Source organism: Telluria sp. AC161 (genome assembly GCF_979258535.1).
The window spans coordinates 2,337,345-2,451,699 of record NZ_OZ409861.1; the positions used below are offsets into that span (position 1 = coordinate 2,337,345).

The 114,355-nt window shown below is 65.8% G+C and carries 95 protein-coding genes (2 of these 95 only partly in view); 47 read left to right on the forward strand and 48 right to left on the reverse strand.

From position 1 onward, the window contains the following. A protein-coding gene (locus tag ACZ0AJ_RS10460) for a sulfate ABC transporter substrate-binding protein (RefSeq protein ID WP_499454743.1) crosses the window boundary here: on the forward strand, positions 1–70 show its 3' portion. It extends 950 nt beyond the left edge of the window; 70 of the gene's 1,020 nt are visible here — the last part of the coding sequence; the start codon falls outside the window, past its left edge; it ends in the stop codon at positions 68–70. Positions 71–131: 61 nt separating this feature from the next. Here ACZ0AJ_RS10460 and ACZ0AJ_RS10465 read toward each other — a convergent pair whose 3' ends face one another. Then, a complete protein-coding gene (locus tag ACZ0AJ_RS10465) occupies positions 132–1,100 on the reverse strand; it encodes an IS1595 family transposase (RefSeq protein WP_499454357.1) in 969 nt (322 codons plus the stop codon). A gap of 335 nt (positions 1,101–1,435) precedes the next feature. Here ACZ0AJ_RS10465 and ACZ0AJ_RS10470 point away from each other — a divergent pair, with 335 nt between their 5' ends. Continuing rightward, positions 1,436–2,401: a serine hydrolase gene (locus ACZ0AJ_RS10470; RefSeq protein WP_499454358.1), complete on the forward strand. Its 966-nt coding sequence runs from the start codon at positions 1,436–1,438 to the stop codon at positions 2,399–2,401. 116 nt (positions 2,402–2,517) lie between these two features. On the opposite strand, the gene ACZ0AJ_RS10475 is transcribed toward ACZ0AJ_RS10470, so the two are convergent. The 6 genes from ACZ0AJ_RS10475 to ACZ0AJ_RS10500 all read right to left on the reverse strand — a co-directional run bounded on the left by ACZ0AJ_RS10475 (position 2,518) and on the right by ACZ0AJ_RS10500 (position 16,083). Next, positions 2,518–3,180, reverse strand: a complete 663-nt coding sequence (locus tag ACZ0AJ_RS10475) for a thiol:disulfide interchange protein DsbA/DsbL (RefSeq protein WP_499454360.1) — start codon at positions 3,178–3,180, stop codon at positions 2,518–2,520. An 89-nt stretch (positions 3,181–3,269) separates the two neighbouring features. Next, the gene (gene recD, locus ACZ0AJ_RS10480; RefSeq protein WP_499454362.1) at positions 3,270–5,195 is read right to left on the reverse strand and encodes an exodeoxyribonuclease V subunit alpha; all 1,926 of its coding nucleotides are present in this window, start codon (positions 5,193–5,195) and stop codon (positions 3,270–3,272) included. Next, positions 5,182–8,829 carry an exodeoxyribonuclease V subunit beta gene (recB, locus tag ACZ0AJ_RS10485; protein WP_499454363.1) on the reverse strand — a complete coding sequence of 1,216 codons (3,648 nt, stop codon included), beginning with the start codon at positions 8,827–8,829 and terminating at the stop codon, positions 5,182–5,184. Before recB ends, recD begins: the two co-directional genes overlap by 14 nt. Then, on the reverse strand, positions 8,826–12,227 hold the full coding sequence (gene recC, locus ACZ0AJ_RS10490) for an exodeoxyribonuclease V subunit gamma (protein ID WP_499454365.1): 3,402 nt from the start codon (positions 12,225–12,227) through the stop codon (positions 8,826–8,828). The genes recB and recC overlap by 4 nt, the downstream gene beginning before the upstream one ends. Positions 12,228–12,299: 72 nt before the next feature. Continuing rightward, on the reverse strand, positions 12,300–15,353 hold the full coding sequence (locus ACZ0AJ_RS10495) for a CHASE domain-containing protein (RefSeq protein WP_499454367.1): 3,054 nt from the start codon (positions 15,351–15,353) through the stop codon (positions 12,300–12,302). Between the two features lie 148 nt (positions 15,354–15,501). After that, positions 15,502–16,083: an acyl-homoserine-lactone synthase gene (locus ACZ0AJ_RS10500; protein ID WP_183553148.1), complete on the reverse strand. Its 582-nt coding sequence runs from the start codon at positions 16,081–16,083 to the stop codon at positions 15,502–15,504. A 179-nt stretch (positions 16,084–16,262) separates the two neighbouring features. Between ACZ0AJ_RS10500 and ACZ0AJ_RS10505 the strand changes: the two genes are divergently transcribed. Next, on the forward strand, positions 16,263–16,535 hold the full coding sequence (locus ACZ0AJ_RS10505; RefSeq protein ID WP_499454368.1) for a helix-turn-helix domain-containing protein: 273 nt from the start codon (positions 16,263–16,265) through the stop codon (positions 16,533–16,535). On the opposite strand, the gene ACZ0AJ_RS10510 is transcribed toward ACZ0AJ_RS10505, so the two are convergent. After that, on the reverse strand, positions 16,510–17,262 hold the full coding sequence (locus ACZ0AJ_RS10510; RefSeq protein WP_499454370.1) for a helix-turn-helix transcriptional regulator: 753 nt from the start codon (positions 17,260–17,262) through the stop codon (positions 16,510–16,512). The two genes, ACZ0AJ_RS10505 and ACZ0AJ_RS10510, sit on opposite strands and share 26 nt — an antisense overlap. 483 nt (positions 17,263–17,745) lie before the next feature. Between ACZ0AJ_RS10510 and ACZ0AJ_RS10515 the strand changes: the two genes are divergently transcribed. Then, positions 17,746–18,375 (forward strand): phosphohydrolase, encoded by a 630-nt coding sequence (locus tag ACZ0AJ_RS10515; protein ID WP_499454372.1) that lies wholly within the window; start codon positions 17,746–17,748, stop codon positions 18,373–18,375. 18 nt (positions 18,376–18,393) lie between these two features. Here the strand turns inward: ACZ0AJ_RS10515 and ACZ0AJ_RS10520 are convergent, their stop codons facing one another. The 3 genes from ACZ0AJ_RS10520 to ACZ0AJ_RS10530 form a co-directional block, all read right to left on the reverse strand. Beyond that, positions 18,394–19,827 (reverse strand): sugar porter family MFS transporter, encoded by a 1,434-nt coding sequence (locus ACZ0AJ_RS10520; RefSeq protein ID WP_499454373.1) that lies wholly within the window; start codon positions 19,825–19,827, stop codon positions 18,394–18,396. Between the two features lie 521 nt (positions 19,828–20,348). Then, complete coding sequence (locus ACZ0AJ_RS10525) at positions 20,349–22,442, reverse strand: ATP-dependent helicase (protein WP_499454748.1); 2,094 nt, start codon at positions 22,440–22,442, stop codon at positions 20,349–20,351. A 326-nt stretch (positions 22,443–22,768) separates the two neighbouring features. Beyond that, complete coding sequence (locus tag ACZ0AJ_RS10530; RefSeq protein ID WP_499454374.1) at positions 22,769–22,987, reverse strand: hypothetical protein; 219 nt, start codon at positions 22,985–22,987, stop codon at positions 22,769–22,771. Between the two features lie 141 nt (positions 22,988–23,128). Between ACZ0AJ_RS10530 and ACZ0AJ_RS10535 the strand changes: the two genes are divergently transcribed. From ACZ0AJ_RS10535 to ACZ0AJ_RS10550, 4 genes are all read left to right on the forward strand, one after another. After that, complete coding sequence (locus tag ACZ0AJ_RS10535) at positions 23,129–23,737, forward strand: chromate transporter (protein WP_499454376.1); 609 nt, start codon at positions 23,129–23,131, stop codon at positions 23,735–23,737. Continuing rightward, a complete protein-coding gene (locus tag ACZ0AJ_RS10540; protein WP_499454378.1) occupies positions 23,734–24,315 on the forward strand; it encodes a chromate transporter in 582 nt (193 codons plus the stop codon). Before ACZ0AJ_RS10535 ends, ACZ0AJ_RS10540 begins: the two co-directional genes overlap by 4 nt. Positions 24,316–24,375: 60 nt before the next feature. After that, positions 24,376–25,227 (forward strand): S-formylglutathione hydrolase, encoded by an 852-nt coding sequence (gene fghA, locus ACZ0AJ_RS10545; RefSeq protein ID WP_499454379.1) that lies wholly within the window; start codon positions 24,376–24,378, stop codon positions 25,225–25,227. Positions 25,228–25,535: 308 nt separating this feature from the next. Continuing rightward, a complete protein-coding gene (locus tag ACZ0AJ_RS10550) occupies positions 25,536–27,140 on the forward strand; it encodes a methyl-accepting chemotaxis protein (protein ID WP_499454380.1) in 1,605 nt (534 codons plus the stop codon). A gap of 61 nt (positions 27,141–27,201) precedes the next feature. Here ACZ0AJ_RS10550 and ACZ0AJ_RS10555 read toward each other — a convergent pair whose 3' ends face one another. From ACZ0AJ_RS10555 to ACZ0AJ_RS10610, 12 genes are read right to left on the reverse strand one after another with little or no spacing between them, the layout of a single operon-like run. After that, positions 27,202–28,191, reverse strand: a complete 990-nt coding sequence (locus ACZ0AJ_RS10555) for an MBL fold metallo-hydrolase (RefSeq protein WP_499454381.1) — start codon at positions 28,189–28,191, stop codon at positions 27,202–27,204. Between the two features lie 36 nt (positions 28,192–28,227). Next, positions 28,228–29,907, reverse strand: a complete 1,680-nt coding sequence (locus ACZ0AJ_RS10560) for a 4Fe-4S binding protein (protein ID WP_499454752.1) — start codon at positions 29,905–29,907, stop codon at positions 28,228–28,230. After that, on the reverse strand, positions 29,904–30,530 hold the full coding sequence (locus tag ACZ0AJ_RS10565) for a DUF3306 domain-containing protein (protein ID WP_499454754.1): 627 nt from the start codon (positions 30,528–30,530) through the stop codon (positions 29,904–29,906). The genes ACZ0AJ_RS10560 and ACZ0AJ_RS10565 overlap by 4 nt, the downstream gene beginning before the upstream one ends. Beyond that, on the reverse strand, positions 30,527–30,955 hold the full coding sequence (locus tag ACZ0AJ_RS10570) for a DUF3305 domain-containing protein (RefSeq protein WP_499454756.1): 429 nt from the start codon (positions 30,953–30,955) through the stop codon (positions 30,527–30,529). Before ACZ0AJ_RS10570 ends, ACZ0AJ_RS10565 begins: the two co-directional genes overlap by 4 nt. Positions 30,956–30,986: 31 nt before the next feature. Then, positions 30,987–31,544: a hypothetical protein gene (locus tag ACZ0AJ_RS10575; RefSeq protein ID WP_499454389.1), complete on the reverse strand. Its 558-nt coding sequence runs from the start codon at positions 31,542–31,544 to the stop codon at positions 30,987–30,989. Continuing rightward, positions 31,541–31,990 carry a hypothetical protein gene (locus ACZ0AJ_RS10580; protein WP_499454390.1) on the reverse strand — a complete coding sequence of 150 codons (450 nt, stop codon included), beginning with the start codon at positions 31,988–31,990 and terminating at the stop codon, positions 31,541–31,543. The genes ACZ0AJ_RS10575 and ACZ0AJ_RS10580 overlap by 4 nt, the downstream gene beginning before the upstream one ends. Before the next feature lie 8 nt (positions 31,991–31,998). Next, positions 31,999–33,126: a formate dehydrogenase subunit gamma gene (locus ACZ0AJ_RS10585; RefSeq protein WP_499454759.1), complete on the reverse strand. Its 1,128-nt coding sequence runs from the start codon at positions 33,124–33,126 to the stop codon at positions 31,999–32,001. 9 nt (positions 33,127–33,135) lie between these two features. Continuing rightward, the gene (locus ACZ0AJ_RS10590) at positions 33,136–33,363 is read right to left on the reverse strand and encodes a hypothetical protein (RefSeq protein WP_499454394.1); all 228 of its coding nucleotides are present in this window, start codon (positions 33,361–33,363) and stop codon (positions 33,136–33,138) included. Next, positions 33,360–34,031, reverse strand: a complete 672-nt coding sequence (fdh3B, locus tag ACZ0AJ_RS10595) for a formate dehydrogenase FDH3 subunit beta (RefSeq protein WP_258834616.1) — start codon at positions 34,029–34,031, stop codon at positions 33,360–33,362. The genes ACZ0AJ_RS10590 and fdh3B overlap by 4 nt, the downstream gene beginning before the upstream one ends. A gap of 34 nt (positions 34,032–34,065) precedes the next feature. After that, positions 34,066–36,885, reverse strand: coding sequence for a formate dehydrogenase subunit alpha (locus tag ACZ0AJ_RS10600; protein ID WP_499454762.1), 2,820 nt, complete (start codon positions 36,883–36,885; stop codon positions 34,066–34,068). Between the two features lie 30 nt (positions 36,886–36,915). Beyond that, positions 36,916–37,125: a formate dehydrogenase gene (locus ACZ0AJ_RS10605; protein ID WP_258834618.1), complete on the reverse strand. Its 210-nt coding sequence runs from the start codon at positions 37,123–37,125 to the stop codon at positions 36,916–36,918. Then, the gene (locus ACZ0AJ_RS10610; protein WP_499454397.1) at positions 37,115–37,786 is read right to left on the reverse strand and encodes a TorD/DmsD family molecular chaperone; all 672 of its coding nucleotides are present in this window, start codon (positions 37,784–37,786) and stop codon (positions 37,115–37,117) included. Before ACZ0AJ_RS10610 ends, ACZ0AJ_RS10605 begins: the two co-directional genes overlap by 11 nt. A gap of 235 nt (positions 37,787–38,021) precedes the next feature. On the opposite strand from ACZ0AJ_RS10610, the gene ACZ0AJ_RS10615 reads away from it, so the two are divergent. Genes ACZ0AJ_RS10615 through ACZ0AJ_RS10630 form a run of 4 tightly spaced genes read left to right on the forward strand, consistent with a single transcriptional unit; the run spans position 38,022 to position 41,105 of the window. Continuing rightward, complete coding sequence (locus ACZ0AJ_RS10615) at positions 38,022–38,918, forward strand: formate dehydrogenase accessory sulfurtransferase FdhD (RefSeq protein ID WP_499454398.1); 897 nt, start codon at positions 38,022–38,024, stop codon at positions 38,916–38,918. Then, positions 38,919–39,626 (forward strand): ABC transporter permease, encoded by a 708-nt coding sequence (locus tag ACZ0AJ_RS10620; protein ID WP_499454400.1) that lies wholly within the window; start codon positions 38,919–38,921, stop codon positions 39,624–39,626. Beyond that, complete coding sequence (locus ACZ0AJ_RS10625) at positions 39,623–40,276, forward strand: energy-coupling factor ABC transporter ATP-binding protein (RefSeq protein WP_499454402.1); 654 nt, start codon at positions 39,623–39,625, stop codon at positions 40,274–40,276. Before ACZ0AJ_RS10620 ends, ACZ0AJ_RS10625 begins: the two co-directional genes overlap by 4 nt. 25 nt (positions 40,277–40,301) lie before the next feature. Further along, the gene (locus tag ACZ0AJ_RS10630; protein WP_499454403.1) at positions 40,302–41,105 is read left to right on the forward strand and encodes an ABC transporter substrate-binding protein; all 804 of its coding nucleotides are present in this window, start codon (positions 40,302–40,304) and stop codon (positions 41,103–41,105) included. Positions 41,106–41,169: 64 nt separating this feature from the next. Here ACZ0AJ_RS10630 and ACZ0AJ_RS10635 read toward each other — a convergent pair whose 3' ends face one another. Further along, positions 41,170–41,511, reverse strand: a complete 342-nt coding sequence (locus tag ACZ0AJ_RS10635; protein WP_499454405.1) for a hypothetical protein — start codon at positions 41,509–41,511, stop codon at positions 41,170–41,172. A gap of 526 nt (positions 41,512–42,037) precedes the next feature. Between ACZ0AJ_RS10635 and ACZ0AJ_RS10640 the strand changes: the two genes are divergently transcribed. Continuing rightward, the gene (locus ACZ0AJ_RS10640; RefSeq protein ID WP_499454407.1) at positions 42,038–43,450 is read left to right on the forward strand and encodes an SRPBCC family protein; all 1,413 of its coding nucleotides are present in this window, start codon (positions 42,038–42,040) and stop codon (positions 43,448–43,450) included. 198 nt (positions 43,451–43,648) lie between these two features. Here the strand turns inward: ACZ0AJ_RS10640 and ACZ0AJ_RS10645 are convergent, their stop codons facing one another. The 4 genes from ACZ0AJ_RS10645 to ACZ0AJ_RS10660 are packed head-to-tail and all read right to left on the reverse strand — an operon-like array spanning position 43,649 to position 48,438. After that, positions 43,649–44,041 carry a RidA family protein gene (locus ACZ0AJ_RS10645; protein ID WP_499454409.1) on the reverse strand — a complete coding sequence of 131 codons (393 nt, stop codon included), beginning with the start codon at positions 44,039–44,041 and terminating at the stop codon, positions 43,649–43,651. A 21-nt stretch (positions 44,042–44,062) separates the two neighbouring features. Then, positions 44,063–45,229, reverse strand: a complete 1,167-nt coding sequence (locus tag ACZ0AJ_RS10650) for an acyl-CoA dehydrogenase family protein (protein WP_499454410.1) — start codon at positions 45,227–45,229, stop codon at positions 44,063–44,065. Further along, positions 45,229–46,068 carry an enoyl-CoA hydratase family protein gene (locus ACZ0AJ_RS10655; protein ID WP_499454767.1) on the reverse strand — a complete coding sequence of 280 codons (840 nt, stop codon included), beginning with the start codon at positions 46,066–46,068 and terminating at the stop codon, positions 45,229–45,231. The genes ACZ0AJ_RS10650 and ACZ0AJ_RS10655 overlap by 1 nt, the downstream gene beginning before the upstream one ends. Positions 46,069–46,107: 39 nt before the next feature. After that, positions 46,108–48,438 (reverse strand): bifunctional salicylyl-CoA 5-hydroxylase/oxidoreductase, encoded by a 2,331-nt coding sequence (locus ACZ0AJ_RS10660; protein WP_499454411.1) that lies wholly within the window; start codon positions 48,436–48,438, stop codon positions 46,108–46,110. Between the two features lie 249 nt (positions 48,439–48,687). Here ACZ0AJ_RS10660 and ACZ0AJ_RS10665 point away from each other — a divergent pair, with 249 nt between their 5' ends. The 4 genes from ACZ0AJ_RS10665 (at position 48,688) to ACZ0AJ_RS10680 (ending at position 56,406) form a co-directional block, all read left to right on the forward strand. Then, complete coding sequence (locus ACZ0AJ_RS10665) at positions 48,688–50,916, forward strand: hybrid sensor histidine kinase/response regulator (RefSeq protein WP_499454770.1); 2,229 nt, start codon at positions 48,688–48,690, stop codon at positions 50,914–50,916. A gap of 166 nt (positions 50,917–51,082) precedes the next feature. Beyond that, complete coding sequence (locus ACZ0AJ_RS10670; protein WP_499454414.1) at positions 51,083–53,401, forward strand: putative bifunctional diguanylate cyclase/phosphodiesterase; 2,319 nt, start codon at positions 51,083–51,085, stop codon at positions 53,399–53,401. A 63-nt stretch (positions 53,402–53,464) separates the two neighbouring features. Then, positions 53,465–55,120 (forward strand): Na+/H+ antiporter, encoded by a 1,656-nt coding sequence (locus ACZ0AJ_RS10675; protein WP_499454772.1) that lies wholly within the window; start codon positions 53,465–53,467, stop codon positions 55,118–55,120. A 104-nt stretch (positions 55,121–55,224) separates the two neighbouring features. Beyond that, the gene (locus ACZ0AJ_RS10680) at positions 55,225–56,406 is read left to right on the forward strand and encodes a DNA topoisomerase IB (protein ID WP_499454774.1); all 1,182 of its coding nucleotides are present in this window, start codon (positions 55,225–55,227) and stop codon (positions 56,404–56,406) included. A gap of 21 nt (positions 56,407–56,427) precedes the next feature. Here the strand turns inward: ACZ0AJ_RS10680 and pncB are convergent, their stop codons facing one another. From pncB to ACZ0AJ_RS10695, 3 genes are all read right to left on the reverse strand, one after another. Continuing rightward, a complete protein-coding gene (pncB, locus tag ACZ0AJ_RS10685) occupies positions 56,428–57,615 on the reverse strand; it encodes a nicotinate phosphoribosyltransferase (protein WP_258834633.1) in 1,188 nt (395 codons plus the stop codon). A 58-nt stretch (positions 57,616–57,673) separates the two neighbouring features. Beyond that, positions 57,674–58,204 (reverse strand): SET domain-containing protein, encoded by a 531-nt coding sequence (locus tag ACZ0AJ_RS10690; protein WP_499454419.1) that lies wholly within the window; start codon positions 58,202–58,204, stop codon positions 57,674–57,676. Between the two features lie 74 nt (positions 58,205–58,278). Continuing rightward, positions 58,279–59,970 (reverse strand): AMP-binding protein, encoded by a 1,692-nt coding sequence (locus ACZ0AJ_RS10695; RefSeq protein ID WP_499454777.1) that lies wholly within the window; start codon positions 59,968–59,970, stop codon positions 58,279–58,281. A gap of 159 nt (positions 59,971–60,129) precedes the next feature. Between ACZ0AJ_RS10695 and ACZ0AJ_RS10700 the strand changes: the two genes are divergently transcribed. The 5 genes from ACZ0AJ_RS10700 to ACZ0AJ_RS10720 all read left to right on the forward strand — a co-directional run bounded on the left by ACZ0AJ_RS10700 (position 60,130) and on the right by ACZ0AJ_RS10720 (position 64,851). Then, positions 60,130–60,396 carry a hypothetical protein gene (locus tag ACZ0AJ_RS10700; protein WP_499454420.1) on the forward strand — a complete coding sequence of 89 codons (267 nt, stop codon included), beginning with the start codon at positions 60,130–60,132 and terminating at the stop codon, positions 60,394–60,396. A gap of 107 nt (positions 60,397–60,503) precedes the next feature. Continuing rightward, positions 60,504–61,397: an SPFH domain-containing protein gene (locus tag ACZ0AJ_RS10705; protein ID WP_258834636.1), complete on the forward strand. Its 894-nt coding sequence runs from the start codon at positions 60,504–60,506 to the stop codon at positions 61,395–61,397. 12 nt (positions 61,398–61,409) lie between these two features. Next, a complete protein-coding gene (locus ACZ0AJ_RS10710) occupies positions 61,410–61,604 on the forward strand; it encodes a type II toxin-antitoxin system antitoxin (protein ID WP_183553196.1) in 195 nt (64 codons plus the stop codon). Positions 61,605–61,647: 43 nt separating this feature from the next. After that, entirely contained in the window at positions 61,648–62,427 is a 780-nt protein-coding gene (gene fnr, locus ACZ0AJ_RS10715) for a fumarate/nitrate reduction transcriptional regulator Fnr (RefSeq protein WP_499454423.1), read from the forward strand. Between the two features lie 159 nt (positions 62,428–62,586). Next, complete coding sequence (locus ACZ0AJ_RS10720) at positions 62,587–64,851, forward strand: penicillin-binding protein 1A (protein ID WP_499454781.1); 2,265 nt, start codon at positions 62,587–62,589, stop codon at positions 64,849–64,851. Here ACZ0AJ_RS10720 and ACZ0AJ_RS10725 read toward each other — a convergent pair whose 3' ends face one another. The 5 genes from ACZ0AJ_RS10725 to ACZ0AJ_RS10745 form a co-directional block, all read right to left on the reverse strand. Then, on the reverse strand, positions 64,852–65,688 hold the full coding sequence (locus ACZ0AJ_RS10725) for a metallophosphoesterase (protein ID WP_499454426.1): 837 nt from the start codon (positions 65,686–65,688) through the stop codon (positions 64,852–64,854). A 51-nt stretch (positions 65,689–65,739) separates the two neighbouring features. Next, positions 65,740–68,007 carry a catecholate siderophore receptor Fiu gene (locus ACZ0AJ_RS10730; RefSeq protein ID WP_499454783.1) on the reverse strand — a complete coding sequence of 756 codons (2,268 nt, stop codon included), beginning with the start codon at positions 68,005–68,007 and terminating at the stop codon, positions 65,740–65,742. Between the two features lie 498 nt (positions 68,008–68,505). Further along, the gene (locus ACZ0AJ_RS10735; protein ID WP_499456772.1) at positions 68,506–69,939 is read right to left on the reverse strand and encodes a methyl-accepting chemotaxis protein; all 1,434 of its coding nucleotides are present in this window, start codon (positions 69,937–69,939) and stop codon (positions 68,506–68,508) included. Continuing rightward, positions 69,849–70,217: a PAS domain-containing protein gene (locus ACZ0AJ_RS10740; RefSeq protein ID WP_499454430.1), complete on the reverse strand. Its 369-nt coding sequence runs from the start codon at positions 70,215–70,217 to the stop codon at positions 69,849–69,851. The genes ACZ0AJ_RS10735 and ACZ0AJ_RS10740 overlap by 91 nt, the downstream gene beginning before the upstream one ends. A 94-nt stretch (positions 70,218–70,311) precedes the next feature. Beyond that, entirely contained in the window at positions 70,312–71,265 is a 954-nt protein-coding gene (locus ACZ0AJ_RS10745; protein ID WP_499454785.1) for a MerR family transcriptional regulator, read from the reverse strand. 303 nt (positions 71,266–71,568) lie between these two features. Here ACZ0AJ_RS10745 and ACZ0AJ_RS10750 point away from each other — a divergent pair, with 303 nt between their 5' ends. The 4 genes from ACZ0AJ_RS10750 to ACZ0AJ_RS10765 all read left to right on the forward strand — a co-directional run bounded on the left by ACZ0AJ_RS10750 (position 71,569) and on the right by ACZ0AJ_RS10765 (position 73,074). Next, complete coding sequence (locus ACZ0AJ_RS10750; RefSeq protein WP_499454787.1) at positions 71,569–71,955, forward strand: DUF6678 family protein; 387 nt, start codon at positions 71,569–71,571, stop codon at positions 71,953–71,955. Beyond that, positions 71,945–72,031: a hypothetical protein gene (locus ACZ0AJ_RS10755; protein ID WP_499456774.1), complete on the forward strand. Its 87-nt coding sequence runs from the start codon at positions 71,945–71,947 to the stop codon at positions 72,029–72,031. The genes ACZ0AJ_RS10750 and ACZ0AJ_RS10755 overlap by 11 nt, the downstream gene beginning before the upstream one ends. Positions 72,032–72,146: 115 nt before the next feature. Beyond that, entirely contained in the window at positions 72,147–72,662 is a 516-nt protein-coding gene (locus ACZ0AJ_RS10760; RefSeq protein ID WP_499454789.1) for a hypothetical protein, read from the forward strand. Between the two features lie 31 nt (positions 72,663–72,693). Continuing rightward, the gene (locus tag ACZ0AJ_RS10765) at positions 72,694–73,074 is read left to right on the forward strand and encodes a hypothetical protein (protein WP_499454435.1); all 381 of its coding nucleotides are present in this window, start codon (positions 72,694–72,696) and stop codon (positions 73,072–73,074) included. A gap of 87 nt (positions 73,075–73,161) precedes the next feature. Here the strand turns inward: ACZ0AJ_RS10765 and ACZ0AJ_RS10770 are convergent, their stop codons facing one another. Together ACZ0AJ_RS10770 and ACZ0AJ_RS10775 are read right to left on the reverse strand one after the other, a co-directional pair. After that, positions 73,162–74,994 (reverse strand): DUF885 domain-containing protein, encoded by a 1,833-nt coding sequence (locus ACZ0AJ_RS10770; protein WP_499454436.1) that lies wholly within the window; start codon positions 74,992–74,994, stop codon positions 73,162–73,164. Positions 74,995–75,133: 139 nt separating this feature from the next. Beyond that, a complete protein-coding gene (locus ACZ0AJ_RS10775) occupies positions 75,134–75,481 on the reverse strand; it encodes a hypothetical protein (RefSeq protein ID WP_499454438.1) in 348 nt (115 codons plus the stop codon). Positions 75,482–75,569: 88 nt separating this feature from the next. On the opposite strand from ACZ0AJ_RS10775, the gene ACZ0AJ_RS10780 reads away from it, so the two are divergent. Both ACZ0AJ_RS10780 and ACZ0AJ_RS10785 read left to right on the forward strand, forming a co-directional pair. Further along, positions 75,570–76,535, forward strand: a complete 966-nt coding sequence (locus ACZ0AJ_RS10780) for an arsenic resistance protein (RefSeq protein WP_499454440.1) — start codon at positions 75,570–75,572, stop codon at positions 76,533–76,535. A 154-nt stretch (positions 76,536–76,689) separates the two neighbouring features. After that, positions 76,690–77,133 (forward strand): hypothetical protein, encoded by a 444-nt coding sequence (locus ACZ0AJ_RS10785; RefSeq protein WP_499454441.1) that lies wholly within the window; start codon positions 76,690–76,692, stop codon positions 77,131–77,133. Positions 77,134–77,305: 172 nt separating this feature from the next. Here ACZ0AJ_RS10785 and hemN read toward each other — a convergent pair whose 3' ends face one another. Together hemN and ACZ0AJ_RS10795 are read right to left on the reverse strand one after the other, a co-directional pair. After that, positions 77,306–78,739, reverse strand: coding sequence for an oxygen-independent coproporphyrinogen III oxidase (hemN, locus tag ACZ0AJ_RS10790; protein WP_499454443.1), 1,434 nt, complete (start codon positions 78,737–78,739; stop codon positions 77,306–77,308). A gap of 80 nt (positions 78,740–78,819) precedes the next feature. Continuing rightward, complete coding sequence (locus ACZ0AJ_RS10795; RefSeq protein ID WP_499454793.1) at positions 78,820–80,454, reverse strand: methyl-accepting chemotaxis protein; 1,635 nt, start codon at positions 80,452–80,454, stop codon at positions 78,820–78,822. 159 nt (positions 80,455–80,613) lie between these two features. On the opposite strand from ACZ0AJ_RS10795, the gene ACZ0AJ_RS10800 reads away from it, so the two are divergent. From ACZ0AJ_RS10800 to ACZ0AJ_RS10815, 4 genes are all read left to right on the forward strand, one after another. Beyond that, complete coding sequence (locus tag ACZ0AJ_RS10800; RefSeq protein WP_499454446.1) at positions 80,614–81,843, forward strand: metal-dependent hydrolase; 1,230 nt, start codon at positions 80,614–80,616, stop codon at positions 81,841–81,843. Between the two features lie 89 nt (positions 81,844–81,932). Continuing rightward, on the forward strand, positions 81,933–82,328 hold the full coding sequence (locus ACZ0AJ_RS10805) for an MAPEG family protein (protein ID WP_332530797.1): 396 nt from the start codon (positions 81,933–81,935) through the stop codon (positions 82,326–82,328). A gap of 92 nt (positions 82,329–82,420) precedes the next feature. Beyond that, positions 82,421–83,254, forward strand: coding sequence for a universal stress protein (locus ACZ0AJ_RS10810; RefSeq protein ID WP_499454447.1), 834 nt, complete (start codon positions 82,421–82,423; stop codon positions 83,252–83,254). Between the two features lie 36 nt (positions 83,255–83,290). Then, complete coding sequence (locus tag ACZ0AJ_RS10815) at positions 83,291–83,752, forward strand: hypothetical protein (protein ID WP_499454448.1); 462 nt, start codon at positions 83,291–83,293, stop codon at positions 83,750–83,752. On the opposite strand, the gene ACZ0AJ_RS10820 is transcribed toward ACZ0AJ_RS10815, so the two are convergent. The 3 genes from ACZ0AJ_RS10820 to ACZ0AJ_RS10830 all read right to left on the reverse strand — a co-directional run bounded on the left by ACZ0AJ_RS10820 (position 83,731) and on the right by ACZ0AJ_RS10830 (position 85,895). Continuing rightward, a complete protein-coding gene (locus tag ACZ0AJ_RS10820) occupies positions 83,731–84,273 on the reverse strand; it encodes a flavin reductase family protein (RefSeq protein WP_499454450.1) in 543 nt (180 codons plus the stop codon). The two genes, ACZ0AJ_RS10815 and ACZ0AJ_RS10820, sit on opposite strands and share 22 nt — an antisense overlap. 1 nt (position 84,274) lies before the next feature. Continuing rightward, the gene (locus ACZ0AJ_RS10825; protein ID WP_499454451.1) at positions 84,275–85,336 is read right to left on the reverse strand and encodes an NAD(P)H-dependent flavin oxidoreductase; all 1,062 of its coding nucleotides are present in this window, start codon (positions 85,334–85,336) and stop codon (positions 84,275–84,277) included. Positions 85,337–85,409: 73 nt separating this feature from the next. Next, positions 85,410–85,895 (reverse strand): Lrp/AsnC ligand binding domain-containing protein, encoded by a 486-nt coding sequence (locus tag ACZ0AJ_RS10830; protein ID WP_258834656.1) that lies wholly within the window; start codon positions 85,893–85,895, stop codon positions 85,410–85,412. A 113-nt stretch (positions 85,896–86,008) separates the two neighbouring features. Here ACZ0AJ_RS10830 and ACZ0AJ_RS10835 point away from each other — a divergent pair, with 113 nt between their 5' ends. The 6 genes from ACZ0AJ_RS10835 (at position 86,009) to gudD (ending at position 92,963) form a co-directional block, all read left to right on the forward strand. Then, complete coding sequence (locus ACZ0AJ_RS10835) at positions 86,009–87,301, forward strand: D-amino acid dehydrogenase (protein WP_499454452.1); 1,293 nt, start codon at positions 86,009–86,011, stop codon at positions 87,299–87,301. A 4-nt stretch (positions 87,302–87,305) separates the two neighbouring features. After that, the gene (gene alr / locus ACZ0AJ_RS10840; RefSeq protein WP_499454454.1) at positions 87,306–88,406 is read left to right on the forward strand and encodes an alanine racemase; all 1,101 of its coding nucleotides are present in this window, start codon (positions 87,306–87,308) and stop codon (positions 88,404–88,406) included. 64 nt (positions 88,407–88,470) lie between these two features. Continuing rightward, positions 88,471–89,355, forward strand: a complete 885-nt coding sequence (locus tag ACZ0AJ_RS10845; RefSeq protein ID WP_499454455.1) for a LysR substrate-binding domain-containing protein — start codon at positions 88,471–88,473, stop codon at positions 89,353–89,355. 155 nt (positions 89,356–89,510) lie between these two features. Continuing rightward, entirely contained in the window at positions 89,511–90,584 is a 1,074-nt protein-coding gene (locus ACZ0AJ_RS10850; protein ID WP_229424639.1) for a porin, read from the forward strand. Between the two features lie 30 nt (positions 90,585–90,614). After that, positions 90,615–91,583 (forward strand): Bug family tripartite tricarboxylate transporter substrate binding protein, encoded by a 969-nt coding sequence (locus ACZ0AJ_RS10855; RefSeq protein WP_499454456.1) that lies wholly within the window; start codon positions 90,615–90,617, stop codon positions 91,581–91,583. A 39-nt stretch (positions 91,584–91,622) separates the two neighbouring features. Continuing rightward, positions 91,623–92,963, forward strand: a complete 1,341-nt coding sequence (gene gudD / locus ACZ0AJ_RS10860; protein ID WP_499454458.1) for a glucarate dehydratase — start codon at positions 91,623–91,625, stop codon at positions 92,961–92,963. Here the strand turns inward: gudD and ACZ0AJ_RS10865 are convergent, their stop codons facing one another. Beyond that, a complete protein-coding gene (locus tag ACZ0AJ_RS10865) occupies positions 92,964–93,662 on the reverse strand; it encodes an SOS response-associated peptidase family protein (protein ID WP_499454459.1) in 699 nt (232 codons plus the stop codon). It lies immediately after the preceding gene. A 99-nt stretch (positions 93,663–93,761) separates the two neighbouring features. Here ACZ0AJ_RS10865 and ACZ0AJ_RS10870 point away from each other — a divergent pair, with 99 nt between their 5' ends. Then, a complete protein-coding gene (locus ACZ0AJ_RS10870) occupies positions 93,762–96,962 on the forward strand; it encodes a hybrid sensor histidine kinase/response regulator (protein ID WP_499454799.1) in 3,201 nt (1,066 codons plus the stop codon). Between the two features lie 95 nt (positions 96,963–97,057). Here the strand turns inward: ACZ0AJ_RS10870 and ACZ0AJ_RS10875 are convergent, their stop codons facing one another. From ACZ0AJ_RS10875 to ACZ0AJ_RS10890, 4 genes are read right to left on the reverse strand one after another with little or no spacing between them, the layout of a single operon-like run. Beyond that, a complete protein-coding gene (locus ACZ0AJ_RS10875) occupies positions 97,058–98,626 on the reverse strand; it encodes a chemotaxis protein CheW (RefSeq protein ID WP_499454463.1) in 1,569 nt (522 codons plus the stop codon). A gap of 17 nt (positions 98,627–98,643) precedes the next feature. Beyond that, complete coding sequence (locus tag ACZ0AJ_RS10880; protein ID WP_183553253.1) at positions 98,644–99,135, reverse strand: chemotaxis protein CheD; 492 nt, start codon at positions 99,133–99,135, stop codon at positions 98,644–98,646. Beyond that, positions 99,132–99,950, reverse strand: coding sequence for a CheR family methyltransferase (locus ACZ0AJ_RS10885; protein ID WP_499454464.1), 819 nt, complete (start codon positions 99,948–99,950; stop codon positions 99,132–99,134). Before ACZ0AJ_RS10885 ends, ACZ0AJ_RS10880 begins: the two co-directional genes overlap by 4 nt. 17 nt (positions 99,951–99,967) lie before the next feature. Continuing rightward, on the reverse strand, positions 99,968–101,665 hold the full coding sequence (locus ACZ0AJ_RS10890; protein WP_499454465.1) for a methyl-accepting chemotaxis protein: 1,698 nt from the start codon (positions 101,663–101,665) through the stop codon (positions 99,968–99,970). 319 nt (positions 101,666–101,984) lie between these two features. Between ACZ0AJ_RS10890 and ACZ0AJ_RS10895 the strand changes: the two genes are divergently transcribed. The 8 genes from ACZ0AJ_RS10895 to ACZ0AJ_RS10930 all read left to right on the forward strand — a co-directional run. Further along, positions 101,985–102,536 carry a hypothetical protein gene (locus tag ACZ0AJ_RS10895; protein ID WP_499454803.1) on the forward strand — a complete coding sequence of 184 codons (552 nt, stop codon included), beginning with the start codon at positions 101,985–101,987 and terminating at the stop codon, positions 102,534–102,536. Between the two features lie 129 nt (positions 102,537–102,665). After that, positions 102,666–103,976, forward strand: a complete 1,311-nt coding sequence (locus ACZ0AJ_RS10900; protein ID WP_499454468.1) for an NEW3 domain-containing protein — start codon at positions 102,666–102,668, stop codon at positions 103,974–103,976. Between the two features lie 84 nt (positions 103,977–104,060). Continuing rightward, entirely contained in the window at positions 104,061–108,884 is a 4,824-nt protein-coding gene (locus ACZ0AJ_RS10905) for a hypothetical protein (RefSeq protein ID WP_499454804.1), read from the forward strand. Between the two features lie 14 nt (positions 108,885–108,898). Beyond that, positions 108,899–110,578: a hypothetical protein gene (locus ACZ0AJ_RS10910; RefSeq protein ID WP_499454471.1), complete on the forward strand. Its 1,680-nt coding sequence runs from the start codon at positions 108,899–108,901 to the stop codon at positions 110,576–110,578. Between the two features lie 230 nt (positions 110,579–110,808). Next, on the forward strand, positions 110,809–111,468 hold the full coding sequence (locus tag ACZ0AJ_RS10915) for a response regulator (RefSeq protein ID WP_499454472.1): 660 nt from the start codon (positions 110,809–110,811) through the stop codon (positions 111,466–111,468). Between the two features lie 13 nt (positions 111,469–111,481). Further along, positions 111,482–113,104, forward strand: a complete 1,623-nt coding sequence (locus ACZ0AJ_RS10920) for a sensor histidine kinase (RefSeq protein WP_499454474.1) — start codon at positions 111,482–111,484, stop codon at positions 113,102–113,104. Positions 113,105–113,190: 86 nt separating this feature from the next. Beyond that, a complete protein-coding gene (locus ACZ0AJ_RS10925) occupies positions 113,191–113,838 on the forward strand; it encodes a response regulator (RefSeq protein WP_499454476.1) in 648 nt (215 codons plus the stop codon). Between the two features lie 23 nt (positions 113,839–113,861). Further along, positions 113,862–114,355 carry the 5' portion of a sensor histidine kinase gene (locus tag ACZ0AJ_RS10930; RefSeq protein ID WP_499454478.1) on the forward strand. It continues 1,099 nt past the right edge of the window, so the window shows 494 of its 1,593 coding nt (coding positions 1–494); its start codon is at positions 113,862–113,864; its stop codon lies off the right edge, out of view.

Sequence of the window (114,355 nt, forward strand, 5' to 3'; positions counted from 1 at the left end):
CTGGCGCGCAGCGCAAAAGCGCCACTTTGACGATGGCGGCGAGTTCGACAAGATCTACACCGCGAAGTAATCTGCACTACCTCACAACAGCCCTGCCACGTGCAGGGCTGTTTGCATTGGCTCAGTCAGCGTTATCTGTTGATGACGCTGATGGCAATGCGAAGCAACTGTTCCGCCGAAATAACCCGCTCTCCATCCAGCGCCCAGCGCCAGCCCAGGTAATTGGGCAGGTAGCGCGATGCCACGCCACGAAAGCCTTGTAGCCAGGCCTTGAAGCGCTGGTGGTAGGCGTTCACGTTCTGCACGTGGATGGCAAGGCTGCCCAGACGCCTTACACGCACACCGGCGCGCACATTGACCGCCTCGTGTGCGATCCTGTGCTTGCGGGCAAACGCGCGGTAAGCGGGATGGCCGTCACTGACCAGCAAGGCCTGCCTGGCGAGCCTGGGTAGCAAGTCACGCTCGAGTTGCGCAGTCTTGAGCGCACCGCGCCCAGTGACGGCATCAATGGTGCGCCCTTCGCGGTCGCGCGCGACCAGGATGCAATCCAGTTCGCTGGAAATGCCCTTTTTGGCAGCATGGCCGCCGCGGTGGCGCGGTGGCCGATCAAGCGTACGCGAACCTTTTTGTGACTCGAGCAGAAATGTTTCGTCAGCCTCGACGATGCCATTCAGGAGCACGGGCCGGTCGAGCTTGACCCAATGCAGGAAGCGGTGCCGCCAGCGAAAGGCGGTGTTGCGGTGTACGCCGACCCGGTCTGCGGCCTTGCGCACGGTCAGTGAATCGAGCACCACCTGCGAATAGGCGAGCCATTTGCATTTGAGTCTCAGCCGCGCCAGTGGCGTGCCGGTCAGGTCATTAAAGGTGCGGCCGCAGGCGCAGCAACGATAGCGCTGCAAGTCGTTGGCGAACCCGTGCCGGTAGCAGCGCTCGTTGCCGCATCTGGGGCAGCAGCGGCCCGGCGCTCTGACCTCACTGATGAGCGCAACCACCTGATCGAGCCCGGCTGCAGGATGCGGGGCATCCAGCACTTGCCGGCGCTGCGGCTGGTTCAGCGAAGGCAGTTTTGCGAACCAGCCCTTGAAACGTGGCGCTTTCATGATCGACTCCTGACGCTGGGGACAGGGGTTGGACCATTGAACTACTCGACAGTTCAAAGCTAGTCTCTATTTAACGTTGACTGCGCCTTTGCATTCCAGCACACCGAGCACGTCAGTCGACATTTCTGTGCGACATGCCCTATTAATAATATGCACCTGCGATGCCCTATTTCGATAGAAAATTGGGTTTAGACAGGGGATTTTTCTTGTGCACCATAGACATGCGTAGCCGATGAATGCTATCTTGCCTGCCTTCTAGTTGCCCTAGAAACAGATGTTGATCCGCGCCGCCCGGCGCCCAGCTCCATCAACCTCAACCCAGATTCCAGACAGACATGATCAAACACCTGTTCGCCACGGCCCTGATGACGTTGTCGGCCGCGGCATTCGCCGTGCCGTTCGGCTCCCAGTCCGTGCTCGTCGTTGAAAACGACACCGGCAAAATTCTCCTTGAAAAAAATGCTGACACCGTCGTCCCGATTGCCTCGCTGACCAAGCTGATGACGGCAATGGTCGTGCTCGACGCCAAGCTCGACATGAACGAGCAGATCGAAATTGACCGCGACGACGTCGACCGCGTCAAGTTCAGCAGCTCGCGTGTGCCGGTCGGCGCCAGCATCTCGCGCAGCGACGTGTTGCACCTGGCGCTGATGTCCTCGGACAACCGCGCCGCCGCCGCGCTGGCCCGTACCTACCCGGGCGGCAACGAAGCCTTCAAGGCGGCCGTGCGCCGCAAGATCCGCGCGCTGGGCATGACCCAGACCACGATCGAAGAGCCAACCGGCCTGTCGCCGCACAACCGCTCCACCGCCGGCGACCTGGTCAAGATGGCCGTTGCGTCGGTGCGCTACCCGGATATCGTGCGCATGACCACCGAGACCAAGGAAACCATCGACATCAACGGCCGCGGCGTTGAGTACCACAACACCAACCGCCTCGTCGGCGCCAAGGGCTGGGACATCGGCCTGTCGAAGACCGGCTACACGAACGAAGCCGGCCGCTGCCTGATCATGAACATCACGGCAGCCGGCAAGAAGGCAACGCTTGTGCTGCTCAACGCCGGCGCCTCGTCGGCCCGCGTACTCGACGCGCTGAACATCCGCCGTTTCATGACCGGCGACGCCGCACCGGTGGCCCGTGTGGCGCGCGCTGCACGCGTCGCCACCGGCGGCCCGCGCATCAAGGCCAGCGCCGGTAGCGTGAAAGCAAAAGCCCGCACGAAGGTGGTCAAGTCGAAGGTCCAGGCGAGCAAGAACCGCAAGGTCGCCAAGGTCAAGACGACGCGCAAGCGCCGCGACTGATCAGATGATTGGTAGGATCAAGGGGCCGCGAGGCCCCTTTTTTTATGCTCACAACAGAGGTAGGGTGGACGGGTTTCCCGTCCACGCGTTCAACCGGCGCTCTGATTCACAGGGACCTACTTTGCCGCAGCCGCTTTCACCACCAGCGCATCCATCACCTGCCCGGTGGCCGCCATGACGTCACCGGCATCCTGGATCCTGTTCGCCTGCTGCACCTGCGATGGCGACACGACATACGTGCCATCGATGACAATGGTCGGGGTGCCAGTGACCTTGTAGGCGTCGACGATCTGGCTCAAGCGTTTGAGCCTGGTGTGGACGCCGAACGAGTTCCACGTATCGGCAAACGCCGCCTTGTCGAGACCATTCTCGCCGGCCCACACGATGATGTCGGCATCCTTCATCAGGCGCTTGCGCTCGACGTGCACGGCATTGAAGACGCGCCCGTGATAGGCATCAAGCTTGCCCATCGCCTCGAGCGTCAGGAACAGACGCGCTTCCGGATCGGCCGGGCCCTGGAACGGCAGCGGCACGCGGCGCAGCGCGATCCGGTCACCCTGCTGCCTGACCCAGTTCTTCAGGGTCGGCTCGAACGCATTGCAGGCGCCGCAGTGATACGCGAAGAATTCGATGACCTCGACCTTCTTGCCCTCGGCCTGGGTAGGCTGCGGCGTGGCCAGCGTCGTGAAATCGGCGCCATCGCGCGGTGCGGTTGGCGACGCGTTGGCAAGGCCGGCCACCAGGGCGGCGGCGATGAGGGCAAGTCGCAGGGCGCGCATATCGATCCTTTTCAGTATGAAGAAAACATTCTAGCGGACGGCAACATCATCAAATGCGCGCATTCTCACGACGCTGGATGGCTGCCCCATTACGCCACCAGATCGCGCAAGCCACTCGTGCGGTGCGTGCGGCTGGCAATCGCTTCCTGCAGCACATCGCCGCCCGGCGTCACCAGCGTAAACACCTCGCTGGCGCGCGTGATGCCCGTGTAGACCAGCTCGCGCGTGAGCACCGCGTTGCGCTCGCGCGGCAGCGCCAGCACCGTGTGGCGAAACTCCGAGCCCTGCGATTTATGGACGGTCATCGCGAACGCGGTTTCGACATTGCGCAGGCGCGTGGCCAGCACGCTGCGCACGGCGTCGCCTTCGAGGAAATAGACGCGCAGCGCGCCGGCGCGCGCCGGATCGGGCAGCGTGACGCCGATATCGCCGTTGAACACGCGCGTCGAGTAGTCGTTGCGCGTGACCATGACCGGGCGGCCGACATACCACTCGGCGCCATGGCGCAGCAAGTGACTCGCTGCGAGCCGCTTTTCGATGGCCTCGTTCATGCCCGTCACGCCCCACTCGCCATCGCGCACCGCGCACAGGATGCGGAAGGTCTCGAAACTGAGCAGGATCCGGCGCACCCAGTCTTCGTGCTCGCCACTGGCGCCGCCCCGCAGCAGCTGAAGGTACGGCGCATACCCGGCATGCGCCAGTTGCAGGAGCTGGGCCGGCTGCGCATGTTCCAGCCAGCGCACGCTCTCTTCCCCGGCCCGCAGGACCTGTTCGGCGCGGGCGGTGTCGCCACCATTGACCGCCAGCGCCAGTTGGCCGATCGGCCCGCCGAAGCGGCGGCTGTCGCGCAGCATCACGGTTTGCTGGGCCAGCGCACCGCCGTCGCCGCGATAGATGGCCGGGATGATTTCGCCGCTCGCAGCCTCGATGTAGTCAATCGTCGCCGCGCTGTAGTGGCCTTCGTGCGCCGCATGGCACAGGTCACCCAGCACGGCGCCTGCCTCCACCGACGCCAGCTGGTCCTTGTCTCCCAGCAGGATCAGCGTCGCGCCAACGGGCAGCGCATCGAGCAGGCTGGCCATCATTTCCAGGTGCACCATCGATGCCTCGTCAACGATCAGCACGTCGACGTCGAGCGGATTGCCGCGGTGGTGCGCGAATGCGCGCGTATCGGGGCGCGCCCCGAGCAGGCTGTGGAGCGTGCGCGCGGCGCCCATGCGCGCTGTCAGCTCGCGCAGCGGCAGGTCGCCACCGACGCGGTCCGCAAGTTCATTGAGGGCCTTGTCAATGGACTGTTTCAGGCGCGCCGCCGCCTTGCCGGTCGGTGCGGCCAGCGCGACGCGCTGGCGCCCTGCTTCCGGCGCTGTCGCGAACAACAGGGCCAGCAGGCGCGCCACCGTGTAGGTCTTGCCGGTGCCGGGACCGCCCGTGATGATTGCCACCGAACTGCGCAGCGCCACGGCGCAGGCGAGCTTTTGCCAGTCGGGTCCCTGCGCGCCAGCCTGCGCCGCGAACAGCTTGTCGAGCCAGTTGCGCACGAGCGGTGTATCCACCGGATGCGTGGCCGCCGCGCGCTCGCGCACGGCCTGCGCCACCAGCGTCTCGTCGCGCCAGTAACGCCGCAGGTACAGGCGCTGGCCATCGAGCACCAGCGGCTGGTCGAGATCGAATTCGCCCCGGATCCAGACCTGCTGGCAATGCGCCAGCAGCTTGCTCCACCCTGCCACGCCGCGCGGCAACGGCGCGGCCGCCTGCGCCAGCTGGCGCCACAGGTCGTCGCTCCAGCCCAGCAGCAGCGCCGGCCCGGCGGCCAGGTCGTCCAGCTGCAGGCAGCTGTGGCCATGGCCTTCGAGCTCGGACAGCACCGCCGCCGCCAGGATCAGCGCGGGCGGCGCGTCGCCCAGTTGCGCAATGAAGCGCGCGAACGCGCCCGACAGGCGACGCAGCTCACCCGCTTCGGTCAGCGCACCGATCTCGCGCCACAAACCTTCGATATCGGCATCAAGCTTCGCCATGTGCATCCTTGTCCAGCAAGCGTTCCAGTCCATCCAGCAGGTCGAGGTCGGGCGCCAGCACCCAGCAGCCACGCGTGACCGGGTTGGCGATCCCGCGCAGGAACATGAAGACGGCGCCGCCCAGCTGGTATTCGGGCTCGTAGGCGTCACCCAGGCGCGCGCGCAGCAGCCGGTGCAGGGCCAGCAGGTAGATGCTGCCCTGGATCTCGTAGCGGTGTTCGGCCATGCCGGCGGCCATCGCCGCCTGGCTGTACGACGCGTCGCCCGGCCCCAGCGCATTGGACTTGTAGTCCAGCACCCAGTAGCGGCCTTCGTGCTCGAACACCAGGTCGGCGAAGCCCTTGAGCATGCCGTGCAACACACGCTCGGGCAGCACCGGCCGTTCGAGCCCGCCCAGCAGATGCGTGCGGCACAGCGCGTCCAGGCGCTGCAGGTCGAGGTGCTCGCTCGGGAACCAGAACTCCATTTCGGGCAGCACGCCGTGCAGGTCGCGCAGGCGCGCATTCAGTGGCGGCAACGGTGTATCAACGATCTCGCGCAGCCACGCCAGCGCATCGGCGAGACGATGGCCCCAGCCCGCGCGCTCGATATGCTGCACCAGGCGCGCCTCGCAGTTCGGGTCGTCCAGGCAGCCGAAGCCTTCGCGCGCCAGCCACTCGAGCCGCTCGTGCATGAAGTTGCCGGGCACCGAGCCGCGCGGGAAGCGGTGCCACGGCGCGTCCTCGATGCGGGGCGGCGTGGCCGCCTGCGGCACGTCTTCCATCAGCGTCTGGTCCTGCGCGCGCATCGGCGTGGGCGGCGCGATCGCATGGCGCGTCAGCGACGTGAACGAGCCGACCGACCAGTCGCGCTCGAATTCGGCGCGGTAGCGCGGCGCATCAAGCAGGTCTGGGCGGATGTCCTGGCGCGACAGCATCGTCACCGCCTCCGGCTCGGCCAACGCGTGGAGCGAGATGCCGCCAGCGCTGCCTGCCACGACATCGAAGTGCGCGTGCAGCGCCTCGGCGGCTATTGGCTCGCCGCCGGCCAGCAAATAGCCAAGGGCCGACTCGTGCAGCTTGTTCTCACCCTTGCGCGTGCCGGAGACGGCCGCCGCGCCGAGCCACAGGAAGTGGCGCGCACGCGTGAGCGCCACGTACAACAGGCGCAGGTCTTCTTCGATGCGCGCGCGGTCAACGGCCGCCAGCGCGTCATCGGTCAGGGCCAGGTCGAGATGGCGCATGCCGGCATCGTCCACGTACTCGAAGAACGCGCGGTTGCGACGGTTGGTGGCGCGCGCCGTCACGGCAAACGGCAGGTACACCAGCGGGTATTCCAGGCCTTTCGACTTGTGGACCGTGACGACCTTGACCAGTTCGGCGTCACTCTCCAGACGCAGCACGCGCTCGTCGCCGCTCGAACCCAGCCCGTCGATCTGTTCGGCGAACCAGCGGATCAGGGCCTGCTCGCCTTCGAGCTGGCTGCTGGCCTCCTGCAGCAGTTCGGCCAGGTGCAGCAGATTGGTCAGGCGCCGCTCGCCGCCTGGCTCGCGCAGCAGGCGCGCCGGCAAGCCCAGTTCGTGGATGAAGCGGCGCAGCATCGCCAGCACGCCCTGGCGCTGCCAGCTGCCGTGCAGGGCCTTGAGTTGCTCGACGCGCGCTTCCCAGACCATCTCGTCGTGCGAGAACTGCGCAAGTTCGGCCAACCCCAGGCCGGCAGTGGCGGTGGCAAACGCCGCCCGCGCCAGCGCACCATCGAGCGGATTGGCCACCGCGTACAGCCAGCGCAGCACGTCGGCCGCTTCGTCGCTCTCGACGACCGAGTCCTTGTCGGACAGGTAGACGCTGGCCACCTTGCGCCGCATCAGCGCGCGCCGGATGGCACCGGCTTCGCGCCGGTCGCGTACGAGGATCGCGATATCGGCCGGCATCAGGCGCGTGAATCCATCGGTCTCCCCATTGTCGTCGTCGAAGCCCACGCGCGCATCGTTGAGCAGGCCGACAATGTGCTCGGCGCAGTGGTGGGCAAACACATCGCGGTAGTCGTCGGCCTTCAGGTCATCTCGGTCCACGATGTTCACGGACAGCGCGCCGGTGGCATCGCCCAGGCCCACGAGATGGCGGCGGTGCCCCTGCGCCTTGACCGCGTCAAACGGCAGCGGGTTGTCGTCGCCGCGCCGGAACCGGAACGCGGCGCCCGGATGCGCGCCCTCGGCATGCAGGAACAGGCCATTGACGGCGCTCACGAGCGGCGCGGTCGAGCGGTAATTGGTGTCGAGCTGGTAGTGGCGCCCCGCTGTCGCGCGGCGCGCGGCCAGGTAGCTGTGGATGTCGGCGCCGCGAAAGCCGTAGATCGACTGCTTCGGATCGCCAATCAGGAACAACCCGTGCTCCGCATCGTTCGCGTCGACCCGGTACAGCAGGTCGAAGATGCGGTACTGGTCGGGCGACGTGTCCTGGAATTCATCGACCAACGCCACCGGATACTGGCCCACGATACGCGCACGCAGCGCAGCGCCGTTCTCGCCCTCGAGCGCGACCTTCAGGCGTTCAAGCATGTCGGCAAAGCCGAACTGGCGGTTGCGCCGTTTGAGCTCCTGCATGCGCGCGCCGATATGGCCGGCGGCGTGGCGCAGCAGCGCGTGGGCGATCGGGTCGAGCGCAGCCAGGCTGGCCTGCAGCGCGGCGGTGGCGTCGAAACAGCCCGGCACCTCGGTCGAAAAGTCTTTACTGAACGCGTCGGCGATGCCGTCCGGCGTCAGGCGGCGCCACGCCGTGTCGGTCAGGTCCGGCATGTGGCGCGCCGGGTCCGTGGCCCACGCGCGCAGCGCTTCGAACCACTTGACGAGCGAATCGGCGCGCATTTTGTTGCCGTTGAAGCACTTGGGCTGGCGCTCGCGGTGCCCGGCGATCCAGCGCTCCATCTCGTGGGCGCGCTCGAACCAGCCATCCTTCAGGCGGATCAGCTCTTCGCGCTGCGCCTTGGCCAGCCGTGCCACCAGTTGCTTCAGTGGTTCGGTCGCTGGCGCGCCGAGCAAGGCGTCGCGCCGCACCAGCTCGCGCACGCTCGTCTTGAGCGCCTCGACATCGCGCCAGCTGTCCATCACGACCGCCAGCGACTCGGCGCCCAGCGGATAGACCTGCTGGCGCCAGTAGTCGTGCGCGGCGTCCTCGAACAGTTCGCGCTCGTCGCTGACCAGTTCTTCGTCGAACAGGCTGCCGCTGTCGAAGGCGTGCTCGCGCAGCATGCGCTGGCACCAGGCGTCGATCGTGAAGATCGCTGCTTCGTCCATCGTCTCGGCGGCCATGAACAGGCGGTGCCCGGCGATCTGGCGCTCGCTGCCCGCCGTGTAGCTGGCGGCCAGCTCGTGCAGGTAGGGGTCGACCATGTCGAGTTCACCACGGAAGTAGGCGGCGGCCTGCACCAGCCGCTCGCGTACGCGGTTGGCCAGTTCGCGCGTGGCGGCGCGCGTGAATGTCATCACGAGGATCTCGGACGGCAGCAGCGGCCGCACGAACGCATCCTGCCCGCCGTGCCCCAGCACCAGGCGCACATACAGCGCGGCGATGGTCCAGGTCTTGCCGGTGCCGGCCGAGGCCTCGATCAGGCGCGAGCCATGCAGCGGGAAATCGACTGGCTCAAGTTTGGTGCTCATGTGGGCGACTCCTGCAACGGCCTGATCTTGACGCATTCCTGCATCCAGCGTGCCAGCGGTCCATACAGTTCCTCGGCCAGATCGGGCCAGCCGCCGGCGTTCTTCAACGCGTCGAAGTCCGGCCACAGGCGCGCCAGGCACAGGTCATCGACCTCGCCGCGCAGCTCGAAGCCGCCGTCGTAAGTCGCGCGCGGATCGCCCTGCGCCAGGTGACTCAGGGCCGTCTTGCATGCCACCGGCAGCGGGCTGTCCAGATTGGCCCGCCACAGGCGCACCAGGTCGCGCAGTGTTTCCAGCGCCGCATCCTGCGCCAGCGGCGCCATCTCGAGCACCGCGTCGCGCGCCACCAGGTAACCCGTCACAGGATTGCCGGCAGCGGCGGCCGCCAGCTGGCGCAGCCATGGCGCAATCAGTTTGTCGCCGCGCGGATTGCCGGCGCGGTCCAGCACCTTCGACGAGATCTGCATCAGCCACGCACTGCCCTCGCCGCTCGAACGCAGGCGATCGATCCAGTCGTCCAGATGGATGTCACCCAGCAGCAGGCTGACGGCGAATTTCGGCGCCGCTTGCGGGAAGCGCGCGCCCAGGCGCAGCCACTCGGTGCGCACGGGCGCCAGGCTCTCGACCAGCTGCTCCTGCCACATGCGACCCATCAGGCCAATCGGCAGCACGCCTTCGCGCGCCAGGCGTTCGGCGCGCACCGCCAGCGTGGCGCGCACGTCGCCGATGGCCTCGGCCTCGCCGCTGTCGTCCAGCAGGTAGTCTTCGATCTGGTAACGCTCCAGCGCATCGAGGCCAAACGGCTCTTCGTCATCGCCAACGTGCGCGGCATCGGCAAACACGACACCCAGGCGGCGGCGGAAGAAAAAGCGCGCCGGCTGGCGCAGGAAACTGGCCAGTTCGTCCAGCTTGAGGACAAAGTCGGGTTCGAGCTCGTAAGCCGGCAACGCATCGTCGACGGGATGGTCATCGGCGCCGTGCGCGGTGCGCCATTCGCCCGCGTACGTGAGCAGACCGCCGCGCTGGAAGTAGAGCCGGCTGAACGGCTGCAGCGGATGCTCGGTCGTGATGTGATCCAGGTCTTCCATATCCCAGCCGGCCTTGAGATAGTCGCGCAACTGCGCCACCAGCACCGAGGGCGGCTGCTCGCTGTTGTCACGCACATTGCGGCCGACCCAGCTCACGTAGAACTTGTCGCGCGCGGCCAGCAAGGCTTCGAGCATCAGGTAGCGGTCGTCGTCGCGGCGCGAGCGGTCACCGGGGCGCGCCATGCCGGGCAGCGCCAGCAGGTCGAAGTCGGACGGGCGCGCGCGGCGCGGGAAGTCGCCATCGTTCATGCCCAGCAGGCAGACGGCGCGAAACGGCACGGCGCGCATCGGCATCAGGGTGCAGAAGGTCACGCCGCCCGACACGAACTGGTGATTCAGCGTGGGCGCATCGAGTTCGTTCATCCACGCTTCGCGCAGCACCGCCAGCGGCACCGGTTCGTCAAAGCCTGCCGCCGCGCAGGTCTCGAGCCAGCATTGCAGGCCTTCGCCCAGGTTCGACAGCGTCAGACGATCGGCTTCGTCACCGGCCGCATAGAAGCACGACAGCATCTCGCGCGCCGCCTCGCCCCATTCGGCCGGCCGCAGCGACGCATCGAGGCGGCCGCGCCAGGTGAGCAGGCATTCGACCAGTTGTGCGAGCGAGCCGGCCAGCGCGGCATCGAGGCCACCGACTTCGGCGTACGGCTCGATGTCGCCGAAACTGGCGCCGGCGCCACTGGCGTAACCCAGCAGCATGCGGCGCACGCCGAAGATCCAGGCATTCTGCTCGCCCGTCATCCCCAGGCCCAGGCCCGCGCGGTGGTCGTGGTCCAGGCCCCAGCGCACGCCGGCGCCGTCGATCCAGCGGCCCAGGATCGGCAGATCCTCGCTCGTCACGCCAAAGCGGCGCGCGACGGCAGGCACGTCGAGCAGGTCGCGCACTTCGCTCTGGCGGCAGCGCTGCTGGGGCAGGCGCAGCAGCCACTCCAGCGAGACCAGCAGCGGGTTCACGCTGCGGTCGCGCACGTCGCCGATCTCGAACGGAATGTGGCGCGGGTCGTGGCGCCGGTGCTGGTCGAACACCGCATGAATCGCAGGCGAGAACGCGTCAATGTCGGGCACCATCACCACCACGTCGCGCGGGCGCAGCGTCGGGTCTTGCGCAAACCAGGACAGCAACTGGTCGTGCAGCACCTCGATCTCGCGCTGCACGCTGTGCGTGACGTGGAACTCGATCGAGCGGTCGTCCAGCATCGGCGGCACGTGCGGATGCTCGGACAGCGGCACCAGGTCGCGCACCGCAGCCTGGACCTGCGACAAAAGCGTGCCGCCGTCATCATCGGTGAACAGGTCGACGCGCAGCGGCGCCGGCTGACCTTCACCATCTTCGCTCGCTTCGTGCTGCTGGTCGAATTCATCGAGCATGCGCACGAAATCACGCCCTTGCCTGCCCCAGCTGGCCAGCAACGGGTGGCTGTGGACATGCATTTCCTCGATCGGGATCGTGCCCAGGTCGACGCCCTCGCGCTGCGGCTGGCGGCGGCGCGCCGCCTTGAGCAGCTGGCTGCCTTCGATGATGTCGCCCCAGTAGAACTGGCACGGATTTGGCACGGCGAACAACACCTGCGTGTGGCGCGCCAGTGCCGATATCGCTTGCAGTGTCTGGTACGGCAGCGTCGACATCCCGAACAGCACGACGCGGCGCGGCAGTCGGCTGGCCGGCGTGGCATCAGCTGCGACGGCGGCGAGGAACTGGTCGTGGATGGTGGCGCGGCCGCTCTGGCGCTGCGCTTCGGGCAGGCTCGCGTGCACGGCGCGCCACAGGCAGGCTTGCCAGCGCTGCTCGGGCGCGAGCGGGACCACATCGCCACCGGCGCGGCGCAGGACGTCGCGCCCGGCGGCCCAATCGGCCAGCCAGTCGGCGCGATACACCTGGTACTGGTCGTACAGATCGGCCACGCGTTCGGCCAGTTGCAGGCGGCGCTCGGCGTCGCCATCGGCGAGAAAGCGCGCCAGTGGCGCGTAGCCGTCATCCTGCAGCAGCGTGGGTAACAGGCGCATCAGGCGCCAGGTCAGCGGATCCTTGTCGAACGGTGCGCGCTGCGGCACGCGCTCGCGCCCCAGCATGCCGCGGTAGGCTTCCCACATGAAGCGCGCGGGCAGCGCCACGCGGGTGGCGGCGCAGACGCCGTTTTCCTCAGCCAGAGCGATCTTGAGCCACTCGGCCACGCCATTCGACTGGACCAGAAAAATCTCTTCTTCGAGTGGCCCCAGGGGATGATTGCGCAGCCAGTCGAAGACGGCGCTGCGCAGCAGCTCCATCTGGTTACCGTGGAGGATCAAGAGACCGGGAGTGATCGGGGCAGACATGCGCTGGGCGTGGGCAATCGGGACCAAAGCATACCGCGTTTGGCCCCCTCGCGGTAGGGCCAAAAGGGCTGGTCAGCGGCCATCGCTGGCGCGGCTGCCAAACTGCGCCGAGACCTCGCGCTCGATGCGCACCAGCAGCGCCCGCAGGCGCGCCGTCAATGCCCGTGCCTGCGCCGTGCCGCCCCCGCGCAGCTCGCGCACCGGCTGCGCTTCCAGGTCTTCGCAGATGGTGGCAAACGCAGTGGCGCCGACGGCGCGCGCGGCCGACTTCAGTTGGTGCGCCAGGCTGGCGGTATGGGTCAGGTCGCCCCCTGCCAGCGCCGTGTCGATGCCGGCCAGGTTCTCACGTGTGGTGTCCAGGAACAGGAACGCGTATTTGCGCATCCGTTCGAGGTCGCCCCCGGCCGTCGCAGCCAGCAGCGCCACGTCGAGCACCGCACTGCCCGGGGCCATGGCCGCGGGCAGGTTGGCGGCGACGTCCGACACCGGCGCCGTGGTGCGTCCAAGGCAGCGCGCGATAGTGGCGGCCAGCAGTTCCGGCACCACGGGTTTGGCGAGAAATTCGTTCATGCCGGCCGCCATGCAGCGCGCGCGGTCGTCCACGCCGGCATTGGCCGTCATCGCCACCACGAGCGTGCCGGCCAGGCGCGGATCGCGCCGGATGCGGCGGGTCGCCTCCAGGCCATCCATCACCGGCATCTGCACGTCCATCAGCACGCAGTCGAAGCGCGCCTCGGCCATGGCCGCCAGCGCCTCTTCGCCATTGCCCGCCACGACGACGTCGGCCCCGGCCAGTTCAAGCAGTTCGCGCGCCACCTGCTGGTTGAACGGGTTGTCCTCGACCAGCAGCACGGCGCAGCCGTCCAGGCGCGCCTGGGCCGGCGCAGGCGCTGCGCCCAGGCCGGAACTGGCGCCCGCCCCCACCCGCGCGCCGGCGCCATCGTCCAGCGCGAGGCGCGCCGTGAACCAGAAGATGCTACCCACGCCAGGGGTGCTGGTCACGCCGACCTCGCCGCCCATCAGCTCGGCCAGCTGGCGGCTGATCGCGAGGCCCAGGCCGGTGCCGCCGTGCCGGCGCGTGGCCGACTGGTCGGCCTGCTGGAACGGCGTGAACAGGTGCTGCAGCGCGTTGGGGGCGATGCCGATGCCGCGGTCTTCGACTTCGAAGCGCACCAGGATTTCCGGGCCAAATGCATGCGCCAGGCGCGCGCGCATCGTGATGCGGCCACGCTCAGCGAACTTGACGGCGTTGCCGGCGAAATTGAGCAGCACCTGTTCGAGGCGCAGCGAATCGCCGCACAGGGGCCGCATCAGCTCGGGCGCGATCTCGATATCGAAGCCCAGGCCCTTGGCCGCAGCCGCCGTGCTTAGCTGCGCCTCGACGTTGCGCATCAGGGCGTCGGGCATGAAGCGTTCGGTGGCCAGTTCGAGCATGCCGGCCTCGATCTTGGAAAAGTCGAGGATGTCGTTGATGATGCCCAGCAGGTGCTGGCCCGAGTGGTAGATCTTTTCGAGATAGTCGCGCTGGCGCGGGTCAGGCCCGGCCTGCAGCGCCAGGTGCGTCATGCCGATGATGCTGTTCATCGGCGTGCGGATCTCGTGGCTCATGTTCGACAGGAAGTCGCTCTTGGCCTTGCTGGCCGCGTCGGCGCGCGCCTTCAAGCGGTGCAGCTCGGTGATGTCGGTCGACACGCACAGCACGGCCGGCTCTTCGTCGACCTGCAGCGGCACGCGCACGCTCCACAACTGGCGCGTAGCACCATCCGGGCCGGCCTGCGCCACTTGCGCACTGCTCTGGCGGTCGGCCCGCAGCACGGCGCGGTCCAGCTCCCAGGTGGCGTCGGCCTGACCGGCATCCATCGCCTCGACATCGGGCCGGCCAATCAGCTCCGTCGCCGGACGCCCGAGACGCGAGGCGCCCTTGGCATTCAGATAGCGGATGCGGCGCGCGCCATCCTTCAGGTACACCTCGGCGTCGAGGTTGTCGAGCACCGTGTCGAGCAGCAGGCGCTGTTCGACGGCGGCGCGGCGTGCCCGGTACTGGGCCAGGAACAGCCCGTACATCAGCAGCGTGCCAATGAAACCGGCGGCCAGCGCGCCGATTGGCACGAAGCGGTCGACGCCGACCAGCATCTCGTTCATGGGCGCCGAGAAGTGGGCTTTCCAGCCGTTGCCGACGTAGTCCACGCCCAGTACCGACACGAAGTTCAGCGCCGGATCGGGCGGATTACCGCGCACGTCCACGCCATGCAACAGGATATCCCCCGCCGCCGGCGCGCCCGGCAGGCCGGTGTAGCGGCGCCCGGTGCCGTACAGGCTCACACGCAGCGGCTGCGCCTCGAGCGAGACGAGCGCGTTGCGCACCAGCTCCTGCACCGAAAAGAAAATTCCGAACGAGCCCAGATAAGCGGCCCGGCGCTCGGCTACCCCCAGCGGCAGCACGCCCCCGACGTACACCGGCAGGCGCATGCCAAGCGCGTTGTGCGGCACCGGGTCGGGCAGGAATACAGGCTGCCCCGACGCGACGATGGTGCCACTGTCGCGCGCCTGGGATATCGCCCGCGCGACCAGCGGACGGGACGCCATGTCGAAGCCGAGCCGCCGGGTCGGCTTGTCGGCCGGGTACTGGTAGGTCACCACTTCGTACCACGGACGGCGCCCGGCCGGAAAGATCTGGAAATCCGGGTACCCGCGCACATCGACGCTGCGGTCGGCGCGCATGGCGGCAACGAAGGCATCGCGCTCGTTGTCGGGCACGCGCGTGGCAAACGTCAGGGCTTCGATGGCCGGATAATTATTTGGCAGGTCGAGCGCCGCCGCGTAACGGTGGAACGATGCGCGGTCGGGCACCGCACTACCGCCGCCGGCCGCATGCAGGGCGGCCATCGCGCGCACGGCGCGGGCATACGAGGCGATGGCGTTGTCGAGCCGTTCCTGGGCGCCGCGCGCCAGATTGTCGAAGCGGCGCCGGGCGTCGGTCTCGACGGCGGCACTGGCGACCGCATGCAGCAGCATGCCGATCGCCAGCGCCAACAGCACGCCGCCACCCCACAGCACGATGGGCCGGCCCACGCGCGCGGCGGCAAATTCGATGGCGCGGGCGCCACGCAAGGCTGATCGCTTCATGCTTCCCCTCTCGGGCGATGCATGCCCCGCATATTGGTAAGAATCGAGATGAGTATATCGGTGCACCGGCATGGCGCGGCCACGGTCCCCATCCCGATGAGGCACGCGAGCAACAGGTCGCCCCTCACGGGAGCACCGCGGCCCCTGCTTATGAAGCCAGGCGCTTGGCGAACAACGCGTCCCAGGTCGGCTCGATCTCGACGTACAGCGCCACCGCCTGCTCGATCCCGACCGCCTGCGGCATGCCGATGCGGGTGATGACCACGCCGGCGCGCCGCAGCATGCGCTCGATCGCCGTCGTGGTCACGGTGATGTAGCGCGACAGCCCGCGCTCGTGGGCGTCGTCGATGATGGCGGCAATCGACTCCATCGTCATGGCCGAGAAACCGTAGCCGGCCACCCCATCCGTCTCCAGCGCAAAGCGCGACAGCTCCCAGATCTGCGGGTCGCTCGGCGCCACCTGCCCGTCGAGCAGTTGCGGGAACGAATCCTTGAGCATGTACGGCCCTTCCGTGGGCAGCAGGCGCCAGCAGCCGCGCAGCGTGGCGTCGTCGCGCATCAGCATGTAGCGCGGCTCGAGGGCGTCGTAGCCGTCGATCTCCATGCCCGACAACACCGGCACTTCCCAGCCAAGCCGCCCGCGGAACACCCGGGCGCGCAGCAAGTGCATTTCGCACAACTCGTTCGATGGAATGGCGCGGCGTGGCGCGATCCGGATATGCATGCTCATTACCCCTCCCTGAAATGACATCTGGTCGATCGGAAAATGCAAGACGCATAAAATCGTTATGCAAGTCGGGTAGCCTGGGTACTATCAGCTCTGCTAGGTGGCGAGCAATGTCGGGAGTGCAATACTTTTGCTCATGCAGTTTTCCAAGTGCTGTCTTCACTTTCCCGAAAGGAATAATCATGGCAATCGAAATGATGTCCGACGCGCTCGCCGCCGACATGCACGCCAACCACGTCATCGGTGCAGCTGGTGCTGTACGCATGGCGCCGCATGAACTGCGCCGTCTGCGCATCACCAAGCGCGAAAGCCAGGAAAAATTCTGGGGCCGCTTTGGCGTCACCCAGTCGAGCGGCTCCCGCTTCGAGACTGGCCTGGCCATCCCGACGCCCGTGTCGATCCTGCTGCGCATGTATGTCAATGGCAAGCTCAGCGATGGTGATCTTCAGGGGTAATCAAGCCAAGGCCGATGGCCTTGACCACGGCCTGCTGGCGGGTGTTGACGTCGAACTTCTGACGCACATTCGCCAGATGGAAGTTGACGGTCGCTTCCGAGCAGTTGGTGATGCGAGCAATTTCCCATGAGGACTTGCCTGCCATGACCCACTGCAGGACTTCCAGCTCACGCTTGGTCAGGCGCGGCGCCGCGCCCCGGCCTTCTTCGGGCCGCGCACCTTCTTCGCGAAAGCGCTGCGATGAGGCGAACGCGTAATCGCGTACCAGCGCCAGCATCGGCAGCGCTTCCATCACGGCGCGCTGCGCCGCGATGTCCGGGCGCGCATCGGATGCAAAACTGATCACCCCGAATTCCCCCTGCGGGCCATGCACCGGCAGCGTCACACCGCTGCGGATGCCATGCGCGCTCGCTTCTTCGTACAGGCCCGCTTGCTGGGTGCCCGACGCGAACAGGCCCGGTTCCCACACCATCGGCAGCGTGCTCGTCAGGCAGTGCGCCACCGTTGGATCGACATAGGCAAAACCATTGCGGTCATAGCGCTCGCGCCAGTTATTGGCATAGTTACTGCGCAAAAAGGCGGACTCGAAACGCGCATGGCGCGAACCGACCAGGCCGAACAGCACTTGATCGAACCCCAGGGTCCGCGCGAGATTGAACAGGGACGCGCTCCACTGGGTCGCATCCCTGGCTTCCATCAACTCGAGCAGCAAGGCGGTATCAATCATGGGGTCACAAGAATATGCATCAGCGTTATCCTAGTCGGTTCACACCCCTTCAAAATCCTCGAAAATTAACAATCGAGATATTTACACGCACCTATTTCACCCGTGTCGTGTAATGACAACAACTATTTTCAGTCTATTCTTCATTGCCGATTGCGTTTGGAGGCCGTGTGAGGGGTCACTTGCTGCGAATTTTTCCCATGCAGTGCGCGTTTATGCTTTTGTTCTTAGACAACAAAATTGTGTCTTGACGTAGATCAATGAAACGTTCTTCCGGTGTCGCAGATCATCCCACGGGCGAGTTGGCACCTGCGGGACCGGATGACCGTCCAGCCGCGTCCCGCATGGGCCTCGTCTGCGGGGCGTGGCCCGGTCAATCATGCGCAAAATGGCAGAGCCGGTGTGTAAAATCGCCACATGCACTTTCCCTCTTCACCGGTTCCACAGGGCGCAACGCCGGACACCACGACACGCGCCTGGGTTCGCATGCCGTCAGGCCGCCGCCTCGACCTGCTCAACCCCACTCCGTTTGATTGGGATGACGCCGACCTGGCGCTGGGCCTGGCCCGCACCTACCGCTGGGGTGGCCACTCGGCGTGGCCGTTGCCGCTGTCGGTCGCGCAGCATTCGATCAGCGTGATGCTGCTGCGGCGCGCGGCAACGCCCTCGTTGTCGCCGCTCGACGAACTGCGCGAGCTGCTGCACGATGCCGAAGAAGGCTTGCTGGGATTCGATGCGATTTCGGTCATCAAGCCGTTTCTGGGCGACGCCTTCCGCGCCCTGACCCAGCGCCTGGAACACATGGTGTTCTTGCGCTACGGCTTGCCGGCCTGGGATGCCAAGTCGCATGCGGCGCACAAGAAAGCCGACCGGCTGGCCGCTGCCAGCGAAGCGGTCCATGTGGCAGGCTGGTCGGCTGAAGAAGTCCGGCGCACGCTGAAAATTCGCGCGGCGATCCTGCCTGAAGACCCGCTGGCGCGCTACTACGATTGCGCGCCATGGGAACCGTGGCCACCGGCGCTGGCCTGTGAACGTTTTTTGCGTGAGCTCGAACGGCTCACGGAATCTGCCGGGACGGCGTCGGTCAAGCCGACGTCGATCAAGCCGGCGCCCTGAGAAGCGCCGGCCTCCCCTTTACGCTTTCGCGCGCGGGGTCAGTTCTTTTTCCAGAAACTTTTCCAGGCCCTCGAGCGAGCGGCCACGTGTTTCCGGCAGGCGCAGCGCAACAAAAATCAGCGAGCCGACATTGATGGCGGCGAACAGGAAGAACGTTGCACTGCCGAACTGCGCCAGCGCCAGCGGGAACAGCAAGGCCACGATCGCGTTGAAGATCCACTGACACGCCACGGCGGTGCCGGTCAGCACGCCGCGCAGATGCATCGGGAACAACTCGGACATCAACAGCCAATACACGGGCGCAATCAGCATCTGCATGCACAGCAGGAAGCACAGGATGCAGGCCAGTGCGGCATAGCTGCGCGTGATGCCATCGGGCATCCACAGCAGCACGGCGCCCAGTGCAAACTGCATGATGACTACGCCGGTCAGGCCCGACATCAGCATCGAGCGGCGACCGTGCTTGCCGATCAGCCAGATACCGATGAACGTGGCGATCACTGCCACGACGCCGTTGCCGATGGTCGCGGTCAGGGCCGCATTCGTGCCCAGGCCCGTCGACTGCAGGATGATCGGGGTGAAGTACATGAAGGCATTCACGCCCGTGAACTGGGCCATGAAGCCCAGGCCGATGCCGAGCCACAGGAGTTTCCTGATCCATGGCGTGCCCAGCACGGCCGACCAGCCGGCCTGCTCGTGCTCGATCCCGTTCAGCTTCGTCATGTCGGCCATTTCGGTCTCGATCTGCTTGTCGCTCGAGCGGATCTGCTGCAGCACGGCGCGCGCTTCGTCCATCCGGTTCTTGCTGGCCAGCCAGCGCGGCGACGGTGGCACGAACATCATCCCCACACCCAGCAGCAAGGCGGGCACGGCGGCGATGGCCAGCATGTAGCGCCAGACATCCGGCGAATTCGAGTAATGCGCCAGCACCGCATTGAGCACGTAGGCGATCAACTGGCCGGTCACGATCATCAGCTCGTTCTGCGTGACCAGTCTGGCGCGCCTGCTGGGGCCCGCCATTTCGGCGATGAACACCGGCACAGTGGACGACGCGCCACCCACGGCCAGGCCCAGCACGAAGCGCATGGCGACCATGATCTCGACCGACGGCGCGAGCGTTGTGCCGAGCGCGCCGATCATGAATACCAGCGACAGCCAGATCAGCGTCATGCGGCGACCGAACCGGTCGGACAGCGTGCCCGCCATCAGCGAACCGACCGCGGCGCCGAACACGAGCGCGGACGTCACGATGCCTTCGGTCAGCGGGGTCAAGCCGAGGCCACCTTGCGATGGCGGCGCGCTCATGAACGGCAGCGCGCCGGAGATCACGCCGGTATCGTACCCAAACGCGAGCGCGCCCATCGTGGCAACGATGGCGACCTTGAAGACGAAGCGGCTTTCCTTGGTATCGGGCGGCGCTGGTGCGTCCGCCGGGGGGACTGCTGAAGACATACGGATCCTTTGTTGGAAATGGACAGGATAGGGAACAGCGGGCCATTTCGTCACCGTCCGGGCGACGGCGGCGTTGGCAAACGCAATAACCGTCTCCCGTCAAGGTAGTTTACTTGGCAAAGGATAAAGAACTGCAGATGACACGACTGTTCGATAGCAAACATATTAGTGAATGTGGCGTACTAACAAAAGAACAACCGTCTTGTCGATATTCAATCGAGATTCGTCATCATGCGAAACATGCCAGGAAGCATCAATAGACGCTAACTAGCTGATTTTGTTCAGGGTTTTAGGCTATCCACAAGAATTGTGGATAACTGTGTGGACAAGCGCCACTTGACAAGCCGCAAGGCCAGACGGGATGCGGGTTTCAACAAATTGCCCGTTCGAGAGGCAAAATTTTGTTCCAATAAAATCAACGACTTGCACGTGCACCACATGGGAGCAACAAGTTTATATGCGGCCCACTCCTACAAAAGCATGACATGGGGGATAAGTGGCCGGCGTGGCGCCATCTGCCATCATTTCCAGGCGCTGCGGGCCCGGTCACGTACGAGCATGCGAACGCTCTCGGGCATGGGCGTGCGCAGCTCGCGCTTGTCGGCGCTCAGCCACGCCGATTCTTCAAAATGCTTGAGCATGACCGGCGTGACAAAGCGCGAACGCGATGCATACACATGGCGGTCGCCCATGGTTGACTGCTGCTTGATAAAGAAACGGTTGGGCACGATCAGGTGCAGGTTCTCGCGGGCCCGGGTCATGGCCACGTACAGCAAGCGCCGCTCTTCCTCGATATCGTCCTGGTTGCCAGTGGCCATGTCCGACGGTATGCAGCCGTCGACCACATTGAGCACGTGAACCGACTTCCACTCTTGCCCCTTGCTCGAGTGAATGGTGGACAGGATCACGTAATCGTCGTCGAGCAGTGGCGGGCCGGCGCGGTCACTGGTCGCTTCAGGCGGGTCGAGCGTGATCTCGGCCAGGAAACTTTCGCGATTGGCATGGCCACCCGACAGGGCGACGAGCTGGTCGAGATCAAGGGCGCGCACCTGGAAATCGTCATGCAGGCGCTCCAGATGCGGCGCATACCAGTCGCGCGCCAGTTCCAGGTCTTGCGGCCAGCGCAGGCCAGGGGTGCGCAGGCGCGCATACAGCGCGCAAAACGCTTGCCACTCGACGCTGCAGCGGGCCGGCACCGGGAATGCCGCCAGCGTAGCGGCGACGTCGCTGCTCTCGCCCACCGCATCGAGCACGCGCGTGGCAGTCGCCTGGCCGATTCCGGGAATCAGTTGCAGCACGCGGAACCCGGCCAGGCGCCCGCTCGGATTCTGGGCAAAGCGCAGCAGCGCCAGCACATCCTTGATATGCGAGGCCTCCAGAAACTTCAGGCCGCCGAACTTGACGAACGGGACGTTGCGTCGCATGAGTTCGAGTTCGAGCGCAGCGCTGTGACTGGCCGCGCGAAACAGCACCGCCTGCGACTTGAGGGGCACGCCTTCTTCGCGCTGCTCGAGAATGCGGCTGCAGACCCAGCGCGCCTGCTCGGCTTCGTCGGGAATCAGGACCAGCTGCGGTTTAATCGATGACGCCTTGTCGGTCCACAGCGTCTTGGCGTGGCGCTCGAGCGCGGCGCCAATGACGGCGTTGGAGGCGTCCAGGATCGGCTGCGTCGAGCGGTAATTGCGCTCGAGCGTGATCAGGTGCGCCGGCTGCGTGAACTGGCCGGCAAAATCAAGGATGTTGCGGACGGTAGCGCCGCGAAATCCATAGATGGACTGGGCGTCGTCGCCGACCACCATCACGCCCCTGCCGTCGGGCTTCATGCCGGTGATGATCGCGGCCTGCAGGCGGTTGGTGTCCTGATACTCGTCCACCAGCACGTGGTCGAACCAGCTGCCCAGCTCGGCCCCCAGCACCGGGTCGGCGGCCATCTCGGCCCAGAACAGCAGCAGGTCGTCGTAGTCGAGCACGTTCTGCTCCTGCTTGGCGTCGACGTACGCGCCGAACAGCGTCTTGAGCTGGGCTTCCCATTCGGCGCACCACGGGAAATATGCCTGCAACACCTGATCCAGCGGATCTCGGCTGTTGACCACCCGCGAATAGATCGACAGGCAGGTGCCTTTCATGGGGAAGCGTTTTTCGGTGCGCGACAGGCCGATCTCGTGGCGCACCATGCCCATCAGGTCTTCGGCGTCGCCCCGGTCGTGGATCGTGAATTGCGGGTCGAGCCCGATACGCCCGGCGAATTCGCGCAGCAGGCGTGCGCCGATGCTGTGAAAGGTGCCAGCCCATGGCAGCGATACCGGCGCCTGCGTGCGGGTAGATGCGCCACGGCCAAGCAGGCGGTGCAGGACACCGCTGGCGCGCTGGCTCATCTCGCCCGCGGCGCGGCGCGAAAAGGTCAGCAGCAGGATGCGCTGCGGATCGGCGCCCGCCCCGATCAGGCGCGCCACACGGTGCGCCAGGGTATTGGTCTTGCCCGAGCCGGCGCCCGCCACCACCAGCAGCGGGCGTGGTGCCTCCGAGCCGATATCGTGCTCGACCGCAGCGCGCTGCTCTGGATTCAGGCTGGCGAACGGGTCCTCAATTGCAGGCTCGGCGGTAGCGGTGGTCATGGTGTGGCAGACGGAGAAAGCGATACTGTACATTTATCCAGTACCAAACCACAAGCGCTAAATCGCGCCGCCGCGGGCACGGCACGAAGGCGATTCCAGGCATGCATTGGCGGGCGAGCGCCGGGCCACGGAAAAATAAATGATTTTGGATATCCACAAAGTCTGTGAATAACTATGTGGAAAAGCGGGGGCTTGACACGTTGAACATGGCCTGCGGGGCGGCTTTCAACAAGTTGCCTATTGGGGAGGCATCGACGGTGACAACTGCAGATTTGTCCCAAACAAAGGCGCCCGCACCCTTGACAGCGCCCGCGCCGCTGTGCGGATTACGCCAGTGCGCGACGCCGCTCGGGCTCGAGCAAAACACGCTCGATGACCTTCGGCCGCACACCGTTGGACTTCAGGTATTCGACCGCCGGCACGACGCCGAGTTCACTCAGGGTCGCAATGCCGCGGGTGACGACATCGCGCTGGCCGGCATTGGATCGCAATTCGGCCACGCTGGCAGCGCGTGGATGGATGTCTTGCGCGTGCAGTGGTTTCATCGCTGAACTCCGGTAATGGTGGATGTGTCATGCACCACGATTATTGGCGAAGTAAATCCAAAGTCAATGGCAAACGTGTATCAGTCCGCGAATACAAGGTCATGCCGAGCGCGAGCACGGCGCAACGGCGATAATAACGGGATGAGCCAATCGCCCCTTCCCTCCCCAAACGCGCCGCCGGACGACGCCGCAGCAGCCCACCCGGTGCCCACCTCATGCACCGACCTGTTCGTCTCGTTCACGCTGATCGCCCTGCAGGGCTTTGGCGGTGTGCTGGCCGTGATCCAGCGCGAAATGGTCGAGCGCAAACGCTGGCTGAGCAATGAAGAATTCATCGAAGAATGGTCGGTCGCGCAAATTCTGCCGGGGCCGAACGTGTGCAACCTGGCCCTGATGATCGGCCAGCGCCATTTCGGCCTGGCCGGCGCGATGAGCGCACTGGCTGGCTTGCTGGCGGCGCCGCTGGTCGTGGTGCTGGCGCTGGCCCTGGTGTATGCCCGCTTCGCCGAGGTGCCGCAGGTCCAGGGGGCGCTGCGCGGCATGGCGGCGGTCGCCGCAGGCCTGGTGGCGGCCACCGGCCTGAAGATGTCGGCCGCGCTGGGCAAGAACGTGCTGCCGCTCATCGTCTGCGTACTTATCGCCGCCGTTGCCTTCGTGCTGCTGGCCTGGGTGCGGGTGCCGCTGGCGACCGTCGTGTTGGGACTGGGCGGCCTGGGCTGCGTACTGGCCTGGCGCAGGCTCACTCCATGAGCGCGCCACAACTCGTCTTTACGTGGCACGACTGGGTCAGCCTGTTTACGCACTTTCTGGGGTTGTCGCTGATGTCCCTCGGCGGTGCGATCTCCACCACATCCGAGATGCAGCGCTATCTGGTCGAGCGCCAGGGCTGGCTGACACCGGCGCAGTTTGGCGACTCGGTGGCGCTCGCGCAATCGTCGCCCGGGCCGAATGTGCTGTTTGTGGCGCTGCTGGGCTGGAACGTCGGTTTGAACAATGGCAGCACGGCGGCCGCGCTCTGCGGCGTGGTCATCGCGATGATCGGCATCATGCTGCCGTCGACCGTGTTTACGTATCAGGTAGCGCAGTGGGCGCATCGCAATCGCGGACGGCGGGCCGTGCGCGCGTTCAAGCAGGGCATGGCCCCGCTCGTCATTGCGATGCTGCTGTCAACGGCCTGGCTGCTGGCCTCGGGCGGCGCCACCGGTTTGGAGCACTGGCCGCTGTGGCTGCTGTCGGCGGTGAGCTGCATCGTCATCTGGCGTACCCGCCTGCACCTGCTGTGGATGCTGGCGGCCGGCGCCGTGCTCGGCGCACTCCAGCTGGTGTAGTTGGCATGCCTTCGCAGGACGCGGCATACTGGCCGCATCTTTCACTGCCCCCAAATGACGATGTCCGAACTCCTGAACCAACATGCCTGCTTCGGCGGCGAGCAGCGTTTTTACCAGCACGATTCCAGCGCCATCGGCTTGCCGATGAAGTTTTCGGTCTACCTGCCGCCTGAGGCCACCGAGGCCAGCGGCAAGAAGCTGCCAGTGCTGTTCTACCTGGCCGGCCTGACCTGTACCGAAGAAACGTTCATGACCAAGGCGGGCGCCCAGCGCGTGGCGAGCGAACTGGGCATCATCCTGGTGGCGCCCGACACCAGCCCGCGCGGCGCCAACGTGCCGGGCGAAACCGACAGCTGGGACTTTGGCGTCGGCGCCGGCTTTTACCTTGATGCCACTGAAGCGCCATGGTCGACCCATTACCGCATGCACAGCTACCTGCTCGAACTGCACGCGCTGGTGCTCGATCTGTTGCCGGCCGATCCGGCGCGCGTGGGCATCTTCGGCCATTCGATGGGCGGCCACGGCGCGCTTGTCATGGCGCTGCGCCACCCTGATCTGTTCCGCTCGGTATCTGCGTTTGCGCCCATCGCCGCGCCAAGCCGCTGCCCGTGGGGCGTCAAAGCCTTTGGCGGCTATCTGGGCCCGGATGAAAGCACCTGGCAACAATATGACGCCAGCGCCCTGATGGCGCAGCAAGAGACGGCGCCCTTCCCGGACGGTATCCTGATTGACCAGGGCCTGGGCGACAAGTTCCTGCCCGAGCAGTTGCGGCCGGAAGCCTTCGAAGGCGCCTGCGCCCGCATCGGCCAGCCGCTCACGCTGCGCCGCCAGCCAGGCTATGACCACGGCTACTACTTCATCTCGACCTTCGTCGAAGACCATCTGCGTTTCCACGCACGTCAGCTCGGCTGATTCTTGGCGGCTTCAGCCAGGCTGAAGCCGTTTTTCCGTACGCTCCCTTCTCCGCTCTCCCGCCTCCTGTTGTCGTGCCGTTCGCTCGCGACCTGTCCGCAATGATTACTGTCTGATAACTGCAACAAAGACAGTCATTCTTTAGATCATCTTAAGGCAAGTGACAATCGCCATAGTCACAAAGTTTCCGCAAGGATACAATGCTTTCTCAAAATCCCCATCTGCATCTCCACCACTCCTGCCCGGCTCGCCTGGCTCGCGACGATGCACATCCCTACTTCACGTTCGTCAAACACGTCAATACAAAGATGAAACTCAGCTTCCGCACCAAACTCTACCTGCCACTCGTTCTGAGCTGGTTGTGCCTGTCAGTGATGGCGATTCTCCATGTCTACGAAAGCAACACCCAGCGTCTCGAGGAACGCAAGATCGCGCTGAGATTTGCGACCGATGTCGGCATGTCCACCGTCAAGGAATACGCAGAACTGGCGTCATCTGGCGCGATGACCGTCGCCGAAGCACAGCAGCAAGCCCTCAAACGTCTCAAGTCCATGCGTTACGGGAAGGATGGCTATTACACGGTCGTCGATTCAGCCCCGAAAATGCTGATGCACCCGGTCAAGGCAGAGCTGATCGGCAAGGACCTGAGCGACTTCAAGGATACCAACGGCACCTACTTGTACCGCAACGTGGCGGCCATTGCCAAAGCCAGCGGAGAAGGATGGGTTGAATACGTCTGGCCCAAGCCAGGCCACCCGGACCAGCAGCAGGTGTTCCCGAAAGGCGCCTATGTGCTCACCTACAAGCCGTGGGACTGGACCTTCATGACGGGTCTTTACATGGATGACCTGCATGACGCGTTTGTTGGCGACCTGTGGCGCGCGGTCGTGTTCCTGGCGATTTGCGGTGTGATCCTGAGCACGATCGTGTTGCTGGTACTGCGTAATATCACACGCTCGATCCGCCAGGCAGTCAGTGCAGCGGATGCCGTGGCCGGCGGCGACCTGACCCATCGCATCACGATCGAAGGCAAGGACGAGATCGCGCAACTGATGTCGTCGCTTGACAGAATGCAGCAAGGCCTTGCCAACGTCGTGAGCGAAGTACGTCAGGGCACGGACGCCATCGCCGCCGCTTCATCGCAGATTGCGCAAGGCAATCTGGATCTGTCGGCGCGTACCGAACAGCAGGTCGCTTCGCTCGACAAGACCACCGCGTCGATGGAAACGCTGGCCGGCACGGTACGCGAGAACGGCGAGTATGCGCGCCAGGCCAACACACTGGCGCTGTCGGCGTCCGATGTAGCAACCCACGGCGGCACGATCGTTTCTCAAGTCGTCACGACGATGGCGTCGATCAATGCCTCATCGACCAAGATCGTCGACATCATCAGCGTCATCGATGGCATCGCCTTCCAGACCAATATCCTGGCGTTGAACGCTGCCGTCGAAGCAGCACGGGCGGGTGAACAGGGCCGCGGCTTTGCGGTCGTGGCCGCTGAAGTGCGCAACCTGGCCCAGCGCTCGGCGGCAGCGGCCAGGGACGTCAAGACGCTGATCAGCGACTCGGTTGCGACGGTCGAAGCAGGCAGCAAACTGGTCGGCGAAGCGGGCAGCACGATGGATGACATCGTTGCGAGCGTCAAGCGCGTGACGGATATCATCGGAGAAATCGCGGATGCCGGGCAAGCGCAGCAGGTCGAACTGAAACAGATCAACGACACCATTCTCGACATGGACAGCACGATGCAGCAAAACGCAGCGCTGGTCGAGGAAGCAGCATCGGCGTCCGCGTCGCTGCACACGCAGGCGCACAATCTGACCGGTGCGGTCAGCCTGTTCAAGCTGACGGCAAGTCAGCTTCACCCGGGCACGGCGCCTCGCCTTGCACTGACTTCACGCGCCAACAACTGATCGTCGGCCGCGGTCACCGCCCTGCATATCTGCACGGCGGTGACCGCATATCAGCGCCCCGTCACTGCGCCGGCGGCTTGCGCAGCACGAACCGGTATCGCTCGCCATGCGCCAGGAAACTGACGCGGTCCCCCCACCCTGCTGCCTTGACCTCGCGCGCGAAATCGGCGAGCGGCGACTTGAAGACGTCGTAGTCGTTGTAGTGGATCGGGATGGCATGGCGCGGCTGCACGATCTGCAGCAGCTGGATGCCGTCCTGTGCGTCCATCGTCACCTTGAACACGCCCAGGATACGGGTCCCGCCAAGATGCAGCAAGGCCAGGTCGATGCCGGGGAAGCGCTGCGGAATGTCCTTGAGATCGTCGTGGATCAGGGTATCGCCGGTTACGTACATCCGGTAATCCGGTTGCGCGGGGTCGGCGCCGAAGTCATACACCGCCCCCATGACGCTGGGCAGCAGCGCCTGCGCGCCGAGCTTGCCATGCCTGCCCGGCGCTGACGTGATCCGCACGCGCGTGGCGCCTTTCTCGACGTCGAGCCGGTCCCAGTGCGCCAGGCCGATGGTGCGCACGAAGCCCAGGTTTTTGAGCGCCTTGGCCGCGCCGGGCGTCGTCACAATCGGGATGTTCTTATCGAGCTTTTCCTGCACCCGCTTGTCGAAATGGTCTTCGTGCATATGCGACAGGACCACCAGATCGATGGGCGGCAAATCCTCGAGCGCGATCGCGGGGTTGGTCAGGCGCTTGGACGTCAGGCCGTAGCCAAGGTGGACGTGCTCGCCCTTGTGCAGGAAATTCGGATCGGTCAGGATCGTCAGGCCACGGTAGCGAATCAGCACCGTCGCCGTGCCGATGAACTGGACGCCGTCCTCCTCGGCGACCGGCGCAGTGGAGGTGGCCGGCAGCGTCAGCGAAAAGCCCGCCCCGGTGGCCGGCAACGCCGTCGGCTGCTGCCCCCCGGCATGCGCAGGGGCGACCGGCGCCATTGCCGGCGCCACTGCGAGCGCCACCATCGTCAACAGGCTACCCGCGCGCTTCGTCCATTGCTTCATCATTGCCTTCCTTCACAGGCTACGTTGCTGACTGACCTACAAGGTGCGCCTGAGCGTCGTCACCTGCATCTCGTCGGTCGGCGTCATCATGTCCACCACACGGCAGTCTCCGCACATCTTCAGGCGATCCAGATTGCCCGTGAAGGCAGGATGCGCCGCGAGCCGGCCCAGCATGTTCTCGACCATGTGCAGCGTGCCGAAGGCCTTGCTGCAGCGGATGCAGTGAAACGGCTGCGACTCGTTGATGACCACCGCCTGCATGCGCTCGGGCGCGAACGACATGCGCGGCGCCAGCGTGATCGCATTCTCGGGACAGGTATTGGCGCACAGCCCGCACTGGACACAGTTCTTCTCGATGAAGCGCAGTTGCGGCGTGCCCTGCCCGTCCTGCAACGCTGCGGACGGACACACGCCCACGCACGACATGCACAGGCTGCACGCCTTGCGGTCGAGCGCCAGCGCGCCGAACGGCGCGCCTGCCGGCAGGCCGATATGCTGCGGCTGCAGCGGCGCGTGCCGGTGCAGGTGGTCGAGCGCGTAATCGAGCGTGGTGCGCTTTTCCGGTGACAGGTGGAACAGGGCCGGCGCGCTCGGGGCATCGCCGCGCGGCGCATGCCGCAGCGCCAGCGCAAGCTCCTGCGCCGTGTCGCCGTTTGCAGCGTCGACCCGGATCAGCTGGAAATGCGGCCCGGCGTAACCCAGGCCATCCAGTACGGTCTGGGCGATCTGCATCTGGTGGCTCAAGGCCTCGACGTACTGCGACGCCTCGTCGCCCGTACAGAGGATCGAGATTCCGGCCGCGCCATAGGCCAGCGCGGCCAGCCAGACGTCAATGCCGGTCGAAGCCACGTGGTGCAGCGGATACGTGAGCACCCGGCCCGGGATTGCATCGCCCAGCCCATCGAGCGCGGCCTGGCCGGACGCATCGTGCAGCAGCAGGACGGGCTGCGCGCCGCCGGCATCGGTATACGCGTGCAGCAGCGCCTGGATCTGCTTGCCAGTCACCGGTACCGGCGGATACGCGTAGCGCATCGCGCCCGTCGGGCACACGGTCCCGCAGGCGCCGCAGCCGGCGCACAGGTAAGGGTTGACCCGGACCTTGTCGCCAGCACTGACGATGGCGCGCGCCGAGCAGATGTCGACGCAGGCGCTGCAGGCCTTGATACCATTGCGCCCGTGCGCGCAGATACGCTCCTTGTAGCTGAAGTAGGTCGGTTTCTCGAAGTCGCCCACCATCTCGAGCAGTGTCTCGACGGCAGCCAGGCGCGCCTCCCCGTCCGCCCCAGGCGCCTGATAGCCATGTGGTCGCTGGTGGCTGTCGATCAGGCGCACCGGGCACAAATCGAGCACGAGATCGAACCTGCCCTCGCCCACCGGCTGGCCCGGCGCCTGCCAGCGCGCCTCGAATGCGCCCAGCCAGCCGGCCAGCGCCACCGTGCGCGCGGCGTGCACCGGAAAAAGACGCGCCACGCCATCGGGTTCGTCGAGCAGTAGCACGGTGACCGGCAGCACCATCGCCAGGCGTTCGGCCAGTGGCAATGCATCGCGGGCGGCGCCGACCACGAGGGTGCGGCCCGTCGAGCGGTACTCGACCGTGGCGACCGGTTCAACATCGGGAAATGCGTGCAGTACCTGCAGCGCGGCGCGGCGCGCCAGCGCGTCATGCTGTTGCTGGACAGGGGCGACGGGCATACCGTCGCTGAGTCGAATTGTCATCTCGTTCCTTGTGGTGATGCAGGTGCACTTTGCGGCATGTCGGCAAGCTGTACGGGCATGGGCGCGGGCACGGCATCGGCTTCAGTAGCCTGGTGCATGCCGGCGTCCATCGTTACAGGGGATGGCGCAGGCGCCTCGTCGTATACGGCAAGCGTGTCGTCTGGCGGTGTCTCGGGGCCTGCGGCCTCATCCGGCTCGTCGCTCTTGCCGAACAGGCGGTCGAGCACATTGGGAGCATGCTTGAGCGAAGCGAGCATCGCGTCGGTGAGCGGCGACGCCTTGGTGTAATCGCTGATATAAATATCCAGGCCGTCCATGACGGCGAAGTTCGGGTCGGCAAACAGTTTTTTGAGCGCCAGGCGCCTTACGGCCGGGTCGACGCCGCTGGCGACGAACGCGGCGTAATCCGACTCGGGCGTCAGAAGTGCCACGTCTTCCAGCGTCGGCGCCGACCGTTCGGTCGCCCCGGTCGGCGTGGCCGGGGGTTGCTGCACCGGCTGCGACGCAGGCGGAACAGCGGCGGCCTGGGGCTGCGGCGCATCGGCAGGCGCCGGCTCAGGCTGTGCTTTCAGGCGCGCCCAGCGCCGCAAAAAACCTTCTTCGGGCATCGGGGTATCGCTCATCCGTGCTGCCGGCCCTTGCGCGGGCGCGGCGTGAAATTGTCACGCAGGTAGCTGGCCACCCACTGATAGATCTCGGCCGGCATGGTCACGCCGTCGGCGTCCTCGCCCGAATCGAACATGCGCGTGCCTTCGACATAGCTGACGGAGGCGCGCGCCGGCATGGCGCGTCCGTCCACCATGCGCCACAGCACGAACACCTTCGAGTCGGGCGCCATGATGTTCTCGTAATAGCCTTCGTTTTCGTCGGTGTAGAGTTCGAGCTCGATCCCCGACACCAGGTAATAGTCGCGCTCGGGGCTTTTGCTGAGCATCTGCAACGCGGCCAGGCCGCCGCGGTCGGGCACCACGCCGACGGCGCTCCAGCTGTCCATCGCGCCCCATTTATGCATCACGGCGCGGCGTTGCATGATGAATGCAACGGGCATGCTTCCCATTTTCATGACGGGGTCCAGGCTTTCATTGTTTGTGGGCGTCGTTTGGTACACCGGGCCGGTTGACGGTGGGCGCGGCGCCACGCGGCAGGCTCGGCGTCGGTGCGCGCTTGACGTCCTCGCTTGGCCGCGCCGTGCCCAGTTTTTCACTCTTGATCGGCACCGTCGCCGCGCGCAGGGCGTACACGCTGCGTGGCGCTGCGCCAGTGGCCGGCGCCGCTGCCGCCGTACCGGGCGCAGCATTGGCCGGCGCTGGCGCCGGGATGCCGGCCCCGGGCGGCGTGACGTCCGATGCTGCCCGTGCCGGTACGGGTGCGGCGCTGGCCAGCGCCGTGGGCGGCACGATCCGGAACCCTTCGCTTGCGGCGCGCTCGCGCCAGTGCTTGCTGACCCTGTCCATCGATGCCGCGAGCCGTTCTTTCTCTTCGGCCGCCTTGGCGTCGGCCTCGGCTTTCTTGGCTGCGGCCGCTTGCGCCTGCTTTGGCGATGGCGGTGGCAGCGCCGCCATCGCGGTCGCGGCCAGCCCCATGCCGGCCACAAATTTGAGCTTCAGGATCAGCTTCAGGATGGCTTGGTTCGTCATTTCCCCTCCGTCTGGCGCGTTGCCGGCCCCTGCGGCGCCGCATTGCTGGCAGCGGGCGCCGGCTGGTTTGCCGCAGGCGCCGTGGCGCCACCGGTATCGCCCGACTGCAGATTCGCTCCTGCCCGGCCGGCACTGGTGGGCTGGGTCGTGCCGCTCGATGGTCCCTGGCCCGACTCCTGCGTCGTGCCGCCCGTTTCTGCGCCGCTGGTATTGCCGCCCGATCCGCCGGCGATGCCTGGCGTGCCGCCGGCGTAGGTCGCGTCGGTTTCAGGCCGCGCCGTACGCGCCATTACCTGGCCGCTGCTGCCGCCGCCCGCAGTCACCTGGCCCGGGTAGCCGGTCTGGATGACGCCGTCCGAGGCGGCCGGCCGGTCGCGCTGGCAACCGGTGAGCAAGGCGCAGCATGCGGCCACGCCAGCAAGTATCAAATGAGAACGTTGGTTCATGGCAGTCCTTAGTGGGCCGGGCCCGGTTGCGGACGGGGTCCGGGACCAGCGACACGGCCCTCCTGCGCCGGCGCGCCTGCGCCAGGAATCACGTTGCCGTCCTTGTCCAGGCCGGGCGGCACGCCGGTTTTCATTTGCTCGTACCACAAGCGGTGGTGCGCCTTGGCCCAGTTCTCGTCTACGGTGCCGTGGCGCATCCCTTCGTAGGCGCCGGGCGTGCCGACCGTGCCGATGAATGCGTGCCCCATCGTGAACGCCATGTACAGCGCCGCGCCCGTCACGTGCAGCACGTTTGCCACCTGCATCACGTAGCGCGTCTGGCCCACCGCAAAATCCAGCACCAGGCCGGAGACCGACACGATCAGTCCCAGCAGGGCCACACCGCCCCAGAACCAGGCCTTCTCGCCGGCATTGAAGAAACCGGCTGGCACGTGCTCATGGGTAATCAGCCCCCCACCCTTCTTGATCCACAGCCAGTCGGCGCGGTTATAGAAATTGCGCTTCAAGAAGGTAGCAAACATCAGGATCGAGCAAATCACGAACAGCGGGCCGACGAAGTTGTGCAGGTACTTCGAGAGGATCGCGACCCAGGAGAACAGGTTGTGGCCCATCCACGGCAGGAAGATGTTCTTGCCATACATGATGATGATGCCGGTGACGCCCAGCGCGACGAAGGCAAACGCCGTGGCCCAGTGCACCTGGCGCTCCCAGCGGTTGAAGCGCTGGAGCTTGCGGCCCGATTCGGGCTGCGGTTCGGCCGGACCGATCGTCTTGTAGAACACGAAGATCGCCAGCGGCACGCCGAGCAGGATGAAGCCCGCGATGGTGGCCAGCGGGCCGTTGCGCAGGTGGCGCCAGGTATTGCCGCCGCGCTGGACGATCACATTGCCCTCCTTGGTGCCGTACTGGCCCAGGTAATGGCGGTCCATGTGCACGCGGCCCGAATCGGTCGACAGCAGGCCCGGATCGGGCACGCGGGAGTCGGCCTCGATCTGCAACATGGTCTGCTCTTCGGCATAGGCGGGCGTGGCGCGTTCATTCTTGCCCTGGGCCCAGGCGCCAGGCGCCATCAGTACGCCCAGTACCAGCAGCCCCAGACAGAGCATGGCGCGCAGCGCATTGGAAGTGGCTCGCATGATGTCTCCTCAGGGATTGGCGCGGTTGTACTCGTTCTGCTTGCCGTTGCGGTTCTCGACCGTGGCCCACCATGCCAGCCGGTCATTGTGGAAGCGGCGCTGGAAATGGCGGTCGTCCGGCTTGCCGGCGTACTCGCCCGCGATCCAGTGCGGGTGCTGGTCCACTTCGAGGCAGCCGGTCAGCAGCAGGGACGCGGCCAGCGCGCAGGCCTTGAGGATGCGGATGCAATGGGTCATGTCGGGAACCTCCCCGGATCGTTCTGGGAATCGTTGGCCTTCTGGTTCACGCGTGGCAGATTGCCCTTGTTCGTGATCTGGCCACCGCGCTTGGGCTTGCCGTAAGCGATTTTCCAGCCCCACAGTTCGGGACCGTAGCCGCGCGTTTCGACCCGCTGGCGATAGATGTCAGCAATGATGTTGGCTTCGCCACCCAGCAGCGCCTTGGTGCCGCACTGCTCGGCGCAGGCAGGCAGCTTGCCTTCGGCGATGCGGTTGCGGCCATACTTCTTGAATTCGGCTTCGGACGTGTCGGGCTCGGGACCGCCCGCGCAGAACGTGCACTTGTCCATCTTGCCGCGGTGGTTGAACAGGCCCGTTTCAGGAAACTGCGGCGCGCCGAACGGGCAGGCGTAGTAGCAGTAGCCGCAACCGATGCACTGGTCCTTGCTGTGCAACACGATGCCGTCTTCGGTGTGGTAGATGCAGTTGGTCGGGCACACCGCCAGGCACGGCGCATCGGTGCAGTGCATGCAGGCGACCGACACCGAACGCTCGCCCGGGATGCCGTCATTGATCGTCACCACGCGGCGCCGGTTGATGCCCCAGGCCAGTTCGTGCTCGTTCTTGCAGGCGGTCACGCAGCCGTTGCAGTCGATGCAACGCTCGGTGTCGCAAATGAATTTCATTCTTGCGCTCATCGTATTTCTCCTGATGGTCGCGTCAGGCCCGTACCACGCGGCACAGCGACACTTTGGTCTCCTGCATCATCGTCACGGCGTCGTAGCCGTACGTCCAGCCGGTATTGATTGCCTCGCCGCGCACGATCGGCGCGCCGCCTTCCGGGTAGTTGTCTTTCAGGTCGTCGCCCATCCACCAGCCGCCGAAGTGGAACGGCGCCCACACCAGGCCCACCGGCACGCGCTCGGTCACCATCGCCATCATCTTCATGCGCGCCCCGGTCGGGGTTTCGAGCCAGACGTACTCGCCGATCTTGGCGCCGATCTGGACCGCGTCGCTCGGGTTGATCTCGACGAACATGTTCTGCTGCAGTTCGGCCAGCCATGGATTCGAGCGTGTTTCCTCGCCCCCGCCCTCGTATTCGACCAGACGGCCGGACGTCATGATCAGCGGGAAGTCCTTGGAAAAATCGACGGCCTGCACCGACTTGTACAGCGTCGGCAGGCGCCAGTGGTTGGCCTTGTCGTCGTAGGTCGGGTATTGCGCGACCAGGTCGCGCCGCGGCGAGGCCAGCGGTTCACGGTGGACCGGCACCGGATCGGGGAAGTTCCAGACATTGCAGCGGGCGCGCGCATTGCCAAACGGCGCGCAGCCGTGCGCGATGACGACGCGGATAATGCCGCCGGACAGGTCGGTCTTCCAGTTCTTGCCTTCGGCCATGGCCTGTTCTTGCGGCGTGAGCTCGGCCCACCAGCCCAGCTTCTTCAGGAACACGTGGTCGAACTCGGGATAGCCAACGTCGAGTTCACTGTCCTTGTTGGCCGAACCGTCGGCCGCCAGCAGGCTCTCGCCATTGTGCTCGACGCCCCAGTTGGCCCGGAACGGCAGGCCGCCCTCGGCCACGCTCTTGCTCAGGTCATACAGGATCGGCGTGCCCGGATGCTTCATTTCGGGGGTGCCCCAGCACGGCCACGGCAGGCCGTAGTAATCGCCCTTGCACGGTCCCGAATCGGCGCGCAGCGTCGTCGGGTTGAACGTGTGCTTGTTTTCCATGTGCAGCTTGAGCCGCTCGGGCGAACAGCCCGAGTAGCCGATGGTCCAGCACGAGCGGTTGATTTCCCGCAGGATGTCCTCGACCACCGGCTCGTTGTGCACGACCTTGATGGTCTTGCACAGCTGGTCGGCAAAGCCCAGCTTGCGGGCGAACAGGTACATGATTTCGTGGTCGGTCTTGCACTCGAACAGCGGCATGATCACGCGTTCGCGCCACTGGATCGAGCGGTTCGACGCCGTGCACGAACCTTGCGTCTCGAACTGCGAGGCCGCCGGCAGCAGGTAGACGCCATCGGTGCGGCCATGCATCGCCGCCGTCATGCTCGGATACGGATCGATGACCACCATCATGTCGAGCTTTTGCATCGCCGCCTTCATGTCGGGCAGGCGGGTCTGGCTATTGGGCGCGTGGCCCCAGTAGAACACCGCGCGCAGATTGCTCGGCTGGTCGATGAACTGGTTCTGCTCGTTGACGGCGTCGAACCAGCGCGACACCGTGATGCCGGGCTTTTCCATCAGCTCTTTCGAGCCGAAGCGCGATTTGATCCACTCGTAGTCGACGCCCCAGACCTCGGCAAAGTGCTTCCAGGCGCCCTCGGCCAGGCCGTAATAGCCAGGCAGCGAATCGCCGTTCGGGCCCACGTCGGTGGCGCCCTGCACATTGTCGTGGCCGCGATAGATATTGGCCCCGCCACCCGGGACACCGATATTGCCCAGCGCCAGTTGCAGGATCGAGAGTGCGCGCACATTGGCGGTACCCACGTGGTGCTGGGTAATGCCCATGCACCAGACCACCGATGACGGGCGGTTGAGGGCAAGCATTTCAGCCGTCAGGCGCACCGCCGACTCGGGCACGCCGGTGATGTCCGACACCTTGTCCGGCGTCCATTTGGCCACTTCCTTGCGCACTTCGTCCATGCCGGTCGTGCGCTCGCTGATGTATTTCTTGTCTTCCCAGCCGTTTTCGAAGATGTGCCACAGGATGCCCCAGACCAGCGGGATATCGGTGCCCGGCCGCACCCGCACGTAATGGTGAGCAAAGCGCGCCGTGCGCGTGAAACGCGGATCGATGACGATCATCTTGGCGCCCAGTTCCTTGGCATGCAGGAAGTGCAGCATCGAGATCGGGTGCGCCTCGGCCGGATTGGAGCCGATGAACAGGACGGCCTTGCTGTGGTGCAGGTCGTTGAACGAGTTGGTCATCGCCCCGTAGCCGAAGGTCTGGGCCACGCCGGCCACCGTCGTCGAGTGGCAGATGCGCGCCTGGTGATCGCAGTTGTTCGAGCCCCAGAAGGCCATGAACTTGCGCAGCAGGTAGGCTTGCTCGTTATTGTGTTTCGAACTGCCGATGAGCATCAGCGCATCGGGCCCGGCTTCCTCGCGCAGTTTGAGGAGCTTGTCGCCGATTTCGTTGATGGCCTGGTCCCACGACATGCGCACATATTTGCCATTGACCAGCTTCATCGGATAGCGCAGGCGATGCTCGCCAAAGGCATGCTCGCGGACCGAGGCGCCCTTGGCGCAGTGGGCGCCCATATTGATCGGCGAATCGAAGGCGGCTTCCTGGCGTACCCAGACGCCGTTGGCCACCACGGCGTCGACCGAGCAGCCGACCGAGCAGTGGCTGCACACCGTGCGCTTGACTTCGGTTGGCACGGGCGTATTGGGCAGCGGATCGGCTTGCGCCTGCTCGATGACGCCCAGGGGCAGATGGCGCCCCAGTGCGCCGGCGCCGGCAATGACGCCGGCACCAGCGAGGAAGCGGCGCCGTTTCAGGGCGCTGTCGCGCGTTGACTTGACCAGGGACATGGGGTGTTCCTATTGGATAGTGGGTCGTCGCTACCAGTAGGCAGCCGTCTGATAGTAGCGACGGATGTGCTCCGTCTCGTGGTAGCCGCGCTTTTCCGCAGGGTCGGCCGCAACCGGCGCGACCTCGGGCGCGGCGGCGGTCGCCGCGCCAGCCACCACCAGCGCGCCCAGTGGCGCGGCTTTCAGGAAGCTGCGCCGCGCCGGGTCGGGCAGCACGGCAGGCTGTTCTTTATCGTCCATGATTGTTCTGGGCATTGACTTGTTCTCCTACTTCAAAGGCTTGCGCCTCGATGGCCAGGAAGGCAGCGCCAAGGCGCGCTACCAGGCGGTAATAGTTGGCGCCTTCGGCGGCGGCGATATCGTCCAGTGCACGTTCGCACCATGGCGCGATATGGCGCTCGAAAAAGTGTTGTTGCTGCTCGATCGATGCGCGCGCGCTGCCCGGCATGCCCAGGATCAGCACACGCATGGTCTCGCACAGCGCGCCCAGGTGATCTTCGAACTCGCCGACGCCACGCGCACGGCGCAAACCCAGACGCGCCAGGTCGGCGCGCAGTTCGGCCAGCGGCGTGTCATTCATGAAGCCGGCGATGTAGCGCGAACCGTATGGATCCACCGGCGGCGTGCCGATGCTGATGAACAGTGTGTCGAACTCGGCGGCGACAGCGCTCGCGTCCATCACGCTCGACGCCAGGGTCAGGTGCTCCCAGCAGCGCTCGAGTGCAGGGTCGCCGCCCTGTGCGACGATCGGGGTGCTGCTGGCAAGGGCATCGAGCAGCGCCGTGTCGGGCGGTGCGAGCAACAGGCGCGCCAGAAGGGCGTACAGATCGGCCCGGGCCTGGTCATCTGGGCTGGGCGGCGCGTGGAGCGCGTGGCTGGCAGGGAGCTGGATGGCATGCATTGCAGGGTCGGTCGCCTGTAATTACGAGTAAGTCGCGGTACAAGGTGTAACTGAACGTTACCGGCAGTTTAGTTGTCGGGAAATTATCGGGGCGCACAATTGAGAATATCAATCTCCGTCCGCGAGAATGTGCTGGCCACAGCACATGGCAGATCCGTAAAAGTCAGCCGCCCCTTCCGTGCGCGAGCCGGGTCGGCTTATACTTTTATAAAATATTCAACACAGGAGGCGCTGCTTGACCATCGATGACCTCACCGTGCACGCCGTGCCCGGCTGCCGGCCGGCGCTGTCCGATGCGCGCGCGGTCCTTACCCGCGACATACTGTCGGTCGATGAACGCGGGCGCCGCAAGGTGCTGGCGATTCCCGCCGAGCGCCCCCTGACGGTATATGTCGACAAGCGCGAACTCGTCACCCTGATGACGCTGGGCAGCGCGCCCGAAATGCTTACGCTTGGCTATCTGCGCAACCAGCGCCTGGTGCGCAAGCTGGCCGACATCGTCTCGATCCAGGTCGACTGGTCGGTCGACGCGGTGGCCGTCGTCACCCGCAGCGGCATTGCCGACATCGAACAGCGCACCGCAAAAAAAGTCGTCACGACCGGTTGCGGCCAGGGCTCGGTGTTCGGCGGCCTGATGGATGAAGTGGACAGCATCGTGCTGCCGCCGGATGCCCGCCTGACCCAGTCGAGCGTGTACCGCATCGTCGAGACCATCCGCACCCAGCAGTCGGTCTACAAGCAGGCTGGCTCGGTGCACGGCTGCGCACTGTTTACACGCGATGGCGAGTTGCTGTACTTCGTCGAGGACGTGGGCCGCCACAATGCGGTGGACGCGATCGCCGGCCTGATGTGGCTGGACGGCGTGGATGGCGCCGACAAGATTTTTTATACCACTGGCCGCCTGACGTCCGAAATGGTGATCAAGGGCGCCCAGATGGGCATCCCGTTCCTGCTGTCGCGTTCGGGCACTACGCAGATGGGCCAGATGGTGGCCGGGCGGGTCGGCATGAGCCTGCTGACACGCTGCAGCGGCCGTCACTTCCTGCTGGTGGCGGGCCACGAGCGGCTGGTATTCGAGCCGCACCTGCTGGATATGCCACAGGTGCGGCCGGCCGGCGAGCCTGTCACCTGAATGGGCCTGCTCGAGGCGACGAGCGGCGCCTTCGCGTTGCTGCTGCGCGGCGATGCGGCGCTGTGGCATATCGTGTGGGTCTCGGTCAAGACCACGTTGTCGGGCCTGATCCTGGCCACGCCCCCGGCCGTCGTGCTCGGTTACTTGATCGCGATGCACAGGTTTCCGGGGCGGCGCATCGCCGTCTGGCTGGCGCAGGCCGCGTTGTCGCTGCCCACGGTGCTCATCGGCCTGCTGCTCTACCTGATGCTGTCGCGGCGCGGCCCGCTGGGCGATCTGGGATGGCTGTTCTCGCAGCCGGGGATCGTCGCCGGCCAGTGCCTGATCGGCCTGCCGGTGCTGCTGGCGTTCACGCTGGCGGCCGTGCAGGCGCTCGATCCGCGCTATGCCGAAACCGCACTGGCCCACGGCGCCTCGCGCCTGCGCGTGATGTTTTCGGTCCTGCATGAAGCCCGCTACGGCGTGATGGCGGCCGTGATCAGCGGCTTCGGGCGCGTGATCTCGGAAGTGGGTTGCGCGCTGATGGTTGGGGGCAATATCGAAGGCCATACCCGCACCATCACGACCGCCATCGCCCTCGAGACCAGCAAGGGGGATTTTGCCCAGGGCATCGCGCTGGGCATCGTGCTGGTCACGCTGGCGCTGGCAATGAACGGCGTGCTCGTGCTGTTGCAGGGCGACGCGCACAATCCGGGAGCGCGCCTGTGACGCCGCTCCTGTCCGTGCACGCGCTGCACAAGCGCCATGGCGAGCGCCTGCTGTTCGATATCGGACGCCTCGACATCGCAGCCGGCGCTGCCTACGTGCTGACCGGCGCCAACGGATCGGGCAAGAGCACGCTGCTGCGCATGCTCGGTGGCCTGGAACGCAGCGCTGCCTGCAGCGTCGAGTTCGATGGCCTGCACCTGCCGCTCTCCCCTTACCCGCGGCAATTGCGGAATGCGATCGTCTACGTGCACCAGCATCCGATCATGTTTTCCACCAGCGTGGCCCACAATATCGCCTATGGCCTGCTGGCGCGCGGCGGCGACCGGCGTCTGCTGCATGATTTGGTCGACGAAGCGATGGACTGGGCCGGCGTGACCCACCTGCGCGACAACGATCCGGCGCGCCTGTCCGGCGGCGAAAAGCAGCGCGTGGCGCTGGCGCGCGCCCGCGTGCTGCAGCCACGCCTGCTGCTGCTCGACGAGCCGACTGCGAACCTCGATGGCGCGGCGCGCGAACAGGTCATCGCCCTGATCCCGACCCTGATCGACCAGGGCGCCAGCGTGATCGTGGCCTGCCATGACCGCGATCTGATCAACCTGCCCGGCGTGCAGCGCCTGAAGCTGCGCGACGGGCGCCTCGAAGCAAGATAATCCCAACCACCACCTGGAGAACCTCATGAAACGCCGCGTCGTCCTCGCCCTCGTGCTCATCCCCACCCTCGCCAGCTCCGCTGCCATGGCGCAGGACGTGATTCGCCTGTCGACCACCACCAGCACCGAAAACTCGGGCCTGCTCAAGCAGGTGCTGCCGGCCTTCGAGGCCGCCACCGGCGCCCGCGTGCAGGTCATCGCGGTCGGCACCGGCAAGGCCCTTGAGCTGGCCAAGAACGGCGACGTTGACGTGGCACTGGTCCATGCCCGCACGCTGGAAGACAAGTTTGTTGCCGAAGGCTGGGGCGTGGACCGGCGCGACGTCATGTACAACGACTTCATCGTGGTGGGACCGGAGGCCGATCCGGCGCGCATCAAGGGCTCGAAAGACGTGATCGACGCCTTCAGGCGCATCACTGCTGCCAACGTGCGCTTCATCTCGCGCGGCGACAATTCGGGAACCGACGTGATGGAGAAAGCCTACTGGCAGCAGGCGGGGGCCAAACCGCAGGGAAGCAACTACGTGTCGGCCGGGCTGGGCATGGGCGAAGTGCTCAATATGGCCGCCGAGATGCGGGCCTACACGCTGACCGACCGCGCCACTTACGGCGCGTACAAGGCCAGGACGGGCCTGGCGGTCGTGGTCGAAGGCGACAAGCGGATGTACAACCCGTACGGGATCATCGCAGTCAACCCTGCGAAGCACCCGGGCGTGAACTACAAGGGCGCGCAGCAGCTGATCGAATGGATCACGTCGCCGCAAGGGCAGCGTCAGATCACGGGGTTCAAGCCAGCGGGCGAGCAGTTGTTCTTTCCGCCAGCGCGCTGACAGCGGTGTGGCCAGTACCGCACGAGAGCTCGCGGGCTCCCGTGCGGTACTGGCCTTGCCGGTGTCAGAAGGTGCTGCTGGCCGCGCCGTGGGCCGGATCGACGTCGATCCCGCCGTGGTGTTCCAGAATGGCGGCAGCCCGTTCGAGCTGGAAGGCTTCTGCCACGGTCACCGTCATCATGCACAGGTCACCGCGAACGGCGGGCTTGAAGACGTCCTCGTAGTCGGTGCCGCCTTTGACAGCGGGCGAGTCGCCCACATAGAAATTGCTTTCGGCAGGACCGGCCTCGTCGGTGGTGACATTGACGTTAATGCCGTCACCGTCGAAGCCCTCGGCCAGCAAGCCATTGCGGGCTGCCTCGGTCGCTTCGAAGTTGGGCAGCATGCGAACGATATGGTGATTCATGTTATCTCCTTGTTTCATTTACAACCACCGTACCAGAATCTCGTGGTGCACGGCGCAGGCCACTGACAGTCTGTGACACGCTTGTCGCCAAGCCCAATCCAAGTCAATTGCCACGCGGCAAACGAACGCCGGGAACGCGAAACCGTGGTGTATGCTCAATGCAATGCACGCAGATACCTGCGCGGCTTCACCAGACCGACGGCGTCGCAGGCGCTCCCGCATCGGTGAAGCTCGAGAACGGCGTACTGCTACTGACCCTGCAAAAAGCAGGCTGACAAAGCACGTCGTCTGACCATTTACTGCGCAACGGGCCTTGCCCGAATCGCGTGATGGTTCGCCGGAACGCACTGCAACGCATGACTGCGAAGCGGTGCGTTTTTTTATGCGTGCAAGTGACGCTGCAAAGCGACGCTGCAAAGCACGATGAATCGTCAGTAACAGACCAGTGATGGACCGACTATGCCGCGGCACCGCCCGGGCAACAAGGTCCATCACGACACAGTACAACTAACCGAGAGGAGTCGACATGAACGAATCGAACGATCAGGGAAACAACGCAGGTAAATGGATTGGCGCCGCAGTGGCTGGCGCCCTGCTGATGTATGCCTTTGACCCCGACCGCGGCCCGAAACGCCGTGCACGCGCCAAGGGCGCACTGCGCGACGCGCGTCACCGCGGCGCCGATAAACTCGAACACGCGCTGCACACTGCCGGCGAGCGCTTCGATTCGGCGCGCGAGCGTGCCGAATCGGTCTACCTGCGCGCCGGCGCGCGCCTGGCTGGCGCCGCCCACGCTGCCGGTGACCGCCTGGCCGAGGCGTCGCACGAAACGCGCGACCGCCTCGAACGCGCGCGCGGCCGCCTGGCTGAAGCCTCGTACGATGCGCGCGACCGCGCCTCGCACGCTGCGGACTACGCCCGTGACCGTGTTTCGCACGCCGCCGACACCGCGCGTGACCGCGTGTCGCACGCTGCCGACTCGGCCCGCAGCACCGCCGCCCGCGCTGCTGACGATGCACGCGATTACGCGGACGACGTCCGCTCGCGCGCGCACCACGTCGCCAACGATGCCCGCGACCGCGCCAGCTATGCTGCCGACAAGGCGCGCAGCAGCGCCAATGACGTTGCCGACAAGGCCCGCAGCAGCGCCGATGACGCCGCCGACCGCGCACGCGAACGCGCCGACATCGCCCGTGAAAACCTGGCGCATGCCGCGCACAGCGCCGGCAACGGCGCCCGTGCCCGCGCCAACGAGGTGGGCAATCAGGTACGCGAATGGACCGATCACCTGACGCAGGCCTTCGGCTCGCGCGGCCCGACGCTGACCAACTCGGCGCTGCTGGGCACCAGCGCGCTGAGCATCGTCGGCCTGGCGCGCCGTTCGCCGGCCGTTGCCCTGCTGGGTCTGGGCGCGCTCGCAGTGCTGCTGCGCAGCGACCGTGGCCGCAATCTGGTCGATTCGCTGCGTCACCGCGGCGACGCAAGCCGGGTCGAGGTCGAGAACAGCGTCTTCATCGACGCCTCGCCTCGCGAAGTGTTCGATGCCTGGGCCGACGTGGAAAACTTCCCGCGCTTCATGTCGCACGTGACCGAAGTACGTGACCTCGGCCACCGCCGTTCGCACTGGGTCGTGCGCGGCCCGGCCGGCATGGAATACGCATGGAATGCAGTCATGACCGAGCAGTCGCGTCCGGATCGCCTGTCGTGGCGCAGCGAGCCGGGCTCGGAAATCGAACAGGACGGCAGCGTCACGTTCGAGTCGGTCAATGGCGGCACGCGCGCAACGGTGCGCATCAGCTATGCGCCACCAGCAGGCGTATTGGGCCACGGCGTGGCGCGCATGCTGGGCGTCGATCCGCAGCGTCAGATGGATGACGACCTGGCGGAGATGAAAGCGTTCATCGAACGCGGTGGTGCGCGTGGTGGAAACCGTCGCTGATCTGTGCTGGCTTGCCCTACTGTAGGGTGGGCGGGTATCCCGCCCACGCGTTCAATTCCCTCTTGCACCCCATTGAGGCGGCGCAGGTTGAACGCGTGGAGGGCATATAGCCGTCCACCCTACGCAGTTTAGGCAGGCGCGACGGCGCAAGACCATGAATGGCCCCCAAGCGGGGCCATTCGTTCGTCCGGGCAGCGCTCAATCCGGAATGATCGCCGTAATCTCGATCTCCACGCGCGCGCGGTCTTCCATCAGGCCCGCCACCTGCACGGCCGTCATGGCCGGATAATGGCGCCCGATGACGTCGCGGTAGGCTGCGCCCAGCGCCGGCCCGGCATCGAGATATTCGCGCTTGTCGAGTACATACCAGGTCATGCGCACGATGTGCTCGGGGCCGGCGCCCGCTTCCTGCAGCACAGCCACGATATTGGCCAGCGCCTGGCGCGACTGCCCGACGAAATCGTCGGTCTCGAACCGGCCTGCCGGCGTCCAGCCGACCATCCCGCTGACATGCACCTGCCGGCCACGCGCGACAACGCCATTGGCATACCCTTTCGGGCGCGGCCAGCCAGGCGGTTGCAAGAATTCCATCAAATCTCCGGGCATGTGGCCTCAGTGTTGCGGCGCGAGCAGTTCGCGCGCGATGATCAGGAGCTGCACTTCGCTGGCTCCCTCGTAGATGCGCAGCGCGCGGATCTCGCGGTACAGCCCTTCGACGATCTGGCCCCGTTGCACGCCCTGCCCGCCAAACAGCTGCACCGCGCCGTCGATCACGCGCTGCGCCGATTCGGTTGCGGCCAGCTTGGCCATCGCCGCTTCTTTTGTCACGCGTTTGCCGCTGTCGCGCAGCCACGCCGCGCGGTAGGTCAGCAGCGCGGCGGCGTCGATCTCCAGCGCCATCTGCGCCAGCCGGGCCTGCGTGAGCTGGAAGTCGGCCAGCAGCTTGCCGAACATCGGGCGCGCCTGCGCATGCGCCAGTGCTTCGGCCATGGCGCGCCGCGCAAAGCCCAGCGCCGCTGCCGCCACCGACGTGCGAAACACGTCAAGCGTGGCCATCGCGATCTTGAAACCATCGCCTTCGACGCCGACCACGCAGGCGGCTGGCACCCGGCAACCGTTGAAGCAGAGGCGCGCCAGCGGATGCGGCGCGATCACGTCGATGCGCTCGGCGACCTCGAGGCCAGGCGTGGTCGCATCGACAATGAAGGCCGAGATGCCACGCGCGCTGCGTTTGGCCGCTTCGCCCGTGCGCGCGAACACGACGTAGAAGTCGGCGATGCCGCCATTCGAAATCCACGTCTTTTCACCATCGAGCACCCAGGCATCGCCGTCGCGGCGCGCCGCGCATTGCAGGGCGGCGACGTCGGAGCCGGCCGCGGGTTCGGACAGCGCGAAGGCGGCGATCGCGCTGCCGTCGGCCACGCGCGGCAGCCAGGTGCAGCGCTGCGCAGCGCTGCCGAACAGCGAGATCGCGCCGCTGCCCAGGCCCTGCATCGCGAACGCAAAATCGGCCAGGCCGGCATGGCGCGCCAGCGTTTCGCGGATCAGGCAAATGGCGCGGGTGTCGATCACGGCCTGTGCGCCGCCATGCCCGACGCCAGCCACGGCGTGGCGCAGCCATCCGTCCTGCCCCAGGCGCGCGACCAGTGCGCGGCAGACGGCGTCGACATCGGCCCCGTGCGCATCGGCCAGGTTCGCGGCGGCCCAGGCGTCGAGTTCACGCGCCAGCACGCCGTGGTGCGCATCGAAAAATGGCCAGTCGAGAACATCGGGTTCCATCAATTGCCTTCGAACTGCGGCCGCTGTTTGCCCACGAACGCCTGGTAGGCGCGCTGGAAATCCTGCGTCATCATGCAGATGGCCTGCGCCTGCGCTTCGGCCTCGATGGCTTCATCGACGCCCATATTCCACTCCTGCTGCAGCATCTTCTTGGTCATGCCATGCGCGAATGTCGGGCCAGCGGCCAGCTGTGCGGCAAACGCCTGTGCCTCTGCGAGCACCTCGCCCGGTGCGGACAAGCGATTGAAGAAGCCCCAGCGCTCGCCTTCTTCGCCATCCATCGAGCGCCCGGTGTAGAGCAGTTCGGCCGCGCGCCCCTGGCCGATCACGCGCGGCAGCAAGGCGCAGGCGCCCATGTCGCAGCCGGCCAGACCCACGCGCGTAAACAGAAAAGCCGTGCGGCTGCGCGCCGTGGCGTAGCGGATGTCCGAGGCCAGCGCCAGGATGGCACCGGCGCCGGCGCACACGCCGTCCACCGCCGCGACGACCGGCTGCGGACAGGCGCGCATCGCTTTCACGAGGTCGCCCGTCATGCGCGTGAAGGCCAGCAGGCCCGGCATGTCCAGTTGCGTCAGCGGCCCGATGATCTCGTGCACGTCGCCGCCCGAACAGAAGTTTTCGCCCGCGCCGGTGAGCACGACCGCCTTGACGTCGTCGACATATGCCAGCGCGCGAAACAGGTCGCGCAGCTCGGCGTAGGCGGCGAACGTGAGCGGGTTCTTGCGCTCGGGCCGGTCGAGCGTCACGGTCGCCACCCGCGTCGCGGGATCCAGCGCCAAGCCGACATGCTGCGCCGCGTAGCCGGTCAGGTCCGTTCGATTGCCCGCTAAATCATGCATACAGTGCTCCTGATGACGCATTAAAAATGGACGATCCCGTCACGTAGCTGGCCGCCCGCGCGCCAGAGTGCGTTCGAGTTGCTGCTTGCCGGGCGCGTACTGGCGTGGCCACGCGGCGCCAGTGTAGCCGATGCGCGCCGCCTCGTTCAGCGTCCACGCGGGATTGGCCAGGTGCGGGCGCCCCACTGCGCACAGGTCGGCGCGGCCGGCGGCGATGATGCTGTTGACGTGATCGGCTTCGCTGATGCCACCGACGGCGATCGTCGCGATGCCGGCCTCGTTGCGGATGCGGTCCGAAAACGGTGTTTGGTACATGCGGCCGTACACCGGTTGCTCGGCCTTGCTGACCTGCCCCGACGAACAGTCGATCATGTCGGCGCCGGCGGCGCGCAGCAGCCGCGCGATCTCCACGGCGTCCATCGGGGTGATGCCACCATCGACCCAGTCGTGGCTCGAGATGCGCACGCTGATCGGCAGGTGCGCCGGCCAGGCCGCGCGCACGGCGCCAAACACGCGCAGCGGAAAGCGGCAGCGGTTTTCGAGACTGCCGCCGTAAGCATCAAGGCGCCGGTTGGTCAGCGGCGAAATAAAACTCGAGAGCAGATAACCATGCGCGCAATGCAGTTCGAGCCAGTCGAAGCCCGCCTCGCTCGCGGCCAGCGTGGCGCGCACGAAATCGGCTTCGATCTGCGCCATGTCGGCCTCGCTCGCCTCGCGCGCCACCTGCGACACCCCGGCCAGGTATTGCTGGGGTGACGCCGCCACGAGCGGCCAGTTGCCCCGCGCGAGCGGCTGGTCGATGCCTTCCCACATCGGCCGGGTCGAGCCCTTGGCGCCCGCGTGCCCCAGCTGGATGCCGATCTTCGCGTCGCTCGCTGCGTGCACGAAGTCGACGATCCGGGCCCAGGCCTGCGTGTGTTCTGGCAGGTACAGCCCCGGGCAGCGCGGGGTGATGCGCGCGTCGGCCGACACGCAGGTCATCTCGGCGATCACCAGGCCGGCCCCGCCCAGCGCGCGTGCGCCCAGATGGGCCAGGTGATAGTCGCCCGCCACGCCATCGATGCACGCGTACTGCGCCATCGGCGAGACGACCACGCGGTTCTTGAGCAGCACGTCGCGCACCCGCAATGGCGTAAACATCGGCGGCGTGGACGTCGTTGGCGCGGCCACGCCGGCCTGCGCTGCCGCCTGCACGGCAAAGCGGCGCTCGAAGCCTTCTATATAGGCAGGGTCGCGCAGGCGCAGGTTTTCGTGCGACAGGCGCTGGCTGCGCGTGAGCAGCGAGTAGGCGAACGTTTCGGGTGGCATGGCGCTGTAGCGAGCCACGTTCTCGAACCACTCGGTCGAATTGCGCGCCGCGCTTTGCAGCTTGCTCACTTCGGTCACGCGCGCGGCCTGGTAGCGTGCCAGCGCGGCCTCGATGCCACCATTCGGCTCGGCCGGCAGTTCGGCGGCCAGCGCGATGGCGTCTTCCAGCGCCAGCTTGGTGCCCGAGCCGATGGAGAAATGCGCCGTGTGCGCGGCGTCGCCCAGCAGCACCAGCGGCACGCGCCGGCCGTCGACGTCGAGCGCGCCGACCCACTCGCGGCAGGTCAAACGCGCAAAGCGATGCCACATGGCGGCGCCGCCACGGCTGGCCTGCGTCAGGAGCGGCGCGCCGCCAAGAAGACTGGCGAACAGGCGCTCGCAAAACGCCAGCGTGCTTGCGGCGTCCATGTCAGCCAGGCCGCTGGCGCGCCAGGTCGACTCCAGTGTCTCGACGATGAAGGTCGCGTTCTGCTCATCGTATTGGTAGGCGTGGGCCTGGAACCAGCCATGCTCGGTCGGCTCGAACGCGAACGTGAACGCGGCGAAGCGGCGCCGGGTGCCAAGCCAGACGTAGCGGCAGCGCCCCTCATGCACGTCAGGCTGGAACACGGCGGCATGGCGCGTACGGATCGCGCTGTGCACGCCGTCAGCGGCCACCACCAGATCGGCGCCATGGCGGCGCGCCAGCGCCACCTCGTCCGTCACGTCGGTGTCGAACACGAGCGCCACGCCCGCTTCTTCGCAGCGCGCCTGCAGGATGCCGAGCAGGCGTTTGCGCGCGATGCCGCAAAAACCATGGCCATGCGAGGTGACGGTGGCGCCGCCAATCTGCACGTCGATTGCATCCCAGCGGTTGAACGCGCGTTCGATGGCGCGCGCGCTGGGCGCATCGGCCAACGCCAGATTGCCCAGTGTCTGGTCCGAAAAGACGACGCCCCAGCCGAACGTATCGCCGGCCCGGTGGCGCTCGACGACCGTGACGCTGCGGCGCGGATCGCGCAGTTTCATGAGCAGACCGGCGTACAGACCGGCCGGCCCGCCACCGACGCAGACGATGTTCATGGTCTCTCCTGATACCGACATGGGCCTATCTTACCTGCGCCGATGCTTGACATGTCAACAAGGCGTCGCGCACACGCGACTCATTCGCTGTGGATAAGCCAATTTTTAGTACAATCAGGAAACGTTACGCCTGTATTCCCGCCATCTGTCGCGGGTCCGATCGATCAACCGTCCGCCACACATGTTCTACATCGCCCGCCAGATTGCGCTTTCGATCGTCACCACCACGCCGCAACCGGCGCCGCAGCGATGAACAAGTCACCCGGCCGTTTTCGCCTGAACAGCCTGCGCAGCAGGCTGATGCTGCTGGTACTGCTGGCCATCACACCGATCGCCATCGTCACCGTGCTGGGAGGCCTGCGCGAGCGCGAAGCCGCGATCCGCGCGACGGAAGACAACCTCAAACGCCTGACGGCGCTGGCCGCCGCCAATGAAGCGCAGTCGATCGACCGCGCCCGCCAGATCCTGGTCGACCTGGCCAGCGTGCCGGACCTGATGGGCGACACGGCCGGCTGCAATGCGCTGCTGGCCAATGTCCTCGACCGCAATGAGCTGTATGTCAATTTTGGCCTCATCCAGCTCAATGGCGACGTCAGTTGCAGCGCGGTGCCGATGGTGCATCCGGTGAACCTGGGCGACCGCAGCCACTTCAAGCGCGCCGTCGCCGAACGCCGCTTCATCGCCGGCGACTATGTGTTCGGGCGCGTGATCCGCCGCCACACGATCAACCTGACCTATCCCGTCACCGACAGCGATGGCAAGGTAGTGGCGGTCGTGTTTGCCGCAATGGACCTGGCGGGCCTGGACACCTTCGTCAACGACATCAGCCTCCCGGCCGGTTCGATCCTCGAGACGGCCGATGCCACGGGCAAGCTGATTTCGCGCCGCCCCGATCCCGAGCGCTGGTTCGGCAAGCGTGTGCCCGCCCCGCTGTTTGCGGCGATGCGCGGCCCGCACGACAGCGCCCGCGTGATCCAGGGCGAGGATGGCGTCGAGCGCCTGCACGCGTTCGCGCGCGTCGGGCCGCCAACGCTGTCCGATTACACCGTGACGATCGGCGTGCCGACCGAAACCATCACGCGCGTGGCGCGCGAGGCGCAGTTGATGTCGCTGCTCGGCCTGGGGCTGACGACCATCCTGGCCCTGCTGGCGGCGTGGCTGGCGGGCGACAAGCTGATTGTCCGGCGCGTGCGCAAGCTGATGACGGTGGCGCGCCGGATCGCCGCCGGCGAACTCGACGCCCGCACCGGCATCGGGTCGAACAGCGAGGAAATCGGCCGGCTGGCCGCTGCCCTGGACGAGATGGCCGAGCATCTGCAACAGAAAGAAGCCCAGCGCAGCCTGGCCGAGCGCGAACTGCGCGCGGCCGACCAGCGCAAGGACGAATTTCTCGCGATGCTGGCGCACGAACTGCGCAACCCGCTCGCGCCGATCAGCACCGGCGCCCATCTGCTCAAGCTGCTCCATTCGGACAATGCGCAGATCACGCAGACCTGCGCCATCATTGCGCGCCAGGTCGAGCACATGACGAGCCTCGTCGACGACCTGCTCGACGTCTCACGCGTGACGCGCGGGCTGGTGACGCTGTCGACCCAGATCCTCGACCTGCGCAAGGTGGTCGACGATGCGGCCGAGCAGATTCGCCCGCTGATGCTCGCCCGCCGCCACAAGGTGGTGCTGGACATGCCGCCGGAGCCGGCCAGCGTCAAGGGCGACCACAAGCGCCTGGTGCAGGTCGTCGCCAACCTGCTGGGCAACGCAACCAAGTACACGCCCGAGGGCGGCCACATCACGCTGCACCTGGCGCAGCAGGGCGACGCGTGGGTCATTGACGTGACCGACGATGGCATCGGGATGGATGCGCGCCTGGTCGAGCGCGTGTTCGATCTGTTCACCCAGGCCGAGCGCACCCCGGACCGCTCGCAGGGCGGCCTGGGCCTGGGCCTGGCGCTGGCCCGCAGCCTGGTCGAACTGCACGGCGGCAGCGTCGGCGCAATGAGCGCCGGCCCGGGCCTGGGCAGCACGTTCACGGTGCGCTTGCCGTGCTTTGCGCAGGTGGCCCCAACCGCGCCGGTGGCGTCGCCGCTGGCTGGCAGCGCCAGCGCCGTCGGGCCCCTGCGTATTCTCGTGGTGGATGACAATCTCGATGCTGCCCACACGCTGAGCCTGTTCTTGCGCGCGAGCGGCCACACGGTGGAAGTGGTGTATTGCGCGCTGGATGCGATCGATGTTGCTGCCGTGTTCAAGCCGCAAGTCTGCCTGCTCGACATCGGGCTGCCCGACATCGACGGCAACGAGCTGGCGCGGCGCCTGCGCGCCTTGCCCGACATGGAGAACGCGACGCTCATCGCGGCGACCGGCTATGGCCGCCAGCAAGACCGCGAACAGGCGCGCCAGGCAGGGTTCGACCACTATCTGGTCAAGCCACTCAACACGCTGCAACTGGGCGATCTTCTGGCGCAGGCGAGCCCTCACTGAAACGGGCACCGTGACTGAACCGCCCTTTCGGGCGGGGTCGTTTCATTGGCACAACAGAGCCTCAAATATTGCGTGACAGGTATCATTGCGCCTGCATAGAATTTGCTGCAATAAAATTTAATATGCTCCGGAGAAATTCCGTGCGGCGTGCCGAACAGGATGCTTCATGCCAATTCCTCCAGATGACATCGCGCAGTGGCGCATCAAGGTCTTTACCACCATCCTGCCGATCGTCGTCGCGCTGGGATTCGTTGCAGCCGTGCCCAGCATCCCGCTGCTCATCAGCAAAGGCAAATGGCCGGTCATCGTCATGGACATGGTGGCGATGGCATGGCTGCTGGCCATCTGGCGATTCGACCGCGTCGCGCACACGGTCCGCGTTCTCAATTTCATTGCCATGCTGTTCCTGGTGTCCGTCGGCCTGCTGTTTGCGGTGGGACCGGTTGGCCTGGTCTACATGACGGCGCTGCCCGCGCTGGCCGTCCTCCTGCTTGGCATGCGCCAGGCGCTCATCGGCCTGGCCCTGGGCGCTGCCTGCGTGCTGCTGCTCGGACTGAACGGCCAGGTGCACCTGTATGTCCCCGGCCTGGAACAGAATGGCCTGGCATCGGCGGTCGTCGTTGTCATCAACTTCTGCTGCGTCGGCGTCCTGATCACGATCACCAGCGGCACGCTGCTCAAGGGGCTGGACCGGTCACTCCTCGAAGCGCGCACGGCCGCCGCCGGACTCGAAGCGGGCCAGTTGCGCCTGCACGCTGTCAACGACGAGCTGCGCCTGACGTCGGCCGCGGTCGCGCGCCTGAACGACATGGTCATGATCGCGCGCATGGTCGACGTACCCGGCGCCGAACAGCCGATCATTTTTGCCAACGACGCCCTGCTGCGCCACACCGGTTACGCGCGCGAAGAAATCATCGGGCGCAGCGTGCGCATGCTCGAAGGGCCCGACACCGACCAGGAGACTGTCAGGCGCGTCATCACCGCCGTGATGCACAAGGAAGCCGCCAGTGCCGAAATGGTCCTGTACACGAAATATGGCACGCCGTACTGGGTAGAGGCCGAGATGGTGCCGTTCTCCGGCGACAGTGGCGCGATCACGCACTGGCTGATTGTCAGCCGCGACGTGACGGAGCGGCGCAACGCTGCCGACGCAATCCACCGCCTTGCGTTCTACGACGTGCTGACCGGCCTGCCGAACCGGCGCCTGCTGATGGAGCGGCTCGATGTGGCGGTGGCCGGCGCCCGCGCGGGCGGATCGATGGCGGCCGTGCTGTACGTCGACATCGACAACTTCAAGACCGTCAACGATGCACGCGGCCATGCCATCGGCGACCAGCTGCTCAAGAACGTGGCCGATCGCCTGGTGGCGATGACGGGCGACGACGGCTGCGTGGCGCGCCTGGGCGGGGATGAATTCGTCGTTTTGCTCGACGCGCTGGGCCAGCATGCGGACCGGGCCACCGACCGCGGGCTGGCCGTGGCCGAGCGGATCCGGGCAGCGCTCGCCGACAAGATCGTCATCGATGCCCAGCGCTACTACGCCACCAGCAGCATCGGCGTTGCGCTCACCGCACCCGGCAACGCGCAGCACACGGTGCACGACCTGCTGCGCGAAGCCGACACCGCGATGTACCACGCGAAGTCGCGCGGCCGCAATGGCGTGGCACTGTTCGAACCGGGCATGCTGTCCGACGCCGAAGGCCGCCTGACGCTCGAGCGCGACCTGGGCCAGGCGCTCGACAACGGCGAGCTGTCGCTGCACCTGCAACTGCAGGTCGATGGCGCGCGCATGCCGAGCGGCGCCGAACTGCTGATGCGCTGGCGCCGCAAGGACGGCAGCAGCGTGCCGCCCGATGTCTTCATCCCGGTGGCCGAAACGAGTGGCCTGATCGTGGCGCTGGGCGACTGGGTGCTGCGCGAAGCCTGCCTGGCCTGGCACGTGCTGGACCGCGCCGGCCACCGCTTCCCGCTGTCGGTCAACGTCAGCCCGATGCAGTTCCGCCAGCACGACTTCGTCACCCGCGTCGAAGCGATCCTGCACGAGACGGGCGTGCCGCCCGGCCAGCTGATCTTCGAAATCACCGAAGGCTTGCTGATCGATCGCCTCGACCAGACCATCGAGCGGATGCATGCGCTGGCCGCACTCGGGATCCGCATCTCCATCGACGATTTCGGCACCGGCTATTCGAGCCTGTCGTACCTGACCCGGATGCCGCTGTACGAACTGAAAATCGACAAGAGCTTCATCCGCGACACCCCGCACGACAAGAACGGCACCGCCATCGTGCAGTCGATCCTGGCGATGGCCGGCCACCTGGGCCTGCGCGTCGTGGCCGAAGGCGTCGAGACATCGGCCCAGGCCGAGTATCTGGCCGCGCACGGCAACGCGTGCATGCAGGGTTACCTGTTCCACCGGCCGATGCCGCTCGAGGCGCTGCTGGCCGAACTGCAGGCTGCGCCCCAGCCCAGTTTGTCCGCCGCCTGACCAACAGCGTCGCCACGGGCGGCGCCGATCCATTATCATCTTGTCTTGAACAGGGAGATGTTGATGGATGAAGTGGGAATCGTGCTGGCCATGCTGCTGGCAGTGGTGGCCAGCGGCTACCTGGTGCGCATGCTGCCGTTCGCGGTGCCGCTGCCGCTGATGCAGATCGCGCTCGGCGCGGCCATTGCCGGCAGCACCGGCCACGGAGTGCGGCTCGAACCGCATATCTTCTTCCTCGTGTTCCTGCCGCCGCTGCTGTTTCTCGACGGCTGGCGCATCCCCAAGGTCGGGCTGTTCCGCGACCGCTCCACGATCCTCGAACTGGCCCTGGGCCTGGTGTTGTTTACGGTACTGGGCGCGGGCTTCCTGATCCACTGGCTGATTCCGTCGCTGCCGCTGGCCGTGTGTTTCGCCCTCGCCGCGATCCTGGCGCCCACCGATCCGGTCGCGGTATCGTCCATCGCCGCGCGCGTGCCGATCCCGCCGCGCCTGATGCACATCCTCGAGGGCGAATCGCTGCTGAACGACGCCAGTGGCCTGGTATGCTTCCGCTTCGCCGTGGCCGCCGCCCTGACCGGCACCTTTTCGCTGGGCGAAGCCACGCTGACGTTCCTGTGGGTCGCGCTGGCGGGCGTGGCCATTGGCGCGGGCATCACGGTGGGCGTGAGCTGGGCCCAGCGCCAGCTGGCCGCGCGCATTGGCGAAGAAAGCGGCTCGCCAATCCTGATCAACCTGCTGCTGCCGTTCGGCGCCTATCTGGCAGCCGAGCATCTGGGCGCCTCGGGCATCCTGGCGGCAGTGGCAGCCGGCGTGACGATGAGCTACGTTGAATTGAGCGGGCGCGCGGCCGCCACGACGCGCGTGCGGCGCGCGGTGGTGTGGGACACGGTGCAGTTCGCGCTCAATGGCATCATGTTCGTGCTGCTGGGCGAACAGCTCCCCGATATTCTCGAAGCAGCCCTGGTCGCACCCGAACTGCCGCGCGCGAACGATGTCTGGTGGCTGGTCACCAACGCGCTGGCCATCAGCTTCGGACTGATCATGCTGCGCTTCGTCTGGGTCTGGGTCTCGCTGCGCCTGACGCTGCTCAATGCGCGGCGCCAGAAGCTGCCAGAGTACCGCCCGAATCCACGCCTGATCCTGGCCACGTCGCTGGCCGGCGTGCGCGGCGCGATCACGCTGGCCGGCGTGCTCACGTTGCCGCTGGCGATGCCGGGCGGCGCGCCGTTCCCGGGGCGCGACCTCGTGATTTTTTTGGCCAGTGCCGTGATTGTCGTCTCGCTCGTGCTGGCCAGTGTCGGCCTGCCACGCGTGCTGCGCGGCCTCGAACTGCCGCACGATTCGGCGCATGACAGCGAAGAAGCAAACGCGCGCCACGCCGCCGCGCTGGCCGCACTCGAAGCCATCGCGAATGCACCGCCACCGCCGCCCACCTCGGGCTGCGATGCGCAAGGCGCGGTCGAGATGCATGCCAGCGCGATCGACCAGGTGCGCAGCCTGTACCAATATCGCCTGGATGGCGGGATTGGCGGCGGCGGGGGCGACGTCGGTCCGGCGCAAGCGCGCGCCGCGGAAGACGCCGAGCGTCATTACCGCCTGGCGGCGCTGGAGCACGAACGGGCTGTCCTGCTGCGCATGGCGCGCAACAACACCTTGTCCGACGAAGTCGCGCGCAAGCTGCTGCGCGAGATCGACCTGGTCGAGGCGCGCTATCGCTGACCCGAAGACGTACCTGCCTGCCCCGCACTCCGTTATCTTGCGAACAGTGCGGGCCCTGGCCCGGGCGTAGCATCGATGCGATATCCACCATTCGCGAAACCGCCATGCCCAGCCAGACCCTTGATGCCGTCGACGCACTCGACACCAAAGACTCCACCAGCGCCGCGCGCGCGGCCGGCCTGCGCTACGTGCACGATGGCCGCGCCGGTATCCACCGCGAGGCCGTCAAGGACGGCTTTCGCTACCTGGACGCGCATGGCGCGCCGGTGGAAGACGAGACCACACTGGCGCGCATCAAGGGTCTGGTGATTCCGCCCGCGTGGCAGGACGTCTGGATCTGCGCGCAGGCCAACGGCCACCTGCAGGCCACCGGTCGCGATGCGCGCGGGCGCAAGCAATACCGCTATCACCCAAAGTGGCGCACAGCGCGCGATGAAGTGAAGTACGAACGCATGCTCAAGTTCGGCGACGCATTGCCGGCGATCCGGCACGAAGTCGACCGCGCCCTCAAGCTACCCGGCCTGCCGCGCGAAAAAGTGCTGGCCACGATCGTCTACCTGCTCGAAGCGACGATGATGCGGGTCGGGAACGAGGAATACGCGCGCACCAACAAATCGTTCGGCCTGACGACGCTGCGCAACCGCCACGTGAAAGTCGACGGCAGCGATGTGCAATTCAGCTTCCGCGGCAAGAGCGGCGTGTACCACAAGGTCAAGGTGCACGACCGGCGCCTGGCCGGCATCGTCAAGCGTACGCGCGACCTGCCGGGCCAGGAACTGTTCCAGTACATCGACGAAGATGGCGAAACCCACAGCGTCGACTCCAGCGACGTCAACGACTACCTGCGCAACATCACGGGCGAAGAGTACACGGCCAAGGATTTCCGTACCTGGTCAGGCACCGTGCTGGCAGCGCTGGCCCTGCAGGAATTTGAAAAATTCGACTCCGAGACGCAGGCGAAGAAGAACATCGTGCGCGCGATCGAGTCGGTGGCCGAAAAGCTCGGCAACACGCCGACGATCTGCCGCAAGTGCTACGTGCACCCGGCCGTGCTGGACGCCTACCTCGAAGGCGCGCCACTGGACGTGATGCGCGAACGGACCGAGGAAAAGCTGGCCGAAGACCTGCACGCGCTGCAGCCCGAAGAAGCGGCCGTGCTGGCGATGCTGCAGCAGCGGCTCAGGCACGAAGAAGAAAAGCCACGTGCAGCCGCGCCGCGCAAGAAAGCAGCGCCGAAAGCAGCGACCAAAAAACCGGCACGACGTCGCGAGCCGGTCGCAACATAAATCAGGTGGTCAACGACCCGGCTACACCGGGTGGTTGAACACCTGGCGCAGATAGGCGATATACGTGACGTCGGTGCACTGCGACTTGCCCGGCTCGTCTGACAGCTTGGCCACCGGCTGGCCGTTGCAGCGCACGAGCTTCATGACGATATTGATCGCCGGGAAAGGGGTGTCGTTGGTCAGCTTGGTGCCGATGCCAAAGCCCGTCATCACGCGGTCGGCGAAATGGCGGTACAGGTTCAGGGCCTTGGGGATGGTCAGCGCATCCGAGAACACGAGGCGCTTGGTGCGCGCGTTGATGCGCAGCCGCGCGTAATGCGCCAGCGCCTTTTCGCCCCATACGACCGGATCGCCCGAGTCGTGGCGCAGGCCGTCGAACAGCTTGGCGAAGTACAGGTCGAAGTCGGCCAGAAAAGCATCCATGCCGACGACATCGGTCAGCGCCGTACCCAAATCGCCCCGGTATTCCTGTACCCAGTTCTCGAGCGCGGCGCTCTGGAAGTCGACCAGGCGCGTGCCGAAGGCCTGGTGCGCCTGCAGATATTCATGCGCCATCGTGCCGATCGGAACCAGGTTGAACTTGTAGGCCAGGTAGACGTTCGACGTGCCCTTGAAGTACACCGGCAGCTCGCGCGCCAGCGTCTGCACCACTTCGTCGTGCCACTCGCCCGAAAAGCGGCGGCGCACGCCAAAGTCGAAGAACTCGAACGGGTTGGCGCGCGGGGCTTCTTCGCCGAAGGCGCGCAGCTCGTCGATCTTCTGGCGCAGGCGCGCACGCGCCACGTCCATGGCCTCGGCCTGGTCGAAGCGGCGGAAATACAGCTCGTTGACGATATACAGCACAAAGATTTCATAGCCCATCACGTGCACCAGCGGCCCGCTGGCGCGGATGCGCAGGTGCGGGCCGTCGGTCGTGACCTCGATGAACTTGCGCTGGAAGCGAAACAGCGTGAGGAAGTCGGCGAAGTCGCCCTTGATGAAGCGTAGTCCGCGCAGGTAGGCGACTTCGTGCTCGGTAAACATCATCGAGCACAGGTGATCGAGCTCGCGTTCGATGTCTTCCTTGAGCTCCGCCAGCGGATAAGCCGGCTCGTTACGGCAGCGGAATTCGTACTCGCCCGTCGCGCCCGGGTGGCTGTGCAGCAAAGCCTGCCACATCGTGAATTTATACAGATCGGTTTCAAGCAGGCTGCGAACTACTGGTTTCATCGTTGCTCCAGGTCGATGATGGGGCGGGCCGGCCTGACCAGGCCAGCCAGGGCTTGGTTCATTTGCCGGCGGCTGGCGTGCGGGTGCGGCGTTTTGGCGCAAGCATCGTGCCCGTGCAGCCGGGTGTACCGCAGCGGCAGGCAAACAGTTTCTTGAGCTTGGGCGTATGGCGCTCTTCGTAGATCAGGGCGTAATTGTAGTTCAGCTCTTCACCGGCGTCGATGTCGTGCAGCGCGTGGATATAGACCTTGCCTTCGTCTTCGTACGCTTCGCAGTTCGGCGAGCAGGCGTGGTTGATCCAGCGCGCCTCGTTGCCGCGCCGGCCGCCGTCGATCACGCGACCGTCGGCCAGGCTGAAATAGAAGGTATGGTTAACCGGGCCGCCGGCCTTTTCGGCGCGCTCGGTCGCGAGGTCCCAGCTGATGCGCTCACCGCGGTACTCGATGATGCGCTCGCCCGCGGCGATGGGCTTCCTGGCGAAGACGCCGTTACCGTGGATGGGCGACTGGCGCACTTCGTACGACGGGCCGCTATCTAGCGTGGCAGTGCTGGTGTCAGCCGGCGTGGCTGGGGTTCGCTTGGTGGTCATCAGGGTGGCGCAAGGACGAGAAAAAGAGAGCGTCCATTATGGCCGCATTCGTCCAAAACGCCACGCACTTGCGGCTACACGGGGAAATCTTCCTCGCGGTATTCGAGCGCATCGCCCGCGCCGCCGCCCCGCCCTGCTTCTTCGCGCCGCAACTCGACGCGCCGGATCTTGCCCGAGATGGTCTTGGGCAGCTCGCGGAACGTGATGCGCCGGATCCGCTGGTACGGTGCGAGGCGCGCGCGGCTGAACGCGAACAGCGCGGCGGCCATCTCGCGGCTCGGCGCAACCCCGGCGCGCAGCGTGACGAAGGCCTTCGGTACCGACAAGCGGAGCGGATCGGGACTGGGTACGATCGCCGCTTCTAGCACGCTCTCGTGTTCGATCAGCACACTTTCGAGCTCGAAGGGGCTGATACGGTAATCGGCCGACTTGAACACGTCGTCGTTGCGGCCCACATAAAAATAATAGCCGTCGCTGTCGATCGCCGCCGTGTCGCCCGTGTGGTAGTGGCCGGCGCGCATGACGTCGCGCGTCTTGTCAGCGTCGCCCTCGTACCCCGCCATGAGGCCGACCGGATTGGCCGCCAGCACTACCGCGATCTCGCCTTCGGTGGCCGGCGCGTCGTCGATGTCGAGCAGCGCGATGCGGTAGCCCGGCAGCGCGCGGCCCATCGAGCCGGGCTTGAGGCGCTGGCCCGGGGAGTTACCGATCTGGCAGGTGGTCTCGGACTGCCCGAAACCATCGCGAATACGGATGCCCCAGGCGCGCTCGACCTGCTCGATGACTTCGGGATTGAGCGGCTCGCCCGCCCCCACCAGTTCGCGCAGGGCCGGCTTGCAGGCCGCCAGGTCTTCCTTGATCAGCATGCGCCAGACCGTGGGCGGCGCGCACAGCGAGGTCACGCCGCAGCGCTCGATCACGTTCAGCACCGCGGCGCCGACGAAGCGTTCGTAGTTGTAGACGAACACGGTGGCGCCCGCGTTCCAGGGCGCGAAGAAGCAGCTCCAGGCATGCTTGGCCCAGCCGGGCGAGCTGATATTCCAGTGGATGTCGCCTGCCTGCAGGCCGATCCAGTACATCGTCGACAGGTGGCCGACGGGATAGCTCTGGTGCGTGTGCAGCACGAGTTTCGGCCGCGCCGTGGTGCCGGACGTGAAGTACAGCAGCAGCGGATCGGTGGCCAGTGTCTCGCCCTCGGGCACGAATACGCTCATCACGGCGTGGCTGGCGGCGTAGTCATGCCAGCCTTCATTGCTGCCTTCGTGTGCGCCGCCCACCGCGATCCGGGTAAAACAACCCGGCAGCGCGGCGAACTTGTGCGTCTCGGACGCCTGCGCGATCACGTGCTTGACGGCGCCGCGTGCGATCCGGTCGGCCAGGTCGGCGCCGGACAGCAGCATCGTCGTGGGCACCAGCACGGCGCCCAGCTTGATCCCCGCGAGCATGACTTCCCATAGTTCGACCCGGTTCGGCAGCATCAGCAGCACCCGGTCGCCGCGCCGCACGCCGCAGTTGCGCAGGTACTCGGCAACCTGGCTGGAGCGGGCAGCCATGTCGGCGAACGTGATCTTGTGCTCGGTGCCGTCTTCGTCGACGACCCACAGCGCGATGCCGTGGTTGTCCCGGGCCTGGTGGTCGAAGAAGTCGAGTGCCCAGTTGAAGGTGGTCAGTTGCGGGGGCTGGTAGTCGCGGACAGCGGTGTCGTAGTCGAGCCGGTGCTGCTGAAGGAAGTTGCGCGCCTGCACGAAGCGCTGGGTGGGCGTCATGGTGGTCTCCTGATGGGGTTGCAGGGGGCAGGCTGCGCCAGAGCGCGCCTGCTGTCGTGCTGCCACACCATCATGCCACCAAACGCGCGCGGCTTGCCAATTCCCGTTGGCGGCCCGTTTCGAGAGTAGAATTCGGCTCCAACAAACTAAAGGCACGTGATGAAAAAGACTGACATGGCAAAAGGCGACGCCAAGAAGATTCAAGGCCAGATGGCTGCCCGGGGCGCCGTCGTCGGCGCGCCAGCAAAAGATGCGGCGCCGGATCGCCGCGAACAGCGCGAACGCGACCGCGCGCTGGGACTAATACCGTTCGCCGTCAAGCTCAATGGCGACCTGGTGGCGCAGCTGCAAACGCTGAGCAAGGAGCGCGGCGTCGAACTCAATGCGCTGGTGGCCGAGCTGCTGCAAAAAGGCCTGGCCGACTAACGCTGACTGGCAGTCTCAGGGCGTTCACCAAATCGCTTGACAATACTTTCTGGCAATCCTAAAGTGATATCACTTTGATGTCACACCCACCCAGAAGAGGTTCAAGCATGAATGCATCGCATACCCGCCGCGAAAAGGCATTTTCGTCCGCGAATGGCTACCTGGCCGCCTGCGCCGGCATCGTTTTCCTGCTGGTTGCGGTGTACCTGTTCAAGACCGGGATGGAGACGCCCGACGGTCTGTTTCTGCTGGGCGCCATCGCGCTGGGACTCGCCGGCCTGCTCTGCCTGACAGGCCTGTTCATGCTGCAGCCGAACGAGAGCGCGATCCTCACCCTGTTCGGCAAGTACATCGGCACCGACCGCAGCGAAGGCCTGCGCTGGGCCTTCCCGCTGTACGTCAAGCGGCGCCTGTCACTGCGCGCCCGCAACTTCAATGCGCCCACGCTGAAGGTCAACGACAAGCGCGGCAACCCGGTGGAAATCAGCGCAGCCGTTGTCTGGCGCGTGCGCGATACGGCGCAAGCCGTGTTCGAAGTCGACGATTTCGAGCGCTACGTCTCCATCCAGGCCGAAGCGGCGCTGCGGCACCTGGCCTCGCAATACGCGTACGACGAAGGCGAAGATCTGCCGCAGGGCGAGACCACGCTGCGCGCCGGCATGGATGTTGTTGCCGACGCCCTCAAGACCGAGCTCCAGGCGCGCTTCGAAGCGGCCGGTGTCGAGGTACTCGACGCCAAGCTGACCCACCTTGCCTATGCCGCCGAAATCGCCCAGGTCATGCTGCGGCGCCAGCAGGCCGAAGCCATCATCAGCGCCCGCAGCAAGATTGTGCACGGCGCCGTGAGCATGGTCGAAGCGGCGCTGAAAGGGTTGTCGGAGCGCGGCATCGTCGAACTGGACGACGAGCGCAAGGCGGCGATGGTCAGCAATCTGCTCGTGGTACTGTGCTCGGACAAGGAAACGCAACCGATCATCAACACGGGCACGCTGTACAACTAGCGGCCGACCAGTATGGCAAGTCCAGGAAAAAAAGCATTCGCGCTACGGATCGACCCGGCGCTGTGGGATGAACTGCAGCGCCTGGCCGCGCGCGACCTGCGCAGCGTAAACGCGGAAATCGAATTCCTGCTGCGCGAAGGCCTGGCCCGGCGTGGCGTGAAACTGGCCGAGCCAAAGGGCCAGAGCGATACTGACGGGGAAAGCTGACGGCGGGACTATAATCGGGGCTGAACCTTTGCCGGCCTACCCCATGATCCCCGCCTCATCCTCCCCGTCTGCATCACCCGCCACGTCCACCCCGCTCGTGAACATCCAGGCGCTCAAGTCCTGCGCTGCCTGCAGCATGCACCAGCTGTGTCTTCCGATGGGCCTCGAAGACGCCGACATCGTGCGTCTCGACCAGATCATCGGGCGGCGCCGTCGGCTGGCGCGCGACGAGCGCCTGTACCAGGTCGGCGAGCCGTTTCGCAATCTGTACGCGGTGCGCTTCGGCCACTTCAAGACCTTCCAGATCAATGCTGCCGGCGAAGCCCAGATCACGGGCTTCCAGATGGCCGGTGAATTGCTGGGCATGGACGCGATCAGCGGCACCCACCACTGCGACGCCGTCGCGCTCGAAGACAGCGAAGTGTGCGAGATCCCATTCGTGCGCCTCGAAGAACTGTTCGGCGAAGTGCCGGCGCTGCTGCGCCACTTCCACCGCATCATGAGCCAGGAAATCACGCGCGAGCAGAACGTCATGCTCCTGCTGGGGAATATGCGCGCCGAGCAGCGCTTCGCGGTCTTCCTGGTCAACCTGTCGGCGCGCTATGCAGCGCGCGGCTACTCAAGCACGCAGTTCCAGCTGCGCATGTCGCGCGAAGACATCGGCAATTACCTGGGACTGACGATCGAGAGCATCAGCCGCCTGCTGTCGCGCTTCAAGAAACAGGGCTGGCTTGCCATCGACAAGCGCGAGGTCACGCTGCTCGATCCGGCCAAGCTCAAGGCGCTGGCGGCGGGAACGGATGTGTGCAGCCCGATGGAATGACGCGGGGATCGAAGCAGGTAGCGCCCGGCGCACCCTGGTGGCGCAAGTTGTAATACCCGGTTTCAAAGCCAGCAGGCGCAGCCAGGCGGACGTAAGATCGGCACCGAATCGTCGTAACGATTCATTCAATACGCCCTGACTACCTACCTGACCATTGCCATGATCCCTGCCCGTCCGTTCCTGCCCTTGCTGTTGTCTGCACTGATCCTCGGTGCCCCGCCCCCGGTGGCGGCATCGATCCTGCCGGACGTGCCGGACATCAGCGCCGTCACCGACTACCGCCCGAAGATTCCGCTGCGCGTCTACAGCGCCGACAAGGTGCTGATCGGCGAATTCGGCGCCGAGCGGCGCGACTTCGTGCAGATCGCGAAGGTGCCGGCCATGATGAAGACCGCCGTGCTGGCGATCGAAGACACGCGTTTCTACGAGCATGGCGGCATCGACTGGATCCGGGCACTGGGCGCGGCCAAGGCCAATATCACCGACTTCGGCAGCCAGGGCGCCTCGACGATCACGATGCAGGTGGCGCGCAACTTCTTTCTGTCGCGCGACAAGACGCTGCCACGCAAGCTCACCGAAATTGCGCTGGCCTACAAGATCGAAAAGGCGCTGACCAAGGACCAGATCCTCGAGGTCTACCTGAACCAGATCTATCTGGGTCAGCGCTCGTACGGCTTTTCCAGCGCGGCGCGCACCTATTTTGGGAAATCGCTGAATGACCTGACGCTGGCTGAAACGGCGATGCTGGCCGGCCTGCCGCAGAATCCGTCCAGCAGCAATCCGGTCACGAATCCGGCGGCGGCAAAGAAGCGCCAGCAGACGGTCCTGCGCCGCATGTTCGAGTTAAAGGCAATCACCGAGCCGCAGTACCGGCGCGCGCTGGCCGAGCCGTTGACGCTCAGGCGTGACGGCGCCGGCTACGGCGGGCGCGCCGCCTGGGTCGCCGAGATCGCGCGCCAGGCCGTCCACACGCGCTTCGGCGCGGCGGCCTACGAACGGGGGATCACGGTAACGACGACCGTCATCGCCGCCGAACAGGAAGCCGCCTGGGATGCAGTACGCCGCAACGTCGTCGCCTACGACCGGCGCCACGGCTACCGCGGCCCGGAGGCGCGCATCGTGCTACCGGCTGCGGGCGACGCGCGCGACGATGCAGTGGCCGCCGCGCTGCAGAAACGCCCGGCCGTGGACGGCTTCGTGCCCGCCGTCATCGTCAGCGCCTCGGCCAAACGCGTACGGGCTGCCACGACGGGCGGCGAGACGATCGAGATCACCGGCGCTGGCCTTCGTTTTGCTGCAGGTGCGCTGGCACCGGCAGCGAAAGCTGGCGTCAAGCTCTCGCCCGGCGCCGTCATCCGCCTGAGCAAATCGCAAGGCGACTGGACGATCACGCAACTGCCCGAAGTGGCGGCCGCATTCGTCGCGGTCGATGCCGGGACGGGCGCCTACCGCGCGCTGGTCGGCGGCTTCGACTTCGGGCTGAACAAATTCAATCACGTGACCCAAGCCTGGCGCCAGCCGGGATCGAGCATCAAGCCGTTCGTGTATTCGGCGGGCCTGGAACGGGGGTTCTTCCCTGGCACGCCGATCCTCGACGCGCCACTCGACCTTGGCGGCGACAACGGCGCTGCCGGCTGGTCGCCGCGCAATGACGACAATACGTTCGAGGGCCTGGTAACGGTGCGCCATGCGCTGACGCACTCGAGGAACGTGCCCACCGTGCGCATGCTGCAGGCGATCGGCGTCGACGACACGCGCGCGCACCTGGCGCAGTTCGGCTTCGACGCCGCGCGTCATCCGCGCAACCTGACCATGGGCCTTGGCACGGGCGCCGTCACGCCGCTGCAGATGGCGGGCGCCTACACGGTGCTGGCCAACGGTGGCTACCGGGTCGAACCGTGGCTGATCGCCCGCATCCAGGATGGCGACGGCAAGGTCGTCTACGAACACGCCCGCAAGGAACCGGTGCGCGTACTCGATGCGCGCAACGCCTTCATCACCGACAGCATGCTGCGCGACGTGGCGCGCGTGGGCACGGCGGCAGCGGCGTCACGCCAGCTGGGGCGCAGTGACCTGGCCGGCAAGACCGGCACGACGAGCAATGCGATCGACGGCTGGTTCGCCGGCTACAGCGGTCCGGTGGTGGCGGTGGCGTGGATGGGCTACGACGAACCGCGATCGCTGGGCGGACGCGAATTCGGCGCGACGCTCGCGCTGCCGATCTGGGTCGACTACATGCGCGTTGCGCTGGCCAAATCCCCGGAACGCGCGCCTCTGGTGCCCGAGGGTGTCGTGAACGTCGCTGGGGATTGGGTGTATGCGGAGTATGCGGATCAGCAGCAGCTGGAAACGCCACCGCCGCCGGTGGACAGCATCGACACGCTGATGGAGAACCTGTCGCAGGAAGCCCCGCCGCGCCAGTAGCTACAGCTCGATCACGAGCGCCGGACGATACCCTTCCTGCTCGCCCTTGCTCAGATACCCGAGCGGATTGGCCACGACGCGGCAGCCCCACGACAGCGGGCCGTCGCGGCCCTCGACCACGTAATCGTTCGCGCAGTGCAGGTGGCCATGCATCCACACCTGCGCGCGCTTGAACAAAGCATCCAGCGAATTGCAGAAGCCGGCCGTGCCGGGTGTCTTGCCGTAGCGCGGGTCGGCGCTGTCGAGGCTCGGGGCAAAATGCGTGACGACGACGGTCTTGCCCTCGAACGGCGTGGCCAGCGCCGCGCGCAGCCAGGCCTGGCAATCGAGCGCCAGCGCGCGGATGCCTTCGGCCAGCACCGGCTCGCCATCCTTGATGGTCGTGTTCTTGCTCAGGTAGTAGTTCGCGGCGCGGAAGGCCTTGGTGCGCTGCTGCAGCTGCTTCGTCAGCGGCGCGCCCTCGTCCACCAGTGCGTCGAAGTCGCTCCACAGCGTGGTGCCGATGAAGCGCACGCCATCGAGCGTGACGATTTCGCGATCGAGCCAGGTGATGCCCAGGCGCGCGCAGGTTTCTTGCAGGCGCGCGTAGGTAGCGTCGTAGTCGAGCGCGTCGAATTCGTGGTTGCCGGGGATGAACAGCACCTGCGCCTGCGCCAGGGCGGGCACGAGGAGCGGTGAAAAACGCTCCAGCCCGAAGTCCTGCGTGAGCAGGCGCGAGCCGGGTTGGTACGAGCCGATGTCGCCGGCCAGCACCACGACGTCCGTGCCGGGCAGGAGCTGCGGCTGGAAGTCGGGGTACCGTTCGAGGTGGAGGTCGGAAAAAAGCTGTATGCGCATGGCCGGCGAGTATAGCGCAAGCGCCCTTCGCCGGCCCGCAACGCTCGGGTTTTAGAACCCGATATTGGCCGTCAGGCTGGCCGAACGCGCCACGCCCGGCGTGTAGCGGTAGCCGCTCTTGTTGATCGCGACGACATATTTTTCGTCGGTCAGGTTGTAGACGTTCAGGCGCAGGTCGATGTTCTTCGTCAAGCGGTAACCCAGCATCGCATCGACCACCCAGTACGAATCGGTGTAGGCCGGGGTGCCGATGGCGCCGTCGGTGCCGCGTTTGAGCTTGTCCGAGAAGCGCGCGCCGCCGCCGACCCGCAGGCCCCATGGCAGGTCGTACGAGGTCCAGGCGGTGAACGATTGCTTCGGCGTGTAGGTCAGGCTGTTCTCACCCGAGGCAGTCACGTTGCGGCCACGTTCGACACTCGTGTCCATGTAGACGTAACCGGCGCTGACGAGCCAGTGCGGCGCCAGTTCGCCCGTTGCGCCCAGCTCGATGCCCTGCACACGCTTCTCGCCCGTCTGGTAATACTGCAGGTTGACCGGATCCTGCTCGACCTCGTTCTTGACATCGGTGCGGAACAGCGCGCCCGACAGCGACAGCTTGGACTTGAGCAGATCGAGCTTGCCGCCCAATTCGGTGGTGGTCGACTCTTGCGGATCGTAGATCGGATTCTGCGCGCTGTTGGCATTGCCCGAGACGGTGAAATTGCCGCCCGGCGGCTGCTTCGAGCTGGCGATCATCGCATACACGCTGCTGTTGGCGGTCGGCTTGTACAGGGCCGACAGCTTGCCGTTGACCAGGTTATCGCCGACCTTGAAACGGTTCGCCACGAGCACGTTGTTGGTCAGTGCCACGGTCGAGTAGTCAGCGCGGAAATGGTCGACCCGCACGCCGCCGTTGATGATCCAGCGCTCGCCGATCTTGGCGGTATCGAACACGTACAGGCTCTGGGTATCGACCTCGCCTTCGTTGTAGGCGCCGGTGCGGCGCACGTTCACGGGCGTGGTCGGGGCATCGTTCGGGTTCGGGTTGTAGATGTTCGCGGCCGGCAGCGTGCCCAGGCCCGTCAGGCCCCAGGTGGTCTGGCGCTCGCTGGTCAGTTCGAGACCGCTCACCAGCGTGTGCTTGACCGCGCCGGTGTCGAACTGCGACGTCAGCGTCGTCACGTTGGTCAGGATTTTATTTTCCTGGTCCTTGCCGGTGCGGATGCTGCGCGCCAGCGTCCACGTGTTCGGGTCGGCCGGATTCGGGGTGCCCAGGTTGGCGGCGCTGGTCAGGAATGCACTGAGCAAGTAATCCTGCGACGTCTTGCCGTAGCGGCTCGTGTTTTGCAGCTTCATCGTCGGCGAGAAGTCATGCTCGATGCGCACGGTGGCCATGTCGGCCTTCACGTCGTCGTAGTCGCCGGTCGAACCGTAGAAGTTCTTCGGATCGACCTTCTTGCCGTCGGTGACGAACGGACGGGTACGGTCCGGGCTCGTGTACCCAGGCAGGCCAATGACGTAGACGCCACCGTCGGGGATGTTGTTCTGGTCGACGTGCAGGTAGTCCAGATGCACGCGCGTGGCGCCGTTCAGGCCAAAGCCGATGCTCGGCGCGATTGCCCAGCGCTTGTTTTCGACCACGTCGCGCGAGGCGCTGCCCGCGTCCTGGGCCAGCACGTTCAGACGCACTGCAATGCCGCGCTCTTCGTCGAGCACCTGGTTGACGTCGGCCGTCACGCGCTTTTGCGAGCCGCTGCCGCCGGTGATCGCGGTCGACATCGCGTTGGTCATGCTGGCTTTTTTCGACACCAGGTTGACCGAGCCGGTCGGCGAACCGCGGCCATTGTCGGTGCCCGCCGGGCCCTTGAGCACTTCGATCTGTTCGAGGTTGAAAACGTCGCGCGAGATCGAGCCGATGTCGCGCACGCCGTCGACGAAAATGGAGCTCGACGTGTCGAAGCCGCGCATGAAGATCGCGTCGCCGGTGGTGGTGTTGCCGTTCTCGCCGAGGAAGAACGCGCCCACGCCTGGCGTGTTGCGCAGCGCTTCGGTGAGCGTCAGTGCGCCCTGCTGCTCGAACAGTTCCTTCTTGATGACCTGGAGCGTCTGCGCGGTATCGACGAGGCGCTCGGTGTACTTGGGCGACGACGCCTGTTCGGCGCGGAACGCGTTTTCGTATTTGCCGACGATTTCGACCTTGGTTTCAGGAACGACGTCGACGGGGGCCGCTGCATCGATGCCGGCAGCCTGCGCGCCGAGCGGCAGCAGGACAGCAGCCAGCGCGGTGCGCATGACCTGGTTGCGGGTGGACGAATGCTTGCGGCTTGTTATTGCTTTCATGGCGAGACGGTCTCTTTGCTGTGAGTGGGTGGAAACACTGCTTGAAAAACAATGATTCTACCGGGAATGTAAGGACATGTAAACGATAATCATTATCATTTGCATTCGTACGACACCATTGAGACAGGTCATGCCAGGCTAACAACCGGCAACCATGAGAGATGGGGAAACGCCCTTGCAGGGCAGCGTGCGCGCCCCTGTCGGGCTGATCTGTCTGCAGGTCAGCAGACTTTGCGGGGAGTTTACGGAGACGGTTGCAATCACGCAGCGCATGCTGCGCATCCGGGTCTGGCAGCAGCCGCGGCCCGGGACGCAAAATTCACGTAGGTATGGAGCGGACCGGACGACCCGAAGGGAAAGGATTGGCGTTAGGTCTGGGAAAGGATTGGTATCAAATCTGACATTCAGACACGCCTCGGCAGTAACGCACCCGTATCCGTCTGACTGGAATACGTGTTGCATTGAGCTCGCATCCGAATGCCAGACCTGACACATCAATTAGCCAGGCACCTGCATTCCCGCCCCTCGGAGGGTCAGAACAGGGTTTTTCGGGGTTGCCTTCCGGATTGCGGCAACAGGCTCGCGCGCGACTGGGGTGGTCGATGCACTGGCAACAGGCTGCGCGTTGCCACCTCGCGTTGGCTGTGCGCCGGAAACCAGTTTGAAACTGTCGACCAGCTGGGTCAATTTTCCTGCCTGGCTCTGCATGTTTTCCGCAGCGGCTGACGCTTGTTCGACCAGCGCCGCATTTTGCTGCGTCACTTCGTCCATTTGCGTGATTGCATGGTTGACCTGTTCGATGCCTTCACTTTGCTCCTGGCTGGCCGAGGTGATGTCGCTCATGTAGCCGGCGACTTGCTGCACCTGTGTAACGATCTCATCCATCGTCTTGCCCGCATCGTCAACCAGCTTGCTGCCAGCCTCGACTTTTTCCACTGAGTCGCCGATCAGGGACTTGATCTCTTTGGCGGCGCCTGCGGAGCGCTGCGCAAGATTGCGCACCTCGGCGGCCACCACGGCGAAGCCGCGGCCCTGTTCACCGGCGCGCGCCGCCTCGACTGCTGCGTTCAGGGCCAAGATATTCGTCTGGAATGCGATGCCGTCGATGACGCCGATGATATCGACGATCCTGCGCGAGCTTTCCCTGATCGATCCCATCGTGCCGACCACCTGGCCAACCGCCTTGCCGCCTTTGATCGCCGTTTCGGAGGCAGACGCAACCAGTCGGTTCGCCTCGCGTGCACTGTCAGCGTTCTGTTTGACGGTGCTGGTCAGTTCTTCCATCGACGAGGCGGTTTCCTCCAGCGAACTCGCCTGCGATTCAGTGCGGGCCGACAGGTTGGCATTGCCAGTTGCGATTTCCGCCGCACCGATATTGACGACATCGGTAGCTTCCTTGATCTGGCCGACCAACAGCTTCACATTCGTTTGCAGCACGCGCAGCGTTTGCATCATCTGCGCAAATTCGTCGTCGCCGTTGGCGTCGATCCTGGCGCTCAGGTCGCCGGCGCTCATCCGTTCGATATCCTGTTTGACGTTTCGCAGCGGCACGACGACCGCGCGGTACAGCAGGAATCCGGACACCAGACCAAAGACGATGCCGATGGTGGACGCGGCGATCGACCATGCGTCGAATTGCTGGTTTCCCGAAGCCGAGAACAGCAGGTTTGCCATGAACAACAGCGTCAGCAGACCGGACGACAGCATGATTTTCGACCTGATCGACAGGATCGCCAGCAAGTCGAAACGCCGGAAGAATGAGCGGGCAACGATCGAGCCGCCGTGCACCTCGAATTCGTTGCTGCCACTCTTGATCGCCCGATAGGCCTGCTCGGCGGCAGCTACCTGCTCCCGGCTCGGCTTGACGCGAACCGATGTGAGCCGACCATTTTGCCGTCTTCCAGCATGGGCGCGGCGTTGGCTTCGACCCAATAATAATCGCCGTTCTTGCAGCGATTTTTCACCATGCCAGTCCATGCTTTCCCGGCCTTGATGGTGCTCCAGAAGTCCTTGAACGCTTCGGCCGGCATATCCGGGTGACGCACGATATTTTGCGGAGAGCCAATGAGTTCTTCTTCCGAAAATCCGCTGATTTTGCAGAAATCATGGTTGACGTACGTGATATTTCCGTTCAAGTCAGTTTTGGAAACAACCGTTTCCGTCTCCTTCAAGATGTATTCGGAATTGGTAACTGGCATATTGGTTCGCATGGCTGTCTCCCTGGATAGTGCGTTGTCATTCAATCGAGCTGCATTACATTGTCATTGGCGCGTTTTGGCCGCCGCTGCCATTCAATACTGCACATCAGCGTTCAGCATTCGACGGCAGCGGATTGGGTGGCCGCCTTGATCGCTGCGAATATTTTGCCCGGCCATACTTACGCACTGCGTCGATCACATCGTGCAAGGTCGGCAATAACCTGATGCCTCTCGGCGAACGGTCCAATCCTGTCGCACCTGCACCGCCTACCCAGATTTCCATGCTCTGCGGTACCACGCTGCGCAGTTCTTTTAAATAAGGAAGAATCCGTCGCTTTGGAAATGCTGCGCTAAAGCATAGACAGACGATATCCGCGCGATAATCGGCGGCGGCAACCGGTATCTCTTGAACAGGCGTCTCGGGGCCCAGCGAAATGCAGCACGCACCGTGTAGCGATGCCAAACCATTCACCATCAGAATGCCCAGCGTATGCAGCTCGCCGGATGGCGTCGTGATCAACATGCGGGGGCGGCCGTCGGGTTTGGTTACCTGCGATATCGCCTCTCGAATCAAGCTCTGTATCATTTCTGAATACACATGCTCATCTCGAATGCCGATTTTTCCTTCTTCCCAGGCTGTTCCCACAGCGCCGTTCAGCGAACACATCACTTCCAGGACAAATTTTTCCAGGCCGAGGCGTACGACTTCCTGCCTGAATCGGGATTCCAGCGCGGTGCGATCACGCGCCTCAAGCAGCGTCATCAACTCGTTCACTACCTGGGATTCTGTAGCAGGCGCCGAGGTCGCGATGCTCTGTTCGTGCAGCAACGATTGCAACGCCTCCTCGCTCATTGGCACCAGCTGGGACGGACGCATGCCGTTGTCGATCAGACGCTTGATCAGCTTGAGGCGTGCCGTTTGATGCGCCGCGTAGACCCGATGGCCGCTGGCATCTCGCTCTGGCACAGGAAAACCATAGCGTTCCTCCCACTTGCGTAACACTTCTTTCGAAATGCCACTATCAAGGGAAATTGCTGCAATCGTGCAAACATCCGACATGGAAACCTCGGTTTTTATCTAAATGTCTTAGACAAAAGTATGATTTTTTACTTACGCTAAAGCAACATGCATTTACATATGTAATTTTTTATTGCGAACAATTAACTTTAGGCCTTACGTGGATTGTTCGATCATGTCGTTGCTCGTTCAATCGTTCGGGTTGGTGGTCAGGATCGAGGTCAGGTCTCATGTTCAGAAACTGCCTCTGTTTCAGGTAACTAGTATCCGTCCGAATAGAATGAGCTTGATACGGAGCTTGTATCCGAGCGCTAGACCTGACACCGGAACTTCGACGGAGAATGCATGACACCAAAATTTACAGAGAGTGAAATCGACGAACTGCCAAGCGCAGGCGCCGGGCATGACGATGCAACACGTAAAAGAATCAACGCTGGAGTGTCTGCCGGAAATCTGGCACGTGCTTCGAGCAACACTCGCTGGGATGAGCTGATTAGCTACTTCCGTACCCAAACGGGATGGCGGCCTTCATACAGGTCAAAATCGGTCACAGGCTATATTTCTGGATGGGATGCTGAGTGGTTTTACCATCTGCCGTTTCCCTTCGCGTCCGTTGAGTGGTTCGATATCGGATTGCACGAGCCCGTGCCGGCGCGCGGACGGCTTCTTGAGCCGAGCGTAATCGACCATACAAAAGAGATACTCAAACGTCGTCCAAGCCATCGGCTTTGAATTCGAGGTACGCGGCGATGTACTCAGGATCTGGGGCTACTTGCCCAGGTCGTATGAGGATTTCGCTACCACCTGACCGTCGTCCAGGGACGACGGTTGCCGGTGCGGTCAGTCAGTGGCGGTGACGAACCGGCCGCTTGCCACGCTGACGCGAGCAACCGTGTTCGGCCGAGAGCGAACATTTGATTCAGATGCGCTGGTTTCCCGTTTACTGCAATGTGTCGATCAATCAGACCGAGGTGCCAATGCGTCGTTACGAGCTCACGTTATTTGCCGATTATCATCAGTTCTACATTCAGGACGAGAAAGCCGACGGCGATCTTTCTGACGCCTGGACCGATGCAGCTGTCGAACGTCTTCTGGCGGTTGCCCCAGGTACTGTTGGAATCGGCACAGTCAGGAATGTTGACGTGCCCGTGACGATCTCCGTCCTGGAGCAAGAGCCGGTACTCGACGCCGACAAGTTCGATCACATCGTCGAATGCTCTATCGCAGTGGAAAGCGGAACGATCGTCGCGGCAGGCTGCACGGATTATTTTCCCGATGCAGTGCGCATCAAACTACCGGCAGTTTCTTACCGTGTTCGTGCCAGCTTTGAAGGGCTTGACTCCGTGTCAAGCAATGGGCTTGCGGGCAATGACTACTACCACCTCCAGCTTTGGCCTGCCCCAATGGGTCCGGTCCAGGTACGCAAGCAACGTGTTTGACGCTGCTTAACGCTATGATCCTAAAACCACCATGAACCAATCCACGAAAAATCTTGCTGCAGCCGCGCTCATCCTGTGTTCACTCCAGGCTGTTGCATGCCCCTTGTCCGACGCATTATCAACCCGTTATGGCATCTCGTTCTCAGGTTTTAAAACGCCAGTTCCGGCAGCGACAGCGCCGGACATGACGGATTCTGGATCGTTCATTCGGGTTGCGGTTCGGGACAACAGCAAGGTGGCAGATGGCTTTCGCCACACGATCGTCATGAACACCAAAACAAAGCAAGCGTGGGTCCTTCGCACCGGCGGTTTCGCCAGCGTGTATGACTGGTTCGGCCCGGTGGATGCGCATCATGTCCCGGTCCAGAATTGCAGGTCGGACCACATGCGTGCGGACCTGCGCGCTTTGTAAAAACATCCCCGCGCAGGCCAGGCCTGCGCGGGGATGTCGTCATCACACCGGCTCGACAACGAGCGCGCTAACGCACTGCGCCCGCCATCACGCCTTCTTCTGCCCCGCAATCCAGTTGTCCACCAGATTACCGAGTACATCCAGCGGCACCGACCCGGCGCCCAGCACCAGGTCATGGAACGCTGGCAGCGAGAATTTATCGCCCAGTTCTGTCTGCGCCTTCTGGCGCAGTTCCAGGATGCGCAGCATGCCGATCATGTAGGCATTGGCCTGGCCCGGCCAGACGATGTAGCGCTCGGTTTCCTGCACGCCCATGCCGTAATCGATCGCCTGCTGGCGCGTCCAGTTCTTGGTGTGCAGGCCAGTGTCGGCCACGAGGCGGCGGGCGCGGAACAGTTCCGAACCCAGCGCGCCGAGCAGGCCCGGCACGTCGCCTTCATACCAGCCCTGCTCCACCGCCAGGCGCTCCGTGTACAACGCCCAGCCTTCCGAGTGCGCACTGCCGCCGCTGAAGATGCGCTGGCTGCGGAACTTCGGCAGGTCCTTCATCTCCTGCTGGATCGCGAGCTGGAAGTGGTGGCCCGGCACGGCCTCGTGGTACGACAGGCTGCGCATGCGGATCATCGGGAAGGTCGGGCCGACCAGCGGCACCCAGAAGATGCCAGGGCGCGTGCCATCCGGCGCCGGCATGCTGTAGTGGGCGGCGGCCGACGGCTCCGTCATCGGCGGGACGCGGCGCACGTCCACGGGTGCGCGTGGCTTGAGGTTGAACAGCGGCGCGCTACGACGCTCGGCGTCGCGCACCATCTCGTTGTAGCTGGCGATGATACCCGGGCGTGGATCGCCCTCGCCTTTCGGCTGGAAGCGCGCGTCGAGCTGCTTCATGCGCGCTTCGATGCCGCCTTCGCTCAGGCCCAGCGACTTCAGATGCTTGTCCATCTCCGCTTCGATGCGCGCCACTTCGCGCAAGCCGATCGTGTGGATCTGGTCGGCGGTGAGCTTGGTGCTGGTGAAGTTTTCCAGCGCGCGCGCATACGCGGCGGCGCCGTTCGGCAGGCGCGAGATGCCGGCCACGTCGGTGGTGGCCGGGTGGATCTCGGCCATGAAGGCCTGCACGCGCGCATAGGCCGGGCGTACCTTCGTTTCGACGATGCTGGTGGCACGGGCGATGGCAGCACTGCGCGCTTCCGGGGTCAGGTCTTTCAGCTCGGCGCTGCGCTCGGTCAGCGACGTCACGAACACGTTCTCGGCCGCCGACGGCTTGAGGAAGTGGTCGACCTGGAACTGCGCACGCTCGAGAATAAAGCGCGGCGGGATCAGCTTCTTGGCCGCGGCGCCCCGTGCACGCACCAGGGCTTCGTCCATGCGCATGCCTACCTGGTCCAGGCGCGCCAGATAGCTGTCGACGTCCTGCTTGTTGCGCATCGGGTGCGTGTTGGTCATGAAGTTGACCAGGCCATTCTGCACGCCGCTGAACTGCGAGAACACGAAGTTGTAGTCTTCGAACGGCTCGTTGGCGATCACGTTGTCGAGCGACCAGCGCATGACGGATGCAGAGATCTTCTGGGTCGCATCCAGCGGGGCATTCTTGAAGCCATCCAGGCGCTTGAGGCCTTCGCGGGCCAGCGCCACGGCCTTCTGGCGATGCGCGGCGGTCAACGGCGTCAGTTCGCGATCGAGGCGTGCCTGCTCGGCGCCGCTGAAGTACTGGGTCGACGTGGCCGTCTGTGGCGACAGGCGCACCCAGTCTTCGGCGAAGCGGTCGGCCCAGACGTTGAACGCGGCGTCCGGTTTGCTGGCGCTCGCCTGCGCGACGGGCGCTGGCGCGGCTGCTGCCGGCAAGGCCACCCCGGCAAGCATGGCGGGAACGAACAGGGCGGCGATGAGGGCGCGCGTGCTGCGCTGGCGGGTCAATGGCATGTCGTGGGCTTCCTTGTGATTGTCTGTCGGCGGCGGTGGCTGCTTTTTGCCGTGAAGAATCTAACATGGAAGGAAACAAATCGACAACATGGGTGTTGCGGTGCGGCGTAAGTACCGCGCTACCGAACGCAAACGTCCGTCAATCGGTGTAGCCGCGCGCCGCCATCAACATCCGGTCCTTGAAGACGCTCTCGCCGCAGTAACACAGCAGCGCGGCCGCAATGCAGGCCAGCACCTTCCAGCCCAGGAGCAGGCTGCCGATGCACACGACGGCCGCACCGATGGCGAGGCGCATCGCGAACGTGCGCCGGGTCATGCCGAAGACGAAGCGGCTGCGCGGGCGCGTGTGCAGGAACACGACGAACATCAGCCAGTAGCCGATCGCGTAGACGAAGTACAGCAGCGCGCCGATGCCCAGCGCGAAGCCGACACCGGGCACGCGAAAGGCCAGCAGCCCGCCAAGGCCAAGGGCCAGCCAGTACAACATGAGGTTCCGGTACTGCACATGCTCTCCCGATCGATCGACAGCGGCATCTTACAATACCGCACCATTCATCCGACGAGGCGACACACCCATGCAGGCATTGCGCGACAAGCTGGAACACCGGCAGATCGCCATCTACTTCGGCGCCGTTGCGCTGGCGCTCATCGTGGCAGGCGCGATGCCGGCAACGTCCAGCTTGGGCCCCGTCATCAATCCGGCGCTGGCCTTCATGCTGTTCGTGACCTTTCTGCAGGTGCCGCTCGCGCATTTGGGCCGCGCCTTCACGCACCTGCGCTTCCTGGCCGCGCTCCTGCTCACCAACTTTCTCGTCATTCCGCTGCTGGTCGCGTGCCTGCTGCCGCTGGCGCCGGCCGATCCGCTCATCCGGCTCGGTGTCCTGCTCGTGCTGCTCGCGCCCTGCATCGATTACGTCGTCACATTCTCGCACCTGGGCCGCGCCGATGCGCGCGCTCTGCTGGCGGCAACGCCGGTACTGCTGGTGGCGCAGATGGCGCTGCTGCCGGTCTATTTGCGCATCCTGCTGGGCGACGCTGCCGCCGCCCTGATCCAGCCGGCGCCCTTCATCGATGCCTTCGTCTGGCTGATCGCCGCGCCGCTGGTGCTGGCGGGCGCGGTGCAGTATTGGGCAGCGCGCACGCGCACTGGCGCGCAGACCGCCGCGGTGCTTGGCGTGCTGCCGGTGCCCGCCACGGCGCTCGTGCTGTTCGTCGTGGTGGCGTCCGTGCTGCCGCAGCTGGGCCAGTCGCGCGCAGCCGCGCTGGCCGTCATCCCCGTCTACCTCGCCTTTGCAGTGCTGGCGCCGCTGGCCGGCTGGCTTGTCGCGCGTTTGTTCCGGCTGGCGGCGCCCGCCGCACGTGCCGTCGCCTTCAGCGGCGCCACCCGCAACTCGCTCGTGATCCTGCCGCTGGCGCTCGCCGTGCCGGGTGCGCTGCCGCTGCTGCCGGCGATCATCGTGACGCAGACGCTGGTCGAGCTGATCGCCGAACTGGTCTACGTGCGCGCCATTGCACGCCTGGGCGCGGGCGACAACGACTGACGCTTGGGCCAGCGCAGACCCCGGTGCGGTGTCTTGGCGTGGCCTGCCCGGCATCAAGGATGATCCATCGACGCACGCCCATGATGTTTCCAAGTGGAAACCAATGGAGACTGCCGTGGAAACCCTTCTTGAGGCCGCACCGGAGGCGCCCCCCATGACGCCCAGCAAAGCGTGCACGCTCGACGCCAGCCTGCCGCTGTGGAATCCGCGCGCGGCGACGTATCTGGGCGTACTGCTCTCGCCCGCCTTCAGCGCCTACATCCATATGTGCAACTGGACGACGCTGGGCGAAGACGACCAGTCTCTGGAAGCGCGGGCCTGGTGCTGCATGCTGCTCGGTTACTTCGTTGCGTTCGGCGTGCTGCTCGGCGTGAGCGACATCGTCGGACGCAATCTGGCGCCGCCCGTCTCGGCGACGATCGGCCTGCTGGCGGGCTGGCATGTCTGGGGCGGCCGCGCGCAGGAACGGTATGTCGCTGTCATCACGGGCGGCGCCTACACGCGCCGCCCGTGGTACGGCGTGATTCTGGCGGCGCTGGGCGTGCTGGCGGTGCTGGTCGTGATGGTGGCGGTCGTGGTACGCGTCGTGCGGGGCTGACGCAGCGCTTAGGGAAGCACTGATTAATTCATGGCGGCGGACTTGGCGTTGAAAAGAGCCACCCTGCGGCGTTGCAAATTCTCGCAATAGCCCGCTATTGCTTCGATTTTGCGCCTTGCAGGCTGACTTTTTCAACTGCCAATTCCATCCCCCAGAATTAATCAGTGCTTCCTTAGATCGTGCGCGAAAAGCGCGGCCCACCGGCTTGCTGGCCAAGGTAGCGATCGAACACCATGCACAGGTTGCGGATCAACAGACGCCCCTTGGGCGTGACGCTGATCCACGCATCGTCCACCTGCACCAGGCCGTCGGCCTGCATCGGGCGCAGCGCCGCCAGCTCGGCCGCGAAGTGCTCGGCAAACACGATCGGAAACGCCTGTTCGATGGCGCCAATCGACAACTCGAACTGGCACATCAGCTTCTGGATGATCGCACGGCGCAGCAGGTCGTCCATGCCAAGACGGATGCCACGCTGAAGCGGCAGCGTGCCGGCGTCGATCAGCGCGTAGTAATCCTCGAGCGTCTTGGCGTTCTGGCTGTAGGTCGCGCCGACGGCGCCGATGCTCGACACGCCGCACGCGACCAGATCGGCGTCGGCGTGCGTGGAATAGCCCTGGAAGTTGCGGTGCAGCCGGCCCTGGCGCTGGGCCACGGCGAGGTCGTCGCCCGGCTTGGCGAAATGGTCCATCCCGATATACACGTAACCCGCCGCGCCCAGGCGCTCGATGCACAGCTGGAGCATCGCGAGCTTGGTATCGGCGCCCGGCATGTCGGCTTCCAGGATGCGTCGCTGCGGCTTGAACAGGTGCGGCATATGGGCATAGTGGTAGACCGAGATGCGGTCCGGGCTCGCTTGGATGACCTTCTCGAGCGTCTGGGCCATGCTGACCAGCGTCTGCTTGGGCAAGCCGTAGATCAGGTCGATGCTCACCGAGCGGAAACCGGCGGCGCGCGCGGCGTCGATGATGGCAACTGTTTCGGCTTCGGGCTGGACACGGTTCACGGCCCGCTGCACGTCCGGATCAAAATCCTGCACGCCCAGGCTGATGCGATTGAACCCCTGCTGGCGCAGGCTGTGCACCCGCTCGGGCGACACGGTGCGCGGATCCACCTCGATCCCGTACTCGCCAAGGGCATCCGGCGCAAACCGGAAGCTGGCCTGCAGATGCGCCATCAGGTCGTCCATTTCGGCGTCGAGCAGAAAGGTCGGCGTGCCGCCACCGAAGTGCAGTTGCTCGACCTCGTTCATGCCGGCAAACAGCTGGCTTTGCATCGTGATTTCGCGCTTGAGGTAATCGAGGTAGGTGGCCGCCCGCTCGTGTTTGCGCGTGACGATCTTGTTGCAGGCGCAGTAGTAGCAGACCGTGTCACAAAACGGAATGTGCACGTACAGCGACAGCGGACGCCCGCCGCGCTGGCGCCGCGCTGCGACGGCTTTTAGATAGTCGCCGGGGCCGAAGTCGGCGCCGAAGCGGTCGGCAGTGGGATACGAGGTGTAGCGCGGTCCGGACTTGCCCAGGCGGGCCAGCAAGGCGCCATCGAACTGGGCAGCGGGAAAGACAATGGCGGAACGTACCGCGGAAGGGATTTCGGCGTGACCCGGCATGATGAACAAACTCCAGCAAAAGATTTCAGCCAACTGCGGCAATGACCGCGCGGCAGAAGGCAACGCGGTTTGAACAGCGGTCAGCTTATTGAGCCATGCGGGATGAATCCATGCGGTGCATCAAACGCGGTCGAGTCGGCTGTCTTCGCCCTCGCCATACTGCGAAATTTGAAGACGGACAGCGCCAGCGACAGGCGCGCCGCCTCATCGGCCACGTTGCCCGAGGCCGCCGCCGATTCCTCGACCTGGGCCGCATTGCGCCGCGTGATCGCGTCGAGTTCCACCATGGCCGCATTCACGCCATCGATTTCCAGCGCCTGCTCGCGGCTCGCGGCCGTGATTGCACTCATGATTGCGGCCGCATCGGCCACCTTGCCGACCACGTCGCGCATCGTCTGGCCGGCGGCGCCGACCAGCTGGCCGCCCTGGCCCACGTGGGCCCGGGACGCTTCGATCAGTCCCGTGATTTCGCGGGCGGCGCCAGCCGTGCGCTGGGCCAGGCTGCGCACTTCGCCGGCCACGACCGCAAAACCCCGGCCCTGCTCGCCGGCGCGGGCCGCTTCCACGGCGGCGTTCAGCGCCAGCAGATTGGTCTGGAATGCGATGCCATCGATCAGACCGATGATGTCGCCGATCCGGTTCGACGAGGCGCTGATTTCCTGCATCGTCGCGCCGACCCGTTCGACGGCCTGACCGCCATGCCCGGCGACGGTGGTCGCGGCCAGCACCATGGTATCGGCGCGCACCGCGCTGTCCGTGTTGCGGCTCGCCGCCTCGGCGATCGTGCCCAGGCTGCCCGCGGTCTGCTCCAGGCTCGCGGCCTGCGCTTCGGTGCGGCTGGCCAGATCGGTATTGCCGGCAGCGATCGCACGGGTGGCGTGCTCGATCGAGCTGACGTTGTCACGGACGTCGCCGATGATTGCCGTCAGGTTGACGGTCAACTGGCGCAGCGCCAGTTGCAGGCGGCCCATCTCGCCGCTGCCGGCCGCCGATGCCGGCGCCGGGTGCGACAGATCGCCGCCGGCCAGTGCATTGACGGTTGCAATCGCGTCGCGCAGTGGCCGCACGATGCTGCGTTGCAGCCCGTACCAGGCCGCAAGCGTGGCCAGCGCGCCGGCGCCGGCGGCCGCGCGCCAGACGCCGTCCGCGGCCGCCAGGCCCAGCGCCGCCAGCAGCAGCGTCTGGCCGCCCATCAGCCAGCCGAGCCGCTGACCGAGCGGCGCATCGCGCAGCAGTCGCAGCAGACGATCGGGCGCCAGGCCGGTACGCACGACGCGCCCGCGCACGATGGCCAATCCACGCGCTTCGTTGTCGGTGAACTTGCGGTACAGCGCGCTGGCGGTCTCGACCTGTTCGCGCGTGGGCGCGGTGCGCACCGACATATAGCCTGTTATCTGGCCGCGTTCGCGGATCGGCGCCACATTGGCCACCACCCAGTAAAAGTCGCCGTTCTTGCAGCGGTTCTTGACCAGCCCGGTCCATGGCTCGCCGCCCTGCAGCGTGCGCCACATATCGGCAAAGGCCTCGGGCGGCATGGCCGGATGACGCACCAGATTGTGGGCCTTGCCCAGGAGTTCGACTTCAGAAAAGCCGCTGACCTCGATAAACGTCGGATTTACATAGGTGATGCGGCCCTTGGTATCGGTCTTCGAAACAATCGACTGGCCTGGTTGTATCCGGTATTCGGTCGTGGTGACGGGCTGGTTGTGACGCACTGCGCTCTCCTTGGGTTTCCTTAATGCAATATTTAGATTGTACGGATGACTTTCCGAAAAAAATTTGATGTGGATCAAAAATGGTCCGGTCAATCCCCTGTAGTGCGTGCGTCATCCCGGGCGGGGCCAGGGTGTTGCTTTTCAGGATAAACTTTGCAAATGGATAATCTGACCCACTCCCTCGTCGGCCTGGCCCTGGGCGAACTCGTCAACCGCGCCCTGCCTGCCCACTCCGATCCGCAGCGCGGGCGCACCCGTCGCCGCGTCCTGCTGGCCACCGGCGCGCTCGCCAGCAACTTCCCCGACCTGGATCTGGTGCTCACGCCGCTGCTGGCTCCGCCGCTGGGCTATCTGCTGCATCACCGGGGGCACACGCACACGCTGCTGTTCGCGCTGCCGCAGATCGCCCTGCTGCTGGGCCTGATGTGGCTGCTGTGGCCGGGCGCGCGGCGGCTCATGCAGGGCGACCGGACGGCGCGCAACGCGATCCTTGCCACGGCTGCGCTCGGCATGGTGCTGCACCTGTCATTCGACTTTTTGAACGTGTACGGGGTGCACCCGTTCTATCCGCTCGATGCGCGCTGGCTGTATGGCGACATCGTGTTCATCGTCGAACCCGTGTTCTGGACCGCCCTGGGCGTGGCGCTGGCGCTGCAGGTGCCGGGGCGCGTGCTGCGCTGGATGCTCACCGGCCTGATGCTCGCCGCGCCGGTGCTGTTTTTCGCGATGGGCTTCCTGCAGTGGGGCTCTCTCGTTGGCTTGCTGCTGCTGGCCGGTGTGGTCGCGCTGGCGTCGCGCCGGGGCGGCGGCGCTGGCCTCGTCACGGCGATCGTCGCCTGCATGGGTTTCATCGCCATCCAGGGGGTGGCCGGGCACCTGGCGCGCGAACAGATCCGCAGCGCACTGGCTCAGGTGGAACCGGGCAGCCGCGTGCTCGACATGCCGTTGTCGGCGTTCCCGTCCAATCCGCTGTGCTGGTCGTTCGCGACCGTGACCGACAATGGCGGCGCCGGCAGTTACGCCATCCGCCTTGGTGTGCTGAGCCTGGCGCCGGGCGTGACCGGGGTGGCGGCCTGCCCCGTGCGATTTGGCGGCATGCCGGGCAGCGCACCTGCCGATTTCGCCTGGAAGTATCGTGAAGGCGGCAGCCTGGCCGGCTTGCGCGGGCTGCAGCGCGACAATTGCCAGTTCGACGCCTGGCTGCGCTTTGCGCGCGTGCCATCGCTGATTGGCGGCAAGGCCACCGACATCCGCTTTTCCACGCCAGGCGAAGACAATTTCTCGACGCTGCCGTACGGGACAATGACCAGCCAGCCGTGTCCGGCGCCCGTGCCCCAGTGGGGACGGCCGCGGGGCGACCTGCTGGGCGAGGGTCAGGCTCGCCACTGACCTTGCAGCCGGCCCGGTCAGCAGTGCGCGCCTGAACACGGGAAAGGCGCGACACTGCTCCCGTCTACCCACATAACAAGGAAACAACAATGACGACCGAACTGACTCTGCTGGCCTGGACCCTCGTGCTGGCGCTGGTCCAGATCATGCTGACGGCCAACCTGCGCACCGCCGAGACCGGCATCCAGTACAACGCCAGCGCCCGCGACGGCGAAGCCCCGCCACCTCGGCCCGTCACGGCGCGTCTGCAGCGCGCCCAGGCCAATCTGTTCGAGACGCTGCCGTTGTTCATCGGCGCGGTCCTGATCGCGCACGTGTCGGGCAGCGAAGGCGACCTGACTCTGTGGGGTTGCTGGATGTATCTGGTCGCGCGCATCGTCTATATCCCGCTGTATGCGGCCGGGATTCCGTACGTGCGCTCGCTCGTGTGGCTCGTGTCGCTGGCCGGCCTGGTGATGGTGCTGGCCGCTGTGCTGACTGGTTGACCTGCATCAAACGCGCGCCTGACATGGGCGCGCGCCGGGCGTATGCTTTTCGTGTCGTGCATCGTTGCACGCGCATACGAACGGAGTCCACCATGTTCAAGACCATCCTCGTGCACATCGACGGCACTGCAAAACAGACCAGCCGGTTGCGCGCGGCGGCCATGCTGGCCGACGCGCACGGTGCCCACCTCGTCGGCGCTGGCGCCACCGGCATCTCCCTGCCCAATTACGCGGTGCTCAATGGCGGCATGGCGGCACCGCTGTCCGATCGTGGATTCGAGGCGCTGCGCGACGACGTCCGCACCCGGCTCAACGGGTTTCTCGAGCAGGCGCAGCGTCTCGACATCGTCGGCGCCGAAGCGCGCCTGTTCGAGGGCAGCACGCACGACGGCCTGCTGCTGCAGTCGCGCTATGCCGACCTGATCGTCGTCAGTCAGCCAGACCCGCACGATCGTTTCGGCGCCGAACACGGCCTGCCGCAGACCCTGGCGCTGGGCGGCACACGCCCGGTCCTGGTGGTGCCAGCCGGCTACGAAGGCGCGCCAATCGCCGGCAACGTGCTGGTTGGGTGGGATGGCTCGATGCCGGCCCAGCGCGCCATCAGCGCTGCCCTGCCCCTGCTCGCGCAGGCCCGCAGCGTCACGCTCGCACTGATCAACCCCGAACGCCAGTCCGAACTGCACGGCGAAGAGCCGGGTGCGGATATGGCGCTGTACCTGGCGCGTCACGGCGTGAAGGTCAATGTCGTTGTCGAGCATACCCGGACACGCGAGAGCGATGCACTGACGGCGTTGGCGCGCCACCGCCACGCAGACCTGATGGTCGCCGGTGCCTTCGGCCACAGCCGCTACCGAGAATGGTTCCTGGGCGGGGTCACGCGCGACCTGCTCGGCAGCGCGCCGGTGCCGCTGCTGATTGCGCACTGATCGCCCGATGATCGCCCCTTGATCGTGGAGCGCCCAATGAGCTTTCGGCATTTCCCTGGCGGCGGTACAGGCGCCGTCGGCGCTGCCATGCGTCACGCCCGGCGGCGCCTATGCGCGCGCCTGGCGGGCACGCTCGATCCGGCCGGCACACCGGACGCCAGCTTCGCGCGCGAATTTCCCGCCCTGGTCGCGCTCGTCGAAGCGGGATTCCGGCACGAAGAAACGGTGATGGAATTACTCGACTACGAGCGCCGGCACGATCATCTGGCTGACAACGCCATCATCCTGGCGGCGCTGCACCGTGCGTTGCCGCTGGTCGAAGATGGCGATACTGCGCTCGGCCGGCAGCTCGTCGCGGCGCTGCTCGATCTGCTGTCGTTGCATCGCATCTGCACCGACCTCGCGCTGGTCACCACGCCACGCCTGCCCCCGGGCCACCAAAGCACCCACCTCGCAGGTGCATTGAAGCGACGCGACTACTTCAAGCCGTCGCGCTGACGCCGGATCACCTTGCCCGCCACCATGAACGTGCCATCGCCCTTGTAATGCAGCGTTTCCGGATGCCGCGGCCGCGCCGCTGCGCGCGCCGCCACCACTTCCCAGATAAAAAAGTCGTAGCGTCCGACCAGGCTGTCGTCATGCAACCGGCACTCGAACTGGGCATGGCATTCGCGAATGGACGGCGCCGCCACCAGTTCGCTGGCCTCCGGCGTCAGGCCGAACGCGGCGAACTTGTCGGTGTCGACACCGGACGTCGAGCCCACGCCCAGCACTGCCTCGAGCTGGCTGCTGGTCGGCAGGTTGATCACGCATTCGCCGCTGGCGCGGATCAGGCCGTGACTGTGGTTGGCGGACGAGATCACGCAGCCGATCAGGGAAGGGCTAAATTCCATGATCGTGTGCCAGCCCATCACCATCACGTCGCACTCGCCCGCGTGGGCGGACGTGACCAGCACCACCGGCCCCGGCTCCAGGAAACGGCGCACCTCGTGCAGCGGCAGGTCGGGTTTGCGCGCCATCTCAGGCTTCGTGCGCAGTGCGCATTTCTTCGACCAGCAGCGCCACGAGCTGCGCCGCCGGCATCGGCCGCGCAAGCGCATATGCCTGCCCGGCCCAGTTGACCGAATAGTCGTCGAGCCCCATGCTGCTGGCGGCCGCATGCAGCGCCTTGGCAGCGTCGTAGGCGATCGGATAATCGGGCACCGGCGGATGCCCGGGCGTGTCGATCTCGTTGACAAAGTGGTTGATGATGCCGCGCGCCGGCCGCCCGGAAATCGTCGCGGTGACGGCCGTGCCAAGCTCCGGTTGCGTCAACAGCGCGCGGTAATGCGTTGACGTCTGCGCTTCCGGGCACGCCAGGAACGCCGTCCCCATCTGCACGCCACCCGCGCCCAGATGCAGGCTGGCCGCAATCCCCTGCCCGTCCATGATGCCACCGGCCGCGACCACCGGAATCCGCACCGCCTTTGTCAGCAGGCGCACCAGCGCGAACGTCCCGAGCGCCGGGTCGGGCACCGATGGATCGAAGATGCCCCGATGCCCGCCTGCCTCGTAGCCTTGCGCGACGACGATGTCGATGCCGGCTGCCTCGATGGCACGCGCTTCAAACGGGTTGGTGGCGGTGGCCATCAGCACGCAGCCGGCGCCGTGCAGCGCGTCGATCTGCTGCGCGGTCGGCAAGCCGAAATGAAAGCTGACCACGGCCGGGCGCGTGCGCACCAGCACCTCGAGCATGTCGGGGTCGGCCAGGAAGCTGCGGTAGATTTCACGCAGCGTCGCCGGTGGCGCCTGGCCCGTGCGCGCGAAGTGCGGCGCAAGATGATCGAGCCAGCGCGCCTCGCGCGCGGCGTCAAGCTGCGCCGGCGCATGCGTAAACAGGTTGACGTTGAACGGGCCGCCCGTCAGCGCCTGCAGCGCCGTGATCGCGCCTTCGGCCTGGGCCGCCGTGCCGGCGCCCAGCGCGAGCGAGCCCAGACCGCCGGCATCGGTGACGGCCGCTGCCAGCTGCGGTGTGCCGAAACCGGCCATCGGCGCCTGGATGATCGGATGGCGGATGCCGAGCAGCGAAGTCAGGGTGTTCACGGGCACTCCATGGGCGGTTGAGATTGGTCCACCAGTATAGAGCGTCACCCGGTGCGTCGCCTGCTGCCCTGCGCTAGCGCGGAATCGACAGCGCCAGCGTTTCCTTCAGTTCTTCCATCACCACATAGCTCTTCGACTGGCCGGCATCGGCCACGTGCAGGATGTCGCCCAGCAGGCGCCGGTACTCGGACATCTCGGGGATACGCGCCTTGATCAGGTAATCGAAGTCGCCCGACACCAGGTGGCATTCGAGCACCTCGGGAATGGCCAGCATCGCGCGCCGGAAGCGCTCAAAGGCCTTGTCCGATTTCTGGTGCAGGTTGATCTCGACGAATACCAGGATCTGCATGCCCAGCGCCTGCGGATTGACGCGCGCGTAGTAGCCCATGATCACGCCGTCGCGCTCCATGCGCTTGACGCGCTCGATGCAGGGTGTCAGCGACAGCCCGACCTGCTCGGCCAAGTCTTTCATGACGATCCGCGCATCCTGCTGCAGCACCGACAGGATGTGCAGGTCGATGCGGTCGAGGATGCGGTTCGAGGCCTTTTGCACGCGCATGGAGAAACTCCGTAATTTTTTTCTGAAAACTGCCGTATTAACAGAAACAATTATCAGCCTTCTGGCGGTACGATGGCAAGCTTTACCAAATCCTGATTCTTTTCGAGGAAATTATGCGTGTCATCGTATTGGGCAGTGGCGTGGTCGGCGTCACCACCGCGTATTACCTGGCCCTGGCCGGGCATGAAGTCACCGTGATCGACCGCCAGCCCGGTCCCGCCCTCGAAACCAGTTTCGCCAATGCCGGCCAGATCTCGCCCGGCTACGCTTCGCCGTGGGCCGCGCCCGGCATTCCGCTGAAAGCGGCCAAGTGGCTGTTCCAGCGCCACGCGCCGCTGTCGATCAAGCCCGACGGCACGCTGTTCCAGCTGCAGTGGATGTGGGAGATGTACCGCAACTGCGACCCGGCGCGCTACGCCGTCAACAAGGAGCGCATGGTGCGCCTGGCCGAATACAGCCGCGATTGCATGCGCCAACTGCGGCGCGACACCGGCATCGCCTACGAAGGCCGCCAGCAAGGCACCGTGCAGCTGTTCCGCACGCAGCAGCAGTTCGACAGCGCCGCCAAGGACATCAACGTGCTGCGCGACGCCGGCGTGGCGTACGAAGTGCTGCAAGGCGCGCAGCTGGCCGCGGCCGAACCGGCGCTGGCCAACGTCGCCCACAAGCTGGTGGGCGGCCTGCGCCTGCCGAACGATGAAACGGGCGACTGCCAGCTGTTTACCACCCGTCTGACCGCGATGGCGCGCGACCTGGGTGTGCGCTTCGAATTCGACACCACCGTGCGACGCCTGGAACAAGCCGGCGGCGAGATCGCCGGCATCGTCACCGACAAGGGCGTATTGACGGCCGACCGCTATGTGCTGGCCACGGGCAGCCATACGCGCGCCCTGTTGCAACGCTGGTTCCCGGTTCCCGTGTATCCGATGAAGGGCTATTCGCTGACCGTGCCGATCGTCGACGCCGCGCGCGCGCCTGTCTCGACGATCCTCGACGAAACCTACAAGATCGCCGTGACGCGCTTTGACGACCGGATTCGCGTGGGCGGCATGGCCGAGCTGTCAGGCTTCAATCTGGAGCTCAATCCGCGCCGCCGCGAAACGCTCGAACTGGTCGTCAACGACCTGTTCCCCGGCGCCGGCGACACGGCCCAGGCCAGCTTCTGGACCGGCCTGCGGCCGATGACGCCGGACAGCACGCCGATCGTCGGCCCCACGCCACTGCGCAACCTGTTCTTGAACACGGGCCACGGCACGCTGGGCTGGACCATGGCGGCCGGTTCGGCGACGGTCATCGCCGACCTGATCGGCGGCAAGACGCCGGCGATCCGCGCCGACGACCTGGCCGTGTTCCGCTATGCCGGCGCGCGCGACGTTTCGCCTGACGCCGAACTGGCGCGGAACTGAGGCAATGCCTTCCGCAACGCGCGCTGGCGCGTATCTCACCGTCGACCTGCACGCGGTGCGGGCCAACTACCGCCATCTGCGCGCGCTCGGTGGCGTCGAATGCGGCGCCGTACTCAAGGCCGATGCGTATGGCCTGGGCATGGCGCCGGTGGCTGCCGCGCTGGTGGCCGAAGGCTGCCGCACGTTCTTCACGGCGCACCTGGATGAAGGCATTCGCCTGCGCACGCTCCTGCCGGCCGGGACCACCATCTATGTGATGCACGGCGCGATGCCCGGCGCGGCGCGCGATTGCCTGGCGCACGACCTGGTGCCGGTGCTGAACGATCCGGGCCAGCTCGACGAGTGGCGCGCGCTGGCGCGGGAAACCGGCCGCATGCTGCCGGCCGCGCTGCAGTTCGACACGGGCATGGCCCGTATGGGCCTGGCGCATGCGGACGTCGAGCGCCTGCGCCAGGACCCCGCCTGGCTGGACGGCCTGCGCCCGCAACTGGTCATGAGCCACCTGGCCTGCGCCGACGAACCCCTGCATCCGATCAATCTGCACCAGCGCCAGCGTTTCGACGCTGTGCGCGCGCTGTTTCCCGGCGTGCCGGGCAGCCTGGCCAATTCGTCGGGCGTGTTCCTCGGGCCGGCCTTTCACCATGACCTGCTGCGCCCGGGCGCGGCGCTGTACGGCATCCACCCGCAGCCAGGTGGCGTCAATCCGCTGGCGCAGGCGGTGTCGCTCGCTGCGCGCGTGGTGCAGTTGCGCAGCATCGACGCGGGCGACATCGTCGGCTACGGCGCGCGCTACGTGGCGCCCGGCCCGCGCCGCATCGCCACGATTGCCATCGGCTACGCTGACGGCTGGCTGCGCACATTGAGCGGCCGCTCGTATGCGTATGTGGATGGCGTGGCCGTGCCGTTCGTCGGCACCGTGTCGATGGACAGCATCACGCTGGACGTGACCGGCGTGCCGGACGAGCGCATTCAACCCGGCCAGAGCGTCGACCTGCTGTGCGCGCAGCAGACGGTGGACGATGTGGCGGCGCAGGCCGGCACGATCGGGTACGAGGTACTCACGCGCCTGGGCAGCCGTTTCCACCGCCACTACGCCGGGGCTTGATCCATCCTTCACGGGTTACACTATTCGCCTGGCGACCCGCCGTATTCTGGTGAAGAGGTAACCCTTGTTTGAAATCAGCCAGCTGCGCTGCTTCGTCGCGGTCGCCGAGGAGCTGCACTTCAGCCGCGCGGCCGAGCGCCTGAACATGACGCAGCCGCCCCTGAGCCGCCAGATCCGGCTGCTCGAACACAGCGTGGGCGTGGCCCTGCTCGAGCGCACCAGCCGCTCCGTCACGCTGACCGCTGACGGCGCGGCCTTCCTGCCCGAAGCAACCCGGATCCTGCGCCTGGCGCAGGAAGCGGCGGTCAAGGCGCGCCGCACCGCCAGCGGCGAACAGGGTTCGCTGACGATCGGCTTCAGCGCCGCATCGGGCTATAGCCTGTTGCCGGCGGTCGTACGAGGCATCCGCCAGGCCTGTCCCCAGGTCGCCCTCAATCTCAAGGAGCTGGTCAGCACGGCGCAGGTCGAAGCACTGAACGCCGGTGAAATCGACCTTGGCCTGATGCGTCCCCACACCATCAACAGCGAACTGGAAAGCATCCTGATGGTGACCGAATCGCTGATGCTGGCGATCCAGGAAAGCGACGCCCACCTGTGGCCCGAGGCCCCGACGCTGGCCTGCTTTCACGGCAAGCCGTTCGTCATGTACTCGCCCTACGAGGCGCGGCCGTTCTACCAGATGCTGAGCGAACGGTTCGCCAGGGCTGGCGTGGTGCCCGACATCGTCGAGCACATCGGCCAAGTCCACACGATGCTGGCCCTGGTCGGTGCCGGCATGGGCGCGGCGCTGATCGCGGAAGGCGCGGCCCGGCTGAAGTTCGAAGGCATCGTCCTGCGCAAGGTGGCCACCGACCCGGTGCACCTGGTGGCCACCTACCGGCGCGACAATGACAATCCCGTGCTGGCACTGCTCAAGCAGCAGGTACTGGCATCGTTCCATCCCGCCTGACGGTAGCATTGATTCAATTCCTGTATTGGTGGCGACAGCCTTTGGATTGATTCGGCATTGATCTCCGCTCTATGATGGACCCAGCCCCAGCGAGCGACCGCTGAAGGCTGCGTACGGATCACATAAGGTCCGACCACATAACAAAGGAGACAGTCTTGAAAACAGCAGCAGCGCTTGTCCTGTTACTGGGCGCCGGCACGGCCCATGCCCAAACGTCGGTCGCGTTCTACGGTCTGGTGGACGCCGCCATCGTCGTCGAGGATGGCGGTACCGCCGGCCGCGTCACCAAGGTCACCAGTGGCGCCGCCGCCGCCTCGCGCTTCGGCCTGCGCGGCGTGGAAGAACTGGGCGACGGCATGGCCGCCTTCTTCACGCTCGAAGGCGGCACCAAGATCGACACCGGAGAAATCGACGCCGCCGGGACCATCTTCAATCGCCAGGCCTACGTCGGCTTGCGCACCAGGTTCGGCTCGGTGGCCCTCGGGCGCCAGTACACGCCGTATCACACGGCGATGGTCTCGATCGTCGACCCGTTCAACACCGGCTATGCGGGCAGCGCCAAGAGCCTGTTCCCCCACAACGGCACCAATATCCGCACCAGCAATACGATCACCTACGCCACGCCAAAGAAGAACGGCTTCGACGGCGAGCTGGCCTACAGCGTGGGCGAGCAAAGCCGCTCCGCCGCAGGGCGCCAGTTCGGCGGCGCGATTGGCTACGCGGCCGGCCCGCTGGCCGTGCGCCTCGTCTACAACAACAAGAACACCGATGTCGCCGCCAACGGCGCAACACCTGCAGTGGACCGGTCGATCGGCCGCAACATCCTGCTCGCGGCGTCGTACAACGCCGGCTGGATCAAGCTCCACTCGGGGATCAGCAGCGACAAGGGCGACAACGCCGCGCCCCTGATCAACGCCAACAACCCGTACGGCGGCGTACGGCCAACGCCGTCAACGGACGGACGCAGCTACCTGCTCGGCATCTCGGCGCCGGTCATGGGCGGCACGCTGCTGGCGTCGGTCCTGCACAAGGATGACCGCACCCGTTTCAATCAGGATGCCAATGCCTGGGGCATCGGCTACCTGTACGCGCTGTCCAAGCGCACCGGCCTTTACGCCGCCTACGGCCATGTCGACAACCGCAACGGCGCCGGCTACACGGTGGCGAACAATACCGAATCGGGCAGCGGCGACACCGCGTACAACCTGGGCGTGCGCCACAGCTTCTGAGTCCTGACACCATAACAACGAGGAGACACAATGACGATCCGTACCAAGGTTTCATCCCTGCTCATGACACTGGCAATCGCCAGCAGCGTGCAGGCAGCCGGTTTTCCTGACAAGGCAATCAATGTCGTCGTGCCGTTCCCGGCCGGCGGCTCCACTGACGCCATCGCCCGCGCCATCGGTCCGAAGGTCAGCGCCAAACTGGGCCAGCCATGGGTGGTCGACAACCGTCCGGGCGCCACGGGCGCGCTGGGCGGCGGCTACGTCAAGCGCGCGGCGCCCGATGGCTACACGCTGATGGTCGCCTCTATTGGCGTGTATTCGGTCAACCCGCTGCTGCAAAAGACGCTGCCCTACGATCCATCAAAGGACTTCGACCTGCTGACCGTGGCCGTGCAGGCCCCGAACGTGCTGGTGACGAATGCGACCGTGCCGGCCACCACGGTCGCGGACTTCGTCGCCTACCTGAAGAAAAATCCGGACAAGATCACGTTCGCCACGTCCGGTGCCGGCAGTTCCGACCACCTGACGACGGCGCTGTTCTGGCAAAAGACGGGCACCTCGGGCCTGCACGTGCCCTACAAGGGCGGCGCACCGGCGATCACCGACCTGCTGGGCGGCCACGCCAACGCGTCCTTCCAGAACATCAACGTCGTGCTCAGCCACATCAAGGCCGGTAAACTCAAGGCCCTGGCAGTCACGGGCAGCAAGCGCTCGGCGGTGCTGCCAAACGTGCCGACGCTGGGCGAAGCCGGCGTCAAGGAAGTCGACGTCTATTCGTGGCAGGGCATTGCGGCGCCCAAGGGCTTGCCGAAGGACGTCAAGGCCACGCTGCACGCGACGATTACGGGCGCGCTGCACGATCCGCAGATTGCCGCCAAACTGACCGAACAGGGTTTCGAGGTCGTGGCCTCGACGCCCGAGCAATTCGCCAAGTTCCAGGCGCAGGAGCTGGCCCGCTGGCGCGAGGTGATCATCAACGGCAAGATCACGCTGGACTGACGCCAGATTCGTTCAACATTTATTTTCAAGCAGCCCATCATGTCCAATACTTCGGCAAACGCCCCCGTCATCACCAGCCTGCGCGTCGTCCCCGTTGCGGGCCAGGACAGCATGCTCCTGAACCTGAGCGGCGCGCACGGCCCCTGGTTCACCCGCAATATCGTGATCCTGACCGACAGCGCCGGCAATACCGGCCTGGGCGAAGTTCCAGGCGGCGAAAAGATCCGCCAGACCATCGAGGATGCCGGCCCGTTCGTCATCGGCGCCACGCTGGGCGACTACAACAAGGTGCTGAACGCGATGCGCAGCGCGTTCGCCGACCGCGACCTGGGCGGCCGCGGCCTGCAGACGTTCGACCTGCGCACGACCATTCACGCCGTCACGGCCGTCGAATCGTCGATGCTCGACCTGCTCGGCCAGTTCATGGGCGTGCCGGTGGCGGCGCTGCTGGGTGAAGGCCAGCAGCGCACGGCGGTCGAGATGCTGGGCTACCTGTTCTACGTGGGCGACAGCGGCAAGACGCCGCTGGGCTACCGCAGCGAAGCCGATGCGTTTGACCCCTGGCTGCGCCTGCGCAACGAGCAGGCGCTCACGCCGGAAGCGATCGTGCGCCTGGCCGAAGCGGCGCGTGAGCGCTACGGCTTCAATGACTTCAAGCTCAAGGGCGGCGTGCTGGGGGCCGACGAAGAGATGGAGGCGATCGTCGCCCTGCACGAGCGCTTCCCGCAGGCGCGTGTGACGCTCGACCCGAATGGCGGCTGGCTGCTGGCCGACGCCATCCGCGTGTGCCGCGACAAGCACGACATCCTGGCCTATGCCGAAGACCCGTGCGGCGCCGAGAACGGGTACTCGGGCCGGGAAGTGATGGCCGAGTTTCGCCGCGCCACGGGCCTGCGCACGGCCACCAACATGATCGCGACCGACTGGCGCCAGATGGCCCATGCGATCCAGCTGCAGTCGGTCGACATCCCGCTGGCCGACCCGCACTTCTGGACCATGCAGGGCTCGGTGCGGGTGGCCCAGTTGTGCGAGATGTTCGGCCTGACCTGGGGCTCGCACTCGAACAACCATTTCGACATCTCACTGGCGATGTTCACGCACGTGGGCGCCGCCGCGCCGGGGCGCGTCACGGCCATCGACACTCACTGGATCTGGCAGGATGGCCAGCACCTGACCAGGGAGCCGCTGCGCATCGAAGGCGGCATGGTGCAGGTGCCGGCGCGCCCGGGCCTGGGTATCGAACTGGATGCCGACAAGCTCGAAGCAGCGCACCAGGCCTACAAGAATCTCGGCCTGGGCGCACGTGACGATGCGGTGGCGATGCAGTACCTGATCCGCGACTGGAAGTTCGACAACAAGCGCCCTTGCTTGCTGCGTTGATCAGAACAGCTCACCATTGACAGGCACCGGCGCCGCGGTCGGCGCTGCGCGCCTGGGCGCCAGCGGCGCCGGCCACGCCGTCATCGCCTCGGCCGGGAAATGTCGCAGGAAGCTGTGCGCCACGTCGAGGTCGCGGCTACCCAGCCAGTCGCGCACCTCGTCGTCGCCCAGCAGCACCAGCGAGCGCTTTTCGTCGCCCGGCCGGTGCATGCGGCGCATCAAGGGGTGCGTGTCGGCGTTGATCGTGATCTGGGTGAAGGCACTGGTCATGCTGCCGTCGGCTTCCTGCCATTCGCGCCACAGCCCGGCCACCCAGAACAACGATTTGTCGCGCATGCCGATCGCCGTGCGTTCGGCGCGGCCGCTTTCGTAGCACGGCTCGTAAAACCACAGCATCGGCACCGCGCACAGTTGCAGGCGGCGCCAGGCCGACGCGAACGAACGTCGCGCGACGAGCGATTCGGCGCGCGCGTTCATCGTATCGAACGGTTTTACGTCAGGCGGGATGTGGCGGCGCGGGACCATGCCATAGCTCGCCACGCGCGCCTGCGGCGCCAGCCCGGGCGCGGCGCACAGGATCGGCGCATCGTAATCCTTCCACGTTTCTTCGGGCCACTGCCAGTCGCGCGGCAACTGGCTGAACGCGCCAATGCGGCCGTTGAACATCTCGGGCGTCGGAGGATGGTAATTCACGCACATGGCTGCACTCCAAAAATATTTCTTATCGGTAATGATGCGTCACTGCTCAGCGGTACAAGTGTAAAATACCAGCGTCCTTTTTTTAGCATTCTACCCACGATGCCAGCCAGCCTGCCCTTCCTGCCCGAAAACGACGAAACCTCGCGTTTGGTCCTGGCCTACCCCTGGCACGCCACCGATCTCGGCCCGATCGACGCCTGGCCAAGCGTGCTCAAGACAACCGTCGCACTGATCATGGCCACGCCGACGCCGATCGCCACACTGTGGGGCCCGGACGGCTACATGATCTACAACGAGGCTTACGGGGTGATCGCAGGCGGGCGCCACCCAATGCTACTGGGCTCGAAAGTGCGCGAAGGCTGGCCGGAGGTGGCCGCGTTCAACGACAACGTGATGCGCGTTGGTCTGGCGGGCGGCACGCTGAGCTACCGCGACCAGGAACTCACACTGCACCGCGGCGGGCCGCCCGAGCAGGTCTGGATGAACCTCGACTATTCGCCGATCCGCGACGGAGATGGCATCGTCGCCGGCGTCATGGCGGTCGTGGTCGAGACGTCGAGCAAGGTCAAGGCCGAACGTCATATCCAGGCCGAGCGCGCGCGCCTGCACACGATGTTCGAGCAGGCGCCGGGCTTCATGTGCCTGCTGGACGGCCCCGAACACCACTACGCGCTCACCAACGACGCCTACCGCACGCTGACCGGCAGGCGGCCCCTGCTCGGCATGCCGGTGGCACAGGCCTTGCCCGAACTGGCCTCGCATGGCCTGGTCGAGCAGCTCGATCGCAGTTTCGCCGATGGCGCGGCGTTTCGCGCCGAAGGTGTCGAACTGGTACTGAACAATCCCGGCCAGGACGGGCCGACCAGCACCTTCATCGACGTCGTGCTGCAGCCGCTGCGCGACGCCGATGGCGCCCTGTTCGCCACCTTCGTGCTCGGCAACGACGTCACCGAGCGGGTGCACGCCGAGCGCGCGCTGCGCGCGAGCGAAACGCGCTTTCGCACCTTTGCGCAAGCGATGCCCAACCACGTGTGGGCGGCGCACGATGACGGCAGTGTCGACTGGATCAACGACCGCGTGCGCGAGTACGCCGGCTGCAGCACGTCGCCCGACGATGCGCTGGGCCTGGGCTGGCAGGCGATCGTGCATCGGGACGACATGGAACGCTACCGCGCCGTGTGGCAGGCCAGCGTGGCGACGGGCGCGCCGATCGACGCCGAAATCCGCCTGCGCCGCCACGACGGCCAGTACCGCTGGCATCTGGTGCGCGCCCACCGCTCCCCGGGCGAGGCCGGCGAAGCGTCGCTCTGGATCGGCAGCAGCATCGACATCGAAGACCAGAAGCGCGCGTCCGACGCACTGGCCTTGTCCAATGCAAGCCTGGAAGAGCGGGTCGAACGCCGCACCGCCGAACGTGACCGCATGTGGCGTCTGTCGAAGGACATCATGCTGGTGGCCGACCTGCATGCCACGCTGTTCGCCGTCAATCCGGCCTTCACGGCCATCCTCGGCTGGACCGAGGCCGAGGTGCTGGGCACGCCGATGCTGGCGCTCGTGCATCCCGACGACCGCGCCGTGACGGCGCAGCAGATGGAGGCGCTGCGGGCCGGTGGCCAGGTGTACCGCTTCGAGAATCGCTGGCAGCGCAAGAATGGCTCGTGGTGCAACCTGTCGTGGACCGCGTCGCCCGACCTGCAGTACGTACACGCCGTGGGCCGCGACATCAGCGCCGACCTGGCGCAGATGGACGTCATGCGCCGCACCGAGGCGGCATTGCGGCAGTCGCAGAAGATGGAAACGATCGGCAAGCTCACCGGCGGCGTGGCGCACGACTTCAACAACCTGCTGCAAGTCATCGGCGGCAACCTGCAACTCATCGCACGCCGCGCCGACGGCCTGCCCGAGATCCAGAAGCGCGTCCAGAACGCCATGAGCGGCGTCGAACGGGGCGCCAAGCTGGCCAGCTCCCTGCTGTCGTTCGCGCGGCGCCAGCCGCTCGAACCCAAGGCGGTCAAGATCGGGCGCCTGCTGGGCAATATGGACGACATGATGCGGCGCGCACTGGGTGAAGAGATCGACATCGAGATGGTGATCTCGGGCGGCCTGTGGACCACCGAGGTCGACCCGGCCCAGCTCGAGAACGCGATCCTGAACCTGGCGATCAATGCGCGCGACGCCATGGAAGGCGCCGGGCGCCTGACGCTCGAAGTGGCCAATGCGGCGCTGGACGCCACCTATTGCCTGGCACACCCGGAAGTCACGCCCGGCCAGTACGTGATGCTGGCCGTGAGCGACACCGGCAGCGGCATGCCGCAGGACGTGATCGACCAGGCCTTCGAGCCGTTCTTCTCCACCAAACCCGAAGGCAAAGGCACGGGCCTGGGCCTGTCGATGGTGTATGGCCTGGTCAAGCAATCGGGCGGTCACGTCAAGATCTACAGCGAGGTCGATGAAGGCACCACGATCAAGATCTACCTGCCCCGTTCCCTGCAGGTCGAGGATCACGCGGGCGAGCCGCTGCTGCAACCCGTCACGGGCGGCCACGAGACGGTGCTGGTGGTCGAGGACGACGAACAGGTGCGCCTGACGGTCGTCGACATGCTGACCGACCTGGGTTACCGCGTGCTGCGCGCCAACGACGCCAGCGCGGCGCTGACGGTGGTCGACAGCGGCATCCACATCGACCTGCTGTTTACCGACGTCGTGATGCCCGGGCCCCTGCGCAGCCCCGAGCTGGCCAAAAAGACGCGCGAGCGCTTGCCGAAGGTGGCGGTGCTGTTCACGTCGGGCTATACCGAGAACGCGATCGTGCACGGCGGCCGGCTCGACGCCGGCGTTGAACTGCTCGGCAAGCCATACACACGCGACAACCTGGCGCGCAAGGTGCGGCACGTGCTGTCGAACCAGCAGCAGAAGAATGCGCTGCTGGCGGCCAGTCTGCCGGCCACTGTGGCGGCGCCGGTGACGGCGAAGGCGCGCGTGCTGCTGGTGGAAGACGACGACGCCATCCGCGAGAACACGGCTGAACTGATGCGTTTTCTGGGGTACGAGGTGATGGAAGCGGCCGATGCCGAAGCCGCGCTGGACTTGCTGGACCAGGCGCCCGACATCGTGCTGACCGACCTGCACCTGCCGAAGATGCAGGGCGATGAACTGGCCCTGAAGGTCAAGGCGCGCCTGCCGCAGACGCGCATCGCGTTTGCCAGCGGGGCCAGTCAGGCGTCCAGCGTTGCCGATGCGATTCTGGCCAAGCCGTACGATGCGCAGCAGCTTCAGGCGTTGCTGGAGCGGCTGGCCTGACGCGGTGTTGATTGCTTACCGGATGACGTTGAAGTCAACGTTCACCGCGTGGACGGCGTAGCCGTCCACCCTACGTAATGACGAGGCAGCGTGGCTCAGTGCACCGCGCCCAACTGCCCGCGCAACGTGACGATGAACTTCTCCTTGTCGAACAGCGTCAACACATCCTCACGCCCGTCGATGCCGGGCACTTCGAGCACTTCGGCGCTGTCCTGGCGCATGTCTTGCGGGCCGTTCACGCGCAGCAGTTGCGGCGATGGGCGCCGCTGGGTGTCCGGCAGCGACAGGATGGTGTCGACGCGGTCGACGATCAGGCCGAACCGCTCGCCGTCGTGCTCGAGCACCAGGATGCGGCGCGCGGCATCGGTCGCCGGCGCGCCTGCCAAGGGCGCCATGCCGTACAACAGGCGCAGGTCGATCACGCACACCATCTGCTGGCGCACCTGCAGCATGCCGTGCACGCAGGCCGGCATGCCGGGCGGGCGGGTGACGGCGCCGTTGAAGTCGACGATCTCGCGCACCTGGCTGATGTCGGCGGCCCAGCCGGTGTCGAGCGAAAATGCCAGGTACACCTGGCGCGCACCGGTCATCTTGCGGGCAGCGCAGGCGGCGCCGGCTTCTTGTGCATACAGGCGGCGATGGCCGGCGCAGATGTCGCTCACTTCGGACTCCGAGAATAGATGGTCATGGGCCAGGAACAGGCTGTCGCCCAGTTCGGCGTTGGGCAGGCAGCCGCGGTACATCGCGCCGCGCGCGGTGCCCAGCAGCGGGATGGGCAGGATGTCGGTGTCGAAGTACGGACGGATGTCGTCGACCGCATCGACCAGCAGGCCCAGTTGCTCGTCGCCGACGCGCATGATCAGGACGCGCGCATCGAGGGGCTCGGACTGCGACGGGCCGCAACCAAGCAACGCGCCGAAATCGACCACGCCAACCGGCACGCCGCGCAGGTTCAGCCAGCCCTTGCACAGGCGGCCCACCATCACCGATGGCAGCAGTTCGGGCACGCGCATGATTTCCTGGATCGCTTCCATCGCCAGCGCGAAGCGCAGGCCGCCGACAGTGAACGAGATGCACTTGCGGCCCTGCGCCTGGCGCAGAAAGCGCATGCGCCAGGCGTCGCGCGCCACGCTGGCATGGGCGCGCACCTGCGGCACGTTATCGATCCGTACCAGCGCATCGGCGTCCAGCAGTTGCAGCACGCGCGCGCCATCGGCCAGCGTGATGGTGCCGGCGATGACGCCGCGCGCAGCGTCCTGTTGCCAGTGCAGGCCAGCGCGCTGCTCGGGCCGCACGCGCAGCACTTCGCCGGTGGCGTCGAACACGAGGCCGACCTGGATGTCGTCGACGTCGATGATCACCACGCGCTGCTCGCCCGTCACACCGGGTGCAGCCGCGTCAAAGATGCGGCCCAGATTCAGCAGCGGGATCGCTGCGCCGCGCAGCGTGAAGATGCCCTCCAGGCAGCGTGGCGACAATGGGATCGGCGTGATCCGCGCCGGCATGCCCACCACTTCGCGCACGTTCAGTGCCGGCAGTGCGAACTCCTGGCCGGCCAGGAAGAACGTCCCTATCACTTCCATGCCGGCTGCTTCGCGCAGCACGCGCGCAGCCCCGGCCATCTGTTGTTCGATGGCCGTCACGGCCGCGTGAACATCAGTCATCGTTGCAGTCTCCATATTCATGCTGCCAGCGCCTCCTGTTCGCGCGCGATGCGCACCACGCTGAATGTCTGTTGATCGCAATCGATCGACAGGCGCCGGCCCTGCGAGCCGCCCACGTCCTGGAAGCTCACCTGCAGACCGCGCAGCGACAAATGCGAACGGGCCGCTTCGATATTGCGGGTGCCGACCGCGCCGCCCACCGGGCGCAGGTTCAGCATGCGCGCGCCGCCGGCGATGACGACGTCGACTTCGTCGTACTGCTCGCGCCGCACGCCCATCATCGCCAGCAGGCGCGGCACGGCGGCGCTCACGTAACGGGCCGAGCCCTCGCCGGCTTCCACGCCATCGGGCAGGAAGCAGTGCGCCAGGCCGCAGCGGCCCTGCTTGCGCCAGATCATGCCGATCCCGACGCAGGAGCCGAGCAGCGCGGTCAGGACCTGGTGGCCGTGGCCGATCTGCATCTGGCCGGACAGTACATGCGACATCTGGCTCAGGCTTTGCATACTCATGATGGTTCTCCGCCGATACGATAGACATGGGCCTGCTCGAACGCGAACGCGGTCTGCAGGCGGGTGATGGATTCCTGTTCGCCCAGGACCAGGCGGGCACTTGGTCCCATCGCGGCCCGGGCGCCGGCCAGCACCTGCTGCTGGTGCTCGGCGTCGAAATAGATCAGCACATTGCGCAGCATGACGAGGTCGAACGCGGCGCCCTGTGGCGGGCGGCCCAGCAGGTTGTGCTGGTCGAAGCGCACGTGCTGCGCGACGGCTGGATCGACTTGCACGCCGTCGCCATGCGCGACCAGGTACTTGCGAAACAGGGCCGGACGATCGGCCTCGAAGCGTGCCACGCTGCGGCCGCGGTAGGCGCCGGCGCGCGCCGTGGCCAGCGCTGCATGCGAGATGTCGGTGCCGAGGATCTCGAAACGCAGGCCGGGTGCGTGCGCCTGGAATTCGAGGCAGCTCATGGCCAGCGAATAGGCCTCTTCACCGGTGGCGGCAGCGGCCGACCAGATGCGCAGCGGCGCAGCGCGGCCCTGCGCCGCGAACGCCGGCAGGAAGGTCTCCGACAGCCAGGCCCAGACGGCCGGCGTGCGGAAGAACACCGTGTCGTTGGTGGTGACCGAGTCGATGAACGACGTGACCTCGGTGCGGTCGCTGGCCAGGCGCTCGATATAGCCGGCCCACGAGGCGATGCCCAGCGCGCGCAGGCGCGGGAGCAGGCGCCCCTGCAGCAGCACGCGCTTGTGCTCGTTCATCGCGATGCCCGTGTGCTGGCGCACCAGGGCGATCAGGGCGGAAAAATGGTCGTCGCGCAGTTCCATGGCCGTTTCCTCGTGCTTCAGACCACGAAGCGGGCGACAGTGTTGTTCAGATGGGTCGCGTGCTCGTTCAGGCCCTCGGTCGAACGGGCGATGCTGTCGCACGAACCGGCCGACCGCTCGGTTTCCTGGGCGATGTAGAGGATCGCGGCCGAGACTTCCTTGGCCGTGAGCGACTGCTCGCTGGCGCTGTCGGAGATCTCGGCGATCGCCAGCGAGGTCTTGCCGACGCCACTGGTGATGCGGTCGAACGCTTCGCTGGCCTGGCGCGAGATTTCGCTGCCCTGCGCCACGCGGCGCACCGATTCATTGATCAGCTTCGAGATTTCCTTGGTCGCCTGCGACGAGCGCTCTGCCAGCTTGCGCACTTCGTCGGCCACGACCGAGAAGCCCAGGCCGTGCTCACCGGCGCGCGCCGCTTCGATGGCCGCATTGAAGGCGAGCATATTGGTCTGCCCGGCGATCTCGCCGATGACCTTGACAATCTCGCCAATGTCTTCGGACGACTGGTTGATCATCGCCATCGCTTCGATCGAGCGGGCAATCGCCTTGGCGCCGATTTCCGCTTCGTCGCGGGTCGACTGGGCCAGGCTGTTGGCTTCCTGCGTGCTACGGGCAATCGTGTTGATCGAGGCGGTCAGGCCGTCCACCGAGGCGTTCATCTGCTCGACCGTCGCGCCCAGCGCCTGGGCACTGGCGGCCACCGTGTTGGAGCGGTCGGCAATCGTGCGCGACGAGACATTGAGCTTGCCGGCGGCCGAGACGGCGTCGCCGATCACGCCGCGCAGGTCGCCGATCATCTTCATCACGCCACGGCCCAGTTCGTCGAGGGGCTCGGCGCCACTGGTGTCGATCGTGCCGGTCAGGTCGCCGGCCGAGGCGCGCGCCACCTGTTCCAGCAGCAGACCGACCTTGCGGCGCTCGTCTTCGGCGCGCTGGACGGCAGCTTCTTCGAGCATCACCTGGGCGGTGATGTCGGTGGCGAACTTGACGACTTTGACCGGCTTGCCGTTGGCGTCGAAGATCGGGTTGTAGGTCGCCTGGATCCACACGGTCTTGCCGTTGTTGCCGTGGCGCTTGTAGCGGCCGGCGTCGAATTCGCCGCGGTTGAGCTTGCCCCAGAAGCGGCGATAGGCCGCGCTCGACGCATATTCGTCGTCGCAGAACACGCGGTGGTGTTCGCCGCGCACGTCTTCCAGCGCGTAGTCGAGCAGGTCGAGGAAGTTGGCATTGGCGTCGAGCAGCACGCCGCTCATGTCGAATTCGACCACGGCCTGTGCGCGGCCGATGGCCGACACGAGGCCGGTCGTCTCGGCGGCGCGCACTTTCTCGGCCGTGATGTCGGTGGCGAACTTGATGATCTTGGCGACGCGCCCCGAGCTGTCCTTGACCGGATTGTAGGACGCGTTGATCCAGAATTCGCGCCCGCCCTTGGCGATGCGCTTGTATTCGGCGCGGTCCGACTTGCCGGCGCCCAGGTCTTGCCAGAAACGGGCATAGGCCGGCGAATCGATCAGCTCGCGCTCGCAGAACATCGAGTGATGGCGCCCTGCCAGCTCGGCGTCCGTGTAACCCGTCACGCTCAGGAAGTTGTCGTTGGCGCGCAGGATGTTGCCATTCAAATCGAATTCGACGATGGCCTGGGCGCCGTCGAGCGCCGAGTAGATCGCACGCAGGTCTTGCAGTGCGTCAGGCGATTCCAGATAGATCGTTTCCATAAATTCAGTGAGATAGGTGAATAAGGGCGCTGCGGGCGACGACGCAACGGGTGCATGTCTGCATCATCCGTCATTTCGCACAAACAGTAAATCCAGCAAAGTCAGAGTATTGATTCTGCCTGATTTATTGTTGCCTTAAAACAACAACTTTCCCTGTTACAGGTGAGAAGCCCCATTTTTTAGACGAGCAGACGCCTTAAGCCCGTGTTCTACATGTTCCCTCTGAGCAACCAAATAAGTCAAAACGAAATATTTTTCTTGAGAAATTCAGTAAAGACGATAAAATTCCCCACATCAACAATCCAGTAAAAACGAAACCATGACCACTTCCAACCCTCTCCGTTTGACTGAAACGCATCCCCTGTCCATGCGCATCGTGATGATCCTGCTGTTCTGGATCACGGTGCTGGCCGGTACGAAGGTGTTTGCTGCCGATACGCAGGCAGTCGATGTACGTCTGCAAGCCTTCCAGGTCGTCACCCAGGACAAGGGCGGCGAAAAGCTGGTGCCTGCCATTGAGGCCAATCCTGGCGACACGATCGAATACCAGGTCACCTACCAGAACCACGGCAAGTCGACCGCAAAGGGGGTGGCGGCAACGCTGCCGGTACCGGACGGCGCGATGGTCTACCTCGACGGCAGCGCCGCCCCGAAAGCGGTCCAGGCCAGTCTCGATGGCAAGCAGTTCAGTCCCCTGCCCCTGACCCGCGAAGTGATGCGCAACGGTCGCCGCACCGTCGAGCCGGTCCCGCCCGAGCAATACCGCTTCCTGCGCTGGGAGCTGGGCGATCTCGCGCCCGGCAAGGCCGCAACCGTGACTTCGCGCATGCGTGTCGCCGTCCCGCCGTCGGCCAGGCTCGCGCGCTCCTGACCCGTTGATTTCCTGACGTTTCGGCGTCGCTCTGCAACACTGTGCAAATAGTTGTCTTTTTATTAACAAAAAACCCAGATCACCCTGTTCGATTCTGACTCACGCAAGTCCCATTACAAGGAAGCAGCCATGAAAACCCATCTCAAGCTCGTCGCCGCAGCAGCGCTGCTGGCAACCGCCAACGGCGCCTACGCCGCCACTGCGGCCGGCACCCAGATCACCAACCAGGCCACCGCCACCTATAACGATTCCACCGGCACCAAGACGGTCCAGTCGAACACCGTGATCACGACCGTGCAGCAGGTCGCCAGCCTGACGATGCCGGCCGGTACCGCCAAGAGCGCCGGCGCCGGCACCTCGGTCACCTACGCCCACAGCGTGACCAACACCGGTAACGGCAGCGATACCTTCGCCCTGTCGCAAACCAACACCGGCACGCTGAACATGACCGGCGTCGTGTTCTATGCCGACGCCAATGGTGACGGCGTGGCCGACAATGCGATCCCGATCACGAGCACCGGCCCGCTGGCTGCCGGCGCCACCTTCCGCTTCGTGGCCGTCGCCGCGCTGCCGGCCGGCGCCGCCAACGGCACCACCAACGTGCTGACCGTCCGTGCCACCAGCGGCTTCAACGGCGCGGTCACCGCCGCCAGCATCGACACCACCACCGTCTCGGCCGGCGCCGTGATCGACATCACCGCCAACTCGGCCGGCGCCGGTGCACCGGGCGCAGGCCCGGGCGTCGAAGCCGCTGCCGTGGAAACCAAGACCACGACCGCAGGCACGATGACCTCGTTCGTCCTGTTCCTGAACAACACCGGTGGCAGCCCCGACACCTTCAATCTGCAGGCGAGCACCGACGGCACGTTCGGCACGCAAGTCCTGCCAACGGGCTGGACCGTGGTGTTCAAGGACGCCAACGGCGCGGTCATCACCAACGCCACCGTTGCCGCCGGCGCCAATGTGCGCGTGACCGCCGAAGTGACGCCGCCAGCCGGCACCGCACCAGGCACGACCGACCTGTACTTCCGCGCCATCTCGGGCACCACCGGCGTGGCCGACCGCATCCACGAAGCCGTCACGGTCGCCGCTGCCGATTCGCTCGTCGAACTGGTCAAGACCCAGGCGCTGGACGCCAACTGCGACGGCACCGCCGATACCGCCTTCAGCAATGCACCGATCACGTCTGGCGCCGTGCCGGGTGCCTGCATCCGCTACCAGATCGTCGGCACCAACAAGGGCGTGACCGTCATCAACTCGATGGTCATGACCGACACGATCCCGGCCAACACGACCTACCACGCCGGCGCCCCGGCCAACACGCTGCTGGGTTCGATCCTGGCGCCGGCCGCCGGCCTGGTCGGCAGCGTTTCGGCGACTGTCGGCAATCTGGCCCCGGGCCAGTCGAACACGATGGCCTTCGGCGTGAAGATCGACTAAGTACACCAACGTACACCATTGCCACACCAACGCAGCGCCGCTCCGGCGGCGCTGCCTTCGAATTCCCAGACTCCCGCGCGCGCCATGACGACCTTCCTCCGACACCTCGTATTTCTCTGCATGAGCTTTGTCCTGTGGTTGTCCTGCGACGCGGGCGCCGCCATCAACAACCGTGCCAGCGCGACCTTCGTCGGCGCGGCCGGCACCAGCATCACCATCGAATCGAATACCGTGCGCGCCGTGCGCCCCGATTCGATCACGTATTTCACCTCGGCCGCCTACAGCCGCGTGGCGCGTGCGACCGAGCTCAACGGCAACCTGTTCCTCCAGGTCGATGCCGCCGAGTGCAACACCGACAAAAATGTTGCCGAGCAGGTCAGCGTGACACTGGTCTCCACGCTGACTGGCGACCGGCAAGCGTTCCCGGCGCGCGAGACGGGCGCCGACACCGGCGAATACCGCTTCAGCGCCGTCGCCGCGAGCCACAACGACGACGACGACCACGAGGACGACGCTAACGACGGCATCATCGAAGTCATGAAGAACGACACCCTGCTCGCCACCGTCGAAGGCTGCGGCAGCGGCATGATCCAGACCGCGATCCTGGTCGACCCGATCGGCATCGTCTACGACAGCCGCAGCAACCTGCCGCTACCAGGTGCGACCGTGACCCTGATCGACATCAGCGGCGCCGGCAACGGCGGCGCGCCAGGTGCACCGGCCCGCGTATTCGGCGTGGATGGCGTCACGCCGGCGCCCAGCACCGTCATCACCGATGGCGGCGGCATGTACCAGTTTCCACTGGTGGCACCGAGCCTGTACCGCCTGCAGGTGACCCCGCCGTCGAACTACGGCTTCCCGTCGAAACGCGCCATCGGCGAACTGCCCGCGGGCCGCACGACCAACCTGTATGGTTCGTTCGGCGGCGAGTTCATCGTCAGCGAAACCTCGGGCGTGGTCACGATCGACGTGCCGCTCGACCCGATCCCGGGCGTGCTGTACGTGGAAAAGAACGCGTCGCGCGCCATCGTCGAAGTGGGCGACGTGCTCGATTACACGGTGCGCGTCCACAACACCGCCGAACAGGCGCTGGTGGATGTCGTGGTCGAAGACCGCCTGCCGGCCGGCTTTTCTTTCGTGCCAGGCACGCTGCGCATCGATGGCGCGCTCGTGACCGACCGGTTCGAGAACCGCGGCCCGACGCTGCGCATTCCCCTCGATACGCTGGCCGCGAAATCGAACCGCGTGCTGCGCTACCGCGTGCGCATCGGCGGCGGCGCGCTGCAGGGCGACGGCATCAACCGCGCCCAGGCCACCAGCGGCGCCCCGCTGGCCCTGGTCTCGTCGGTGGCCGCGGCCAAAGTCAAGGTCGAAGCCGGCATCTTCAGCAGCAAGGGCTTCATCCTGGGCGACGTGTTCGCCGACTGCAATGTCAATGGCCAGCGCGACCTGGGCGAGCCGGGCATTCCCGACGTGCGCATCTACCTGGAAGACGGCAGCTTCTCGCAGACCGATGCCGACGGCCGCTACAGCTTCGCCGACGTTACCCCGCGCACCCACGTGGCGAAAGTCGACCTGAGCACGATGCTGGCCGGTCAGCTGGCCGTGCTGTCGAACCGCAATGCGGGCGACGCCGGCAGCCGCTTCGTCGACCTGAAGGACGGCGAACTGGCGCGCGCCGATTTCGCGCTGAGCGGCTGCAATCCCGACGTGCTCGAGGCGATCAAGGCCCGGGCCGCCCGCCTGCGCGCCGTGCTGGCCTCGGCCGCCGTGCTGACCGCCCCAGGCCCGGCCGCAGCAAAAGCCGCGCCCGAGCTGGACCTGGCCACCGTGACCAACCGCCTGGGCTTCGTCGGCCTGACCGACGGCGCGATCCTGCCGCACGCCCAGCCGACCATCCGCGTCAAGGGCGGCGCCGGTTCGAGCTTCACGCTGCTGGTCGATGGCGTGGCCGTGGACGACAGCCATATCGGCAAGCAGGACACGGTGGCGGCGCAGGCGCTCGAGCTGCGCGACTATGTCGGCGTGACCCTGAAGCCCGGCCACAACCTGATCGAAGTGCGCGAAACCGACAGCTTCGGCAACCCGCGCGGCAGCAGCGTCGTCGACGTGGTCGTGCCGGGCGCCCTGGCGCGCCTGTCGGTCGCCCCGCTCGCCGAATCGGCGCCGGCCGACGGCCGCTCGCTGGCGATGGTCGCCGTGCGCCTCGAAGACGCCCATGGCGTGCTGATCGCCGAACGCACCCCGGTCACGCTGGACGCCAGCGCCGGCCAGTGGGACCAGCCCGACCTCGATCCACGCGAGCCAGGCCACCAGGTCTTCGTCGAAGGCGGCAGCGCCGAATTCGCCCTGCGCACGGCGCCGGACGCCGGCGAAGCCCGCCTGCAAGCCACCAGTGGCCTGCTGCGCGCGAAGAACACGCTGCGCTTTTTGCCAGCCCTGCGCCCGATGGTGGCGGCCGGCGTCGTCGAAGGCGCCTTCAGCCTGAACCGCAGCCGCGGCAATACCGCGACGCCGCTGCGCGATTTCGATGGCTTCGAAGACCGCCTGCGCCATGTGGCCGGGGGCGAGACCGTCAATGCCGGCGCCCGCGCCGCGATGTTCGCCAAGGGCCAGATCGGCGCCGATACGCTGCTGACCATGTCGTATGACTCGGACAAGGACACCGAACCGAAGATGTTCCGCGACATCAACCCGTTTGCGTTCTACCCGACCTACGGCGACGACGCGCGCCGCGGCTTCGAGGCGCAATCGGCCGGCCGCCTGTACGTCAAGGCCGAGCGCAACCGCTCGTACGTGATGTTCGGCGACTTCGTGCCGCCGGGCGTCACCGCGGCGCGCAACCTGGGCGCCTACAACCGCAACCTGACGGGCCTGCGCCAGCACGCCGAACTGGATGGCCTGACAGTCGACTCGTTCCTCAGCTACGACAGCACCCGTCAGATGGTCGAAGAATTTGCCGCCAACGGCACCTCGGGCCCGTTCCTCACCGGCGGCGGCCTGATGGTCATCAACAGCGAGCGCATCGAAATCATCGTGCGTGACCGCGACCAGACCGGCGTGATCCTGTCGCGCCGCGCCCTGGTGCGCTACGTCGACTACGACATCGATCCGCTCAGTGGCCGTATCCTGCTGCGCGCCCCGGTGCCGAGCCTGGACGAGAACCTGAACCCGGTCAGCCTGCGTCTGGCATACGAAGTCGACCAGAACGGTGCGCGCTTCCTGGTCGGCGGAGTCGCTGCCCAGTACCAGATCGGCAGCCACGTCGAGGTCGGCGCCAGCGCCGTCGAAGACCGCAATCCGGCCGCCCCGACCCGCCTGGTGAGCGTCAACGCCAGCGTCAAGCCGGACGAAAAAACTGTCGTCATCGTCGAAGCGGCGCAGATGGAAAAAGCCGGCCTGTCGGGCCGCGCCGCACGCTTTGAGGCCAACCGCACCGACGGCAAGCTCGAGAGCCGTCTGTTCCTGGGCCGCGCCGACGCCAATTTCGACAATCCATCGGCCAATCTGCCGAAAGGCCGTACCGAAGGCGGCGCCAATGTGCGCTACCGCTTCACCGAGCGCACCAGCGTCGGCCTGGAAGGCCTGCACACGGCCGACCTGACCACCGACGCCACCCGCAACGGCGTGCAGCTCTTCGCCGGCTACGCGTTCGAAAATGGCCTGCAAGCCGAAGTGGGCATGCGCCATTCACGTGAAGAAGGCGGCGCCGGGGTCATCGTGGCCCAGCCCGACCTGACCAGCGTGCGCGCCAAACTGGGCATGCAGATCCCTGGCCTGCCGCAGGCCGGCGTGTTCGTCGAAGGCGAACAGGATATCCACGACAATGGCCGCCGCATGGTGGCACTGGGCGGCGACTACCGTTTTGCCGGCGGCAGCCGCGTGTACGGCCGCCATGAACTGATCAGCAGCCTGGGGTCAACCTATGCGCTGAATCAGGGCCAGCAGCGCCACGCCACCGTGTTCGGCGTCGACACCGACTACATGCACGACGGCCGCGTGTTCTCGGAATACCGCGCCGGCGGCACCTCGCCAGCGGGCACCGTGACCGGCGAGCGCCAGGCCGAAGCAGCCCTGGGCTTGCGCAATCTGTGGACGCTGGGCGACGGCGTGCGCGCCAACACCAGCTTCGAACGCGTCAAGGTGCTCTCGGGCGCCAACAACAACGAAGCGATCGCGCTGACCGGCGCCATCGAAGTGAGCCGCCATCCGACCTGGACCGGTAACGCCCGTCTCGAACTGCGCCACGGCGCCGACAGCGACGGCCTGCTCTCGACGCTGGGCCTGGCCTACAAGATCGACGACAGCTGGACCTTCCTGGGCAAGAATACGCTGGCCGCGACCCGCTCGAATGCCAGCAAGACGATGCGCGTGACCGAGCTGCTGCAAAGCGGCGTGGCCTACCGCGCGCTGCAGTCGATCGGCCTGAACGGCCTGGCCAAGTACGAGTACAAGCTCGAACGCGACGACGGCCTGGCTGACCTCAAGCGCGCCGTGCACGCCGTCTCGGTCGGCGCCAACTGGCAGCTACGCACTGACACCACGGTCAGCGCCCGCTACGCCGCCAAGATGGCAATGGACCAGTCGAGCGGCTTGTCGAACCGCACGGTCAGCCACCTGGTGGCCGGCCGCGTGACCCACGAGATCAATGCCGACTGGGACATCGGCGCCACCGCGCAGATGCTGATGGACCGCGACACGCGCGGCCGCCAGTACGCCGCCGGCATCGAGGCGGGCTACCAGCTGCAACGCAATATGTGGGTCTCGGCCGGCTACAACCTGCTCGGCTTCAAGGAACGCGACCTGGCCGGCGCCGACGCCACTGCCAAGGGCGTGTACTTCCGGGTACGCATGAAGTTCGACGAGAACACGCTGCAAGGCCTGCTCTCGGGCGACCTGCTCAAGTAATCAAGGATACCGACATGACTTTCGCACTGCTCCCGTCCCGCCTGCGCCACGCCTGGCTGAGCGTCTTCGTTGCCCTCGCCTGCCTGCTCGGCACGCTGCCCGCCAAGGCCGACTGCACGGTAACCGGCGCCTGCATCACCGCCGGCCCGCGCCTGGCCAGCGTCGACACCGGCAAGAGCGCCCTGCTCGGCCCGCTACTGGGCGGCATGCTCGGCACCGGTACATCACTCAATGCGGTGGACTGGAACGCACTGGCCGGCGGCAACCTGAACCTGCTCAATTTCCTGAACGTGCTCAAGACCGACCTGGGCGTATCGACCCCGGCGCAGGCTTTGAGCGCCAACGTCACGCTGGTGCAGATCGCCAACGCGCTGGCAGTCGAGGCGCAGGCCGAGGCCAAGCCGCAGCTGGCCGGTGCGTTGTCCGGCCTGGCCTCGCAACTCAATGGCGTGGGCGGCACCGTGCGCCTGGGCGACCTGCTCAAGGTCACGGCGGACACCGGGTCGCTCGGCACCAGCACGATCAATGCGCTGGACATGTTCACTGGACTGGTCCAGCTGTACAACCGCCGCAACGTGCTGACCACGCCGCAGCCGGTCGGGATTTCGGGTGGTCTCTTGGGCGCGACTGGCGTGGTCAACAACCTGCAACTGTATGCGCAGGTGATCGAGCCGCCGGTGTACGTGTGCGGGCCGACCGGTTCGACCTTCCATTCGGCCGCGATCCGCCTCAAGCTCAAGATGGACCTGGTGTCACTGACGCCGGCCACCGATTCGCTGCTCGGTACGGGACTGCTGCAAAGCGCGTCGGTCGGCATCGGCAAGCTGGACGTGTATGTGGAAGTCGCGCGCGGCCAGGGCAGCCTTTCCGCCGTGAGTGCCGCGACCAAGGCCGTCACGCTGCAGGTGGCGCCGGGCGTGTCGGACATTTTCATCGGCAAGATCGACGACAGCGTGTTCTTCAACCGCAGCCGCGCGATTCTCGACTCGGACGTCGACTTCGGCACGATCGGATCGCTGCGGGCCGCCGCGCTGGGGCTGCTGCCGGTCGATATTGCGCTCGACATCAAGAGCATCGTGCGTGGCCAGGCGCCGTTCTCGACGAGCGTGACGATGTCGGGCACGTTCCCGCAGACGCGCACCGTGACCTCGAGCACGACCTTCATCACGAATGCGGCCAACAGCCTGGCGACGAACCTGCAGATTCGCAGCATGCCGACCCTGGGGCTGTTGCAGGGCGCGGTCGAACCGCTCGTCAAGACGCTGGTCAAGAACGTGGTCAGCCCGCTGATCGCGCCGGTGCTCACGGGCGTGGCCGATCCGCTGCTCAAGCTGCTCGGCATCGGCCTGGGCGAAATCGTGGTGACAGTCGAAGGCATTTGCCAGACCTGCGACGACTTCAAGCTGACCAAGGCAGTGGACAAGGCCAACGCCACGCCGGGCAGCACGATCCTGTACACGATCACGTTCGAAAACAGCGGCACCACCACGCTGACGCAGTTGAAGATCGAAGACACCACGCCGGCCTTCACGACCTATGCCGACAGCAGCTGCGGCACCCTGCCCTCGGGCCTGGCCTGCGCGGTGGCCGCCAAACCCGACGTGGGCGCCAATGGCAAGATCGAATGGGGCATCACCGGCACGCTGGCGCCGGGGGCCAGTGGCACCGTGACAGTGACGGTAAAAGTACAATAATGCACCGCTGTTCATGACCGCAAGTTACAATATAGAAACGAGTTATCACGTTTCACTATCGTAATTTGTGATAATTTGATAGATTGTTGACTTGCCTATGTGTATTCGTTACGCATCCAGGTGGCTGGATCCCGCAATTTCCGATGCGCTGTCGCCCTTGCGACACGCAACGGAGTGGATCGTCGGCCCCCCGGTCGGGAGGCTTTTAACCACCTGCACAATTCTATTTCATGATATCGCACAGCAGCCCAGCGTCGGCGCCGACCGACCCCGCTTCCGCAGAAGTCTGCTCGACCAAGGAGGCGGCGAGCCTGCTTGGCGTGTCGCACCGGACCGTGCAACTCTGGGTCGAAAGCGGCGTGCTGCAAGCCTGGAAAACCGCCGGTGGCCACCGCCGTATCCTGCTCACCTCGGTACACCGCCTGGTTGCGCAACGCAATCATGCAGTAACCGGCGGTCAACCTCCACCGGCGTCCCCTGCCCGGTCAGCGCCTGCCGGCCGGCGCATCGTGATGGCCGACGACGACGCAACGCTGCTGCGCCTGTACGAGCTGGAAATGTCGGGCTGGGGCCTCGACGCCCAGCTGATCAAGGCGCGCGACGGCTTCGATGCGCTGATCCGGATCGGCGAAGCGCGGCCCGACCTGTTGATCAGCGACTTGAACATGCCGGGCATGGATGGTTTCCGCATGGTTCGTACACTGCGCGCCGACCCGCGCTATGGCAATATGGCAATCATCGTCATCAGCGGCCTCGACCCTGCAACCATCAGGTCGATGGGCCTGCCCGATGACATCCCGGTATTTGCCAAGCCGGTGCGCTTCCCTGAACTGCGCGCCCGGATCGAACGCATCTTCAGTGACATCGACGGGGCGGCTGCGCGCGCCTGACAGGATCAACATCATGCATTCCGAGCCGGACCGACACCCCCTTGTTGCCCCGACTTTGCCTGCCCCGCAATCCATCCCCCAGTCCGACCAGGCCCGCGTGCGCGCGCTGCACGAACTCGCCCTGCTCGACACCCCGCCCGAAGAACGGTTCGACCGCATCACGCGCCTGGCCTGCCGCCTGCTCGGCGTGCCCATTTCGCTGATCGCGCTGGTCGACGCCGACCGCCAGTGGTTCAAGTCGCGCGTAGGGATCGACCTGCACGAGACCACGCGTGTGACCTCGTTCTGCACCCACACCATCGAGCACGAAAATGGCCTGGTGATCGACGACGCGCGCCTCGATCCCCGCTTTGCCCATAACCCGTTCGTCACCGGTGCGCCGGACGTGCGCTTCTATGCCGGCATTCCGCTGGCCGCGCCGGACGGCAGCCGGGTTGGCGCGCTGTGCGTGATCGACCGCGAGGTACGCCATTTCGATGACGAGCAGATGGCCACGCTGCGCGACCTGGCCGCCATCGCCGGCGACGAATTGCGTGCGCGGCCGGCAGGTCGCCCTGCGCCCGAAGGCTGGGAAAAGGCGCTGGTCGCCCACCTGCCCGACGGCATCCTGATGCTCAATGCGCAAGGCAATATCGTGGCTGCGAACCCGGCAGCCGAGAAGCTGTTCGGCGCGACCGGCCCGCTGCTGGCCGGCCGCCCGCTGCGCGAACTGATGGACGAAGACCTGCTGCGCCTGCGCCGCTCGGGTCACCTGCGCGAAGGCGCGCGCTACGAGGCGCTGGCGCGGCGTCTGGACGGCAGCCGCTTCCCGGTCGAGTTTTCGTATTGCCGCATGATGTGGGCGGCGCGCCCGAAGTTTGCCGTGACGGTGCGCGACATTTCGCAGCGGCGCGCTACTGAAGAACGCAACCGCGCCATCGATGAACGGCGCCGTCGCCACTTTGCCACCGCAACCCACGAACTGCGCACGCCGATGTCGAGCGTGCTGGGTTTTTCGGAACTACTGCTCAAGCGCGACTTTGACCCGGTCGTCAGCCGCGAGCTGGTGGAAATCATCCACCGCGAATCCGGCCGCCTGGTCGGCCTGGTCAACCAGATGCTCGACCTGGCGCGGATCGAAGCGGGCGGGCGGGACGAACTGAAGATCGACGCTGTCCCCGTGGACGATCTGGTGAGCCGGACGCTGGCATCCCTCGAGGGCCTCGGCCAGGCACACCGCGTCAGCACCGACATCGCGCCCGGCCTGCCGCCACTGGCGGCCGATGCCCAGAAGATGCAGCAGGCGCTGACCAATATCGTCAGCAACAGCATCAAGTATTCAGCCCCCGGCACGCCGATTTCGCTGCGCGCCGCGCCCGAACAGTGGGGCGAACGGCCGATGGTGGCAATCCGCGTGCGCGACCGCGGTATCGGCATGACGCCCCAGCAGCAGGCCCAGGTCTTCGACGCTTTCTATCGCGTGGACAGCGATTCGTCAGCGCCAGGCAGCGGCCTGGGGTTGACGATCCTGAAGGAGATCGTCGATCTGCACGGCGGGCGCATTGCGCTTGAATCCGAGGCCGGCGTCGGCACTGAAGTCACCCTCTATCTGCCGGTGGCCAATACCGGTGACGGGCCAGCATCGGCCGGTCGGTAAGGCTGGTGTTGCAAGTGCCCATCAGTGACGACGAGACCGTCCGGTTTGCCTTGACAGCCCAATTCGAACCGGTAAAATCAGCAAATATGAAAATTGCCGACCGTCAAGAAAATACTGAGCCCGCCTGTGACCGGTCGGCCTTCTGCACCACCCGGCTAGCGGCCGAGCGGATCGGCGTCTCGCACCGCACGGTGCAGATGTGGGTCGAGAACGGCGCGCTGCAGGCATGGAAGACGGCGGGCGGCCATCGCCGCATCACCAATGCCTCGGTCGAGCGCCTGCTCGACGGGCGTCGCGCCGTTCTTGCTCCACCGCCCGCCATGGCGAGCAGTGCCCGCCCGATCCTGCCGCTGGGCCCCGCGCGCACGGTACTGATTGTCGACGACGACGCGACCCTGCTGCGCCTGTACGAACTGGAAATCGAAACCTGGGGCATGGATCTCGCCGTGCGCAAGGCGAGCAACGGCTTCGAAGCCATGATGTGCATCGGCCAGGCGCGCCCCGATATCCTGGTAAGCGACCTGCGCATGCCGGGCATGGACGGCTTCGGCATGATCCGCAGCCTGCGCGGCAATCCGGCCACCGCGTCGATGCCGATGGTGGTCATCAGCGGCATGGACAAACCGACCGTGCTGGCGATGGGCCTGCCCGACGATGTACCTTACCTGACCAAGCCGGCGCCGCTCGCGGCCCTGCGCGCCGCAGTGACATCGGCGCTGCCACCGGCGCCCTGAGACCGATCCCGCAGGACCCCATAATGAACGAGACGCCGACAAACCTCCACCCCACTCCTGGTTCTGCCCCCCTGCCGCCGGATGAAGCGCGGCGCCACGCGGTGCTGCTCGACCTGAATCTGCTCGACACGCCGCCACAAGCGTCGTTCGACCGCATCACGCGCATGGCCACGCACCTGTTCAAGGTGCCGATCGCGCTCGTGAGCCTGGTCGACACCGACCGCCAGTGGTTCAAGTCGCGCGTGGGCGTGGCGCTGACCGAGACGCCGCGCTCGGTGTCCTTCTGCGCGCACGCCATCCTGCAGGACGACGTGATGGTGGTGCGCGACGCCCGCGCCGACGCGCGCTTTGCCAACAACCCGCTGGTGCGCGGCGAGACGGCGGCGCGCTTCTACGCCGGTTCGCCGATCGACGTCGGGGACGGCATGCGGATCGGCACGCTGTGCATCATCGACAGCGTACCCCGCGAATTTTCCGACGCCGACCGCGCCATGCTGCGCGACCTGGCGGGCATGGT

What these genes read in the sequence shown, in the direction of transcription:
- ACZ0AJ_RS10465 (WP_499454357.1), bottom strand. Translation starts at nt 1,100, where the DNA reads ATGAAAGCGCCACGTTTCAAGGGCTGGTTCGCAAAACTGCCTTCGCTG.
- ACZ0AJ_RS10470 (WP_499454358.1), top strand. Translation starts at nt 1,436, where the DNA reads ATGATCAAACACCTGTTCGCCACGGCCCTGATGACGTTGTCGGCCGCG.
- ACZ0AJ_RS10475 (WP_499454360.1), bottom strand. Translation starts at nt 3,180, where the DNA reads ATGCGCGCCCTGCGACTTGCCCTCATCGCCGCCGCCCTGGTGGCCGGC.
- recD (WP_499454362.1), bottom strand. Translation starts at nt 5,195, where the DNA reads ATGGCGAAGCTTGATGCCGATATCGAAGGTTTGTGGCGCGAGATCGGT.
- recB (WP_499454363.1), bottom strand. Translation starts at nt 8,829, where the DNA reads ATGAGCACCAAACTTGAGCCAGTCGATTTCCCGCTGCATGGCTCGCGC.
- recC (WP_499454365.1), bottom strand. Translation starts at nt 12,227, where the DNA reads ATGTCTGCCCCGATCACTCCCGGTCTCTTGATCCTCCACGGTAACCAG.
- ACZ0AJ_RS10495 (WP_499454367.1), bottom strand. Translation starts at nt 15,353, where the DNA reads ATGAAGCGATCAGCCTTGCGTGGCGCCCGCGCCATCGAATTTGCCGCC.
- ACZ0AJ_RS10500 (WP_183553148.1), bottom strand. Translation starts at nt 16,083, where the DNA reads ATGAGCATGCATATCCGGATCGCGCCACGCCGCGCCATTCCATCGAAC.
- ACZ0AJ_RS10505 (WP_499454368.1), top strand. Translation starts at nt 16,263, where the DNA reads ATGGCAATCGAAATGATGTCCGACGCGCTCGCCGCCGACATGCACGCC.
- ACZ0AJ_RS10510 (WP_499454370.1), bottom strand. Translation starts at nt 17,262, where the DNA reads ATGATTGATACCGCCTTGCTGCTCGAGTTGATGGAAGCCAGGGATGCG.
- ACZ0AJ_RS10515 (WP_499454372.1), top strand. Translation starts at nt 17,746, where the DNA reads ATGCCGTCAGGCCGCCGCCTCGACCTGCTCAACCCCACTCCGTTTGAT.
- ACZ0AJ_RS10520 (WP_499454373.1), bottom strand. Translation starts at nt 19,827, where the DNA reads ATGTCTTCAGCAGTCCCCCCGGCGGACGCACCAGCGCCGCCCGATACC.
- ACZ0AJ_RS10525 (WP_499454748.1), bottom strand. Translation starts at nt 22,442, where the DNA reads ATGACCACCGCTACCGCCGAGCCTGCAATTGAGGACCCGTTCGCCAGC.
- ACZ0AJ_RS10530 (WP_499454374.1), bottom strand. Translation starts at nt 22,987, where the DNA reads ATGAAACCACTGCACGCGCAAGACATCCATCCACGCGCTGCCAGCGTG.
- ACZ0AJ_RS10535 (WP_499454376.1), top strand. Translation starts at nt 23,129, where the DNA reads ATGAGCCAATCGCCCCTTCCCTCCCCAAACGCGCCGCCGGACGACGCC.
- ACZ0AJ_RS10540 (WP_499454378.1), top strand. Translation starts at nt 23,734, where the DNA reads ATGAGCGCGCCACAACTCGTCTTTACGTGGCACGACTGGGTCAGCCTG.
- fghA (WP_499454379.1), top strand. Translation starts at nt 24,376, where the DNA reads ATGTCCGAACTCCTGAACCAACATGCCTGCTTCGGCGGCGAGCAGCGT.
- ACZ0AJ_RS10550 (WP_499454380.1), top strand. Translation starts at nt 25,536, where the DNA reads ATGAAACTCAGCTTCCGCACCAAACTCTACCTGCCACTCGTTCTGAGC.
- ACZ0AJ_RS10555 (WP_499454381.1), bottom strand. Translation starts at nt 28,191, where the DNA reads ATGAAGCAATGGACGAAGCGCGCGGGTAGCCTGTTGACGATGGTGGCG.
- ACZ0AJ_RS10560 (WP_499454752.1), bottom strand. Translation starts at nt 29,907, where the DNA reads ATGACAATTCGACTCAGCGACGGTATGCCCGTCGCCCCTGTCCAGCAA.
- ACZ0AJ_RS10565 (WP_499454754.1), bottom strand. Translation starts at nt 30,530, where the DNA reads ATGAGCGATACCCCGATGCCCGAAGAAGGTTTTTTGCGGCGCTGGGCG.
- ACZ0AJ_RS10570 (WP_499454756.1), bottom strand. Translation starts at nt 30,955, where the DNA reads ATGCCCGTTGCATTCATCATGCAACGCCGCGCCGTGATGCATAAATGG.
- ACZ0AJ_RS10575 (WP_499454389.1), bottom strand. Translation starts at nt 31,544, where the DNA reads ATGACGAACCAAGCCATCCTGAAGCTGATCCTGAAGCTCAAATTTGTG.
- ACZ0AJ_RS10580 (WP_499454390.1), bottom strand. Translation starts at nt 31,990, where the DNA reads ATGAACCAACGTTCTCATTTGATACTTGCTGGCGTGGCCGCATGCTGC.
- ACZ0AJ_RS10585 (WP_499454759.1), bottom strand. Translation starts at nt 33,126, where the DNA reads ATGCGAGCCACTTCCAATGCGCTGCGCGCCATGCTCTGTCTGGGGCTG.
- ACZ0AJ_RS10590 (WP_499454394.1), bottom strand. Translation starts at nt 33,363, where the DNA reads ATGACCCATTGCATCCGCATCCTCAAGGCCTGCGCGCTGGCCGCGTCC.
- fdh3B (WP_258834616.1), bottom strand. Translation starts at nt 34,031, where the DNA reads ATGAAATTCATTTGCGACACCGAGCGTTGCATCGACTGCAACGGCTGC.
- ACZ0AJ_RS10600 (WP_499454762.1), bottom strand. Translation starts at nt 36,885, where the DNA reads ATGTCCCTGGTCAAGTCAACGCGCGACAGCGCCCTGAAACGGCGCCGC.
- ACZ0AJ_RS10605 (WP_258834618.1), bottom strand. Translation starts at nt 37,125, where the DNA reads ATGGACGATAAAGAACAGCCTGCCGTGCTGCCCGACCCGGCGCGGCGC.
- ACZ0AJ_RS10610 (WP_499454397.1), bottom strand. Translation starts at nt 37,786, where the DNA reads ATGCATGCCATCCAGCTCCCTGCCAGCCACGCGCTCCACGCGCCGCCC.
- ACZ0AJ_RS10620 (WP_499454400.1), top strand. Translation starts at nt 38,919, where the DNA reads ATGGGCCTGCTCGAGGCGACGAGCGGCGCCTTCGCGTTGCTGCTGCGC.
- ACZ0AJ_RS10630 (WP_499454403.1), top strand. Translation starts at nt 40,302, where the DNA reads ATGAAACGCCGCGTCGTCCTCGCCCTCGTGCTCATCCCCACCCTCGCC.
- ACZ0AJ_RS10635 (WP_499454405.1), bottom strand. Translation starts at nt 41,511, where the DNA reads ATGAATCACCATATCGTTCGCATGCTGCCCAACTTCGAAGCGACCGAG.
- ACZ0AJ_RS10640 (WP_499454407.1), top strand. Translation starts at nt 42,038, where the DNA reads ATGAACGAATCGAACGATCAGGGAAACAACGCAGGTAAATGGATTGGC.
- ACZ0AJ_RS10645 (WP_499454409.1), bottom strand. Translation starts at nt 44,041, where the DNA reads ATGGAATTCTTGCAACCGCCTGGCTGGCCGCGCCCGAAAGGGTATGCC.
- ACZ0AJ_RS10650 (WP_499454410.1), bottom strand. Translation starts at nt 45,229, where the DNA reads ATGGAACCCGATGTTCTCGACTGGCCATTTTTCGATGCGCACCACGGC.
- ACZ0AJ_RS10655 (WP_499454767.1), bottom strand. Translation starts at nt 46,068, where the DNA reads ATGCATGATTTAGCGGGCAATCGAACGGACCTGACCGGCTACGCGGCG.
- ACZ0AJ_RS10660 (WP_499454411.1), bottom strand. Translation starts at nt 48,438, where the DNA reads ATGAACATCGTCTGCGTCGGTGGCGGGCCGGCCGGTCTGTACGCCGGT.
- ACZ0AJ_RS10665 (WP_499454770.1), top strand. Translation starts at nt 48,688, where the DNA reads ATGAACAAGTCACCCGGCCGTTTTCGCCTGAACAGCCTGCGCAGCAGG.
- ACZ0AJ_RS10670 (WP_499454414.1), top strand. Translation starts at nt 51,083, where the DNA reads ATGCCAATTCCTCCAGATGACATCGCGCAGTGGCGCATCAAGGTCTTT.
- ACZ0AJ_RS10675 (WP_499454772.1), top strand. Translation starts at nt 53,465, where the DNA reads ATGGATGAAGTGGGAATCGTGCTGGCCATGCTGCTGGCAGTGGTGGCC.
- ACZ0AJ_RS10680 (WP_499454774.1), top strand. Translation starts at nt 55,225, where the DNA reads ATGCCCAGCCAGACCCTTGATGCCGTCGACGCACTCGACACCAAAGAC.
- pncB (WP_258834633.1), bottom strand. Translation starts at nt 57,615, where the DNA reads ATGAAACCAGTAGTTCGCAGCCTGCTTGAAACCGATCTGTATAAATTC.
- ACZ0AJ_RS10690 (WP_499454419.1), bottom strand. Translation starts at nt 58,204, where the DNA reads ATGACCACCAAGCGAACCCCAGCCACGCCGGCTGACACCAGCACTGCC.
- ACZ0AJ_RS10695 (WP_499454777.1), bottom strand. Translation starts at nt 59,970, where the DNA reads ATGACGCCCACCCAGCGCTTCGTGCAGGCGCGCAACTTCCTTCAGCAG.
- ACZ0AJ_RS10700 (WP_499454420.1), top strand. Translation starts at nt 60,130, where the DNA reads ATGAAAAAGACTGACATGGCAAAAGGCGACGCCAAGAAGATTCAAGGC.
- ACZ0AJ_RS10705 (WP_258834636.1), top strand. Translation starts at nt 60,504, where the DNA reads ATGAATGCATCGCATACCCGCCGCGAAAAGGCATTTTCGTCCGCGAAT.
- ACZ0AJ_RS10710 (WP_183553196.1), top strand. Translation starts at nt 61,410, where the DNA reads ATGGCAAGTCCAGGAAAAAAAGCATTCGCGCTACGGATCGACCCGGCG.
- fnr (WP_499454423.1), top strand. Translation starts at nt 61,648, where the DNA reads ATGATCCCCGCCTCATCCTCCCCGTCTGCATCACCCGCCACGTCCACC.
- ACZ0AJ_RS10720 (WP_499454781.1), top strand. Translation starts at nt 62,587, where the DNA reads ATGATCCCTGCCCGTCCGTTCCTGCCCTTGCTGTTGTCTGCACTGATC.
- ACZ0AJ_RS10725 (WP_499454426.1), bottom strand. Translation starts at nt 65,688, where the DNA reads ATGCGCATACAGCTTTTTTCCGACCTCCACCTCGAACGGTACCCCGAC.
- ACZ0AJ_RS10730 (WP_499454783.1), bottom strand. Translation starts at nt 68,007, where the DNA reads ATGAAAGCAATAACAAGCCGCAAGCATTCGTCCACCCGCAACCAGGTC.
- ACZ0AJ_RS10740 (WP_499454430.1), bottom strand. Translation starts at nt 70,217, where the DNA reads ATGCGAACCAATATGCCAGTTACCAATTCCGAATACATCTTGAAGGAG.
- ACZ0AJ_RS10745 (WP_499454785.1), bottom strand. Translation starts at nt 71,265, where the DNA reads ATGTCGGATGTTTGCACGATTGCAGCAATTTCCCTTGATAGTGGCATT.
- ACZ0AJ_RS10750 (WP_499454787.1), top strand. Translation starts at nt 71,569, where the DNA reads ATGACACCAAAATTTACAGAGAGTGAAATCGACGAACTGCCAAGCGCA.
- ACZ0AJ_RS10760 (WP_499454789.1), top strand. Translation starts at nt 72,147, where the DNA reads ATGCGCTGGTTTCCCGTTTACTGCAATGTGTCGATCAATCAGACCGAG.
- ACZ0AJ_RS10765 (WP_499454435.1), top strand. Translation starts at nt 72,694, where the DNA reads ATGAACCAATCCACGAAAAATCTTGCTGCAGCCGCGCTCATCCTGTGT.
- ACZ0AJ_RS10770 (WP_499454436.1), bottom strand. Translation starts at nt 74,994, where the DNA reads ATGCCATTGACCCGCCAGCGCAGCACGCGCGCCCTCATCGCCGCCCTG.
- ACZ0AJ_RS10775 (WP_499454438.1), bottom strand. Translation starts at nt 75,481, where the DNA reads ATGTTGTACTGGCTGGCCCTTGGCCTTGGCGGGCTGCTGGCCTTTCGC.
- ACZ0AJ_RS10780 (WP_499454440.1), top strand. Translation starts at nt 75,570, where the DNA reads ATGCAGGCATTGCGCGACAAGCTGGAACACCGGCAGATCGCCATCTAC.
- ACZ0AJ_RS10785 (WP_499454441.1), top strand. Translation starts at nt 76,690, where the DNA reads ATGACGCCCAGCAAAGCGTGCACGCTCGACGCCAGCCTGCCGCTGTGG.
- hemN (WP_499454443.1), bottom strand. Translation starts at nt 78,739, where the DNA reads ATGCCGGGTCACGCCGAAATCCCTTCCGCGGTACGTTCCGCCATTGTC.
- ACZ0AJ_RS10800 (WP_499454446.1), top strand. Translation starts at nt 80,614, where the DNA reads ATGGATAATCTGACCCACTCCCTCGTCGGCCTGGCCCTGGGCGAACTC.
- ACZ0AJ_RS10805 (WP_332530797.1), top strand. Translation starts at nt 81,933, where the DNA reads ATGACGACCGAACTGACTCTGCTGGCCTGGACCCTCGTGCTGGCGCTG.
- ACZ0AJ_RS10810 (WP_499454447.1), top strand. Translation starts at nt 82,421, where the DNA reads ATGTTCAAGACCATCCTCGTGCACATCGACGGCACTGCAAAACAGACC.
- ACZ0AJ_RS10815 (WP_499454448.1), top strand. Translation starts at nt 83,291, where the DNA reads ATGAGCTTTCGGCATTTCCCTGGCGGCGGTACAGGCGCCGTCGGCGCT.
- ACZ0AJ_RS10820 (WP_499454450.1), bottom strand. Translation starts at nt 84,273, where the DNA reads ATGGCGCGCAAACCCGACCTGCCGCTGCACGAGGTGCGCCGTTTCCTG.
- ACZ0AJ_RS10830 (WP_258834656.1), bottom strand. Translation starts at nt 85,895, where the DNA reads ATGCGCGTGCAAAAGGCCTCGAACCGCATCCTCGACCGCATCGACCTG.
- ACZ0AJ_RS10835 (WP_499454452.1), top strand. Translation starts at nt 86,009, where the DNA reads ATGCGTGTCATCGTATTGGGCAGTGGCGTGGTCGGCGTCACCACCGCG.
- alr (WP_499454454.1), top strand. Translation starts at nt 87,306, where the DNA reads ATGCCTTCCGCAACGCGCGCTGGCGCGTATCTCACCGTCGACCTGCAC.
- ACZ0AJ_RS10855 (WP_499454456.1), top strand. Translation starts at nt 90,615, where the DNA reads ATGACGATCCGTACCAAGGTTTCATCCCTGCTCATGACACTGGCAATC.
- gudD (WP_499454458.1), top strand. Translation starts at nt 91,623, where the DNA reads ATGTCCAATACTTCGGCAAACGCCCCCGTCATCACCAGCCTGCGCGTC.
- ACZ0AJ_RS10865 (WP_499454459.1), bottom strand. Translation starts at nt 93,662, where the DNA reads ATGTGCGTGAATTACCATCCTCCGACGCCCGAGATGTTCAACGGCCGC.
- ACZ0AJ_RS10870 (WP_499454799.1), top strand. Translation starts at nt 93,762, where the DNA reads ATGCCAGCCAGCCTGCCCTTCCTGCCCGAAAACGACGAAACCTCGCGT.
- ACZ0AJ_RS10875 (WP_499454463.1), bottom strand. Translation starts at nt 98,626, where the DNA reads ATGACTGATGTTCACGCGGCCGTGACGGCCATCGAACAACAGATGGCC.
- ACZ0AJ_RS10880 (WP_183553253.1), bottom strand. Translation starts at nt 99,135, where the DNA reads ATGAGTATGCAAAGCCTGAGCCAGATGTCGCATGTACTGTCCGGCCAG.
- ACZ0AJ_RS10885 (WP_499454464.1), bottom strand. Translation starts at nt 99,950, where the DNA reads ATGGAACTGCGCGACGACCATTTTTCCGCCCTGATCGCCCTGGTGCGC.
- ACZ0AJ_RS10890 (WP_499454465.1), bottom strand. Translation starts at nt 101,665, where the DNA reads ATGGAAACGATCTATCTGGAATCGCCTGACGCACTGCAAGACCTGCGT.
- ACZ0AJ_RS10895 (WP_499454803.1), top strand. Translation starts at nt 101,985, where the DNA reads ATGACCACTTCCAACCCTCTCCGTTTGACTGAAACGCATCCCCTGTCC.
- ACZ0AJ_RS10900 (WP_499454468.1), top strand. Translation starts at nt 102,666, where the DNA reads ATGAAAACCCATCTCAAGCTCGTCGCCGCAGCAGCGCTGCTGGCAACC.
- ACZ0AJ_RS10905 (WP_499454804.1), top strand. Translation starts at nt 104,061, where the DNA reads ATGACGACCTTCCTCCGACACCTCGTATTTCTCTGCATGAGCTTTGTC.
- ACZ0AJ_RS10910 (WP_499454471.1), top strand. Translation starts at nt 108,899, where the DNA reads ATGACTTTCGCACTGCTCCCGTCCCGCCTGCGCCACGCCTGGCTGAGC.
- ACZ0AJ_RS10915 (WP_499454472.1), top strand. Translation starts at nt 110,809, where the DNA reads ATGATATCGCACAGCAGCCCAGCGTCGGCGCCGACCGACCCCGCTTCC.
- ACZ0AJ_RS10920 (WP_499454474.1), top strand. Translation starts at nt 111,482, where the DNA reads ATGCATTCCGAGCCGGACCGACACCCCCTTGTTGCCCCGACTTTGCCT.
- ACZ0AJ_RS10925 (WP_499454476.1), top strand. Translation starts at nt 113,191, where the DNA reads ATGAAAATTGCCGACCGTCAAGAAAATACTGAGCCCGCCTGTGACCGG.